Source organism: Orbaceae bacterium lpD02 (genome assembly GCA_036251875.1).
GTDB classification, from domain to species: Bacteria; Pseudomonadota; Gammaproteobacteria; order Enterobacterales; family Orbaceae; genus Orbus; species Orbus sturtevantii.
The window spans coordinates 346,028-461,370 of the sequence record CP133960.1; the positions used below are offsets into that span (position 1 = coordinate 346,028).

At 37.7% G+C, this 115,343-nt stretch carries 98 protein-coding genes and 2 tRNA genes (2 of these 100 running past the window's edge); 79 read left to right on the top strand and 21 right to left on the bottom strand.

The window, feature by feature from the left end; all coding sequences use genetic code 11:
• Positions 1–781: the 3' portion of an AI-2E family transporter gene (locus RHO12_01540; GenBank protein WVD66465.1), read on the top strand. Its footprint begins 278 nt before the window's first position; 781 of the gene's 1,059 nt are visible here — the last part of the coding sequence; the start codon falls outside the window, past its left edge; the stop codon is at positions 779–781.
• A 253-nt stretch (positions 782–1,034) separates the two neighbouring features.
• Positions 1,035–5,510, top strand: a complete 4,476-nt coding sequence (locus RHO12_01545; GenBank protein WVD66466.1) for an Ig-like domain-containing protein — start codon at positions 1,035–1,037, stop codon at positions 5,508–5,510.
• 186 nt (positions 5,511–5,696) lie between these two features.
• Here RHO12_01545 and bcp read toward each other — a convergent pair whose 3' ends face one another.
• On the bottom strand, positions 5,697–6,170 hold the full coding sequence (gene bcp / locus RHO12_01550) for a thioredoxin-dependent thiol peroxidase (GenBank protein ID WVD66467.1): 474 nt from the start codon (positions 6,168–6,170) through the stop codon (positions 5,697–5,699).
• Between the two features lie 29 nt (positions 6,171–6,199).
• Positions 6,200–7,483, bottom strand: a complete 1,284-nt coding sequence (gene hemL, locus RHO12_01555) for a glutamate-1-semialdehyde 2,1-aminomutase (protein ID WVD66468.1) — start codon at positions 7,481–7,483, stop codon at positions 6,200–6,202.
• Between the two features lie 209 nt (positions 7,484–7,692).
• Between hemL and erpA the strand changes: the two genes are divergently transcribed.
• On the top strand, positions 7,693–8,031 hold the full coding sequence (erpA, locus tag RHO12_01560) for an iron-sulfur cluster insertion protein ErpA (protein WVD66469.1): 339 nt from the start codon (positions 7,693–7,695) through the stop codon (positions 8,029–8,031).
• A gap of 37 nt (positions 8,032–8,068) precedes the next feature.
• Here erpA and RHO12_01565 read toward each other — a convergent pair whose 3' ends face one another.
• Positions 8,069–8,584 (bottom strand): N-acetyltransferase family protein, encoded by a 516-nt coding sequence (locus RHO12_01565; GenBank protein WVD66470.1) that lies wholly within the window; start codon positions 8,582–8,584, stop codon positions 8,069–8,071.
• A 188-nt stretch (positions 8,585–8,772) separates the two neighbouring features.
• Here RHO12_01565 and RHO12_01570 point away from each other — a divergent pair, with 188 nt between their 5' ends.
• Positions 8,773–9,033 (top strand): DUF1289 domain-containing protein, encoded by a 261-nt coding sequence (locus RHO12_01570; GenBank protein ID WVD66471.1) that lies wholly within the window; start codon positions 8,773–8,775, stop codon positions 9,031–9,033.
• A 30-nt stretch (positions 9,034–9,063) separates the two neighbouring features.
• Here the strand turns inward: RHO12_01570 and RHO12_01575 are convergent, their stop codons facing one another.
• Positions 9,064–9,396, bottom strand: coding sequence for a zinc ribbon domain-containing protein YjdM (locus RHO12_01575; GenBank protein ID WVD66472.1), 333 nt, complete (start codon positions 9,394–9,396; stop codon positions 9,064–9,066).
• 148 nt (positions 9,397–9,544) lie between these two features.
• Here RHO12_01575 and RHO12_01580 point away from each other — a divergent pair, with 148 nt between their 5' ends.
• The gene (locus RHO12_01580) at positions 9,545–9,784 is read left to right on the top strand and encodes a zinc ribbon domain-containing protein (protein WVD66473.1); all 240 of its coding nucleotides are present in this window, start codon (positions 9,545–9,547) and stop codon (positions 9,782–9,784) included.
• 39 nt (positions 9,785–9,823) lie between these two features.
• Here RHO12_01580 and RHO12_01585 read toward each other — a convergent pair whose 3' ends face one another.
• Complete coding sequence (locus RHO12_01585) at positions 9,824–10,705, bottom strand: DMT family transporter (protein WVD66474.1); 882 nt, start codon at positions 10,703–10,705, stop codon at positions 9,824–9,826.
• 580 nt (positions 10,706–11,285) lie between these two features.
• On the opposite strand from RHO12_01585, the gene RHO12_01590 reads away from it, so the two are divergent.
• Positions 11,286–11,702, top strand: coding sequence for a hypothetical protein (locus tag RHO12_01590; protein ID WVD66475.1), 417 nt, complete (start codon positions 11,286–11,288; stop codon positions 11,700–11,702).
• A 348-nt stretch (positions 11,703–12,050) separates the two neighbouring features.
• On the opposite strand, the gene RHO12_01595 is transcribed toward RHO12_01590, so the two are convergent.
• The 5 genes from RHO12_01595 to srmB form a co-directional block, all read right to left on the bottom strand.
• Positions 12,051–12,127: transfer RNA gene (locus tag RHO12_01595), tRNA-Val, on the bottom strand.
• A gap of 145 nt (positions 12,128–12,272) precedes the next feature.
• Positions 12,273–13,667 carry an MATE family efflux transporter gene (locus tag RHO12_01600; protein WVD66476.1) on the bottom strand — a complete coding sequence of 465 codons (1,395 nt, stop codon included), beginning with the start codon at positions 13,665–13,667 and terminating at the stop codon, positions 12,273–12,275.
• A 5-nt stretch (positions 13,668–13,672) separates the two neighbouring features.
• On the bottom strand, positions 13,673–14,995 hold the full coding sequence (gene rimO, locus RHO12_01605; GenBank protein WVD66477.1) for a 30S ribosomal protein S12 methylthiotransferase RimO: 1,323 nt from the start codon (positions 14,993–14,995) through the stop codon (positions 13,673–13,675).
• 270 nt (positions 14,996–15,265) lie between these two features.
• Positions 15,266–15,868: a peroxiredoxin C gene (locus tag RHO12_01610; GenBank protein WVD66478.1), complete on the bottom strand. Its 603-nt coding sequence runs from the start codon at positions 15,866–15,868 to the stop codon at positions 15,266–15,268.
• 159 nt (positions 15,869–16,027) lie between these two features.
• The gene (srmB, locus tag RHO12_01615; GenBank protein WVD66479.1) at positions 16,028–17,332 is read right to left on the bottom strand and encodes an ATP-dependent RNA helicase SrmB; all 1,305 of its coding nucleotides are present in this window, start codon (positions 17,330–17,332) and stop codon (positions 16,028–16,030) included.
• Positions 17,333–17,612: 280 nt separating this feature from the next.
• On the opposite strand from srmB, the gene RHO12_01620 reads away from it, so the two are divergent.
• Complete coding sequence (locus tag RHO12_01620) at positions 17,613–21,887, top strand: acyl-CoA dehydratase activase-related protein (protein WVD66480.1); 4,275 nt, start codon at positions 17,613–17,615, stop codon at positions 21,885–21,887.
• A 56-nt stretch (positions 21,888–21,943) separates the two neighbouring features.
• On the opposite strand, the gene RHO12_01625 is transcribed toward RHO12_01620, so the two are convergent.
• Complete coding sequence (locus RHO12_01625) at positions 21,944–22,618, bottom strand: OmpW family outer membrane protein (GenBank protein WVD66481.1); 675 nt, start codon at positions 22,616–22,618, stop codon at positions 21,944–21,946.
• 263 nt (positions 22,619–22,881) lie between these two features.
• On the opposite strand from RHO12_01625, the gene RHO12_01630 reads away from it, so the two are divergent.
• Together RHO12_01630 and RHO12_01635 are read left to right on the top strand one after the other, a co-directional pair.
• A complete protein-coding gene (locus RHO12_01630; protein ID WVD66482.1) occupies positions 22,882–23,022 on the top strand; it encodes an entericidin A/B family lipoprotein in 141 nt (46 codons plus the stop codon).
• A gap of 431 nt (positions 23,023–23,453) precedes the next feature.
• Positions 23,454–23,849, top strand: coding sequence for a hypothetical protein (locus RHO12_01635; protein WVD66483.1), 396 nt, complete (start codon positions 23,454–23,456; stop codon positions 23,847–23,849).
• A 377-nt stretch (positions 23,850–24,226) separates the two neighbouring features.
• Here RHO12_01635 and RHO12_01640 read toward each other — a convergent pair whose 3' ends face one another.
• The gene (locus RHO12_01640; protein WVD66484.1) at positions 24,227–24,418 is read right to left on the bottom strand and encodes a Flp family type IVb pilin; all 192 of its coding nucleotides are present in this window, start codon (positions 24,416–24,418) and stop codon (positions 24,227–24,229) included.
• 682 nt (positions 24,419–25,100) lie between these two features.
• Here RHO12_01640 and RHO12_01645 point away from each other — a divergent pair.
• The 14 genes from RHO12_01645 (at position 25,101) to RHO12_01710 (ending at position 37,450) form a co-directional block, all read left to right on the top strand.
• Positions 25,101–25,436 (top strand): SMR family transporter, encoded by a 336-nt coding sequence (locus RHO12_01645; protein WVD66485.1) that lies wholly within the window; start codon positions 25,101–25,103, stop codon positions 25,434–25,436.
• A 102-nt stretch (positions 25,437–25,538) separates the two neighbouring features.
• A complete protein-coding gene (locus RHO12_01650; GenBank protein WVD66486.1) occupies positions 25,539–25,853 on the top strand; it encodes a hypothetical protein in 315 nt (104 codons plus the stop codon).
• A 349-nt stretch (positions 25,854–26,202) separates the two neighbouring features.
• Positions 26,203–26,586 (top strand): hypothetical protein, encoded by a 384-nt coding sequence (locus RHO12_01655; protein WVD66487.1) that lies wholly within the window; start codon positions 26,203–26,205, stop codon positions 26,584–26,586.
• A 247-nt stretch (positions 26,587–26,833) separates the two neighbouring features.
• Complete coding sequence (locus tag RHO12_01660; protein ID WVD66488.1) at positions 26,834–27,523, top strand: hypothetical protein; 690 nt, start codon at positions 26,834–26,836, stop codon at positions 27,521–27,523.
• 664 nt (positions 27,524–28,187) lie between these two features.
• On the top strand, positions 28,188–29,081 hold the full coding sequence (locus tag RHO12_01665; protein WVD66489.1) for a ParA family protein: 894 nt from the start codon (positions 28,188–28,190) through the stop codon (positions 29,079–29,081).
• A gap of 38 nt (positions 29,082–29,119) precedes the next feature.
• Complete coding sequence (locus RHO12_01670) at positions 29,120–30,463, top strand: replicative DNA helicase (GenBank protein ID WVD66490.1); 1,344 nt, start codon at positions 29,120–29,122, stop codon at positions 30,461–30,463.
• Position 30,464: 1 nt separating this feature from the next.
• Complete coding sequence (locus RHO12_01675; GenBank protein ID WVD66491.1) at positions 30,465–32,177, top strand: hypothetical protein; 1,713 nt, start codon at positions 30,465–30,467, stop codon at positions 32,175–32,177.
• A 16-nt stretch (positions 32,178–32,193) separates the two neighbouring features.
• Entirely contained in the window at positions 32,194–32,790 is a 597-nt protein-coding gene (locus tag RHO12_01680; GenBank protein ID WVD66492.1) for an STY4526/YPO1902 family pathogenicity island replication protein, read from the top strand.
• Between the two features lie 20 nt (positions 32,791–32,810).
• The gene (locus RHO12_01685) at positions 32,811–34,025 is read left to right on the top strand and encodes an STY4528 family pathogenicity island replication protein (GenBank protein ID WVD66493.1); all 1,215 of its coding nucleotides are present in this window, start codon (positions 32,811–32,813) and stop codon (positions 34,023–34,025) included.
• A 449-nt stretch (positions 34,026–34,474) separates the two neighbouring features.
• A complete protein-coding gene (locus tag RHO12_01690) occupies positions 34,475–35,164 on the top strand; it encodes a TIGR03761 family integrating conjugative element protein (GenBank protein ID WVD66494.1) in 690 nt (229 codons plus the stop codon).
• Complete coding sequence (locus tag RHO12_01695; protein ID WVD66495.1) at positions 35,161–35,679, top strand: DUF3158 family protein; 519 nt, start codon at positions 35,161–35,163, stop codon at positions 35,677–35,679. Before RHO12_01690 ends, RHO12_01695 begins: the two co-directional genes overlap by 4 nt.
• A 236-nt stretch (positions 35,680–35,915) precedes the next feature.
• Positions 35,916–36,146, top strand: coding sequence for a hypothetical protein (locus RHO12_01700; GenBank protein ID WVD66496.1), 231 nt, complete (start codon positions 35,916–35,918; stop codon positions 36,144–36,146).
• A gap of 60 nt (positions 36,147–36,206) precedes the next feature.
• Entirely contained in the window at positions 36,207–36,737 is a 531-nt protein-coding gene (locus RHO12_01705; GenBank protein WVD66497.1) for a single-stranded DNA-binding protein, read from the top strand.
• A 191-nt stretch (positions 36,738–36,928) separates the two neighbouring features.
• A complete protein-coding gene (locus RHO12_01710) occupies positions 36,929–37,450 on the top strand; it encodes a hypothetical protein (GenBank protein ID WVD66498.1) in 522 nt (173 codons plus the stop codon).
• Here the strand turns inward: RHO12_01710 and RHO12_01715 are convergent, their stop codons facing one another.
• A complete protein-coding gene (locus RHO12_01715; GenBank protein ID WVD66499.1) occupies positions 37,451–37,693 on the bottom strand; it encodes a hypothetical protein in 243 nt (80 codons plus the stop codon). It lies immediately after the preceding gene.
• Positions 37,694–37,919: 226 nt separating this feature from the next.
• Between RHO12_01715 and RHO12_01720 the strand changes: the two genes are divergently transcribed.
• The 23 genes from RHO12_01720 (at position 37,920) to RHO12_01830 (ending at position 59,930) form a co-directional block, all read left to right on the top strand.
• A complete protein-coding gene (locus tag RHO12_01720) occupies positions 37,920–39,926 on the top strand; it encodes a DNA topoisomerase III (protein ID WVD66500.1) in 2,007 nt (668 codons plus the stop codon).
• 807 nt (positions 39,927–40,733) lie between these two features.
• Positions 40,734–41,384, top strand: coding sequence for a hypothetical protein (locus tag RHO12_01725; protein ID WVD66501.1), 651 nt, complete (start codon positions 40,734–40,736; stop codon positions 41,382–41,384).
• Positions 41,377–42,171 (top strand): hypothetical protein, encoded by a 795-nt coding sequence (locus tag RHO12_01730; GenBank protein WVD66502.1) that lies wholly within the window; start codon positions 41,377–41,379, stop codon positions 42,169–42,171. The genes RHO12_01725 and RHO12_01730 overlap by 8 nt, the downstream gene beginning before the upstream one ends.
• A gap of 28 nt (positions 42,172–42,199) precedes the next feature.
• Positions 42,200–43,021: a TIGR03759 family integrating conjugative element protein gene (locus RHO12_01735; protein ID WVD66503.1), complete on the top strand. Its 822-nt coding sequence runs from the start codon at positions 42,200–42,202 to the stop codon at positions 43,019–43,021.
• Positions 43,018–43,548, top strand: coding sequence for an integrating conjugative element protein (locus tag RHO12_01740; protein ID WVD66504.1), 531 nt, complete (start codon positions 43,018–43,020; stop codon positions 43,546–43,548). The genes RHO12_01735 and RHO12_01740 overlap by 4 nt, the downstream gene beginning before the upstream one ends.
• A 2-nt stretch (positions 43,549–43,550) precedes the next feature.
• Positions 43,551–45,779, top strand: coding sequence for a type IV conjugative transfer system coupling protein TraD (traD, locus tag RHO12_01745; protein WVD66505.1), 2,229 nt, complete (start codon positions 43,551–43,553; stop codon positions 45,777–45,779).
• Positions 45,769–46,479, top strand: coding sequence for a TIGR03747 family integrating conjugative element membrane protein (locus RHO12_01750; GenBank protein ID WVD66506.1), 711 nt, complete (start codon positions 45,769–45,771; stop codon positions 46,477–46,479). Before traD ends, RHO12_01750 begins: the two co-directional genes overlap by 11 nt.
• A 29-nt stretch (positions 46,480–46,508) precedes the next feature.
• Positions 46,509–47,084, top strand: a complete 576-nt coding sequence (locus RHO12_01755; protein ID WVD66507.1) for a hypothetical protein — start codon at positions 46,509–46,511, stop codon at positions 47,082–47,084.
• Positions 47,085–47,267: 183 nt separating this feature from the next.
• A complete protein-coding gene (locus tag RHO12_01760; protein WVD66508.1) occupies positions 47,268–47,594 on the top strand; it encodes an RAQPRD family integrative conjugative element protein in 327 nt (108 codons plus the stop codon).
• Positions 47,587–47,829 (top strand): hypothetical protein, encoded by a 243-nt coding sequence (locus RHO12_01765; protein WVD66509.1) that lies wholly within the window; start codon positions 47,587–47,589, stop codon positions 47,827–47,829. Before RHO12_01760 ends, RHO12_01765 begins: the two co-directional genes overlap by 8 nt.
• Positions 47,830–47,856: 27 nt before the next feature.
• Complete coding sequence (locus tag RHO12_01770; GenBank protein WVD66510.1) at positions 47,857–48,225, top strand: TIGR03745 family integrating conjugative element membrane protein; 369 nt, start codon at positions 47,857–47,859, stop codon at positions 48,223–48,225.
• A 14-nt stretch (positions 48,226–48,239) separates the two neighbouring features.
• A complete protein-coding gene (locus RHO12_01775; protein ID WVD66511.1) occupies positions 48,240–48,620 on the top strand; it encodes a TIGR03750 family conjugal transfer protein in 381 nt (126 codons plus the stop codon).
• Positions 48,617–49,288 carry a TIGR03746 family integrating conjugative element protein gene (locus RHO12_01780; protein WVD66512.1) on the top strand — a complete coding sequence of 224 codons (672 nt, stop codon included), beginning with the start codon at positions 48,617–48,619 and terminating at the stop codon, positions 49,286–49,288. The genes RHO12_01775 and RHO12_01780 overlap by 4 nt, the downstream gene beginning before the upstream one ends.
• Positions 49,281–50,171, top strand: a complete 891-nt coding sequence (locus tag RHO12_01785; GenBank protein ID WVD66513.1) for a TIGR03749 family integrating conjugative element protein — start codon at positions 49,281–49,283, stop codon at positions 50,169–50,171. Before RHO12_01780 ends, RHO12_01785 begins: the two co-directional genes overlap by 8 nt.
• Positions 50,158–51,639 (top strand): TIGR03752 family integrating conjugative element protein, encoded by a 1,482-nt coding sequence (locus tag RHO12_01790; protein WVD66514.1) that lies wholly within the window; start codon positions 50,158–50,160, stop codon positions 51,637–51,639. The genes RHO12_01785 and RHO12_01790 overlap by 14 nt, the downstream gene beginning before the upstream one ends.
• Positions 51,639–52,049: a TIGR03751 family conjugal transfer lipoprotein gene (locus RHO12_01795; protein WVD66515.1), complete on the top strand. Its 411-nt coding sequence runs from the start codon at positions 51,639–51,641 to the stop codon at positions 52,047–52,049. Before RHO12_01790 ends, RHO12_01795 begins: the two co-directional genes overlap by 1 nt.
• On the top strand, positions 52,049–54,838 hold the full coding sequence (locus RHO12_01800) for a conjugative transfer ATPase (GenBank protein ID WVD66516.1): 2,790 nt from the start codon (positions 52,049–52,051) through the stop codon (positions 54,836–54,838). The genes RHO12_01795 and RHO12_01800 overlap by 1 nt, the downstream gene beginning before the upstream one ends.
• Before the next feature lie 11 nt (positions 54,839–54,849).
• Complete coding sequence (locus RHO12_01805; GenBank protein WVD66517.1) at positions 54,850–55,227, top strand: hypothetical protein; 378 nt, start codon at positions 54,850–54,852, stop codon at positions 55,225–55,227.
• Positions 55,224–55,649, top strand: coding sequence for a TIGR03757 family integrating conjugative element protein (locus RHO12_01810; protein WVD66518.1), 426 nt, complete (start codon positions 55,224–55,226; stop codon positions 55,647–55,649). Before RHO12_01805 ends, RHO12_01810 begins: the two co-directional genes overlap by 4 nt.
• Positions 55,636–56,586 carry a TIGR03756 family integrating conjugative element protein gene (locus RHO12_01815; GenBank protein ID WVD66519.1) on the top strand — a complete coding sequence of 317 codons (951 nt, stop codon included), beginning with the start codon at positions 55,636–55,638 and terminating at the stop codon, positions 56,584–56,586. The genes RHO12_01810 and RHO12_01815 overlap by 14 nt, the downstream gene beginning before the upstream one ends.
• Before the next feature lie 26 nt (positions 56,587–56,612).
• Positions 56,613–57,938 carry an integrating conjugative element protein gene (locus RHO12_01820; protein WVD66520.1) on the top strand — a complete coding sequence of 442 codons (1,326 nt, stop codon included), beginning with the start codon at positions 56,613–56,615 and terminating at the stop codon, positions 57,936–57,938.
• Positions 57,939–57,949: 11 nt separating this feature from the next.
• Positions 57,950–58,294 (top strand): hypothetical protein, encoded by a 345-nt coding sequence (locus tag RHO12_01825; protein ID WVD66521.1) that lies wholly within the window; start codon positions 57,950–57,952, stop codon positions 58,292–58,294.
• 4 nt (positions 58,295–58,298) lie between these two features.
• The gene (locus RHO12_01830) at positions 58,299–59,930 is read left to right on the top strand and encodes a conjugal transfer protein TraG N-terminal domain-containing protein (GenBank protein WVD66522.1); all 1,632 of its coding nucleotides are present in this window, start codon (positions 58,299–58,301) and stop codon (positions 59,928–59,930) included.
• 27 nt (positions 59,931–59,957) lie between these two features.
• Here the strand turns inward: RHO12_01830 and RHO12_01835 are convergent, their stop codons facing one another.
• Positions 59,958–60,236, bottom strand: a complete 279-nt coding sequence (locus RHO12_01835; GenBank protein WVD66523.1) for a hypothetical protein — start codon at positions 60,234–60,236, stop codon at positions 59,958–59,960.
• 338 nt (positions 60,237–60,574) lie between these two features.
• Between RHO12_01835 and RHO12_01840 the strand changes: the two genes are divergently transcribed.
• From RHO12_01840 to RHO12_01865, 6 genes are all read left to right on the top strand, one after another.
• Positions 60,575–62,254: a PcfJ domain-containing protein gene (locus tag RHO12_01840; GenBank protein WVD66524.1), complete on the top strand. Its 1,680-nt coding sequence runs from the start codon at positions 60,575–60,577 to the stop codon at positions 62,252–62,254.
• A gap of 184 nt (positions 62,255–62,438) precedes the next feature.
• A complete protein-coding gene (locus RHO12_01845) occupies positions 62,439–62,909 on the top strand; it encodes an SAM-dependent methyltransferase (protein ID WVD66525.1) in 471 nt (156 codons plus the stop codon).
• 176 nt (positions 62,910–63,085) lie between these two features.
• Positions 63,086–65,479: a type VI secretion system tip protein VgrG gene (gene vgrG, locus RHO12_01850; protein ID WVD66526.1), complete on the top strand. Its 2,394-nt coding sequence runs from the start codon at positions 63,086–63,088 to the stop codon at positions 65,477–65,479.
• 19 nt (positions 65,480–65,498) lie between these two features.
• On the top strand, positions 65,499–68,894 hold the full coding sequence (locus RHO12_01855; protein WVD66527.1) for a hypothetical protein: 3,396 nt from the start codon (positions 65,499–65,501) through the stop codon (positions 68,892–68,894).
• Entirely contained in the window at positions 68,891–69,859 is a 969-nt protein-coding gene (locus RHO12_01860) for a tetratricopeptide repeat protein (GenBank protein ID WVD66528.1), read from the top strand. Before RHO12_01855 ends, RHO12_01860 begins: the two co-directional genes overlap by 4 nt.
• 243 nt (positions 69,860–70,102) lie before the next feature.
• Positions 70,103–71,254 (top strand): hypothetical protein, encoded by a 1,152-nt coding sequence (locus RHO12_01865; GenBank protein WVD66529.1) that lies wholly within the window; start codon positions 70,103–70,105, stop codon positions 71,252–71,254.
• 35 nt (positions 71,255–71,289) lie between these two features.
• On the opposite strand, the gene RHO12_01870 is transcribed toward RHO12_01865, so the two are convergent.
• A complete protein-coding gene (locus RHO12_01870) occupies positions 71,290–72,600 on the bottom strand; it encodes a tetratricopeptide repeat protein (protein WVD66530.1) in 1,311 nt (436 codons plus the stop codon).
• Positions 72,601–72,901: 301 nt separating this feature from the next.
• Here RHO12_01870 and umuD point away from each other — a divergent pair, with 301 nt between their 5' ends.
• The 9 genes from umuD (at position 72,902) to RHO12_01915 (ending at position 85,818) form a co-directional block, all read left to right on the top strand.
• Positions 72,902–73,303, top strand: a complete 402-nt coding sequence (umuD, locus tag RHO12_01875) for a translesion error-prone DNA polymerase V autoproteolytic subunit (protein WVD66531.1) — start codon at positions 72,902–72,904, stop codon at positions 73,301–73,303.
• 1 nt (position 73,304) lies between these two features.
• Positions 73,305–74,573 (top strand): translesion error-prone DNA polymerase V subunit UmuC, encoded by a 1,269-nt coding sequence (gene umuC, locus RHO12_01880; GenBank protein WVD66532.1) that lies wholly within the window; start codon positions 73,305–73,307, stop codon positions 74,571–74,573.
• Between the two features lie 126 nt (positions 74,574–74,699).
• On the top strand, positions 74,700–75,092 hold the full coding sequence (locus tag RHO12_01885) for a hypothetical protein (protein ID WVD66533.1): 393 nt from the start codon (positions 74,700–74,702) through the stop codon (positions 75,090–75,092).
• A 58-nt stretch (positions 75,093–75,150) separates the two neighbouring features.
• Positions 75,151–76,131 (top strand): SMEK domain-containing protein, encoded by a 981-nt coding sequence (locus RHO12_01890; GenBank protein ID WVD66534.1) that lies wholly within the window; start codon positions 75,151–75,153, stop codon positions 76,129–76,131.
• A complete protein-coding gene (locus tag RHO12_01895; protein WVD66535.1) occupies positions 76,115–76,342 on the top strand; it encodes a hypothetical protein in 228 nt (75 codons plus the stop codon). Before RHO12_01890 ends, RHO12_01895 begins: the two co-directional genes overlap by 17 nt.
• A complete protein-coding gene (locus RHO12_01900) occupies positions 76,333–78,084 on the top strand; it encodes a DUF2326 domain-containing protein (protein ID WVD66536.1) in 1,752 nt (583 codons plus the stop codon). Before RHO12_01895 ends, RHO12_01900 begins: the two co-directional genes overlap by 10 nt.
• Positions 78,085–78,650: 566 nt before the next feature.
• Positions 78,651–81,044: a type VI secretion system tip protein VgrG gene (gene vgrG, locus RHO12_01905; protein ID WVD66537.1), complete on the top strand. Its 2,394-nt coding sequence runs from the start codon at positions 78,651–78,653 to the stop codon at positions 81,042–81,044.
• An 18-nt stretch (positions 81,045–81,062) separates the two neighbouring features.
• Positions 81,063–82,031 carry a DUF4123 domain-containing protein gene (locus RHO12_01910; protein ID WVD66538.1) on the top strand — a complete coding sequence of 323 codons (969 nt, stop codon included), beginning with the start codon at positions 81,063–81,065 and terminating at the stop codon, positions 82,029–82,031.
• The gene (locus RHO12_01915; GenBank protein ID WVD66539.1) at positions 82,024–85,818 is read left to right on the top strand and encodes a T6SS effector BTH_I2691 family protein; all 3,795 of its coding nucleotides are present in this window, start codon (positions 82,024–82,026) and stop codon (positions 85,816–85,818) included. Before RHO12_01910 ends, RHO12_01915 begins: the two co-directional genes overlap by 8 nt.
• A 42-nt stretch (positions 85,819–85,860) precedes the next feature.
• Here RHO12_01915 and RHO12_01920 read toward each other — a convergent pair whose 3' ends face one another.
• From RHO12_01920 to RHO12_01930, 3 genes are all read right to left on the bottom strand, one after another.
• Positions 85,861–87,171: a tetratricopeptide repeat protein gene (locus RHO12_01920; protein WVD66540.1), complete on the bottom strand. Its 1,311-nt coding sequence runs from the start codon at positions 87,169–87,171 to the stop codon at positions 85,861–85,863.
• 148 nt (positions 87,172–87,319) lie between these two features.
• On the bottom strand, positions 87,320–88,168 hold the full coding sequence (locus RHO12_01925; protein WVD67414.1) for an IS3 family transposase: 849 nt from the start codon (positions 88,166–88,168) through the stop codon (positions 87,320–87,322).
• Positions 88,156–88,455 (bottom strand): transposase, encoded by a 300-nt coding sequence (locus RHO12_01930; protein ID WVD66541.1) that lies wholly within the window; start codon positions 88,453–88,455, stop codon positions 88,156–88,158. Before RHO12_01930 ends, RHO12_01925 begins: the two co-directional genes overlap by 13 nt.
• Positions 88,456–88,530: 75 nt before the next feature.
• On the opposite strand from RHO12_01930, the gene RHO12_01935 reads away from it, so the two are divergent.
• Positions 88,531–89,817 (top strand): hypothetical protein, encoded by a 1,287-nt coding sequence (locus RHO12_01935; GenBank protein WVD66542.1) that lies wholly within the window; start codon positions 88,531–88,533, stop codon positions 89,815–89,817.
• Between the two features lie 34 nt (positions 89,818–89,851).
• Here the strand turns inward: RHO12_01935 and RHO12_01940 are convergent, their stop codons facing one another.
• Both RHO12_01940 and RHO12_01945 read right to left on the bottom strand, forming a co-directional pair.
• Positions 89,852–91,162 (bottom strand): tetratricopeptide repeat protein, encoded by a 1,311-nt coding sequence (locus tag RHO12_01940; GenBank protein ID WVD66543.1) that lies wholly within the window; start codon positions 91,160–91,162, stop codon positions 89,852–89,854.
• Positions 91,163–91,360: 198 nt separating this feature from the next.
• Positions 91,361–91,828 carry a hypothetical protein gene (locus RHO12_01945; protein ID WVD66544.1) on the bottom strand — a complete coding sequence of 156 codons (468 nt, stop codon included), beginning with the start codon at positions 91,826–91,828 and terminating at the stop codon, positions 91,361–91,363.
• A 613-nt stretch (positions 91,829–92,441) separates the two neighbouring features.
• On the opposite strand from RHO12_01945, the gene RHO12_01950 reads away from it, so the two are divergent.
• The 12 genes from RHO12_01950 (at position 92,442) to RHO12_02005 (ending at position 105,479) form a co-directional block, all read left to right on the top strand.
• Positions 92,442–92,903, top strand: coding sequence for an STY4534 family ICE replication protein (locus RHO12_01950; protein ID WVD66545.1), 462 nt, complete (start codon positions 92,442–92,444; stop codon positions 92,901–92,903).
• Positions 92,904–93,036: 133 nt separating this feature from the next.
• A complete protein-coding gene (locus tag RHO12_01955; GenBank protein ID WVD66546.1) occupies positions 93,037–93,171 on the top strand; it encodes a hypothetical protein in 135 nt (44 codons plus the stop codon).
• Between the two features lie 86 nt (positions 93,172–93,257).
• The gene (locus RHO12_01960) at positions 93,258–93,656 is read left to right on the top strand and encodes a hypothetical protein (protein ID WVD66547.1); all 399 of its coding nucleotides are present in this window, start codon (positions 93,258–93,260) and stop codon (positions 93,654–93,656) included.
• 68 nt (positions 93,657–93,724) lie between these two features.
• Positions 93,725–94,381 (top strand): DUF3275 family protein, encoded by a 657-nt coding sequence (locus RHO12_01965; GenBank protein WVD66548.1) that lies wholly within the window; start codon positions 93,725–93,727, stop codon positions 94,379–94,381.
• A 92-nt stretch (positions 94,382–94,473) separates the two neighbouring features.
• Positions 94,474–95,073, top strand: a complete 600-nt coding sequence (locus RHO12_01970; protein WVD66549.1) for a hypothetical protein — start codon at positions 94,474–94,476, stop codon at positions 95,071–95,073.
• A gap of 47 nt (positions 95,074–95,120) precedes the next feature.
• The gene (locus tag RHO12_01975; GenBank protein WVD66550.1) at positions 95,121–96,614 is read left to right on the top strand and encodes a DUF6094 domain-containing protein; all 1,494 of its coding nucleotides are present in this window, start codon (positions 95,121–95,123) and stop codon (positions 96,612–96,614) included.
• Positions 96,615–96,714: 100 nt separating this feature from the next.
• Complete coding sequence (locus tag RHO12_01980; GenBank protein WVD66551.1) at positions 96,715–99,021, top strand: DEAD/DEAH box helicase; 2,307 nt, start codon at positions 96,715–96,717, stop codon at positions 99,019–99,021.
• Between the two features lie 112 nt (positions 99,022–99,133).
• The gene (locus RHO12_01985) at positions 99,134–99,670 is read left to right on the top strand and encodes a DNA cytosine methyltransferase (protein ID WVD66552.1); all 537 of its coding nucleotides are present in this window, start codon (positions 99,134–99,136) and stop codon (positions 99,668–99,670) included.
• 433 nt (positions 99,671–100,103) lie between these two features.
• Positions 100,104–100,979: a phosphoadenosine phosphosulfate reductase family protein gene (locus tag RHO12_01990; protein ID WVD66553.1), complete on the top strand. Its 876-nt coding sequence runs from the start codon at positions 100,104–100,106 to the stop codon at positions 100,977–100,979.
• Entirely contained in the window at positions 100,976–102,298 is a 1,323-nt protein-coding gene (dcm, locus tag RHO12_01995; GenBank protein WVD66554.1) for a DNA (cytosine-5-)-methyltransferase, read from the top strand. The genes RHO12_01990 and dcm overlap by 4 nt, the downstream gene beginning before the upstream one ends.
• Positions 102,299–102,607: 309 nt before the next feature.
• Positions 102,608–104,518: a MobH family relaxase gene (gene mobH, locus RHO12_02000; protein ID WVD66555.1), complete on the top strand. Its 1,911-nt coding sequence runs from the start codon at positions 102,608–102,610 to the stop codon at positions 104,516–104,518.
• A 253-nt stretch (positions 104,519–104,771) separates the two neighbouring features.
• Positions 104,772–105,479, top strand: coding sequence for a site-specific integrase (locus tag RHO12_02005; GenBank protein WVD66556.1), 708 nt, complete (start codon positions 104,772–104,774; stop codon positions 105,477–105,479).
• A gap of 578 nt (positions 105,480–106,057) precedes the next feature.
• On the opposite strand, the gene RHO12_02010 is transcribed toward RHO12_02005, so the two are convergent.
• A tRNA-Lys gene (locus tag RHO12_02010) sits at positions 106,058–106,133 on the bottom strand.
• Between the two features lie 318 nt (positions 106,134–106,451).
• On the opposite strand from RHO12_02010, the gene RHO12_02015 reads away from it, so the two are divergent.
• The 5 genes from RHO12_02015 to RHO12_02035 all read left to right on the top strand — a co-directional run.
• Positions 106,452–106,661, top strand: coding sequence for a cold shock domain-containing protein (locus RHO12_02015; protein WVD66557.1), 210 nt, complete (start codon positions 106,452–106,454; stop codon positions 106,659–106,661).
• An 86-nt stretch (positions 106,662–106,747) separates the two neighbouring features.
• Positions 106,748–107,254, top strand: coding sequence for a helix-turn-helix domain-containing protein (locus tag RHO12_02020; GenBank protein ID WVD66558.1), 507 nt, complete (start codon positions 106,748–106,750; stop codon positions 107,252–107,254).
• Positions 107,152–108,096 (top strand): IS3 family transposase, encoded by a 945-nt coding sequence (locus RHO12_02025; protein ID WVD67415.1) that lies wholly within the window; start codon positions 107,152–107,154, stop codon positions 108,094–108,096. The genes RHO12_02020 and RHO12_02025 overlap by 103 nt, the downstream gene beginning before the upstream one ends.
• A 312-nt stretch (positions 108,097–108,408) precedes the next feature.
• A complete protein-coding gene (glpG, locus tag RHO12_02030; GenBank protein ID WVD66559.1) occupies positions 108,409–109,245 on the top strand; it encodes a rhomboid family intramembrane serine protease GlpG in 837 nt (278 codons plus the stop codon).
• A gap of 578 nt (positions 109,246–109,823) precedes the next feature.
• Positions 109,824–115,343, top strand: partial view of an amino acid adenylation domain-containing protein gene (locus tag RHO12_02035; GenBank protein ID WVD66560.1) — the 5' end (the start) only. The gene runs 12,498 nt beyond the window's last position; the window shows 5,520 of its 18,018 coding nt (coding positions 1–5,520); the start codon lies at positions 109,824–109,826; its stop codon lies beyond the right edge, outside the window.

Here is a 115,343-nt window from a genome sequence, read left to right on the forward strand (position 1 = left end):
GCAACAAAGTATTAGTTTAGTCCGTAACATTCCAGCCATGTTGACCTTTTTAAATCAACTTTTAACCACATTACCCGAAAAATTTCCTGAACTAATCGATGTAGGATTATTTGACTCTCTGATCCAAAGTATTAAAGATAAAGTCGTTCAAACAGGGAATTCATTACTGCAGTTTTCAATTGTGTCGATATTTAGCTTAGTTTCAGTTATTGTTAATGCCGTATTGGTCCCAATTATGATGTTTTTTTTATTAAAAGATAAAGAAAAAATTTGGGATTATTGTTCTGAGATTTTACCTAAAAATAGGGTGGTTCTGGATAAAGTTGCGAGTGAAATGGATAAGCAAATTGGTAATTATATTGTAGGTAGCGTGCTGCATATAATGATTTTGTTCATTTTTATGTATATTCCATTTTGGTTTTTAGGGTTAGATTATGCTCTATTATTAGCCTTTATCGTCGGCGTGTCGGTGATCATTCCCTATATTGGTATTATTATTTCAACAATTCCGGTAATTTTAGTCGGGTTATTTCAATGGGGATTAAATACTGAATTTGCGATCCTTATTGCTGCTTATGTTATTGTACAGATGCTTGATGGCAATGTAACAGTGCCACTATTATATTCTGAAAAACTTAATCTTCATCCTATTGTGATTATTATTGCCGTACTCATTTTTGGCGGATTATGGGGATTTTGGGGCATATTTTTTGCGATCCCGCTTGCGACTTTGGTTAAAGCAATTATTCATGCTTGGCCTAAAAATCAACAACAAAATTGAGTTGTTAATAACAATTAATCCTTAACTTTCTTCCTAATACCTGCATAAGTTAGCCTTTGGCATATGACTATTAGTCTAAAACATTGGCTAGTACAGGCTCATTCTATTTTTATAAATAAAAATTAATACTAAAACCATAAATATATGGTTTTTCTATTTTTTTACGCATTTAAAAATAATTAAGTATTGAGTTCTATATTTTTATTTACTATATTGAGTGATTTGATATTTTAGTAACGGTAAAAGTATAAAAATGCGAGTTATAATCAAGATTGTATTAGCCATACAAATCCTATTTCCCTTATTTGTTAGTGCGAGCTCTGTCTCGTCTGCCATCGAGTTGGATGCAGAGGCAACGAAAAATCATGCCGCACTTTCAAAGGTTAAAAGTCGTTTACCCGAATTAGCGAGCGGGTCAAAATTTGATAGCCATTTTTCAAGTGAAGAACAGTTTGCCTCCGCTCTATCGCAAACCGGTCAGATTATGTCGGGTGATAATCGGCATGATACCGCTAAGAATTGGCTAGAAAATTCAGCGTATAGCTATTTAAGCGGTCAAATGCAAAACTGGCTTAATCAATATGGTAATAGTCGTATTCAAATTGATAATACGGCCTTTAGCGCCGAACTGTTATTGCCATTATTCGAAAATAGCCGTCATTTAATTTTTTCCCAATCTCGACTCAGTCGAGAGGATGAAAATAGAAAAACGCTAAACGTTGGATTAGGCTATCGGCACTTTGCTGATGAGTGGATGTGGGGATTCAATAGTTTTTATGACCGAGATTTAAATAATAATAATGCGCGATGGGGAGCGGGTTTAGAGCTTGGCGCTAATTATGTCAAACTTGCAACCAATGGTTATTTTCGTTTAACGGATTGGCGTCAATCAAAATTAGCTAACTTTGCCAGCTATAATGAAAGGCCAGCCAATGGGTTTGATATAAGGGCGGAAGGGTTTTTACCTATTTACCCTAATATCGGCGCCAATTTACAATATGAAAAATATTTTGGTGAAAATATTAACCTTAAGAGGTCAAACTCACTAAGTAACCTAAAAGATGATCCAGAAGCTTACCGTGTTGGTTTATCGTATACGCCGGTGCCTTTAGTATCATTTAAGCTAAACCAAACGATGGGCGACGTTAATGAAACAATCGGCGCCTTTGAATTAAATTACCGCTTAGGTGTGCCGTTAAATCTGCAACTCGATAGTCAATTTGTCGCAGAAATGAGGACACTCAAAGGTTCGCGTTATAATTTCGTCGATAGAAATAATGCCATTGTAATGCAATACCAAAAGCAAGCCTTATTAAGACTTTCGTTACCAAAAGCGTTAGTCATGCGGGCGAATGAGCCGGCACACTTGCAGCCAACAATCAGCAAAAATGAGTATCAAGTCGATCATATTGAGTGGTCAGCCTCATCACTAACCGCGAAGGGCGGGACATTAGTATCGACTAGCTCTTCTCCTTATTTGGCCACAATTACGATGCCGTTTTATGATGCAACCGACTCGTTGGATAGCAATCGTTATGAAGTTACGGCGGTAGCGGTGGATATCAAGGGTAATCGCTCAAATATGGCTACCACCCATATTACGGTCACCCCCGCGGCGGGTAATGAAACGATTGCCAGTATCGATATTTCACCAAGCTCTGATATTGTTGCTGATGGTGAAACAGCTGGGATAGTGACCTTACAGGTAAAAGATACCTCGAGTGGGCAGGCATTAGCGGATGTTGCGGTTGATTTTAGCTTAGAGAGTTACGATGGTAAAAAAGTCAGTGGCGTTAAACTTGATGGCAAGGACGAGGCAACCTTAACACGAATAACCGACAGCAAAGGGTATATCTCTTTTCCTATTACCAGTATTAAAGCGGGCAATTACCGATTAAATAGCTCAATTGATGGACGAGAACCGACTAGCAGTGATATTTCATTTATCGCCGATAGTCGTTATGCACAAATCAGTGAAAATAATATCACAATCCTTGGCGATAGTACCATTGCTAACGGAGTGGAGACCTACCGCCTAAAAATCAGAGTCACCGATGCGAATGATAATGGTATCGCAGATCAACTTGTTGATATCACGGCGGACAATGACGCTGTGGTTGGGGCAGTTGAGCCGACAGATCCTAATGGTGAAGTGATTATCACAATCAGTAGCACCAAGCCCGGCTCGAGTAATGTTACGGCAGCAATTGGTGAGTTTAAACAGGTTTTTGCGGTTGACTTTACGATCAACCGTGTTCCAGCGCAGATTGCCGATGGTGCGATTAGCGTAGAAACTAATCATGCGGTTGCAGATGGAGTAAACACAAATAAAGTCAAAGTCAAGGTCACCGATACTGAGGGCAATGGCTTAGCCGGTAGAGTAATAAGCTTAACGGCTGATAATAGTGCGGTGGTAGGTACCATCAGCCCAACCGATGTTAATGGTGAAGTGGTTGTGACACTAAGCAGTATTAAGTCTGGCTCAAGTAATATTAAGGCGAGAATAGATGACTCTACACAAGCGTTCACAGTTGATTTTATTGCCGATAGCAGTACCGCGCACTTTGATGACGAGTCATTATCTTACGATTGGGATCTTATTGACAGTAATAAAATTCCGATAATAGCAAAAGTGGTTGATGCTAATGATAACCCAGTTGGTGGTGCTGCAGTTAATGTAACTGCTAATAATGGCGCAGTAGTTGATTATTCAGGTTTTACTGATGAAACGGGTGAAATAAACATACTCGTAACCACTGCTCTAGTTGGTGATACGCATGTTACTTTATCAGTAGGTAAATCAAAAAAGACTCTACTACTTCCAGTGTTTGAGACAGAATATGTTTCTGATATCAGAGCTCGTGGACTTAGCGTGCTAACAAATGGAGCCTTTGCTGATGGGATAAGTACTAACAGTGTTAAAGTAAAAGTGACCGATTTTTGGAATGATGCTATGGAGGGCGTTAAGATTGGTTTAACTGCTGATAATGGTACGATTGTGGGACCTATTAATCCAACCGATTCAAACGGTGAGGTTATTGTTACGTTAACTAACATGACAGCGGGTAAAAGTACTATTACGGCTACATTCAACAATTATGAGTCTACAATAAGAGATTATCATATTGATGTTAATTTCATTGAGCCTGACACGGGTATTAAAATTGATAGCAACAATTTTACAATAATAAACAATAATGCGCCCGCTGACGGTGCAAAGACAAATAGTGTTAAAGCGAAAGTAACTGATAAAGACGGTAATCCATTAGCGGGTAAATTCGTTTATTTTGTTGCTAGTAATAGCGCTACAATGGATAACGTTCAGTTAACTGATGTAAATGGCGAGGTGATCGCAACTTTAACCAGCACAACCCCTGGTGAAAGTGTTATTACTGCTATAGTTGGTTCATCTAAACAAATTACAACAGTCAATTTTACTGAAGACCTTGTTACTACTAATATTGGTTATCTTTCTATGGACTCATTCTCCTATGATCTCAGTAATGATGTAGATGTAGATACACACTATGCAACCATTAAGGTACTTGATAAGGATAAGAATCCCTTAGAGGGTATTTTAGTTAAATTAACAGCTGATGCTGATGTTGTTATTGGTACTGTTAATCCAACTGACGATAAGGGTGAGACGGCTGTTGTTTTAAGCAGTTCAAATAGTGGGTTTAAAAATGTTACAGCAAGTATAGGTAAGTTTAAAAGTAGCCACAACACTTGGTTTAATGGAGGTAGCACTACAGCACAAATCGCTAGTGTTGAGGTTGAAACAAATAATGCATCTGCAGATGGCATCGATTCTAATAAAGTTAGAGTTAAAGTAGTTAATTTAAAGGGACAACCACTAAACTATAAAACCATTAACATAACTGCCGATAACGGTACTGTTGTAAGTGCTATTGCACCAACTAATAGTAAAGGTTATACCGAGGTGAAATTAACAAATACAACGATGACAAACTCTACGATTAAAGCATCTATCACAAGCAAAGAGGGTAAAACAACCAGTAAAAAAGCTACAGTAGCTTTTAGTGCCGATAGCAAGGGGGCTCAAATTGATAGCGGAAACTTTACCGTTGTCAATAATGGAGCAGTTGCAGATGGTATAAGTACCAATAAAGTTAAAGTTAAAGTGACGGATGCTAAAGGTAATCCATTAGCTAATCAAAAAGTTCATTTCTTCGGTGCAGCTAAAGCTAGTATAGATTTAACGGATAAAAATGGTGAAGTGATCGTAGCATTAACAAGTACTACTGCAGGCAGCATAGAGGTTACGGCAAGTATTGGTGAGTCAGAACAAAAGATAGTAGTCAATTTTATTGCAGATATTAATAAAATAGTAAAAAAATCATTTATTTTTGTGCTAAAAGATGGCGCTTTGGCTGATGGTATCAGTGCTAATCAAGTTCTGATTGCATTAATGGATAATTACGATAATCCAATAATTGGTGAAAGAGTTAACTTTAGCGCAGAGGATGTAACCTTTGGCGAAATAGGGTTAACCGACGAATATGGTCAAGTAGTTGTTAATTTGACTAGTAAAAAGTCAGGTTATATCCCAGTGACTGCAACTTATGGTCAATTTAAAGAAACCTATACTATGTATTTTAGCCCATACAATGAATCTGATAAAATTGAAGATGAGGCAACTAATATGGCATTTAACGATGTGGCAATTGACGACAATAATGATGAGGCTAAATTTGCCTCTCTTTAAAGGCATTAGATTATTGAACTCTGTTTTAATAAGTATTTTAGTGTAATGAAGAATTGTGATTAGCTAAGAATGCTCTATTTATAGCTAAAAGTGGTTCAACGTGCAGAAAAAGTGGGGTAAAACAGCTTTATATTACTAGATTTAACTCTAATTAAAGCCCTGATATACAGGGCTTTTGTCTCTATTTTATGGATGATCTTTTAAGTAGTTCAATACAACTTCATGATGATTACTGGTTTTGAAATCATCAAATACATGTTCAATTTTTCCGCTTTTACCAATTAGAAAACTAATACGATGAATGCCATCATAGGTTTTCCCCATAAACTCTTTTTCTCCCCATATACCAAATTTCTGTGCAACCTCATGATTTTCATCAGACAGAAGAGGGAAGTTAAGTAATTCTTTTTCGGTAAAACGAGATAATTTTTCTGTTTTGTCGGTACTGATACCAATAATTGCAACATTATATTTGTTGAAATTATCTACGTTATCGCGCAAGTTACATGCTTGTACCGTACAGCCTGGTGTCATCGCTTTAGGATAAAAGTAGAGTAAAACACGTTGGTCTTTAAAATCCGTCAAGCTAACTTCTTCACCGTCTTGATCTGGCAGTGTGAATTGTGGAGCTTTTTCGCCTACTTTAAGTGGGGTAATCATATAAATTATCACCTATTATAATTATTGAGCTATTTGATTGTCTTAAAAAAACGGTTTGCAGCATCGATGGTGTGATTAATCTCCCGATCGCCATGCGCAAGTGACATAAATCCGGCTTCAAAAGCAGATGGTGCAAAGTAGATGCCTTCAGTCAGCATATGATGATAGAATTTATTGAATAATTCAATATCACTTTGCATTACATTCGCATAACTGCTGACTTCTTCTACAGTAGTAAAAAATAGACCAAACATTGCACCAACATGATTAACAATTAATGGTACATTATTTTGTTTGGCAACATATAAAAGTCCATCAGCAAGCTGGCTCGTTAAGTCGTCTAATTGCTGATAAATGCCAACGTCATTTAATAAGTTCAATGCTGTATAACCTGCAGTCATTGCAATAGGATTACCAGACAGCGTTCCCGCTTGGTAAATAGGTCCAATGGGTGCCAGTTGCTGCATAATGTCTGCCCGACCACCAAATGCACCTACGGGCATTCCACCACCAATAATTTTACCTAAGCAGGTTAAATCCGGTGTAATATCGTAATATTCTTGGGCGCCACCTAGCGCGACACGAAATCCGGTCATAACTTCATCAATAATAAGCAGGGCACCATGTTGATCGCATAGTTGTCGTAGACCTTGTAAAAATTCGATTTTTGCAGGAACACAGTTCATATTGCCGGCCACCGGTTCAACAATAATTGCGGCAATTTGCTCAGGATATTGTTCGAAGCTTTTCTTTACCGATTCAAGATTATTGTAATCACATACAACAGTATGCTTAACAAAATCGGCAGGTACACCAGGTGAGGTAGGGTTACCAAAAGTCAATGCTCCAGATCCTGCTTTTACTAATAAGTAATCCGCGTGACCATGATAACAGCCTTCAAATTTAATAATTTTATCACGGCCAGTAAATCCTCTCGCGAGACGAATAGCGCTCATAGTGGCTTCAGTGCCGGAGTTTACCATCCGAACCATTTCAATTGATGGCATGATACTGGTGACTAAATCAGCTAACTTTATTTCAATTTCGGTCGGTGCACCATAGCTAAGGCCTTTATGTACTGCATCACAAACCGCACTGGCAATTGCTGGGTGATTATGGCCTAAAATCATCGGTCCCCATGAACCGACATAATCAATATAGGCTTTACTATCGACATCATAAATATAAGCGCCATTGGCTTTTTCAATAAATAAAGGGGTTCCTCCAACGCTATTAAATGCCCTTACTGGCGAATTTACCCCGCCAGGCATCACTTGACTTGCTTGTTCATAAAGGGATTGTGATTTATTCATTGTCGATTTGGTTCTCATTGCCTAATTAGATTGTGTATTTATTCATAAAATGAATGAAAATTCAAGCACCCAAATAATCAATTTTACTAATTTGTTTTATTTGTAATTTAATATTTAGTCCTTATATTAATTGTAATATAATAGATGATTATTAATCATTCCTTGGATTGCTCACTTAGTGCCATGCAAGGGAGAGTAGGAGAAAAGCAGTGATTGATACATTACCATTAATATTTACGGATGCCGCAGCAAATAAAGTTAAATCATTAGTTGAAGAAGAAGAAAACCCCAATTTAAGATTGCGTGTCTATATTACTGGCGGAGGATGCAGCGGTTTTCAGTATGGTTTTACGTTTGATGAGAAAATGAATGAGGATGATCTGACCATCGAAAAAAATGGCGTTGCTTTAGTCGTTGATCCGATGAGTTTGCAATATCTTGTCGGCGGTACAATTGATTATGTTGAGGGATTGCAAGGTTCACGTTTTGTGGTCGACAACCCAAATGCAACAACAACATGTGGTTGTGGCTCATCATTTAGTGTTTAACCGTTCTATCTCCTGCAAATTTTGTAGGAGAACAATTCTAATGCACAATTTGTTTTCCTAATATGATTAAATCACGCTTTATGCCATCAAGTTCCGCTATATTAAATAGATGCCCCCATTTACGGTAACCCAACTTTTCAAATAGTGCTAAGCTAGGGGAATTATGGGCAAAAATATACCCCAGTATCGTGTCTATCTTATGTTGCTGTGCAAATTGTTCGATTGCGATTACGGCATGCTGACCTATTTTTTTGCCGCGAAAAGCCTCATCAATATATAAGCTTATTTCAACTGTTTTGGCATAAGCGGGTCTGCCATAAAAGGTAGATAAACTTACCCAGCCGCAAGGCTGATTTTTATAGTTAATTAACCACAATGGCCTAGTTTCGACATTATGGGCATTAAACCACTCAATTCGATTGTCAACTGTTACTGGTGAAGTATCAGCTGTTACCATTCTACTTGCAATGGTTTGGTTATAAATTTCAACAATAAAAGATAAATCAGTTAGTTTAGCATTGGTAAATGTTATTTCATCGGCGATATTGTTCATATTTAATGATCTAGGTTAATAAGTTATATTTGCTATTATGCAATTAATACTGGCGGCTGTGAATAGTTCGAACTCATGATGGTAGCAAAATATAAAGGAAAGTTTTTTTGACTAAAAAAACATCAAAAAAATAATTCATTTGTGTATAATACATACTATTACTTAATGTTAATTGTTGTTAAACGATCATGTCACAGCAAATAGAAATTTTTACTATCCCAAGCCCCTGCAAAAGAGTTTGTGAAACGGATAAACAAGGTTATTGCTTAACCTGTTTTCGTTCCCGAGACGAGCGGTTTAGTTGGTTGGAATTGTCTGATGAGCAGAAGCAAGATATATTAAGGCTTTGTCGGCAAAGGGCGTTAAGGAAAAAATATTTTCTTTATCAACAGCAGCAACAAAATTTATTGCAACAATCCCAAAGCAGTGAGCAATTAGATCTGCTTTAATGCCGATTAAATCAGCATTAAATAGTAAATTTATGCTTTCTTTACGAAGCAGGCTTTAAGCATTATTTTCATCCCATCCACTTTACAGTCTATTTCGTGATCGCCTTCAACGAGACGGATACTTTTAGCCTTAGCGCCTTTCTTTAATACAGTAGATGATCCTTTCAATTTTAAATCTTTAATTAATATAATATCATCACCGTCAGCTAACAGATTACCGTTGCTATCTTTGACTTGTAATCCACTCTCTGTTGAAGTCGTTTGTTCATCCCATTCATGAGCGCACTCAGGGCAAATATATAAACTGCCATCCTGATAAGTATGTTCTGATTGGCAAATAGGGCAATTAGGGATTGAATTCATATGTTAAAATTTCCTTGATTATCATAATTAGCAGACTATAGCAAAAAATAGCGATTAAGTCATGTAAACACCCCCTAAAGAGTGTATTGAAAAATATTTTGGCTAGGAGTAGGATTTATCAATTCGATCACTTTATTCTGGAATAAGCATGAAAAGTTGTATTGCTTGCGGCATGCCGATGACCCAAATTGCAGATTATCCATTATATGATATATCTAAAAACTATTGTAAATACTGTGCTCATGCTGATGGTTCAATGAAAAATTTTGAGGAAAAATTGGACTGTCTTACCAAACATTATATAAATTTTCATAAAATGGATCATATTATTGCTAAACAAACAGCATATGTTGTTTTGAAAAAATTACCAGCTTGGAAACGAAAATAATCGTATCCTTGTATATAAAATATTCCCTAATAGATATTATTATTTTTTTGAGCAGAGAAAGATGCCTAAAATAATCAAAGTAGCGCTGATAAGATGAAAAAGATGTATTTGAGTATTTAAAAAAACAATACTAAAAATTCCACCAGATAAAGGAATTAAATGGGTATATACCTCACCGCGCGTCGCTCCAATTTGTGCAATCCCCCGGTTCCAAAAAAGATAAGCTAACCAAGAAGGGAAAATGACTAAATAAAGCAGACCTATAATAAAATCAAGCTGAGTATAGGCGCTAAAGCTTGTTATTGGGAAAAACATAAAATAGACAAGAGCAATAGGCAATAATATAAGGGTTCCTAATAAAGAGCTTATTGTTACAAACACATTATGTGGGATTGATTTATCTTTTTTTCTTAAAAAAGAACAATAAAAGGCCCAGCTAATTGCTGATCCCATTGCCCATAAATCACCTTTATTAAGATTTTTTAGTGCATCAAAATTAGATAAGTCACCTTTAAAGATAAGATAGAGCACGCCAAGAGAGCTTAATAGTACGCCTATAATATTATTTTTTGAAATTTGGTCATTAAATACTAATTTGTTAATCAACAATACCATAGCTGGCGTTGCTGACATATAAATTGCAGCATTAAGTGACGTAGTGTATTGCAGTCCGATATAGAGCGTTAGCGGAAACAGTACCTGACCAAATACGGCTAAAAATAGTGTCATTTTAATGGATTGCTTAATTTTACTATAATTGGCTATTACCTGTCGGTGATATAGTGTACAAAGCAATAAGGCCGTTATAGCCCAACGACCTTCTGATAAAACCATCGGATCACTATTAACAACTAATAAGTGACCCACAACGTAGTTTCCTCCCCAAAAACAAGCAGCTAAAGCAAGTAAAATATACGGCATATCGCTTCCTTTTATTTTTAGAATTATTGCAGTATTTGGCTACCATAGATAAAGAATGATCTATTGCATTACATCTTGCAAGCAAATAATATTTTATAAAAATATTATTTGCCATATCTAAACCAAAGTCGGTTATAGTTTTTCATCACAATACAAACGCTAAGCGTTTTTTCAGGAAAGTAGAATATCACTAATTAATTTTGCATGGTGGAGTGTGAAAAGGTTAATTTTAATCATTTACTTATTTGGTTTAGTTGAATGCAGTGAAAAATATCACAAATCATGAGCAATACTTAATTGGAAAATGGGATCGTAGCGATACTTACTTTTTTTTATAAGAAGAATTTTAGGCGAAAAGCTAATAAATGATATTTATGATTTCAATGGAAATTATGAAGACTTTTTAAACGACAAATATAATGAATGCACGTATAACTTAAATCTTATTAAAAAAATTCTATAGAATCATTAAATCTTATTCTAAATCCTCCTGGTAAAGTTTTTTTATTAACATAAGACAAGCTTCAATCTTTATGCGAAAGCGGTATAATACTGCTACTTTAATTTATGAGGTAGCAAAGTGAAAAAGTTATTCTTAATTAGTTTTATAACTACTATTTTGATTGGGTGTGGCGGAAAAAACAATAAAATCACAGAAGAATATTTGGTTGGTAATTGGGATTGTAACTACACTTTTTTTGTTTATGATAATAATTCTAAAGGATATAAAGAAGAAAACAAAGAGAGTTTTTCTTCAGGGCTTGAAAAAATAGATGGAAAACTTTTCTCTGAGGGTAAGCAGGTTCCGTTTGAAAAAGCTTTCACTACATGGAAATCTTCAACTAAAATATCTGGTTATGATGTAACTAATGATGTAGTCGCTACAAAAAATAGTGATAACGAATTTCTCATAACAATTAAATCAGATGCGTATAATAATTCTAATGGAGAAAAAACCTTAAGAAAATCTGAAATGCTATGCACTAGGATAAAATAAACACAGCCTATTTAAACAAGCCCTCTTATGAGGGTTTTTTATTATCTAAAATTAGAAATTTTATGAACAATTATCCTTTATCTATAAGAACGGTATGACTGTCTGGATATAGTCGAAGTCAATCCGCTGGATTTTTGACTACCAAAGTAAGCGAGGGAGTGTTATATAAAAATTGCAAAGTATCAGGCAACGACTGTGTCAGCTTCTTTTTAGTTGGTAAATGATAAAACGATGATATTCCATAGTCGGTTTCGGAATAAAATCAAAATGAGTAGTGAATTTTACCCCAAGATAAAAAATAAATTAAATAAAAAACATTGCAAACTATTGGAGAGTAAGGATTTGAAATGGTACGCCCGAGTGGACTCGAACCACCGACCCCCACCATGTCAAGGTGATGCTCTAACCAACTGAGCTACGGGCGTATAAGACAGGGAGAATATTAACGTTGTTCATCAGTTCTGGCAAGTAAAAAAATTAAAATTAGCTTGTTTTTTGTACTGTTAAGTGGTTTTTGCTTGCAAAACAAACAAATCACGCTATTTATAATTTAATTGAGCGATTATGTTGCTAGCGAGATGCGCGTGCGAGTATTTGCTCAATAGGTTGTTTTTGAATATAAATCATACGTGCGATCAATAAAATCGCTGCAAATGATAACCCTACAATAATGCCGACCCAAAAGCCAGCTACTCCCATCGGTCGACTCGTTATTAACGTGGTAAACGATAGTATATAACCGAGTGGTAAACCTATTATCCAGTATGAAATCAACGTAATATAAAGAATACTTTTGGTGTCTTTGTAGCCTCGAAGCACATTGCTTGCAGTAACTTGCAAGTAATCAGATAATTGATAGATCGCTAATAAAATAATTAATTGCATGCATAAAATTGTGATCGCACTATCAGACGTAAACCAAGCGATCAGCATCGATTTAAATAGTATTAGTATGACAGCAACAGTTAGGGCACTCATTAACGCGATAGTCAAACTAATTTTAGCTGTCTGCTTAGCTAATATAGGCTGTTTATTACCTAACAGATAACCGACACGAATACTGGTTGCAACGCCTAATGAAAGTGGAATTGCAAATGTCATGCTACTAATTGTAAAGATTATTTGATGGGCAGATACCGCATCTTTACCCAGAGGAGCAATCATCAAGGCGATAATAGCAAATAAGCTAACCTCAAAAAAATAGGCTAGTGCGAGCGGTATTCCAAGCACCATGATCCGCTTAATGATGCTTCGATTAAATAGGTGAATAAAGGGTGTTTTTTTTATATCTTGCTGGCTACCTGCAAATAATGTAAAACACTTTATTAACGCGAACATAAGCCAAAAAATAATTGCGGCAGTGATCCCGCAGCCAACACCACCAAACTCAGGTAAGCCAAACTTACCATAAATAAGAATATAGTTAATGGGAATATTGGCAACCAGAGCAATAAACATAATAAACATGGCTGGCTTTGTATTTGAAAGTCCTTCACATTGAAAACGATAGACTAAATAAAATAAAAAACCAGGTACTCCCCACATAATTGAACGTAAAAAGTGAACAGCTACATAGATCATCTCAGGATCGATTGGGTTATCAATGCTATTACGTAGGGCAATTAGTTTGTCTGAATTATACAGAAAGGCCATCATCAAAATGGATAAAATAGTCGCAATAATTAAACCTTGTCGAGTATGATCGGCAATTTGTTCTCGTTTCGCCGCGCCATTGAGGTTTGATATAATTGGTGTAAGAACCGAGAGCAGACCTTGTCCAAATAAAATAGTGGGTAGCCATATTGATGCGCCAATTGCAACGCCAGATAGCGCGGTAGCACTATAATGACCGGCCATGATAGTATCAACAAAAGTGATCCCCGTTTGTGCCAGCTGCGCCACAATAACGGGAATCGCTAATTTAATAATGATATTGACTTCTTTACGGTAGGAGGGCTTTATCATATCGTTTATTTAACTACAGCGCCCCAAAGGTCATATTCGTCTGAATGTGAAATCTTAACATTAACGATATCGCCAGCCGTCACTGAAAATTCTTCGTTTAAATATACGACACCATCAATTTCGGGAGCATCAGCCATGCTACGACCAATCGCGCCTTCCTCGTCAACTTCATCAATCAAGATTGGTAACGTTTTACCTATTTTATTGGCTAGCTTTTCTGTTGAGATTGCTTGCTGTAATTGCATAAACTGATGGTAGCGTTCCTGTTTTACGTCCTCAGGAATTTGATCGGCTAAACTATTAGCCGCCGCCCCGTCAATGGCACTGTAGGTAAAGCAGCCAACGCGATCGAGTTTTGCTTGATCTAGAAAGTTTAAAAGTAAATCAAAATCGCGCTCGGTTTCACCCGGATAGCCAACAATAAACGTTGAACGCAGTGTAATATCAGGGCAGATATCGCGCCATTTATGAATACGTTCAAGGGTTCGCTCAATTGAACCCGGGCGTTTCATTGATTTTAAAATCGCCGGACTTGCATGCTGTAATGGTACATCAAGATAAGGTAATATTTTGCCATCCGCCATTAATGGAATTAAATCATCGACGTGAGGGTAAGGATAAACATAGTGCAATCTAACCCATATACCTAATGATGATAGCTGCTCACTAAGCGTTTGAATATCACTTTTAACTGGCATACCATTCCAAAAACCAGTACGATTTTTAACATCAACACCATAAGCGGAGGTATCTTGGGCGATAACCAATAGCTCTTTAACTCCGCTGTCGGCCAATCTTTTTGCTTCATCGAGTACATTACCGATCGGTCGACTAACCATATCACCTCGTAATGATGGAATAATACAAAACGTACAACGATGGTTACAGCCTTCGGAAATTTTTAAATAGGCGTAATGTTTTGGTGTTAATTTGACGCCTTGAGATGGCACTAAACTAGTATAAGGATTATAGGTTGGTTTTGGTGCATATTTGTTTACGTGATTTAACACGGCCTCATAGCTATGAGGACCTGAAATTTCAAGTACTTTAGGATGTATTTTTCGAATCTGATCTTCTTTGGCACCAAGGCAACCGGTAACGATAACTTTACCATTTTCATGCAGTGCTTCACCAATAGCCTCCAGCGATTCTTGTACCGCGCTATCAATAAAGCCACACGTATTAACAATAACAAGATCGGCATTATCATAGCTAGGTACAACTTGATAACCTTGGGTTCTGAGTTCAGTGAGTATTCTTTCTGAATCAACTAAGTTTTTTGGGCAGCCAAGACTGACAAAGCCAATAGTAGGAGAAATATTAATCATAATTAAATTATATTGTAAAAGATTAAGTTGTTAAAAATCAACTGATTATAGATATGCTTATTGCTGTGTATTCTAGCATAGAAAAAGTAAGTTCACTAATCATTTTCTGTTGTATTTTGATTAATGGTTCTATTTAACATTGCTTTGAAAAATGTGAATGGTAGACATTATATTTTGAGGGTGATGATAAACCGTTATAACAAAATAATAATGGACATTAATAATAAAAAAAAACCGGGACATAATCCCGGTTTGCGATTAACCACTATATTATAGTTCGTTAGCGTGTTGTTTTAAAAAGCTTGCTACGCCATCAGGGCTATCTTTCATGCCTGCTTTACCTTTTGTCCATTGTGCAGGGCAAACTTCACCGTGTTCTTCATGGAATTGGAAAGCATCAACAATACGTAAGATTTCATCGATATTACGGCCAATCGGTAAATCATTTATCGTTTCGTGACGCACAATACCTGACTTATCAATAAAGAATGATGCACGTAAAGCAACACCAGCATCAGGATGTTCTATACCATAAGCTTGCATAATACAATGTTTAACATCGGCAACAATCGGGTATTTTACTTCGCCAATTCCGCCTTTATCTTGTGATGTATTACGCCATGCATTATGTACGAATTCTGAGTCCATCGATACACCAATCACTTCAACACCACGTTTTTTAAATTCATCTAAACGGTGATCGAACGCAATAATTTCAGATGGGCAAACAAACGTAAAATCCATTGGCCAAAAGAACACAACAGCATATTTGCCTTTAGTAAAACTTGAAAAATTAAAATCATTTACAATTTCACCATTACCTAATACTGCAGATGAAGTAAAGTCAGGTGCTTTGCGAGTAACTAATACCATGGTATGTCTCCTTAACTATTTTATATTATTCTGTAGGATGTTGTTATACATCATTATTAACAATATCTAACTGATAGAACTGAAAGATGACGATTATTATAACGTTCAAATTAAATTATCAAACATGTTAAAAACAATTGTTTTTATAAGTTTTAACTATTAAGTTTTGCTTATTGATAATTTTTTCTTAGGTTTGCCAATGTTTTTAGTATCGCGTTCTCGCACTTTTTTCTTTTTAGTATCTTGATTTTTTTCATTTTTCTTTGTTTTGGCTTTTTCTGATAGTTTTTTCTTTTTACTTATTGCTGGCGCTTTTGTTTGTGGCCTTAATTCATGGACGATGCGCAGCTTTAACGGCTCTTGAATGTAGCGTTCAATTTTTTTCAGTAAATCATAGTCATGCGCTTCTACTAAAGAGATAGCTGTACCTTTTTTACCCGCTCTCGCCGTTCTCCCTATGCGGTGCAGATAGACGTCAGCTGTTTTGGGCATATCAAAATTAAATACATGACTAATGTCGTCAAAATCGAGTCCTCTCGAGGCAACGTCAGTTGCAACCAAAATATTGACGGTGTTGTTTGCCATTCTTTTGATTGCTTCATTACGCTTAGCTTGAACCATCTCTCCTTCTAAATAACAAGTGCGGATTTTAGCATTATTTAGCCACGTTACTAGTTCATGGACGCGCTCTCGTTTACGAACAAAAATAACACTTTTTGTCACTTCATCTTGCCGCAATAAGTTAATTAATAATGCTGTTTTATGTTCAACATTATCGGCTCGATAATAAAATTGTAATATTTTTTTACGTTCTTTACGTGACGGGTCTGCTTTTATTTCAACGGGCTCTTGTAAAATCCTCTGCGCAAAGTCATACACGCCATTACCTTCAAGTGTGGCAGAGAACAGCAGGGTTTGTGTGCGCCAGCGTGTTTCAGCTGAAATCGTTTCAACATCTTGGGCAAATCCCATATCAAGCATACGATCAGCTTCGTCAAGAATTAGCATTTCTACGGCTCGGCAGTCAAAATTTTCTTCTTTGATATACTGAAGTAGACGACCCGTTGTTGCAATTACAATGTCTTGGTTTTTACTAAAAACTTCAGCATGATTCATATAAGCAACACCGCCCGTAATGGTTGCAGTGCTTAGTGCTGTGAATTGAGTTAACCATTTAGTTTGCTCAGCAACTTGCATTGCCAGCTCTCTCGTGGGGGTCAAAATTAAAATGCGTGGCGGCCCAGGTTTATGACGGGGAAAATCAAGTAAATGTTGCACCGCCGGAATTAAATAAGCTAAAGTTTTTCCAGTTCCTGTTGGGGCTGACCCTAAAATATCACGATTATCAAGTGCATAAGGAATTGTTTGCGATTGAATCGTTGTTGGTACAGTGATGTTTTGTAAGCTAAGTGCTTTTAAAATTAGCTCGTTTAAGTCAAAAGATGAAAAATCATCGGTAGTCATGGTCAGTTCACAATTATAAGCAAAGTATTAGTGTAACATATTTGTGATATTTGTATGAGAGTAATTAATCTGCGCAAGATTCTAGGCAGCATTAAATTTGACTTAATATAAAGTCAGTATCATTCAAAATTTATTGTTCATAATCAATAAATAATAGCTATAATAGTTTGCATTTCGTCATTTTAATAAACGCCTGATGGTGAAATAACATATCAGTAAAGCATAAATTAGCTATTTTAATTTTTTGAAAACTATAAATTTTGTAAAGTGAGTTTGTTTTATGTCAAAAAAATTTAGACTAGGGCTTGATGTTGGTTCTACAACTGCAAAATGCGTTGTGTTAGATGAGCAAGATAATTTTATCTATACTAACTATGTGCGTCATAATACTTATATTGTACCTACTGTTATTCAATTGCTTAATGAAATAAAGCAACGAGTAGGGGATGAGGCTTTACTTTCCATAAAGGTCACTGGCTCTGCAGGAATGGGAATAGCTGAAAAAGCCGATATCGCTTTTATTCAAGAGGTTATTGCGGCATCGGAAGTGGTACAGCAAAAGTACCCAGATGTTAGAACATTAATCGATATTGGCGGTGAAGATAGTAAAATGATCTTTTTTTTTCCTGATAGAGCGCCAGATATCCGCATGAATGGGAGCTGTGCAGGGGGAACTGGTGCATTTATCGACCAGATGGCGAGTTTACTCAATGTACCCGTGCAAGAGTTTGAACAGCTCGCTAAACATCATGATCATGTTTTTCCTATCGCCTCCCGCTGTGGCGTGTTTGCTAAAACAGATGTGCAAAATCTTATTAGTCGCAATGTTTCAAAAGAGAATATAGCCTATTCTGTACTCCATGCGGTATGTATTCAATTAGTAAATACCTTAGCTCGTGGCTATGATATTATTCCCAAAGTGATGCTAATTGGTGGCCCATTTTCATTTATTCCCACGCTAAACAAAGCGATACTTGCAACGTTAAATTTAACGGAACAACAAAGCGTTAAAACTGAATTCCCTACATTATTATCTGCTTGGGGAGCGGCTATTCATTTAGTTGAACGAAGTGAAATTTTGATTAATGATTTTATTACAAGACTTAATCAGTCGCTTAAAATAAAAAATAGTGAGTCATTTAGGTTAACGCCATTATTTGGTCATTCATTAAGTTTTGATAAGTGGCAACAAAATCGCCGTTATATTCAGATCCCTCGGACTGATTTAAAACAGTATCAAAAACATAATGCTTATCTCGGTATTGATAGCGGTTCAACCACCACCAAAATTACATTAATCGGTGAGGATGATGAGCTATTATTCACTTATTATGCCCCCAATAATGGGCACTCAATTGCCGCCCTTATTAAAGGGCTGAATATCTTAAAGGATGAAATTACAAGTAGCGGTAAGGCTATTAACATAATCCGAACGGGTGTAACGGGGTATGGTGAAGAGTTATTAAAAGCGGCATTTTCAATTGATGATGGATTAGTAGAAACAATGGCACATTTTGCAGCAGCCAAGCATATCGAACCGAATGTTTCGTTCATTATGGATATTGGCGGGCAAGATATGAAAGCGATTTTTGTTGCAAATGGGATCGTCAATCATATTGAGCTTAATGAAGCGTGTTCATCTGGATGTGGTTCATTTATTGAAACATTTGCTAAATCACTTAACTCAAATACCGTTGATTTTGCTAATGCTGCATGCCAATCAAATAGCCCTTGTGATCTGGGCACTCGCTGTACTGTTTTTATGAATTCAAAAGTTAAACAAGCGCTTAGAGAGAATGCTTCAATAGGCGATATCTCTGCTGGTCTCGCTTTTTCGGTAATTAAAAATGCGATCCATAAAGTTTTAAAACTACATGATATGAGTAAACTAGGTGAGCACATCGTTGTACAAGGTGGGACATTTAAAAACCCAGCGGTCTTTAGGGCACTGGAGCAACTGACTGGTGTAGAAATATCTAGTTCTAATATTCCAGAACTGATGGGGGCATACGGTAGTGCGCTGGTTGCTAAAAATAATTATTTAAAAGAACGAAAACCATCCCAATTTATTGGGCTTGAGCACCTAGATAAAGCAACGGAGAATCGTGCTAAAGAGTCCCGTTGCAAAGGTTGTGAAAATCACTGCGATATCATGATTTATCGTTTTGCCAATGGCAATCGATATTATTCAGGGAATAAGTGTGAACAACTTTTAAGTAACAATCCCCTTAAAGATAATAATTCATTTAACATGTTTGACTATAAAAATAAATTATTATTTGAGCGAGCGAATCATCATCTTAATGATTCAAGCCTTCATATCGGCATTCCGCGAGTACTAGGGCTTTACGAGAATTTCCCGTTTTGGCACACATTGCTGACCGAATGTAACATTAATGTTACGCTTTCGCCTTTTTCTGACATGAAAATTTACGAAAAAGGCACCGGTACGGTTATGTCAGACAGTATCTGTTTTCCAGCAAAACTAGTTCATGGTCATATTATTGAGTTAGCTGAAAAGAGCGTCGATCGCATTTTTATGCCAATGGTAGTATTGGAGTCTAGCGAATTTAATAATGCTGTAAATAATTATAATTGCCCCATTGTGAGTAGCTACTGCGAAGTAATCAATAGTGCCATTAACCCCGTATCAAAATATGGTATACCCTTTGATTATCCTGTAATAAATTTTACAGATCTTAAATTACTTAAAAAAGGGTGTTTTGTTTATCTACAATCATTAGGTATCACTAAGTCGTTATTTGAAAAAGCATTTGCCAAAGCAATTAATGAGCAAGCGAGCTATAAGCAAGCTCTTTATCAAAAAGCCATTCAAGTGATAAATAATTCAAAAGAATCAGGTCGCGATGTATTTATTTTAGCGGGTAGGCCTTATCATTCAGATAGTTTGATTAACCACAAAACACCCGAAATACTTAATGCCTTAGGGTGTGACGTTGTCACTGAGGATTCTGTGCTGGGAGCCGTCAATGCCTTATCTCCTGACCTGCAAATTTGTGCTCAATGGAGTTACCCTAATCGATTGTATGCCGCTGCCGCTTTCGTCGCTAGCCAGCCAAAAAATGTTCAATTCGTTCAACTTAATTCTTTCGGTTGTGGCCCTGATGCTGTGGTAACGGATGAATGTAAATCAATTTTAGAAGCCGCTGGTAAGACGAGTACCATTATTCGCGTTGATGAAATTTCTGCAACAGGTTCGGTTCGGTTACGATTGCGCTCTATCGTTGAATCTATTCGCATGAATAATAAACAGCCTTTAATTAAAAGAGAACGTAAAACTACCGCGGTATTTAGCTTAGAGGATAAACAACGCCGAACAATACTTGCTCCTTTTATTTCTGAGTTTTATTCTCCAGTTTTATCGCCAATTTTTGCGTTATCGGGTTATAAACTTGAAACTTTACCTAAACCCGACAAAAGTTCTGTTGAATGGGGATTAAAATATTGTAATAACGAAATTTGTTATCCTGCAACAATTATTGTTGGCGATATTATTAAAGCACTCTATTCAGGTAAATATCAACGCGATAGGGTTGCGATTGGTATAACGCAAACGGGTGGTCAATGCCGAGCAAGTAGTTATCTTTCATTAATAAAAAAAGCCATGATTAGTAACGGTTTTGACGATATTCCTATTGTCTCTTTAAGCAATGGTAATATGGATGAGAATAAACAACCTGGGTTTAAGCTTAATTGGCTAAAATCTCTGCCTCCGACATTTTTTGCTATGCTATTTGCTGATTCATTGGCCAAAATGTACTATGCTATCGCGCCGCGAGAAGTTGTAAAAGGTCAGGCAGCACAATTGCGCGATCAATATATAACTTCCTTAAAACGCATCGTTGAGTTAAGACTCGGTAAAAACGCTATATTTAACTTATTAAATGAGGCTGTTGATAGTTTTAATCAGGTTATTACCATTGATAAAGTGTGTCCACAAATTGGTATTGTTGGTGAGATCTATGTTAAATACAACAGTTTTGCAAACCAGCATAGTGTCGATTGGCTGGTCGAACAAGGGATTGAGCCAGTTATTCCATCTATGATGGAGTTTTTCTCACAGTGCTTTGTTAATTACGATAGCAATGTTGATAATTATTTAATACAAAAAAATTTCCTTTCTTATCTCGTATTCTTTTTTGAAAGAATTGCGCAAAAGTATATTAATAGAACCAATAAAATAATGCGCCAGTTTAATTATTACCAGCCTTTTCATGATATTCGTGATATGGCTGAAAAAGCAAAGAAGATTTTAAACTTGAGTAATCAATTTGGTGAGGGGTGGTTAATTCCCGCTGGAATTATGACATTTGCAGAGCAGGGTATTAATGATGTCATTAGCCTGCAACCGTTTGGGTGTATAGCTAATCATGTGGTCTCAAAAGGAGTTGAGAAACGAATGCGCGATATTCATCCTCAGTTAAATTTATTATATTTGGATTTTGACGATGGTGCAGGAGAGGTTAATGTGTTAAATCGTTTGCACTTTATTGTCAGCTCGTTGAAATACAAAAAATTAGAGCGAATTGTCTAACCAGCTTATTCTCCTGACTTAAAAATAGCGCCTTAATAAGTCAGGAGAATATTAATTTAAAATCGATAACCTAAGCTAACCATTACAACCCATGGGTCGAGTTTATATTTTGCGGTAATTTTATCATTGCCTAGGTAAGTGGTCGCATCAGTTTTTATGTCGATATAACGCGCTTGAGCATTGACTAGCCACTTATCAGTAATCGAGTAATCCATACCAACCTGAGCAGCCCATCCCCATGATGAATCAAGATCAAGTCCACGATTGAAGCCATTGTTCTTTGCTTCACCACTAAGTTTTTCATCAAAGAAAAATGTATAATTGACGCCAGCACCGACATAAGGTTGTACTTTGTAATTTGAATCAAGCGGATACCAGACCAAGCTTAGTGTTGGTGGTAAATGTTTGATTTTTCCTAGACTGGTGCCTGATAAGCTCGTTGCGTTGCCGCCGCCTAATGTAATTTTATGGCTAAACGGCGTTGCAGCAAGTAATTCTACACCTAAATTATCTGTTACCATGTATTGGAAGTTTAACCCCAACTGCGTATCGTTATCTGCTTTAGCTTTTAGATCTGTTTTAGCACCATTGAGTTTTACTGAATCACTATCATGTTTAGGATGTACATATATTGCGCCACCTCTAACTATAATATCATCGGCCTTGTGAGCATAGCTTGCCGTACTTACTAAACCTAATGCTATTGCCACTAATGTTAATTTTAATCTCATATTTAATCCTTAGTAATTTTAATGATATAAAACCCTTGTTTCTGTAATGATATTATAATCGTATGATTTGTATAATTTTGTCAAAGGGAAATTGATATTTTTGGGATATTGCTCAAAAATTAAAAATAATTAAGCTAACTCATGTGTGGCATCGTGATAGAGTATGACAAACTAATGGTAAACGTTATTTTAATTAAATAGTATTGTAATTCAACAATTTATTTGCAATTATATGGTTACTCTCACAATTAAGGAATTGAGCTATGCAAAAAATTATTTTAGTTTTTATTATGTCTTTAGTCTTTTTATCTGGTTGTAATACGGTATCTGGAGCAGGGGAAGATATTCAAGCTAGTGGTAAAGCGATAACCACCGCGGCAGATGATGTTAAAAGTAAGTTATAATTTGACCCGTAAAATTATCATGTACCTTGAGTGTATCATAGTCTATTTTTAAATAGCCAACTCTTTGGCTTTACTTGTGCTGGCAGCTTTTAATACTCTTTTATTTATTGCTGTGTCAAGAAAGCCATTTTCCACCCATCTATTCTAAATTATCACTTTCGCCCGACTGGTTTTTTAATGCCTACCCACAGAATTGAATAAATTTGTTAAGAATTTGTTTTATATTCAATAAGCTCAAATAGAGCTGCTGAGCTTTTTTCTCATTTTTATTTTAATTTATTGATTTATATCAATAATATTTAATATAAATAATCTTGATTATGTATGTTATGATTGACAAAATAGTATTTTATATGTATATTTATACAGTATTAAGTGGCCACTTAATTTACACATATAATCCAATAAATATAATAAAAAGGAATAAAAATATGAAACAAACTTCAACTTCTGGGACTTTAAAAGTAGGTAAAATAGCACATCAAGGTTATGGATATAGTAGTTGGAATTGGGATAGCCCAAATAATGGCAAGAATAGTTCTTTTTCTTCTAATTTAGAGACATTAGAAGCATTAGGGGTGTGGGCGGGTTCTCTTGTATTAAGATTTTCTGGTCTTGATGATTTACCACTGTATCCTGATTTTTGTAAGTTATATATTGATGACGAGCTAATTTATGTAGGGAAAAAAGGCTATACTGCAGGCGGTGGATTTTTTGAATACAGTGCATATCCATCAGCGAGCTCATATGACCTAACTGAGTTTTTTTCCGAATCAAAAATTGGAACTTCTTATAATATTCACCTAGAGTTTTTTGATGCTTTATAAAATTATAGCTTTTTAAACCTCCACTTAATTTTACTAATTACGGCGGCAAGTACAGGATATGTAATAAAAGGAACTGATCAATTCGCTAGTACGCCGCCATTTTTCAACTCGCGGCTTCCAATATGAAAATTTTCATTATGGGTATATCGCCTGTCGCTCATTTTTTGGGAACTATATGTACTTTTTAACTCTGATAACTATTACTCAGAGACCACATCATAAATAAAGACAGACAGTATGGCTTTGGGATTATAGGAAATAGATGTGTATTTATAAAACTAAAAACCCACTTGGTGGGGTTTAGTAAATTAATATCAAGGACCGCTTTAAAAAGAAATACTCGATAACAGTTAGTATTAATTAAATAGTGTTTTTTACTAATTAATAAGATTAACTAATTGAGTTGATAGCGTGTTAAATATATTGGTTAACATCTCTGACTCAGGTCCTGGTTCACCGAAAACAAATGTGACGACAACAGTAACACCAACTGCAACAATGGCATATTCAATAGCAGTAACACCCGCTTCATTTCTTACAAATTTATTGGTGAAATTATTTAATTTCATTTTTACTCCCTTCAACAATAAGATTGATTAATTTTTTTTACTGAACATAGTGATTCCAATCATTAGAACGGAATTGATGTTATATATAAAAATATATTATTTCAATTAGTTAAAAGCTAGTAATAATCTATCATTGGAGATTAATTTTCATGTATATAGATTATCTGTAATAAAGAGAGTTGTGGTTGAATTTTTTTAATTAATAAATTCAGATGGTTATATTTTTTATATGCAATAAGTTACTACTTCCACTTTGCAATAAGACTTATTTATAAAATGGCTTTATATAAAAAATTAAAGATTGATATCGTAAATAATTTGATTTTAATCAAAATATCGCGGTGTTTATTCTACATGCAGAAATTGAACTCAATCTATACCTACCTTTTGACAAATCTGTAGATTTTTATAGTAGCATATTGTTTTTTTAATTTTGAACAAGAAAGTCAACTGTAAAAATAATAATTCAATATCTTCATCAAGTCTGACCTGCGTCGAGCTTTTTTGCTAGTTAAAAATGCAAACTAACAAACCATATACCAACGAAATATTAAGTTTTTCACCTTTAAAATTAGTTTTATTACAACGAAAAATAACGTTTTTCAATGTATTTATTTTTTAATATTTTGATATTATTTGATTATTCCGCTAAAATAAAATCCTTTGATGAAAGGAGAGTTATATGAAATGGCTTTTCTTGATTTTTGCAATTATTGGTGAAATCATTGGTACAACCGCCCTAAAAAGTACTGATGGTTTTACTAAGATATATCCAAGTATTTTATCAATCGTGGGATATATTGCTGCATTTTACTTTTTATCTTTAACTTTAACTTTAAAGTATTTACCAGTGGGCATAGCTTACGCTTTTTGGTCTGCGATAGGCATTGTTTTGGTTGCGATTATTAGTTATTTTTTGTATGGGCAAAAGTTAGATATGCCAGCGATAATTGGGATGATATTCATTATCATTGGTGTTGTTATTATGAATATTTTTTCTAACTCAATTAGCCATTAATTTTCAAAATCCATTTAAATTAGCCTGGCCAAGTGTTAGGCTTTTTTATTGCCTGCGATTTTGTTAAAATTACATAAATAATAATAACAAAAGAACGATTATATGTTTGATGAAATAGAAAATTTTTTTCACGATTTAGTTTTAACCATTTGGCATTTTTTCTATAAAGTTATAAGTTGGCCTTATCCCAATATTCGGGGGCGTTATCTTACTTCTGGTGAAGGTAATTCAGTTGGGTTTTATCTGCTCGCCTTATTTGGTTTTTTTTCATATTATTTTCTATCAGTTTTATTTAAAAAAAAGGAAGATAGGAAAGAAGCCATTTCTAAAATAATAAATGATTCTGACTTTAAACGCTTGATTTTAATTTTAGCACTGATACTTATATTTCTTTGGGTGGAGAGAGACAAATACTAAATAGTGATGAGCTAAAAATTCTGTAAAAACTAAAATAAAGCAATACCAATGCCTCAATTAAGAGGTTTTTTTATATCCAAAATTTGAGTAAGTCGATCACATTAACCAAACCTGTATATAGATAATACATTTCGGCTTAATCAATCTAGATGTATCTCTTTGGTTAACTCTCTGTTTTCTTGTTTTATTTTTATTTATTGATTTATATCAATTTACTTGAAATGCAAATAACCTATACAGTGTATATTTTGATTGACAAAATAGTAAATATGCTGTATATATATACAGCATTAAGCGGCCACTTAATTCACAAGTATAATCCAATAAATATAATAAAAGGAATCAAAATATGAAACAAACTTCAGCTTCAGGCACTTTAAAAGTAGGTAAAATTGCAGCTAATGGTTATGGCTATAGTATTTCGAATTGGAATAGCCCAAACAATGGTAGAGATAGCTCTTTTTCCTCTAACTTAGAAGCATTAGGATTGTGGGGGAGTACTCTTGTATTAAGATTATCTGGTCTTAATGATTTGTCATTGTACCCTAATTTTTGTAAGTTATACGTTAATGATGAGTTAGTTTTTATAGGGAAAAAGGGTTACAACGCAGGTGAGTTTTTTGCATACAATGCATACCCATCAGAAAACTCATATGACATAAAAGAAATTTTTTCAGAATCAAAAATTGGTATTTCTTATAATGTTCAAATAGATTTTTTTGATACTTTATAAAATTGTAACTTTTTAAACCCTCACTCCGTTTTATCAATTACGGCGGCAACACTAGACACACAAAATAAAGCTATTGAGCTAACAGCTAGTACGCCGCCACTATTCAATTCACAGCTTCCAATAGTAGCAACCATGAAGACTTTCATTATGGGTAGATATTCATCGCCTGTCTCTTATTTTTGGGGAGCAATATGTACTTTATTTGGAGCATTTAGCTTAAATGAGATAGCCGTAATCATTGGTGGGTATGTCTGAGTCATTCGGAAGTTTAGTTTATGATTCTATCGAATTAGGGGGTATTACCAGTTCACCTGTATTCAAATTATGGCGCTATGGACGTCAAGATTTAGTAAGAGCCTACAAACAAATGGGTAATTGGGTTCTTAGAGCTGAAATTCTAAGCGATATTGATTCCTTATACTCCATAGCACAAGATGCCGAAAATATATTTTTGCATGATAAAGAAAGAAACGAATCAAGCCTTATTATACCTATGTCATATAGCACAGAGAATATTGGCGAGATAGTCGAAAAATGTGAATTAGTAATAGTAATGAAATTTGACGATGAAACACCGCCTAGTTATTATCGCTGTACTCGGCCTAATGGTGAAACATATGAATTATCTCTAAAACAAAGGTTAATATGCATGTTGGATATTTTAGTTTATTCTACTTATTATATTATTACGATAGTTACTCTTTGGATGTGTTACTATTTTCGGAGCTTCAACTCTGTTGATTACAAGTATAATAGGTCATTACGTTTAAAACGACGATTAACTTTAATTTTCGCCTATTTAATTGGAGGAATTCAGGCTCATATTTGCTCTAGTAGAAAAATCATATTTTATAATATAGATAATGATTTTATTTTGGCTTCTGCTATTTTTTTCTCGTTGTTTATATTTTTGCATTGGGCTGGATTGAGGCAATAAAGCTCCAATCGAACAATAGATAACAACTTTTTTTTACAATTTCTTATATTATCCTATTAGGGCGATTGGAAATTCCAAAACAAACACATAAAAAGAAAAAAAAGTTTAAATAGTGTTTTATTTTATAATGAAAGGGCTTGAGAAAGCCTTTTTTGTTTTTGAAGGGCATGATATTTTACAGAAATTATTCAACCGCCATTTTATCGCCACTGGTTAATGTTTATTCAATATGGAGAGTTTGATTTTAAAAGCAATTTATTGATTTATAACGTTTTAAATGGTGGGTTGTGGGGGGATCGAACCCACGACCAATTGATTAAGAGTCAACTGCTCTTCACTTTAGTTAATTAAGCTAGTTACTATTTTATTTTAATCATTAACTTTTTACATTCGATTTTATACAATTAACATTTTCCTTTCAACTTAATACAATTAACATTTTCCTTTCAACTTAATACAATTAACATCTTCCTTTCAACTTAATACAATTAACATCTTCCTTTCAACTTAATACAATTAACATCTTCCTTTCAACTTAATACAATTAACATCTTCCTTTCAACTTAATACAATTAACATCTTCCTTTCAACTTAATACAATTAACTTTCCGCAATTAGCTTTAAATTGAAGCCTTTAAATAATATTTTATTAAGGGTTAATACAATGGCTAAAAAAGCGAAAGTTATCACCATCGCCGATACCAAAGGCGGATCAACCAAGTCTACCACAGCAGTTAATGTCGCTGCCTTCACCGCATCATCTGGATTAAAAACCTTATTACTCGATTTTGATTTAGAGCAGCCAACAGCGTGTTCCTATTTTCCATTGCTAAATGAAGCGCCTTTTGGTGTGTATGAGTTTCTCATTACGCACGAAACCGATCTTAATAATCTTATATCGACTACTACAACACCTAATTTAGATGTTATGTCATCAAATAGTGTTAGGCAAGAAATAGTATCTCATTTAAATGCTTCCGCTGACGGCATTATTCGGCTTAAATCATGTCTAAATCTCGTTGCTTACGAGTACGATGTCATTGTAATTGATACTGTCGGCACGGTTGATAAAACCGTTAATATGGCCGTTCTGGCCGCAGATGTTGTTCTTTCTCCACTTGAAGCATCAATGCCAGGTGTCCGGGAATACCTGAGAGGGACAATCTCCAACCTATTTAGAAGCCTTATCCCCTTTACTGAGTATGGGATTGCATTACCGCCTGTTTATACCTTTTTTAATAAAGTAGAAGAAAATAATGATTGTAAACGGATCAAAGCACTCTTTAATCAACAAGTGGCAGGGCTAACATCACTGCCTTTTAGTATTACGATTTTAGACAAAGACATTAAAAAACAAAATAGTTATAAAGTGGCTGCGTCGTTAGGCATACCCGCGTTTAAAAGCTATGCAGAGAATGATAAAAGTATCATTCATCCCTACAAAATAACAAAACAACAAGCACAAACCATTAAAGAAGATATTTATTATTTGTGCATGACGGTGCTACCTGAATTTCAAACGCAGTTTGATAGGTTCATGTTAAGCGATGCTGTTTAATTTATGCCAGCATTATTTGTTATTTTTAGGGAGGGAGCATGGCGAACTTATTTTATAGTATTGAAGTTGAGCAATCGGTACTAGGATCACTATTAATTAATAATGATCAGATTGACAATGCAGCCGATTTGGCAATTGATGATTTTCAAAAGCCTCAACACAAGATTATTTTTAATGCAATTAAATTATTAATCGATCAAGGCAAAAGTGCCGATATTGTCACTGTGTCAGAATCACTCACAGATGTACAATTAACACAGTGCGGTGGGCTTGCTTATATTGCTGAGCTAAGTAAAAACACCCCCAGCACACTTAATTTTAAGCATTATTTTTCAATTTTACGTAATTATACTAAAGCCCGTAAATTGCAAACAATCATGAGTAAGTTTAATGATGATATGACTAAAACGGTTTTTACCGATTCACAGAGCTGCAATGAACTCATTGCCAACATCGAATCTGAACTCTTTAAACTTGGAAATACCTATCAGCAAAAAAATACGTTATCTGTAACCCAACTACTCGATAATGTGATGGAATTTTTGGAAAGTGAAAATTCACCCTTTATTTCGACGGGCTTCACTGATTTAGATCGTAAAATAGGGGGCCTTGAGCCGAAAGAAATTACGCTCGTTGGGGCTCGTCCTTCGATGGGTAAGACAGCCTGGCTAATTTCACTTATTTGCTATTATATAATCCGTGCAAGCAGTCATCCTGACGAACCCATAGCGCCGATAGTTATCTTTAGTTTGGAAATGGACGCTCAGTCTCTTATGATGCGCATTATTTCTATTCTCTCAGGCGTGCCATTTATTGATATAAAAAATAAACATCTCGATGACAGTGATTACGGCAAACTATCGAGCGCAATAGCACTCTTATTAAAATTCAAAACGTCGCTCATTATCGATGACGAAGCGCATTTAACCCCGTCAATACTAAGACGTAAATTGCAACGTTATATCCGTTTGCACGGGCACCCTCAGTTTGTCGGCATTGATTATGTGCAGCTTATGTCATTAGGCGCTAAGCAAATTGAAAATAGAGCGGTAGAGGTCAGTACCATTAGCCGTGAACTTAAAATTCAATGTAAAGATTTTTCTATTCCGTTAGTTCTTCTCGCTCAACTCAATCGATCTGTTGAAAACAGGCCTGATAAACGGCCGTTAATGTCAGATTTAAAAGAGTCAGGTGCACTTGAGCAAGATGCCACAAGCGTTATTTTACTTTATCGAGATGAAGTTTATAACGAACACACTGAATTTAAAGGGATGGGCGAATTTATCATTGCTAAAGCCCGTAATGCATCCGTCGGCAGTGTCAAAGTACAATTTAATGGACCGTGTATGCACTATCGTAATTTAGCGAAAGGAGAGAACTAATATGACTAATATAGCGAAAAAATCATCTACCGACATACTTAATGAGCGTATAAGTGCCGGTTTTCCTGGTGGCGTCGATAGAGCTACGCAAAAAATAGACATGAATGAAATGCCAATGAAAGTGACTATCGACCAGCTTAGTCCAAGTGAAGTCTTGCCACGTTTTAAACGCAATGCACTCTATGACGATATAAAGTCATCTATTCGTGAAAAAGGGCTTGACCAGCCGCCGGTTATTACAAAAATGCCAGGTAAAGACGGATATGTGATTTCCGATGGGGGAAATACAAGACTACAAATCTTAAAAGAGTTATATGAAGAAACCGGTGAGAAACGATTTTATACCATTAATTGTTTATTCAGACCGTGGAAAGGTGAGATTAAATCGATTATTGGGCACTTAACCGAAAATGGACTACGTGATGATTTTACCTTTATTGAAAAAGCTGTAGGGGTATCTAAAAGTAAAGCCTTATATGAGCGTGAACTAGGCAAGAGTTTATCGTCAAGGGAGCTCAGTGACCGCTTTAAAAAAGACGGGTACCCTATTTCTTTTCAGTTAATATCTAAAATGCTTAATACCATGGAGTACCTCTATCCGTATATTCCCGAGATTTTAAAACAAGGATTAAGTCGGAATCAAATAGAAAAAATTTTGACACTCAGGGCTGTGTGTGAAGATTTATATCAACGAAGTGGTAAATTTATTGATGATACCGCTTTTGTTGAAGGCTTTAATTTGGTGTTAAGTGGTTTTGATTTAGAGCCTGAACTTTTTAATTATGACCATCTTCAAGATGAGATGTTTGGCTATTTTGCTCGAGCGCTGAACATTAAATACAATGTATTTGAATTTCAACTGCAAGAGAAAAATCACAACGGTAAGCCGTTACCGCCAATTGATGTGAGGCAGCCCGTGCCGGTACCCACTCACATTGCAACGCCACAGGGCAGTTCAACTGAGGTTAAGTCTAGTCATGCTGCTCAGCCCCCAAGCGACAAAAGTGAAACGGTTAAGCCGTCAATAACTGAACCAACGACAAATAATCTGTTGTCACAGGTATCACGTCCTCATAACGGAAGTGATGAACCCAGCATGAGCTCTTTCGCATCACCGGCTTTAAATTCAGGTAGCGAGGAGGGTAATGATGCGACTGAATTACCGTACACACTTGCCGCTAATGGTGACATCATTGCCAAAGCTGGTGCTGATATTCAGGAGGTGGTTAAATCCTACGCTGCAAATACTGATTTTAGCAAAATGTTCCCAAAAGATTTTAGCATAACCGTCAATCTGAATACCTTTGGCGGCAGTGAAAAAATGCCAATTTTAGACATTTGGAAACTGACCGAAAATATGACCACGCATGAATATATTTTTAGCGATATTGCTGGGCATGTGCTTGATATATTAAGGGAACTGCGCATCGATGCACAAGCTATGGCTCCTTTCTCTATTGATAGACCTAACCGAATCACGGTAATGGGATTTAATCCGCTTACTGATGAAGAGGAGCAAGATAGTAAAAAGCAAACAGCACATCAAATATTAGTTTCATTATTAACCGACAAAAATGATAACAAACCCATTCATTTAAACTATTTAATTACAGAGTTTAATGATTTTATCGTGATTAAATTCTTACGAATTATCCGCTTAAAGCGGGTTTATGACACACTTTTAGGACAATTTTTATCAAAGAACAATAATTAAATTATAGGTGAACGAGATGAAAATCAAAGAAAGTAATTTAAATTTATCGATTTTGCATATGGTTCAAAACAACATTACTCAAGGCAAAATCCAATCTCTCATTGATATGGGGTTTACGCTGGCGCAATTACAGCGAATGAAAGATTTGAGCTATAACCAAATCGTGCATATTGCCAGTTCTCAAGTGTTAATAATCGATGTGAATATTAATCACCAAATGTTTGATGTTGTTTTAAATCGAGCACAAGAGCATGAAGCTCGTTCACTTGTCATTGATAAGGCTATTTCACTGGGGGCGTCAATTGAGGTGTTAAATCACTATTTTGGTTTATCGACAACGGACATTAGTTCTTCTCGAAAATTAAAAGACTTGTCAATTTCTAAAGGGAGACTCCGTAAGCCGAGTGAGCAAGAGAAGCTTATTATTTGGGAAAAATGGGTATTACAAAAGAAAGATAATCCGCATATTGAGCAGTCAGATGATGAACATCGTTTACACGCTTATATGGATATCACTCAACATGTATCGATGCTCAGTGATGAAACAGAGCCTCTAACGTTAACCTCAGTAATTAATGAGCTTGAACCATTAATTAGTAATAAAAATCAGTAATTAATAGGTGAATTAACACGATGTTAACAGGTAAACATACTCATCAGCTCGACGTACTCAGTCAGGCGCTCATTAGACAAAAACAAACCAGTTCATCACCGGATGAACCGATGGCTGTTTTATTCATGGGGCAGCAGTATGATTCGTTTCCTCGGGATTTATTGCTTGATAATACTATTACCTCAGTTGATAAATATGCCTGGCAACGACTCTATATTGAGCTGCAACAAAACCGTAATTATTTTCCAACGTATGATAATCTGCAAAAGTTGTGGGGGAACCTAGGTGGTTTATTGTCCCGTAAAACGGTCCGAGAGATTTTATCAAGGCTCGTATTATCGGGTTGGTTATCGTTTAAAGTTATCCGAGGCGACAATGGGCAAGTTGCCGGCAACGTGTATATGCTTCATAACACTCAGTTATCGCTCATTGAAATCATCACACAAAATGATGAAAGCGTGAATCACATATTAACCTCATTAATGAGTAAAAAAGACATATCACAATCCCTTGCTATCTTGACGTATAACCAGGTTAAAACCTATCTAAGCACGAGAGAGCAATCTGATAATCTTTTCTTACAAATGAATGAAGGTAAAAAAGAGATAGTGATTACACATAATATCGATGAGATAGCCCCTTCGTTACTTGTTCATTTAGAAAATACACTGAGTTCCAAAAATAAACTCAGTAAAAATAGACTGAGTTCCAAAAAGGAACTGAGTAAAAAAACACTGAGTTCCAATTTGGAACTGGGTGAAAATGCACTGAGTTCCAAAAAGGAACTGCCTATAAAATCAAGCGTTTATGAGGCCTCTAGTAGTACTAGTAGTAGTATATATAGTAGTACTACTACTGAAATGACGAGTAAAGACACACTCCTCGTTATCCCTACTAACTTGAAAGCCCGTTTATCAGAGAAAGGGTTACGTGATATTACAAACGTGATTTGCAAAACAGAAATTAACCTAGCGCTGGTCAATAAAATATTGCAGTCAATCTCAAAGACTGATATCGCTCAAATTAAAAACATGACGGCTTACCTGGTTACGAATATTCAAAAAGCAGCCAGGGGTGAATACAACCTTATTTCGAATGATAGCCCAGTAAACAACAGTTTACCAAGTAGCCATTATGAGCAAACTATCACGGTTAAACAAGTGGTTAGCAAGGAGCGTTTGAATGAATTATTTAATCCACTTAAATCAATGATAGGCAATGAGGTTAAAAAATAGGCACTGTAAACAGTGTTTACAGCGGTTAAAAAATGAACAGTGGCACCACTGGCGCCAAAGGTTAAAAAATGAACACTGTCACCCCGGGTGACAAAGGTTAAAAAATGAACACTGTCACCCCGGGTGACAAAGGTTAAAAAATGAACACTGTCACCCCGGGTGACAAAGGTTAAAAAATGAACAGTGGCACCCCGGGTGACAAAGGTTAAAAAATGAACACTGTCACCCCGGGTGACAAAGGTTAAAAAATGAACACTGTCACCCCGGGTGACAAAGGTTAAAAAATGAACAGTGGCACCCCGGGTGACAAAGGTTAAAAAATGAACACTGTCACCCCGGGTGACAAAGGTTAAAAAATGAACACTGTCACCCCGGGTGACAAAGGTTAAAAAATGAACACTGTCACCCCGGGTGACAAAGGTTAAAAATAACAAAAGGGGACTTTAGCTATGGAACAAAATGAGAATAACCAAGTTGGGGCGTTAAGAAGTGATATTAGGATCGAACTACATACTATTCCTGCTATCCAGATTTGGCAGGGTCGAAAGAAAACAGAGGATAAATATCAAATTCAAAGTATGACAAAAGCAATTACGCATCTGCGAGTAATTGAAATAGCAACACGATTGGATGATCCGTATGCTGATTTAATCCTGACTGAGTTTTATCAGCAAATTGATAAAATAAAAAAATCATTAGATATCGAAAGTCGAAGTATTGATGAAGTACTTAAATCAGTACCAACAGGGTTTAAAGCGGGTGATGCAATATCCATCAAACCCGTTGATTTAAACCTGTTTATCAATGTGCCAAGTGGGTATCAATTGGTTTTCTTATTGTGTCAGTTTGATTTGTTTGTTCGAAAAGTGCAATTAGCTAAGCATATCTCATTAATCACAGGAAATGATGCATCAGATAGGCAACATCTGATTGCTCATGCACTCCGGTCATTAATCACCTACACGACAAAATACAAACATTTAGGGGTGACACGACAAGATTTTATTGAAAATACACCAATGGCTGCAAAGGCAATTGAACAATTAGGTCCTATACCTGACTCAATACTGAGTGCAGATAAATTGCGAGACAGAGCACCGGTAACGAATAATAACGCACATGTGGGAGCGCCTGAATGAGTCAAATTTATGAAGAGGATTATGCCGACACATTGTCTCCCACTGATTACCAGTTTGCAAAACAACACCTAACCCTAAAAGGCCTTTTAAAGCCTTTTAAAGGTAAGGGGGAATATGAAACACTTTTGCAAGAAATTGAGTTTGATATTTCAAGGTTAGAGTTAATCTCGCAGCGATTGATTAATGACACCAAAAACAAATTACCCATTAAATATTTACCGTTCTATTTGAAAAAAAGACGTTTAAAGAATGGCTCGGTTTATTTGAGTTGGAAATATCTGAAAACAGAAATTAACAATGGGAAAACGAAACGGATCGAGACTGAGGGGAAACAACTTATTTTTGATGCGTTTACACACAGTAACTTGAGTGATGCAGATAAACAATTTATTCGAGAACTTGAAATTGACCGATTAACTTTAAATTTTCAAATGCGTGTTGCTATCCGAACGAGGTATTTAATTACTGAATTGTTACCTAAATTTGATGAGCTTGATACAGGATATAAACGTTGAAATTTTACATTTGATTTAAAACCTGTGGTGAAATAATTATGTATAAAAAAAATTCAGAATCATTTTATGTGAGACATGTTTGGCTATTCTGGGAATCAATTATTATTGGGTTTTTAGCATTGGGGATTAGATTGTTTGAGCGCTATTTTCCAGACGACTTTTAAGTTTGAATTATAGATATATTATTTTTTGATAAGAGAAGTGAATACGACATTAATGCAACGAGGAGGATTTAGATGGAAAGAGCAATTAAAAAGTTACGAAGACGAGTCCGAAGACGATGGTATTTACGTTTTAACAGTTTTAACAAACAATTAGCTAAGCAAATAGCAAGGTGGCAGTGTTACCCGTGTACAGAGCAATTAATCTCTATTTTTCAGTTAAAAAATATTGAATCAATAAATTCGGTGACCATCGATGACATTGATGATGTTATTGATGAAGAAATTAGCTGCTGGAGCACATGAGTTAAAATAATTTGTTCATGAAAATAGTAACCAATAAAAAAATAAACAATAGGAGTTAAAATGGCAAATCGAGGCATAAATAAGGTGATTTTGGTGGGTAATTTGGGGCAAGACCCAGATATTCGTTATCTACCTAATGGCGGGGCGGTTGCGAATATCAGTATCGCAACGTCTGAATCTTGGAAAGATAAGCAAACAGGTGAGCAAAAAGATAAAACAGAATGGCATCGTGTGGTGATATTCGGTAAACTTGCAGAAATTGCGGGTGAATATCTTAAAAAAGGCGCCCAAATTTACATTGAGGGACAGCTCCAAACCCGTAAGTGGCAAGATCAGTCTGGTCAAGACCGTTACACAACGGAAATCGTTGTTACGGCTAATGGCGCAATGCAAATGCTAGGGGGACGGCCGACATCAGAGGGAAGTGAAAATCAATCATGGGGAAAAAGTGCTAATAATCATTCATCAGCGCCCAATACGAATAGCCAAACACCCCCTCCAGTAAACGAACCGCCGATGGATTTTGATGATGATATTCCCTTTGGCGACTTGGGTTTGCAATATCCAAATCACGCAATACACGCTATTTGAGAATGCATAAGGTGAAAAAATATTGAGAGAATAGGGTTTCATATACGATAGCAGTTAGGCATGGTTTGTCTGTACTAAAATCGTATATGAATTTATTAAACAATTATAATTTGCATGGTTTAGATTACGAAAATAAGGTATTTTAAGCGCTAGGATTAAAATTAAATGATAACATTAATAAGGAACTACTCATGAAAAAATTAATCGTTTCTCTTGCTACTATTGCACTTTTATCAGGATGTTCACAAACTCAAATGAGTGAGTTTACCGATTCAATTAGTAGTACATTAGGCAGTTTGGTTAGTGTTGATACGGGTAATGGTTCAAACCAAAGTTCAAGTTCGAGTAGTAGTGAAAAATTACCTGAAATAAGAGGGGAGTTTTCATTAACCGTCCCGCAAGATGTTGATACTGTATTTGCTGCTATGATAACAGAATTCGAATTTCCGTCACCAGAGTATATAAAACAAAAAAATAGTGCTGATGATGAAATCATTATGTCTGATGCCTACTATCATTATGAACGAAATCCAAGTGCTTATTATTACTTAGGGTATGGTTATCTTAGTCATAAAAGTGCAAATCTTGCACTTAAAATGAAATTAGTTAAATCAGGTAAAGGCACTAAGATTACCGGCAATTATATTTATTTTGCACAGTCAACGACCATAAAAAATGAGATTATTGCTCGAATCAAAAAAGCACTCAACTAATTAGGTTTGTGAAATAAGCACCTCAATGCGTTTTATGATTTTTTCCCTCGTGCTTACCTGGAATTCGGTAAGCATTTTTTTTAATGAAAGCGCTTGAGTGGCTAATATGATAGCCATAGGGACGTCATCAAGCTTTTCGTACCTTGCATACGTTTTTCGGGTAACGCCGAGCTGCTCTGAGGCAATTTCTTGGCACCACCCACATCCCCGTCGCCAAAGTTTTAATTCATATCCTGTCATCATGGTTCCTTATTGTTAATTTTGTAGTTTAAAATGCGTAAATTCTACCCATTATTATCGTGAAAATGCGTATCTATTGAGTATTGGACTGTGCAATTAAATTCGATACATTAAGATAGGTTTGTTGCTAGGTTAGGGCCTTTGAGGTTTGTTATTGTAACTCGCATGTTTAATTAAATAGAGTGTTAATAGAGTGTTATGCGAATTCAAATTCAAACGATAAGGAGTAATGATAGTGCGACTATTTATCTGTGAAAAACCTAGCCAAGCCGTTAACTTAAATGCCATTATCGGTACAACCCTGCGTAAAGAGGGGTTTAATCAAAGTAGCGATAGTAAAATTGCGATTACGTGGTGTGTGGGACATCTACTTGAACAAGCGTCGCCAGAAGAATATGGTGAACAGTATAAATCGTGGAATGTGAATCTTTTACCCATTATTCCAACGTCTTGGAAGATGGTTGTTAAAAAAGAGACGTCAAAGCAATTTACTGTAATTAAGGGGCTGGTTAAAAAAGCCAGTGAAATTGTGATTGCAACTGACATTGATAGAGAAGGGGAAACTATTGCCTGGGAACTCCTTAAACTATTTGGTTGGCAGGGTAAAACTTCTCGACTGTGGTCCTCGTCTAATAATGATGATGCCCTGCGTAAAGCGGTGAGCCAAATTCAAGATGCCAGTAAAACTTATCCGATGTACCTTGCTGGACTTGGTCGCTCGCAGGCCGATTGGTTAGTTGGCATGAATTTAACCCGGCTTTATACCACGCTTGCAAAACAAAACGGCTTTATGGGTAAAGTTCTCTCAGTTGGCCGAGTACAAACGCCAACACTAAATTTAATCGTTAACCGAGATAGAGAAATTAAAAACTTCATTCCTAAGCCATTTTGGACAATTGGGCTCACTTTATCAAAAGAAAACACGATGCAGCCGTTTATGGCCAATTGGCAACCAAATGAACACTTATGTGATGAAGAGGGGCGCTGCGTTAATGAACAGGCTGCAAGGCAAGCGTTAGTGCAGATGAAAAACGCCGGGCACGCAAGCATTGTCTCAGTTGAAACAAAAAGAGCAAAATCACACCAACCCCTCTGCTTATCGCTAAGTGAACTGCAAACCCAGTGTAGCAGACTGTATGGTATGGAATTACAACACACGCTTGATGTTGCACAAGCCCTTTATGAAAAGCACAAGGTGACAACCTACCCACGAACAGATTGCGGGTATTTACAAACGGCAATGATAAGTGAAATACCGCAGATTTTAGCCGCCATTAAGGAGGCTGACCCAGCCATTATTGACACCGTTAATGGGATTGATGCAACCCTTCGCTCCCGAGTCTGGAATGATGAAAAAATCACTGCCCATCATGGGATTGTTCCAACCACCCAAAAATTTAATATCAATTCACTAAGTAGTATAGAGCGTCAGGTGTATGAGCTAATTAGGCGCTACTACTTGGCGCAGTTCTTACCCGTCAATGAAGTTAACAAGACGGTGGTTGAATTTGAGTGCGCCGGTGAAACGCTAATAAGTCGTGGCCAGCAGCTGGTTGTGCTTGGTTGGAAAAAATTATTTACTAAAATGGGCTCAGAAAGTGAATTGGAAGGCGAGCTTGACACAAATCAATCACTCCCAGCTCTATCACAAGGTGAAAAATGTCCAATCGTTAAAGGTGATATTATAGCAAAGCAAACCAGTGCGCCAAAACCTTATACTGACGATACCCTTCTTAATGCCATGATTAATATTAACCGCTTTGTCGACGACCCTAAGTTAAAAAAATTACTGAAAGAAAATGCCGGGCTAGGTACAGAGGCAACCCGTGCATCAATGATTAAAACCTTGGAACAGCGGGGTTACATTGAGCGTCAGAAAAAAGCCATTATGTCAACCGCAGTGGGTCAGAGCTTAATCGATGCGCTTCCCGATATTGTTAAAAACCCGGGTATGACCGCACTATGGGAACAAGCGCTAAAAGATATTGAACTAGGCCAGCAAACACTTGAAAGCTTTATGACGAGGCAAGGTCAGTTTATTAAAATCGTGGTTGAGAATACGAGCCAACAAAAGATACACATAGCGCAAGTTGAGGGATTAAAAACGTGCCCTGAATGTGGTAAGCCGATGGTGAAACGCAAAAATGATTATGGTTCATTTTGGGGCTGCTCAGCCTACCCAAATTGTAAACACATGATTAACATCAAGCGAAAAAAACAAAGTAACAAAAAATAGTGTAACGTAAGAATTGAGATGGTGTGAGCGCATTACGGCAAAGTGACGTAGGTTGATAAGTTAGGCAGAATATGCCACAATAAAACCTTACTCCGGTGTTTGTTGATTTTGCGGTCATAAAATCACACAACTCGCTAAGATTAATTTTCATTAACCCGGATTAATCGAGGCACAAAAAGTCCATGACAGCTATCATGGCTGCTTGTAGCAACTCTCTGTAAGTTACAACTGTGCAACTCTAGTGGGATAGCGTATGCATATGAGGGTCGATGTAATTAACCTTTTTCAAAGTAAATTGAATTTTTGCACCACGAGGAACAAGGTAGTGCTTGTTCCTTCCTATTTCTTAAATGAATAGGGTAAATACAAGTACTGTTGTTATAGTCATAAGTAGCTGTATTTACCTTGTTTGTTTAAATCACCTCACCAATGACTGAATGGTATTCAAAATCAGTAGCCCTTAGTGCGTTAACGCGTGCCTAGGCACATTTATCAATGAGGTAAATGATGTTTTAACGGTTCAACTCAGCTAACGTAATAGCGAACCGAAGTGAGTGAGATATTGCATAATATGACTTTGAGGGGATAGCGTGCAGTGTTGATACGATCTATTGAGTGATATCCAAGCCTAATTTTAATTATTATTCGACTTCGCCGGCTTGCCCATTTTGTAAATGGGCTAGTACGAGAAAAACCACGCTCTTTTGAACGTGGTTTTTTTACAATTTTACATATTGATTTGTTTATTTACGGTATACGTTTTCGTTGGCATTTTACTCTCTACTTTATTCTTTTAAGGGAAATGCAATGAAAATTAGATTAATCGTCTTGTTGCCTCTATTTATGTTATCAGCGTGTAGCAATAAACCCGTTCCTCGTTCGTTAGACCAACCCAAGGAACCACAAAAATATTTGCAGGCTGAGCCTAAAAACACACAAACAATACAAACCGACCGCTATACGTTAGTTGAACTTGAGCAGCCACTACAAAACACTGTATTAGACCAAATAATTGATACCTCTATCCCAAAAGGACTCTCTCTTTCAGTTAAAGATGGGATGAATTATGCGTTAAATCAATCGGGATTTATCTTGTGTCAAAATACTCAAGTTAATGTACTGTATAGCAAAAATCTCCCCAAAATCCATTATAAACTTGGTCCCGTTAAATTAAGTGATGCATTGCAAATTATGGCAGGTCCGGCGTGGCAATTAACGGTCGATGAAGTTGAGCGTGAAGTATGCTTTGAATTAAATAGTGGCTATCAAATAAAAATTAAACCCAGTACTGTAACGCCAGTACCAGTACCAACCGAGCAAGTTCAAATTCAACCGCAAATAGACATCGAAATTGAATCTTATCCGGTGCCTCCAAAAGAAATCAAATCCCCCTTATTGAGCACAAAAAAATTAGTTGAGTCTAAGTTTATAAAAAATGAAGGGAAACATCATGAGTAACCTTAATACTAATCAGTCGAATAAGACGGCTAAAAGCATCATCGCTCTTTGTTTCGTCGCCATATTGTTGTTTCTGTTATCACTGGCTTCACTCATTGTATCGCTCGCTAATCGCAATCAGATTAGTAATAATCATCACATTGCCGCCAGTAACTTTACGGAACTTGAAACTAAACTTAATGCGTATTACACCATGATGGATACCATCACGGCACTCGAGCAACGCATGAATCAAATCGAACTCGAGCAAAAGAAAATCATGGTGGATTATGATAACCTAAATACTCGCACAGCACGTCATGAGCAAGATATTGGCTTATTACAAACCATCGTTAATGACAAAAATTTAGATAGTCGACTCGATAATATTGAAGTGAATGTGAAAAATACCGAAGTCGATATTGATTCGATTAAAACGGTTCAACGCGCACAGCAACTTTCGTTAGATGATATTATCGGCGCCTTTACTGAATTTAAGTCTCAGATTATTCAAAAAATCAGTTCGATGCTGTCACATCAAAACACTAAAACAGTCTATTCATCTGCTTCAGCTGCAAAAAAAAATATCAGTAAGGTGACTAATTTCCCCTATCTACTATCAAGTATTGAGTACCGCTCAGGCGAAAAATGGGCAGTGTTGTCACCTAAAAATAACGCATCTTTGTCTGAACTCAAATTTTTAAATGTGGGCAGTCTCGTCGATAACTGGCGGGTTTTAAACATCGAGAATCAATCGGTGAAATTAATCAACGGGCAGCAAATTTATACACTGACTATCGAACAATAATAACAACTTATTAGCGAGAGGTAATACTATGCCGTTAAAAAAACTAAGAATGTTCCCCCTTTTCTTGTTAATTACATCATTTCATCAAACTGCTTTAGCTGGAGCAATACCAGGTCCTTCTATCATTAATCCTTGGGAAACATCGATTGAATCAGCTACGAAGAGTAAGAGCACGACCATAGGGCATCAACACGATGAGCAAATTGATATTAAAACCCAGCAAGAGGCAATAATTAAAGAAAAAGCCAGTTTTTGGGGGCTAACCGTTCAAGAGTGGCTTAAGTTTGAAGCTATCAATGAAAAGGGCGGGCGAGGGTATTGGTCCCCAAATCTCGACCCACTCACAACGCTTGGCGTAGAAGCGCAGACGCAAGAAGAGCGAGAGCGCTACGCGATGTTGCTTGCTAAAAAAGAGTTTGAGCGCACGACCAAAGAGCTGGAGTTTCAACGTGTCTATGACACGATGTTTAAACGCCTTTACCCCGATGTGTTGCCCGTCGAGCTGGATGATAACCCTAATTTTGTTGCGCCGTTAAATCGTGAGGGGCAGCGCATGGTGCTATTTGTTGATATTAATGACAGTGTCAGAGGGGCGAACTTATTACAAAAAGCCTTAAAAACGGGTAAGGAAATGGACGTTTATTTACTCGGCACGAATGATGATGATTCGTTAATTCAGCAGTGGGCTGAGATCCATACGGTCCCTGTCGAACGCGTGCAAGACGGAAATATTACCCTTAATCATGATAGTGGCCAATGGATGCAAATTGGTAAAGGTGTTTCCCCAATATTACTACAGGAACAAAAAAGCGGTAAATGGCGACAAATCGAATTGGGGGACTCACAATGACATTACCTCATAAAAAATACGTTGCCTTATGGGCTCTTTCCCTCTGTATTGTAACACTTAATTCTGCTAATGCTGAGTTAACGGTGATAAGTGATTACGGTGGACGTTCAATGGACGCTTTTTATGATGTGTTAGATCCCCAAGATGAGGTAGGCAAAGCACAACAAAAAAGCCTTGCTCCTGAAAAAATAAAAATTGATGAGGGACTTTATTTGCCGGTGCACAGTGAACGTCTTAACCCCGCTCGTTTTAACGCTTATGAGATTGATTACCCTACGTTACAGCCGTTTATCATCATTGGCTATGATGATCTGTCAATCGAGTGGTTAAACGCTCGACATGATGATTTGGTAACCATCGACGGATTGGTTGGCGTCGTGGTTAATATCGATGATACGGATGAGCTTAATACCTTAAAAGCATTAACTGATATTCCTTTGTATGCGGTCAAGGGGGATGAACTTGCCGAGAAGTTTGACATTACCCATTACCCGGCGCTTATCACTCATCGAGCGGTGGAGCAATAACTATGAGCAATGAACATGGCATTGAAGCGATATTTCGGCCTGCATCTGAAATGTATAGTGCCGTCACTGCGGTTGTCTGTGGCATAATTTGCCTTGTTGCGCCGTGGGCGGTTGCGCTTGCGCCTTCGGTAAGTATCGGCGTTGCTGCGGTGTTTTTTGCTTTTGGTCTATACCGAGGGCGGCAAGGGCTGTTAATCATCCGCTATAAACGGAATATTAAACGTTTGCCTTATTATTCCCTCAGTAGCGCCCAAATTCCAACAAGTCATCGTTATTTATTCCTAGGTAAAGGGTTTAAATGGGAGCAGCGTCACTTGCAACGACTTATTTTGTGTCGCAGGGAAGAGTATAAACGCTTTGTTGAGCCGTCATGGTTTTATAAAGCAGCAAGGTACTTTGAAAAAAAATATGAAAAAAATATTATCGCAAGGTTAACTCGATCAAATAGTTGGTTTAACCCGGTAAAGCCGTTACCGCCGGTTGGGGGAAATCCCTTTTTGCACGGCGTTGAAATCAACGAAACGGATATTATGATGCCGATCATGGAACGGGTCGGGCATACGTTAGTGCTCGGCACCACGCGCGTTGGGAAAACTCGATTACTTGAAGTGCTCGTCACGCAAGATATTGCCAGAGGTGATCCGGTTATTGTTTTTGATCCTAAAGGGGATGCGGATTTACTCAAACGGATGTACGCAGAAGCAAGACGTAATGGACGTGAGAATGAGTTTTATGTTTTTCATTTAGGCTATCCTGAAATATCAGCTCGCTATAATGCGATTGGTCGTTTTAGTCGCATTACCGAAGTGGCTCAGCGTATTTCCTCTCAACTTGCCGGTGAAGGGAATAGTGCAGCGTTTAAAGAGTTTGCTTGGCGGTTTGTGAATATTGTCACGAAAGCGTTAATTGAACTGGGCCGTCTCCCCGATTTTGTCCAAATTAGCCGCTATACCAATAATATGGATAGCCTATTTTTGGAATATGCACAGCACTACTTTGATAAACACGATCCTAAAGTTTGGGTCACTATCAGTGAAATGGCCAGCAATGTGAATGATAAAAATCTCTCTTTTGCCATGAAAGGGCGAGATAAAAAAGTGGTTGCGCTCTATGAGTACGTCACCGCTAATAAAATTCGAGACGATGTGCTTGAGGGATTACGTTCAGCCATTCAGTACGATAAGACCTATTTTGATAAAATCGTTGCCTCTTTAATGCCCTTTTTAGAGAAACTGACTACCGGTAAAACGGCAAAATTACTCGCACCAAACTATCATGATCTGAATGATGACCGCCCGATTTTTGATTGGAGCCAAGTTATTCGTAAAAAAGGGATTGTCTATGTTGGACTTGATGCCCTTTCCGATTCTGTTGTGAGTGCAGCTGTCGGAAACTCGATGTTAGCCGATTTAGTTTCAATCTCAGGCTATATCTATAAACATGGTGTGTTTGATGGGTTACCTGGTGAAAACATCGATAAAGTGAATATCTGTCTCCATGCTGATGAGGTGAATGAAATTATGGGTGATGAATTTATTCCATTAGTCAATAAAGCGGGAGGTTCAGGGATTCAAGTGACCGCCTATACCCAAACGATATCGGATATTGAAGTTAAAGTAGGCAGCACAGCAAAAGCCGGACAAGTACAAGGTAACTTTAATAATATAATCATGATGCGAGTGCGTGAAACCAAAACCGCCGAGCTTATTACAACGCAGCTGCCAAAAGTCGATATTTACAAAAATACCGTTGTCTCAGGAGCCAGTGATACCCCTAGTCCTGATGTAAAAACCGATTTCACATCATCAACACAAGATAGAATCAGCACCGAATCGATGCCGTTACTTGAACCTTCTGAACTAATACAACTCCCTAAAGGGCAAGCCTTTGTGTTAATGGAAGGTGGTGTGTTATATAAAGTGCGTATGCCACTGCCCTCAAGTGATGACGATGATCTGATCCCTGAGACGATCCAAACATTGGCCGATGAGATGAGAAAAACCTATGCCACGGGAGAGAACTGGTGGGTAGGTGCCGAAATGGGGTGGACTGAACCCGACATGAACCAGGATGAAAGTATCGCTTTACATTTGGATCCCTCCACTGAGTCAGCTCAGCATGATGGCACTGACCTGCTTGCCGATGACTTGACGATAAGCGAAGATGAACGTGCCTTTATAGCGGGTAGGAAGGTGAACGATAACGAGAGTGAAATTAATCATGGCAAATGAAAAAACACAAGAATCAAAGGCAACACAAACAAAGTCAAAAACGGGCGTTAGCGGTTTGATTGGTACCTTGCTTGCGACGCTCTTTTTTTCGTTATTAATGAGCATCATCATTGAGTGTGTGGGGATCACCTTTTTTTGGCCAGAGGAAGGGGATAAGCACAGTGAAATGATGCTTGATACCGAGTTTGGTTATTTGTCACATGATTTTGTCGAGAGTTTTATTCTTTCTGACCCGGTTAGGTACACGGAGAGGTTGGTCAAAGATACCTACGAACTGCTCGCAATTAAAACGGGTTTAATTGATATGATTAATGGGCCAGTAAGTGATAAAAATAGTTCTTTTGCTCAGCTGGTTAGTTCATTTGGTGTCTATATTAAGGCTGTGATTAATATCATTTTAGTATTTTTGGTGAGACTCACTATTTTGGTGTTATCAACGCCGATATTTTTATTAGCTGCCATGGTTGGTGCGGTTGATGGGCTCGTTAGGCGTGATATCCGCCGATTTGGTGCAGGGCGAGAGTCAAGTTTTCTCTATTATCATGCCAAAGCATGGATTAAGCCACTACTTATTATTGCCTGGTTAATTTATTTGTCTGTTCCGTTTTCTATCCACCCTAATCTTGTTTTTATTCCAATGGCGGTGTTATTTGGCATGAGTCTAAGCATTACCTTTGGGTCATTTAAAAAATACATTTAATTTTGAGTTAATAAATAGGAATTTAAGTTATGACAAACAAACATCAGCCTAATGCGTTATCGAAAACTATTTTGACATTACTTGTAGAGCAATTTGATCGTGTTGTTTATGTGTTAGAAAACGATATAGGTATTAAATTGAGTGACACGTTAGCCATTGATATGTTAAAGAATTATGTAGCCGAACAGGGGTATTTATACCGCTTTTCCTCATTGCATAATATTCCTTGGATGTTTGCTTATTTTTCGAATTCACAAACATTAAGGGGGCGTATTATTTTTAAAAATGAGGCGTTAAAAACGGCACTATTAACGCTTACACCTTTCACATTTGCTAGTAAGAACGCAGACCAAGTGGTTAATGAAACGGGAAAATTTGCAAATTTAACCTTTTATTTCACGCGGCATAAAGTGAAAAAAGAAGACGAATCATATACTGAAAGTCTGGATTTTGTTGTTGCCTATGAGGGTAATGATATTTATACCCAAGAAATTGTATTTGATGTGCACTTTTTTAATCATTTAATCAACACAAAGGGTAATGATGATAAAAGGAAACGTAACTTGATTGAGCTTGCCTATAATACCTGTTGCGAATTGCTTTAAAATTTTCGTCAATTGCTATCAATTTAAAGGGTAGCAATTGATCCACATCAGTTACCCATATCAATAACCAATCTCCCTTTACCGCTCTCGAAATAAATTGTCAAAACCAAAACTGATTTGTTTGCTGATTTTTAATTTTTAATCAATATAGTAGTAATCCAGTACAAAACTGGAGATATCATTATGCGAATAAGTCTATCTAAACGAGTGCTTTGTATACTTACTTTATTGTTGCTTGGTACGAACATCGTTCAGGCAACGGAAAAGGAAGAGCTAGCATTAATCACCAAACAACTCACCCAAGTCAAAGAGTCTTTACTACGAAGTGAAATTGTCTCAGGCACCGAGCAAGCGCAGCGCTATCACTTTAATTATCAAGCAGCACAAAGTGATATTAATCAGATCATTCTGGGAATAGAAAATTACCTCTCTCCCAGTCGTATGCAGCCGCGTTCACTAAATTTTCCGGTCATAACCGGTGAATACCAAGACGAGTCGGCGCATGACTGATATTACGCAAAAAACCCAAGACGCGTTCCTAGCGGGGAGCAACATCACGATGGACGATTCATTTAATTTCTTTGCAGCAGTGTGCATGGCCGGCGTTATTTTAATGTTGGCTTACATCATACTGTGTATTTTAAAAGGGGTAGATGATGAGAGCGTAAAAATGGGGGATGCACCAGGCATCATTATTCGTGGGATTTTGATAGTTTTAATACTGAGTAGTTTTTTTTATTTTTAATCATTCGTTTTTTTAGGAGAAAAAGTCATGTTTAAAGTAGTAAAAAAATTAAGTTATATCAAATCGGCGGTAAACAGTCTATTACTGTCTCTTCTATTTTTAGGGACAAATGCAGTAGCCAAAATACCGGAAATTCAAGATCCGAAACAGGGTAAGCAAGCAGGATTTTTCGATAATATGCAAGCTTTTTTGTACGATGGGGTCGTTTTGGGCGGAATCATTATTGTCTCCGTTATCTTTATTTTAACCATTAAAAATGCAATATCTGAATACAACAAAATTGGAGATGAGAGAGGAACATGGACGAAATTGGCCATAATCATTGTGGTCGGTGTAACTCTTATTGTTGCCAGTATTTGGCTTGTATCAATGGCAGCTGAAACCTTAAAACTTTAGATTGGGTTTAATCAATGAGCAAGATGAGTGATAACACTATTGATATGTTACCCGACCGGCTAAATCGTATTCCTGTTGTTTATAAGGGAATGAATTTTAATGAGTTACTTATGATGGCAGGTGTCGGGTGCATTATTGGGCTTGTTGTCGGGCTCATCTTATTTATGTTATTTGGCAAATGGATCTTAATTGTATCAGCCATTATTTTTATGCCATTACCGACGTTATATATTGGTGGGAAACGAGTGGCTAGCCTTAAGCGGGGTAAGCCTGAAACATGGTTTGCAAGGTATGTAGGCTTATTTTGGGCTAAAAATGGGCTTAATGGTGACCGGCTTCTCTTTAATGACGAGCCATTTATTGTGAGACGAAAACGAAAAGGTAAACGTAAATGAGTAAATATCTACACGCTTTAACCGGGAGAGATAAACATATTAGCTCACTGCGGTTTGTGATTGTTGTGTTACTTATCATTATTTTAGCGATGGCTTGGGGGTGGAAGTCTGCACCGAAAGACTTAACCATTCATATTCCTCCTGATACACGTACCGGAAGCACACGCCTTTGGTCTGATATTGACCCAAGCAATATCTATGCATTTGCATTTTATATTTTTCAGCAACTGAGTACCTGGCCAAATAACGGTGAAGTTGATTATAAGCGTAATATTAATCGGTTAACGCCCTATTTGACGCCACAATGTAAAACGCTATTACTCCATGAGTATGAGGAGCGCCGGGCAGGTGGCGAACTGCGTGATAGGGTCAGGTCAATTGCCGAGATAGATGGGCGCGGTATTAATTCCGAGGTTAAAAACTATCAAACGGGCGAATTTGAACCAAGGGTGAAAATACTATCGGATAAAGCTTGGGTTGCGACCTATGATTTTTTTGTTGACGAGTATTACAAGGGTGAAGCCGTAAAACGAACCATGGCTCGTTTCCCGCTCAGTGTGGTGAAAAGTGATACCGACCCAGAAACGAACCTTTGGGGATTAAAACTCAATTGTTATGCCAGTCAACCGCTTAAATTAACCGCAACCACAGGAGCCAATCATGAATAAATTAATAATGAAACTCGTGGCGTGGGGAGGCGGGTTTGTGCTCATTACTCTTTCATTAAATCTTAGCGCAGTAGAATTGGTTAATTGGGATAAGACGCCGATTAAAATAAGTCTTCATCAAGGTGATGAACGCATGGTGATGTTAGACAAAAATATATCGGTTGGATTACCTTCATCACTGCAAGATAAACTCAGAGTACAAAGCCTAGGTGGGGTACTTTATTTAAAAAGCAGCAGCCCGTTTACTGAGACGCGGCTGTTGCTTAAAGACGTGGAAACCGGTGAAATCATCTTGTTAGATTTGACCGGTGAGAAACCATCAAAGAAAAAACTGGAAACCATTAAAATTGTCACTGATGCGAGCAGTCAAAGCACGGACAGTGACGTTAAGGGGGAAATTGAGGGGCAAACGCCGTCAGCGGTTAATGTGCAAACACTGCCCATTCCAGTATTACTTACGCGTTACGCTGCACAAAGTTATTATGCCCCGCTACGCGCGGTTGAAAAAGTCCCCGGGATCAAGCAAATTTCCTTATCGTTACCGCAAACGTTAACCCGGCTTTTGCCTCGCCTACCGGTGACCGTATCCCCCCTGTCTATTTGGCGCTTAAACGGGTATGAGGTGGTGGCAATTAAGCTGGTTAACCAAAGTGATAACTTACTCAATCTTGATGCCCGGTTACTGCAAGGCAATTTTTATTCCGCGACCTTTCAGCATAATACGTTGGGCCCTAATGGGCAACCAACCGATACCACCATGCTCTATATTGTAACAAATGGTAAAGCCCTTAATGCTTTTATTCCTGAGCCAGTTTTGGTGTTAGATGGGAAAGCAGATGAATCCCTTAAAAAGGGACAGGGAGATGCTCATGGCCAAAATTAAAGGCAATAAATTATTACCCATTATCGTCATTGGTATTATTGTCCTTGGGGCAATTATTGTGCTCATTGCCAATAAAGGCGAGAAAAACGCTTCAACAGCAACGCAAGTTGTCAGTCCTTATGAAAAAGAGGAGGTGATTGAAGTTGCCGATTTGAGTAAAGATGAGTTATCCGTTTTGGGCGTGACCGGTGATACTGAAAAAGATACCGTGCAAACCTTAATTACCTTAGTTAAGGCGATTAAGAAAGAGCAGGCTGACACCCAAGAGGAGCTAAAAAAATTAAAAGCGGATAATGCAAGGTTAAATAGAGAGGGCGGGCAATATTATAAACTTACCCCGCCAAATACCAATGCCAATCGGGCCGTGAATAATGAACCGTCAGTCGTTGAAAAACAAATCAATGTGATCTCTGACAAGCTGAATCAATTAACCGCTAAGCTACCGACATTACCCGCCTCAAACAATGAGTATACCACGCACTCATCGAATATACCCATCGGTAAGGGGCAGGGCGCTGCGAGCAAAAGCGGTCAAATGCAGCAACATTCAGGTCAGGTAAATGATGACGATATTGTTTGGGTTTCCCCGTCGGACCAAATGGTAGTTGATAAAAAAGTCACCCATGCAGCGTATCAATTTCCAACGAGCTTTAATGGTATCGATCCAATTCGTTCCAAGCTAAAAGACCATAAAGAGGCGATTAACCAGCCTCTTGATGATAAAACCAGTCGATTGAGTGAGCCGGTTTACACGGTTCCTGTTAATTCAACCCTAATGGGCTCCGTCTCGATGACAGCCTTACTCGGGCGAATTCCTATCGACGGCGTGGTGTCCGACCCTTATCCGTTTAAAGCAGTGATTGGTCGAGAGAATTTAATTGCCAATGGTATTGAGTTACCCCACGTTGAAGGTGCCATCGTTTCTGGCACGGCAACAGGTGATTACGTTTTATCGTGCGTCAGAGGCAGCGTGAAATCAATCACCTTTGTGTTTGATGATGGGCGAATACTCACCATTCCTGAGTCCAAAAATAATACGAGCAGTAGTGGGAATAACAGCGAGATTGGCTGGTTATCCGATGAGTACGGTATTCCGTGTATTTCGGGGGAAATTAAATCCAATGCTGCGCAGTATTTAGCGTCGGTAATTGGCCTTGGCACCGCAGCGGCGGCTGCCGATGCGATGGCACAGCAAAATACGACGGTCGTGACGGATGGCGGTAACGTGACGAATGCGGTAACAGGGAATAACAGTCAGTATGTATTAGGCAAAGGACTGAGTGGCGGTATAAACCAAACTATTGACTGGTTTAATAAACGCTACGGGCAAACGTTTGATGCGGTTTATGTACCGCCAGGACAAGACATTGCCATTCACATTACTAAAGAGCTCGATATCGATTATTTATATAACGGCAGACTTGTTGATTACGACGTAAATACAAAAAAATTAGGGGGGCTAGATTAATGAACATACCATCTAAGTGTGTGGCAATACTGATTATCTCAATTAGTGTTTTATTAACAGGATGCTCAACCTCTAAAGAAGCGATGTTTCCTCATGGTGACGAGACGATGAATACGATTTACCATCAAAAAACAGGCGGAGGCACAAGTCAATTATTTGATAATCGTTATGAACTGAGGCGTGGCGTTGATGATGTGACCTATAGCCAGTCGGTAATGAACCATACTCGTAGTGCAAAAGTTGAAATTAACACCTTATTTCAGCGTCTCCCTAATCCGGATTTGGTGATGTATATCTATCCCCATTTAACCGGCGATGGAAAATTACCTGTGCCGGGTTACTCAACTGTGTTTTCGTTTTATGGTGAGGTGCGCTATGCCATGCCCGGTGAAAGTGGGGAGGGACAGTAATGGGCTTTTTTAGTAAGAAATGTCAGGTTGAGGCGCAGCATAAGAGTGCCGCTGATACGACAAAGCGGCCTAAACGACATGGAAATTTAACGACCCGTGATAAAAGCCAGCTTCTTTATACCAAAAATGGCCAAAAATCGATTATCGATTATTTACCCTGGCTTGAATTCGACGATGAGCATCAATCGATTTTACTCGAAGATGGCAGGTCGGTCGGTGCCGTGTTCGAAATCATTCCTTATGGCACCGAAGCAAAACCGCTGTCAACACTTCAAGGGATGAGTGACATCGTAACGAATAGTATTGAAAATTCGTTTGACGAGCGAGATAAAAACCCCTGGGTCACCCAATATTTTTGTCAAGATGAGGATAACTTAGATGATTATATTTCAGCGTTAAGACAGTATCCAAAGCCAAACGCCAAAGGAACGGTATTCACGGAAAAATGGCTAAACATTATGGAGAACCATCTTAATGGGATCACCAAAAATGAGGGACTTTTTTTTGACCATACCGTGACTAAAACGCCATGGCGGGGACAGATCCGTCGAACCCGCATGGTGATATATCGGTATGTCGATGCGAAAGAAAATATGACTGATTTAACGCCACAAGAGCAGCTCGATAATGTCTGTAATAGTGCGATATTAGCGTTAAAAGGTGCCGGCATTGCAATTCGGCGTTTAGATTGTACTGACGTCACACGCTGGCTAGCACCGATATTTAATCCTCAGCCCATGATGGGAAAGGGGGCCTTGATGAAGCAGCTTATCGAAGCGCAAAATGAAGTAGTTCCTCTACCGGTTATTCATGATTTTACCGAAAATCTATTTTATTCTGAGCCAGAAACCAAAGCCGGGTATTGGCATTTTGACACTCTGCCTCACGCGGTCGTCATGGTTGATAGACTGAAAAGCCTACCCGAAATTGGCCATTTAACCGGTGAAACCCAAAAAACGAATGGCATTAATGCGCTGTTTGATTTACTGCCTGAGTCAACCATGATGAGTCTGACGATTGTCACCTATCCACAGGACAAACTTGAAGAGCATATTAATCATATCAGAAAAAAAGCCATCGGTGAGAATGCAGAGTCGCAAGCGGTAAAAGAGAACTGTGACGATGCGATGAGCTACATTGCGCAGCGCAATAAAATGTATCAAAGCAGCATTGCCTTTTATATACGAGACCAAAGTATAAAAGGGTTAAAGCAAAAAATACAAAGCCTTAATGCCCAATTAAATAATCACGGGATGATCACGGTCACTGAAAACAACGAAATAGCACCTTTATCCTCTTTCCTACGTTGGCTACCCATGAATTACAATCCAAGCCTTGATCCAAAGCGGCTCTATACCAAATTCAACTGGTGCAAGCATCTTGCTAATTTATTACCTGTATTTGGGCGAAGTAGCGGAACAGGAAACCCCGGGATCACGTTTTTTAATCGAGGGGGAGGGCCTCTCAGTTATGATCCGATGGTGGATAAAGCTCAAAATGGTCACAAGCTTATTTTAGGCCCAACGGGTGCGGGTAAATCGGCCACGCTGAATGTGGAGATTGCGCAGCTCGTGGCGATGTATCGTCCTCGCACGCTGATCGTTGAAACCGGTAATTCGTTTGGTCTTCTGGTCGATTATATGGAAGACCATGACGTTAGTGTTCACCGAGTCAGTTTAAAACCAGGTAGTGGCGTAGTACTTAACCCGCTTGCCGATTCGCATCTTATTTTAGCTATCAAAGATTTAAACACGCAGCTTGATGAACGTAGTTTAAGTGATGATATTGTGTCACAAACACTAAATGATAGTGAGGATGAACAAGAGGGCGATGCGCAGCGTGATGTCCTGGGTGAAATGGAGATATCCATTCGCCTGATGATAACAGGGGGAGAAGAAAAAGAAGATGAATTACTGCGCCGGGCGGATAGAGCCATGATCCGCCAAGCGATTGTGATAGCGGCAAAGGTCGCCTACAAAGAAGAGCGGCAAGCGATTGCCGGCGATGTACAAGATGCCCTGTTTGACATAAGTAAAGATCTCACCTTACCTGAAGCCCGCCGGGCGAAAGCGTATGAGATGGCCGAAGCGCTTAGTATGTTTACCCAGGGCTTTGAGGGGGAGATTTTTAATCAACAAGGCACGCCATGGCCCGATGTTGATGTTATTCACGTTGACTTAGCGACGTTTGCAAGAGAGGGATATGAAGCGCAATTATCCATTGCGTATATTTCACTCATTAATCACATCAATAATATGGGAGAAAAATATCAACACCAATCCAGAGCAATTGTGAACGTGACGGATGAATCTCATATTATTACCGTTAAGCCGTTAACCGCCGCTTACCTAACGAAAGCGTCTAAAATGTGGCGTAAGCTTGGGGTATGGCTTTGGCTTGCTACGCAAAACATGGAGGATTTCCCTGATGCAGCCGCAAAATTATTGTCGATGATTGAATGGTGGGAAATGCTGGTGACTGACGCCTCAGAAGCGGAGAAGATCCGTCGTTTTAAAGCCTTAACCGATGAACAAATTACGATGATAACCTCAGCTTGTAAGGCGAGTCAGCAGTATACAGAAGGTGTCGTTTTATCGAAAAATGTTGAAGCACTCTTCCGCGTTGTGCCACCTAGTCTCTTTTTAGCGTTAGGTATGACGGAGAAGGATGAAAAAGCGGACAGGATGGCACTTATGAAAGCATTTGGGATTAGTGAGCTTAATGCTGCGCTAAAAGTCGCTGAAAAACTGGATAAAGCACGTGGTCTAACCGCTACGGTCTATTGTTAAGGAGCAAAAAAATGGCGTCAACTTACCTGTTTTTATTTGATACCAATCCGCTTGGTAATGCCAAAATTAATCCTGCTTATGTGGATAGCATTAATCAATTTTATCAGGTTTTAGCAAAAAAACTGGGAATAATAACAAGAAAACAGTGCCGATTGTACCGAATCCCCACGCATGAACAGGCGCACCTTCCTTACCAGCAATACGCACTCATTGCTTTAAGTGGTGAACAATCAGACTGTTTAATTGAAATCGTGTGTAATGACACTGTTAATACCGTGATATGGCCTAAAGAGAGCGAAATCGTGCTCGGTAAACGATTAACGATTGAGGTTGCCGATTGGATTGATGCTTACTTACTCATTACTGATTTAATGAAGGAAGACAGATGAAAAATAGTGCATTAGGGCTAGTGGTTTTACTCTTATGTAATCACTGTATTGGGGCAGAAATAAAGGGTGTTTCTGTCTTTGTGACGCATGAGCAGGGGCAGCGCGTTACGGGCTGCAATGATTACTGTCATCTCTATGAGCTCGATAAGGCAGATAATTTGCTCCAGTCCTATTTTGGTGAGTTACCCAGCAATGAGGAGGAAGCTTACCTGATGACCATGGAGAAAATCAATTCACCCGATTGGAAGCAGTTAGAGTACGAGGTGATTGAGGCACAGAAAACGGTCATCAAAGCCTTTGAGCTGGGTGTCAAAAAATACCCGGCGATTGTCATTAATGATACCTTCGTCAGTTATGGCTCGCTTGATGTGGCAGGTATTATGGCTGAGTTTTTAAGGAGAGAGGCAAATGATGAGAATTAAGTCGTTAAAATTAACGCTCCTTGGCATGAGCCTTTTGATGGCACTCCCTAGCCTTGCAACAAGCATTAATACGTTACAAATTGTGCAATCGGCCCTGTCTCCCAGCTGCACGGATTATCGCATTGTGGGGACCTGTTTTTGGCTGAAATGTGGCTGGGGAGGGTGCAAGGTCAGAACGTCAGTCAAAGTAAGGCATTATATTCCCGATGTTGTGATGTCAGTTTACGCTCAGCCATTTCAAAACCCGTGGACAGAAGCAAACCTTATCACGTCTTTATCGAGTGTTATAACGGGCTCTGCGGTGCAAGGCGGGAGTGATACTAATGGCCGGCAAGCCAATAACCGGACGAAAATACGCTTTAAAGATGTGCAAGCAATTGGCCATCCAGGGGGGGCGGTGTTTTCCGAGATGTTATCGGGTATGGGCTATTACTGTCGTAATGGGGTAATGCCGATGGTGCCTTATTTTGTCAGTGAACTGGATTTTATTGCCTGGCGCATGGCGTTAGTTGAGCCTTTTTACCCCGAGTCACTGGTCCCTGGATTAAGAGAAATCGGCAGCCAGCTTAGTGCCAATATGTGGGGGAATATTTACCCAAGAACCGGCGCGGTCACACAAAACGACGATTTTAAAGCGGGGGCGGTAGCGGTGCAGCGGGGGGCAGATGTGCTCACTAATACAAGTACACTCCATGTCGTAAAAAACTACACGAAGTCAAAAAGTAAAGGCTTTTGGCCACCCGAGCCCGTTAGAGAAAATACCCATAACCATAAATGGCAGAAACTGGCCCCAACTATGAGTCTGTCTTGTGGCATATTTCCGAATTTAAACGATACCCCTAGTCTTGATGGTGGGTATGTCTATGCCTTGTGGCGACCTTATACCTGTTGTAAAAAGCGCGGTCAAACATTTTTGTACAGCATTGATATTCAATAAAATCAACCTTGAAAAGGACTAATATTATGACTTATAAAACATCACTCTTACATTTTAGTTCAGCGCTATTGTTGATGCTGAGCACCTCAAGTTATGCATCAAATTATTTAACAGGCGGTGTATCAGATGCACTGTATTACAAAATTGGCGGTGGGTCAGTCATTGGACCGAATTATGCGTTAAGTAGACCTAACGCAATGGGCCTTGGCATTAAGTGGAATGCCAATTTAATGTGTGGCAACTTCGATATCAAATCAACGGTGGCCAATCAACTTAATGGGGTGACTGATGGCTTTAATAATATGATGGGCGAGGTGGTGACGAATGCGCAAGGCGCGGTTGCCAGCCTTCCCGCGCTGATTATTCAGCGTGCCAATCCTCAGCTTTATGACCTGCTCACCAATGGGGTGTTGCAAGGGAAACTTGATTACTCTGACATTAAAATGAGTTGTAAACAAATGGCCAATAAAATGGCCGATTACGCTGATAGCGCGGGGTTTACCCAAGCGGCAAAAGTAGAAAACTTCACTAATTTATTAAGCAATAAAGTCGATGCAGTTCGCATCGATAAGTTGCTTGAAGAAGAAGGGGGCGATAACGGTTCAACGTGGCTCGGGGGCAGTAAAAAAGGGGGGATAGGTCAAGAGCCTATCAAAATTACCAGTGATGTGGCTTTAGCCGGCTATAACACCTTAATTAATCGCAACGTAACCGATACGTCATCAGTTACGAGTCATCAAAGTAAAGGCGGAATTTATCAGACCTGGCAAGCCCCAAGTGATGCGCAAGCGTGGATCATCGACGTGATTGGCGAGCGTGAAATGGTTGTGTCCGACGGTGCAAGTGGTAATAATAGCGGTAAAGCCGGACGAGGCTTAAACCCGATAACTCAAGACTATTACGAATCAAACTATGAGAAACTGGTTGATTTAATTAATGACACCACCGAGATTAATGACAGCTCGCTTACCTCACTTAATAAAGGCCCTTTAAATGTGACTAGGGGCGTGATTGAAACACTGCGAGAAGACAGTGAGCGCGGGGTGCTGGCCAACCGTTTGGCCAGTGAGATGGCGCTAGCGCAAGCGATTGATGAGGCGTTAATGGCAAGGCGAGTGTTACTTGCCGGTCGTAAGGAGCCTAATATTGCAAAAAGTCAGCAAGCACAAGCTAAAATTTTGGCGCAAATTGCGGAGCTGGATATGGAAATTAACCAGGTAAAACTTGAGTATGATATGCGTAAATCGATTTCAGGTAATACCTTATCTGTGATCCATGAGCGCAAATTGGCGCGTGAGCAAGGGGTTATTGTACCGACATCAAATAACAATGATTTAGACGCAAATAAATAAGGGCCACTATTATGAATACCAATATTATTAACAATAAGGTTAAGCGTAACAAATGGGCCGGACGACTCAAAGTGATGATTGGAACTCTAATCATAGTCGCCATTCTCTTCTTTTTAATCAGCATTTTTTCAACACAGGAGCGTGTCTATTCGCTCAATGCGTTCCTATCCAGTGCTTACTGGTATTTTCTGTTATTTAGATTGGTTATTTATGGCGGGATGATTGGCATGTGCGTAAAGATGAAACGCAAAATCAAACCGACACCGTATTACCGCTCATTTATTAAAGTCTGTGCAATGTGCTTGGCATTTGTATTTTTCAATGAAGTCATGCTTTATATCAAATTAATGGGGTAATATGATGGCTGCAATGAGTTTTTTTGATTATGTGACATTGAGTTTGGGGTGGCTTATTAATAATGGGATTTGGAACATTATTGCAACGTCGGGGATTTTTATTCTCCCATTTGTTTTTAAGCTTGTGGCAATTTTAATTAAGGTGAGGGAGAAGGGTGCATTTGAAGGGAACCATGCGCCGATGATTGTAAGCCGGTTAGAAGATTATATCTATATTAGTATGGTGGTCATTTTCTTTGCATGCTATCCCTCTATCATACTCGATGTCCGCGTGCTGCACTATGAACAAGGGGCGTATTCATCAAGGGTTGATGAAGGGAAGATTGTCGCTCAAAGTACGAGTTGTTCGTATGCTGAAGTCTCACCTTCCAATTCAAAACTGCAACAGGCGCATGTGATGATAGGCGGACAAGATGTGTATGTGCCACTTTGGTGGTACTTTGTTCATGCCATATCGTCAGGATTAACGCAAGCTGCGGTAACGGCGTTACCGTGCAATACCGATTTACGGGAGGTCCAATCGACCATTGCTAACTTAGCGGTGACAGACCCCATTTTGATTACGGAAGCCAATCAGTTCTACACGTCCTGTTTTAACCCATCGGTGAATAAGCTCAGAGCAAATGCCACTGCCATACCGGAAACGATGCTCGATGACGTGACGTGGCCAGGTTCAAATTATTTTCTGACAACACGTGGCTATTATGATACCTTCCGGGCACAAGTGCCGCAAAAAGATTGGCCATACGATAGTCAGCGTGATGTTGGACTCTCACCAGGTGAATATTATACTGGTTATCCGTCGTGCAAATCATGGTGGAATGATGAAGACGTGGGGCTTAAAGCGAAGTTAATTGCAAATATTGAGACGCAAATTAGGCGAGAGGAAAACGAAAAATCACGGACGGGTAATGCCAATCCGAATATTAACAAATTTTCGTTTTGGGAGCACTTAGCGACCAGTAAACGTGAGCGTAATGAAATTGTGCTGCGTTCGGTATTAACGCCTCGAAAAATGCTCGGCAGTGCGAATTATATGTATCTTGATTATGAAAACAAAGATGCAGGTATGTCACAAAAAGTGGGCAGCACGATTGCGTCAACGGGGGCCTTTTTTAAGTCAATGAGTACCTTTGTTGAAATGGATGCGGTCAGGCAAGCGGCGCCGATGATTCAATCAGTGCTACTAATGAGTGTGATTATTCTGCTGCCGATTGTTATCACGCTGGGGGGATTTGAACCGAAAGTGGTGGTGACCTTAACCTTTGTGATATTTGCTATCATCTTTTTGACCTTTGTGTGGGAGCTGGCCCGATTTTTAGATTCAAGGTTAATTGAAATTTTGTATGAAAATAATGTGGTTGGGTTTTTAAATTGGAAATTCTCGACGGGTAACAAGTCGCTGATTGATATTGTGACCTCAATTGTGTTTATTGGATTTCCGATTCTTTTACTAAGTGCCTTATCATGGTCAGGGTATAAAATTGGCTCGGGTATTAGCAATATGTTAAATGATGCTTCAATCAAAATGCAGGAAGCTGGTGCTGACGGTTATGAAAGGGCTGCGGCAACAGGAAAAGCCGCAGTGAGAACTACAGTAAAAGGTGCAAACAAAGTATTAACTAAAAAGAAATAATAATAAAAAGCTGATAATATAATCGTGTCAGCTTTTTTTTTCTCTCACAATTTTATAGTATCCCGTCCCATCAAATTTGTTTTCGCTTTCCGTTTTCATTGGATTAAGTGATACGTACTTACTTTTTACTCTGTTGTTAGAACCTGTTTCACACAAAGCGGCAACAATATTCAAAGCAACAACTAACAGCATCCCCATTATTTTAAATAAAACTGCAAGGGCTTTTAATAAAAATTCAAAGCCATCACTATTAAACAGCATTTTAGGTTTTGCGTCAGCCGGTAAAGGTGTATTTTCATGTTTCATAATGGCAGCCTCATAGTCTTGTTTGCAATTATACATAATACCATGTATTCACAAGAGTTTCCATTTATTTGTTTGCTAATTAAGCATCACGCCAAGTCGTTATGGTAACGGTGTAAGTCTGGTTAATCCCTATTGTTATCCACATATTTTGTGGATAATTTTGATAAAAAACACCAATTAATTGAGCAAAGCAATGATTAAAAAATTTATCTATGAAGGATTTCGTATATGCGAAAGTGGGGTAATTTTTTTGCTTAAATGAATACTGATTTGATTATCGATTATTTCTTTGTGTTTTCATAGTATTTGGTTTATTTCCCACTCCATGAGCGAAGACGATGAAGAATATAAATCAACGATATATTACATATGATAAACCGGTTGTACGTGAAAAATATCGATTTGGTAGTAAACGGGTTGAAAATTTTTATGATGATTGTATGAAAGTCATTAATGAAATCGATGTTGGGTATTTTTACCGTGTAACCGTTAAACGCCATGTCACCGAAATAATAATATGCAATATGTTTAAACTGAAAGTGAGTGGCTCAGAACTGAGTTATTATAAGTACCGTATTCACGCTAAACGTTGGCAGAATTTGAAAAATAGCAAAGGTAGAAATAACGATTTTGTTATCAAGCATTTGTCCCTTATTGAGGCAACCTCAACGTTATACAAACGATTTTTGACTGATGCAATTCTTGAGATAATGTATCACAAGAAAAATGAGTTTATCTTTGAAAATGAAGATACCCAGCTAGGTTTTGAAGCAATTAAAAGGATTATCCTGGCTAAATTATTAAAGAAAGCGGCCAAGCATAATGCGCCTTTATTGGGTAGGTCATTTATGCGGATGCTGTGGGATAGCATTATTAATAAAGAGGTTTACTCGTACTCTGTTCGCATTTACTTAAAACCACCGACATTGGCACAGTATTTTAATATTGCTAAGATGGATATTGACTCACTGCGCCGGATTGGTAAAGAAAATCCGAATCTGTTCCCCGTTTTAGCTTCACTTAAACCTGATGATATTAAACAGGTTGATTTATTTTCTAAAAAGCGTTGGGTTGCTTCAAGTTCTGCCCACGACGATTCGATTTGCTTACCGCTCTATTTTTCATGTAAATCAACCTGGAATTTTTTTAAGCAAATGAAAAGCCGATTCATCAAAGATTATCTGCACAATGTGCGACAGGCTAATGATGCGGAGTATAGTTTATGTGTGATTGAGTCATTAATGGTTATTCCCCATATTAAAAGACAACGTGTCTACATTATCAATTTTCTACAAAGTTTCTTGTTTAGGTATGAAACAAATGGTTATGAACCGATGCGGGGGCGTGGGCATACCAATAAATTTTTTCAAATCACAGCCAATCAGCGTACGGTTTTAGTCAATCTATTAATGGAGCAACTCTTATTAATTCGTAGCCAGCTTTCCCTCCCTATTTTTAAAAAGGATTTTATTAAATTTAATGGCAGAGACGTCGTGCTGTTTATCGACAAATTTAAGGATATTCTTGATTTTTTAATTCATAACCCGGATGTTTATTTAAGAAAAAATAAAACGTTTAACAGCTTGCTTGCGGACACAAGGCAATGGGAGCAGGTCGTTGCTATGAATAAAAGCAAAAAATTAGCTAAAATTACCTGGCACAAATCTATCCCAGATACCATTATAGAGGGTTTGCATGTAAAAGAGTTAAATACTGGCCAGGATGTCTATATTGAAGGCATTCAAATGCACCACTGCATACAGACTTACATCAAGCATGCTAAGCACAATACCTATAAAATATTTTCGATTAGTAGTGTTGATGCATCAGAAAGCAAAGGTGAGAGGGCGACATTGGGTGCTGCATTCAATCGCCGGGATAAACGTTGGAAGCTGGAGCAAGTCCGTGGTGTGTGTAATGAGGAAGTTTCAGAGCAGATTTTGCATGTCAGCAATGAAATTGTCTCAATGCTCAATAAAACGGCTCAAAAAGCGTTAAATGGCGCAAAACAAGGGTAATTCGGGTTAATGGTAATTGCATCAAGGGGAAGGGGTTTTAAGGGTAATTTGTTAATGGTAAGGGGCCATAATGGGAATGGCCCTATCCAAAAAAGGCTACAAGCAAAACCGCCAAAAACCTAAAAGGCTTTTGAGGGACGTAAATTGAATAGAAAATGTTTCAAAGATATTGAGGAGTTTAATTATGAGAATGAAAACAGCGCTTGATGTCTGCTGTGGCTCTAGAATGTTCTACTTTGATAAACAAGACAAACGAACGTTGTTTTGTGACAATAGAAATGAAAACCATATTTTATGCGATGGAAGAGCTTTAAATATTCATCCTGATGCACAAGTCGATTTTACCCGTTTACCTTTTTTAGATGAAACATTTTATCAAGTCTCTTTCGATCCACCGCACCTGGTTAAAGTGGGTAAAAATAGCTGGCTAGCAAAAAAATACGGATGTTTACATAGTGAAACTTGGCAAGAGGATTTGCGAAAAGCGTTTAGTGAATGCTTCCGAGTGCTAAAGAATAACGGAATATTAATATTCAAATGGAATGAGACTGACATACCGGTCAAAGAGGTGTTAGCACTAACAGAGTATAAACCGTGGATAGGCCATATTAGTGGTAAGCGTTCAAATACACATTGGATTAGTTTTATTAAGTGAGGTAAAAAAAACTACGGTCTAAAACTCCATAAAGGGTTTGCTACAAACTATATTAGTCTTGTATTACAAAAAGAGATTGTTTTCTTACCTTGTCTTTTAATATAAAAACACATAAAATGCAGTAATAATGGAATAAAGCAATAATAAAAACAGAATAATATAAAAGGAGTTACCCCATGCCTAGCGGTCTTGATACTGCATTAGATTCACTCACTAACGCACTTAGCACCCAGCAACATAACCGGTACTCACTGACGCTGTTAGGCTTATCATCCGCGCTCTCGGTCTTATCGGTACACGGTAATGAAGCACTTAACCAACTATGGCGTTACGAGATTATCGTCACTAGCCTTGACCCGCATATCACTATTGATAGTGTACTTAACCAGCCCGCCCAGTTTAGCTTCTTAGCCCCCAACTTGCTAACGCAGGTCACCCACATTAGCTCACTTGATAAACCGGCAATGCCGCGCACCTTATATGGGGTGGTGACTGAGTTTGCTCAGCTATCGGTCAATAAAGATGAGGCGCATTATCGGCTGGTACTGCAGCCACGACTGGCGCTATTTGCTAATGACCACTATAGCGCCATTTACCAAAACCAAAGTGTGGTCAGCGTGGTGGAAGAGGTGCTGCGCCGCCATGGTTTTACTGGCGTCGATTACCGCTTAGAGTTAAAAGACAGCTACCCAGCCCGGGAGTTTATCAGCCAATGGCAAGAGAGCGACCTGGCGTTTATACAGCGTTTACTGGCCGATGTCGGTATTTGGTTACGCTTTGAAAGCCATAGCGAACATAACTGTGATGTATTGGTATTAAGTGATTACGAACAGGGTTTTGACAACGTTGGCAGTCTGACTTACACGCAACCGAGTGGCATGGCGGATAAGGCGTGCGATAGTGCGTGGGACTTACAGTTTGCCAGCAAAAGCGTAGCGCGTCAGGTGATTGTCCATGATGACAACTACCGCGAGGCACAAACCGATAGATACTCATTAGTGAACAGCCAACCAAAACTTACCACCACCGCCGGCACCGATTACCGCTATGGTGAGCACTTTAAACGTAAAGGTGATGACAACATTATTGAGAGTGGCAATTGGTATGCCAAAATCCGCCATCAGCAGCAGATTAGTGAACAGATTATTATTCACGGTAATGCCAATGACTACCACTTAGCCCCAGGGCAACGCCTCATCATTAGCGGCAGCCCAATCAACGGCATCAGTGAAGGGATAGTGATTTTATCGACCGAGTGCTATGGTGACCGCAGCGAGGCGTATCACGTCAAGTTTACCGCTATGCCGTATAACGTATTAAAGCCGTATCGTCCAGCACCGTTACCATGGCCGCAGGTGACCGGCACACTGCCAGCGCGGGTGACCAGTCCTGACAATGACACTTATGGTTATATTGACACCATGGGGCGTTACCGGGTTAAATTTGATTTTGACTTAAAAACCTGGCGCAGTGGTGAAGAGAGCTTATGGGTTAGGCTAGCAAAACCCTATGCCGGTGACAGCTATGGTTTCCACTTCCCCTTAATCGATGGCACCGAGGTGGCTATCGCCTTTACCGATAGTAACCCAGATAGACCGTATATCGCCCATGCCATGCATGACAGCACACATCCTGACCCTGTCACGACTATCAATAAACACCGCAATGTGCTGCGAACGCCAGCCAACAACAAACTGCGTATGGATGATAAACGCGGGCAAGAGCATATTAAACTGGCGACTGAGTACGGCAAAAGCCAGCTTAACCTCGGTCACTTAGTTAACCAAAACAAAGAACAACGCGGCGCCGGTTTCGAGCTACGCACCGACGAATGGGGCGCCATTAGCGCGAACAAAGGTTTATATCTAAGCGCGCAAAGCGAGCCAAAAGCCCAAGGTCAGCAGCTCGATATGCAAGGCGCGATTGCCCAGCTGGAAAACGCCTTATCGATTGCTAAAGCGCTACAACATGCTGCGAGCAGCGCGCAGGCGCACCCCGCTGATATCGACAGTCAACAGCAGCTACAAACCGCACTCAACCAACTCACCGACGCCGGCATGATTGCCTATGCACCGGCCGGCATGGCGTTAACCAGTGATGAAAATATCCAGCTCTCCAGTGGCAACAGCATCAGCTTAACCAGTGAACAGCAGACCGACATTAGCGCGCTAAACAATATCACCTTAGCCTCATCTGAGGCGGTCGGCGTTTTCGCCCATAAGGCTGGCATCAAGCTACTGGCTAACCAAGGTCAAGTCGAACTGCAAGCCCAAAACGACGCGATGGCTATCGCCGCTAAGCAAGATATTAAAATTGATAGTGTTGAGAGCAAAGTGGACTTTTCAGCGGCTAAAGATATCACCCTGATATGTGGTGGTTCATTTGTTAAAATTAGCGCTGCTGGCATTGAACTGGGCTCCTCCAGCAATGTAAGCGTCAAAGCGGCGGCACTGCAAAAAATGGGGCCAGCAACACAAAGTAGTTCAGCGGCAATGAATATCGATAATAAGGAACAGGATATACTATTACAAAAGCTAGTTTCGTTTGACGCAATTAACTTTACGGTATAGTGACCAAGGACGAGTTACCATGACAATAAAAAAAGTTACCCATTTTATCTTCCCCGTTGGTGATAAAACATTGAGCCAAGATGCCTACTATCGGGCTCTGTCCGAGGCGAAAAATGGTTTTTATCCGTTTAGCGAAAATGGCTTATGGCATGGTGGCATTCATATTGATGATGGCGTGTTTAAAAACGTCAGTCGTAATGACAATATGCTTCGCTGTATGGCACAGGGTGAAGTAATTGCCTATCGGGTCAACTCGGTTTACCCAAAAGTAATCTATGAAGACACGCTGCCCCCTACGTCACCATTAGTGAATGGTCGAGAACGCGTGGCCTATTTTTCAACCGGTTTTACCTTAGTCCGTCACTATTTTGCTATGCCCAAGGTGGCAGGTGAAACAGATCCCCCGCCAGGCATAACGCTTTATAGTTTATATATGCATCAACTCGATTGGTATGGTTATCAAGAGTTAGCCAAAGAAGCGTCCTTAGCGCAGCCGCAGTACTGGCACTTAATATCAGGGCGCGTGAGCAGTCACTGCAAAGACCCAATCAGAGGTACCATTGTCCGTCATAATGGCGCCAAAACCCCTGGCGTCGCCTTATTGCTTAAAGGTAGCAAAATCAAGCTTGGCGATCAAATTAATAAGAGCGGATGGTATAAATTAGAATCGATTATTGAAGGTGGCTTAGTAAACAGCAATGGAACGTTTTACGCAGACTTGGTGTCAATAACCGGATATGTGTTCGGTAAAGAGATTGGCACCATTGAGTCCGATCCCACAACCCATAAAAACACGGTTTATACGGTAAATAAAGACAATAACGATAAAATTGGTTCACCGGAGGTTAGCGTAGCGGGGATTACGGTATACGCCAATAAAGAGGGTAAGGATGTTTTAGCCTACTTGCCCAAAGAGACACGGTTTGAGTTTGATGGACAAGAAGATGGCTATGCAAAAATCAAAAAAATTCAAACCAATTATATCCCTACAAGCTTAAAAGTTGAAGGTGGTACAACGACTGATTCGCCGCACCACGGTTGGGTAAAGGTCGCGAACTTAACTGAACTGGGCTATAAACCTAAAGCGCTTGATAAGGTGGTGGTACTCGATAGTCCGATGGCGATTAGTGCCGGTGACTTTATCGGCTATTTAGGACACAATGTGAGTAGTAATGGTCAGTTTTCACAAGCTAAAAGGCAAGTTTTAGCCACTGAAAAACGCCCTTCTAATCACAAACTCACCTTACAAGGGCACGTGGAATTATTTACCTGTGATGATTTACCGGCGTTTATCACTAAAACCCGTCTACTTGCCGATAAGTTACCAGAGAGCGAAAAAAACCTTATCTTAGTTGAAGAAGGGGCGCAGCTTATTAGTGAAAGCCCGAGTGATGGCGAAATATTAACCGGTCGGTACATTAGCCTTATTGGCTCACCGCATGAGAGTTGCTATATACAGGCGCATGTTTATTATGTGCTTAATATCAATCGCCAGCACTGTCATGCTGAGCAAGTCATTGATACCCATACCTTACCTGATGGCGCATGGGATAGTCTTGCTGACCCTCAGCCAACCACCTACCGCTTAACTGCGGCAGATAAAGCCCAACTGGTTACCTACTATCAATTTCAATATCCAGAGTTAACGGTCGCTAATATTCCTGATACGGCGCTGCTTATTGGTTATGCGCCGTCATTTGCTGACTCAAGCCTGAGCACCTTATCAGCCAGTAACACGCACCATGGCGTGCGTGATGAGGTGCAGCTGCGCTTTAGCTTAGTGGGCGGTGACAGCGCTTATTGGGTTAACGCATGTGATGTTATGCATCTACAGGGTGGCGAAGGTCAGTTAAATCAGTCTATCAGCTATTGGAAAACCTTTCCTTTAACCTTAACAAACTTGCCCGCGGCAGATAACACCAACACCGTTTATTACCCGCGCACGCTGCCGCTTGCCTCACTTAAGAGTGATAACCATATCGCTATCGATAAGGAGGCTAATCACTGGGCCTATATTACCGCCGGTAATCAACTCGGCAGCCCGATTAGGGGATGGGTGAATATTAGCAAAGGCGCTACTGATTATCGCCAGCCGCATATTAAACGGGTCAGCCCATGGGCATGGACAGGATATTCAACCATCAAAGAGACCGCCAATGTGGCTAACTTTGTTGAAAAGCTACAGACTAATCGTAAGATGACGTTAGATTTAAATGATTACACCGATACCATGTCGGCAATGCACCATATTTTAACTAAGACGCCCCTTAGCAAGGCGCTGCCTTACGTTTTACCGCCCTTCACCCATAAACAGCTACAAATGGGATTACAAACACCGTGGACGGCAGAGCTTATCGGCCGCTTAGCGATAAATTATGAAAGTGAATGGTATAGCGATGAAAGCTTAAGCAAATGGAATGAGATTGATGAGCTTTATCAAAAACAGACCGAGCAAAAACGCCAAGCGATTATTGACGAGTTAACTAAAGCCAATATAACTGCTCCAGCGTTACGTCAACATGCGTGTAGGATACTCGATAAAAACGCGGCATACCGAATAAATGAATGGCAGTTAGAAAAGCAACACCGCATTAAACCGTCGCTATGGTGGGATGAAGTGGCTAAGGCGCAGGCAGCGCAGAGTACAACAGATACCGCAACAACTGACCAACCTGTCTTATCCAACTTAGCTGCAGACGGTAAAGCGTGGTATTTGCATCCGGTGGGGATGACGGAGTTTGTTGTTGGCGACTTATTGATAACAATGGAAATGTTAAAACTACTCTGCCCAAACACAAATATTTCAGATGAATTCTTATTTTTAATTAATCAATACGCGCAAGATTTTGAAATCAATACTAACTTGAGAATTGCGCATTTCCTTAGCCAAATATCACATGAAAGTTTTGAACTCAAAAAAACAAAAGAAACTCTTCACTATTCTAAAAAACGATTTTTAGAATTATATAAAAATACAAAAACACCAAATGGGGTTGATTTTGACGACGAAAAAACCTATCGCCATTTGATTCAAAATGATAATGCCTTTGCAAATTGGCGCTACGGATATAGAAATAAACAGGGTATTTTAGTTAATCATCGAGGTAGGGGGTATATACATATAACATGGAAAGCAAATTATCAAAGTTATACTAAATATTACCAAAATAAACATAAAGATATAACAATAGATTTTGTAGAGACACCTGAACTATTAGAAGAAATACCTTATTCATTAGAGTCATCCTTTTTTTATTGGAGTCATGCTAATATTAATTCTCTAGCAGATAAAGGGGCGGATAAGAGTAACATTATTAATGTAAGTAAAAAAGTTAATGGCGGATTAAATGGAATTGATGACCGCATGAAAAGATTTAAACTTATTTTCAACTTTTTGGTAGGTAAAAATATATGAGAAATGTAATCCTTGTATTTATTTTATTATTTTGCCAATTTATTAATGCAAATGAATGTCAATATTTTCAAGATAAAAAAGAGATAAAATTTCAAACGACAGATGAATTTGGTTGTATTTATGAAGACCGAGAGCTTCACTCTTTTGATGCTCATAAAATCTCATTGATTTTCCAATTGATTAATGAGGGTAAAGAGATATTACAATTAAAAATTAAAGATCAAGATAATAATGATAAGTATAATATATTCGATATTTTCTTGTACTCTGCGCCAGAAGTAGACAAAATTCGAGACGCCATATTTCTTGAGAAGAAAAATATCTTATTCCTATTGCATGGTTATACTGCAACAGTAATTAATGAATTCGATGAAACAGAAGTCGATGCAGCTTTTTATGATATATCAATATATAAAATTTATAATAATACTCCAATCAAAATTTCATCAGATGCAACAGCAATAGATTTTAGTGGTATTGATGGTTTTTACAATGGAAAGTATCAACGCTATCCATATAAAAAACATGAAATTTTATTAGAAAAAATCAATACGGTTAATTTTAATGATGAATATATTATTAAGTCGATAGAAAACTTATTAAAACAGGATCACACAGATGAGGAATCTAATATTATTGGTCATCTGTGGAGCATCGAAACGATAGATAGTATCATTTCTGATATTCCAATTACTCAAAATAATGTAGAAAGTTATAATAATATTGCATATTATTTTGAGAAAATGGAGTTATACGATGAATCTATCTTTATTTTAGATAAAATAGTCTCTTTATATCCAAATAGAACTGTTTCTTATATAAATTTGGGTGATACTTATTGGAAACTAGGTAAAAAAGATGAAGCTTTAAAAGCTTATCAAAAATATATTGATTTTATGACTAAAAATGGAAAAAAGAATAGAATACCAGCAAGAATAATCGAGCATATGACACAGGCAAATTGAAATAGAAGCAACGCAATTAAATTATCAACAGTCTTTATTATGACTTCATAAAGCATGTCAAAATGACATTACCGATGAATACAAGTTATATGCTGAGATAATAAAAAAATGTAAATATGACTGATTAATGTATTGATAGTAATAGCCTAAATAGTAGAATAATTAATGAGCTTAAATGTCAATCAGATTCTATCTAATTCCTAATACTTATAACTAAATAGTAAGGGAGCCATAATTGCCGAAGTGGCCTCACTGGCTATTTCAGGTGTAGTATGGAAAACTGGGCTGGTTTATGCCCATTTAAAATACCAACTGATGGAAGCGTGGATCACCTTTAAAAGCGCTGCTGCACCAGGGGTTAATGTGGGCGGGGGATTTAAGTTACTGTCAAGCGCCTACCCAGCGCAGGCAAAACACTTAATTAAAGAGCTGCGGGAGAGTTTAAATACCGCAATTAAACAGTTAGATGGACGGTTTGTCGATAACTTAGTCGATATTGACCAGTTTTTTAAGAAAACGTTAAATCTTTCATTTAACGTCTTTTCTGAGTCAACTACTGCTAAAATTACGCGTAACCAGCTGCATTTACGGAGTGCGCGTTTGGCATTTTTGGTTGGCGCTTTTGAGGTGTATAACTGGCACTATATTATGGCTAAGAAGCCATCACTGTTTGCCAGTGATAGCGATATTGCGATGGAACAGCTGATTGCCAGCAGTTCACTGGTTGCAACCACATCCGATTTTGTGGCATATTCTATTCGCGCCGTTCGAGGTAAAACCACCACCTCGTTTGCCTATGCTAAAGTGTCGTTTGGGGTGTTCAGTGGCTTAATTGGCTTTTTTTCCGGTATCAAGATGGCGGGCGGCACCATTGACCATTTTAAACGCGGCAACTATGTGGCGGGCACCTTTGGCTTGTTATCCTCGACTGCCTATTTAACCTCCGGGGGATTAAATATTATGTTAGGTTTAAGCTACCGCTATGAATGGGTAGTGACCTTTTTTGAAAAAAGAGCACAAAATTATATAGTAAGCCGAGGGGTGCAAAAAGCATTTAATCTATTTGCATTAAGGGTGGTGTTATTTCGCTTTGCCGGTATTGTTGGTATTACTGCCTTAGTGATTGAATTACTGTATGACTATTTTGCTGATAATGAGATTCAAGTGTGGTTAAGTTATTCTGCTCTAGGTATTTATAAACAAGAGCAAAAATTTACAACTAGCTTTAGTCAGGCGCAAGCCTTTGAGGCAATTGAGATGTTAAAAGCGGTTATAGAAGAAAAAACCAACATTAACCTCTCCGAGCTTGAGAAACAGGCAATCGAAAAACTTCAACAAGATCATGAAACCATTTTACTACAGACCGAAAACGAAGCCTTAAAATGGGTGCAATAGTTTTAAACAGTAACGGGCTTAATGCCCGTTGCTAGTTACTTATCATCGTTATCGGTTTGATTGTCATCATAGCCTGGCCACACATTACTGTGGTTAAGTTCGCCCATTTTAATGGCGTATTTACGCCATAGCTGAGCGCGTGGCATATCCTGCTCTTCAGCTTTATAGTAGTAACTTAACGACGTCATTGTCTTATAATAACCTTGTATTGCTTCCTTGATAAAATGACGTTCTTTAAATAATGAGTTTTCACCGATCGACTCGCCAAGTACAAGTGCTTTCGTTGGTCTTACCGAGACATATATTCCAGTAATACCGTATGCATGTTCAAAGTCTAACTGGTACACACATTTTAAGTATTTTAGCCGTTCATGAATATAATCTTCATCACTGGAGTCTTTGTAGTCAAACTGTTTACGGAAAACAGAATCTTTATAAGGGAGTGATGTTTTGAGTGAATAGCGAATGGACATCTTGAGGTTAATCATATGCCATAGATTATCATCAGGCAGTAGTCTATAGGCTTGCTCAAGGGCGCTAAAGGCTTTGGGGATATCCTCTTTGGTGCCAAGGCCCTGCATATACATAAATGCCAGCGATTTTAGTGCCGGTGGGCAATCTTGTTTGGCCGCCTGTTGATAGAGTTTAAATGCCCGCTTTTCATCTTTATCGACCACAATGCCCATTAAATAAAAATAGGCCAGGTTAGTTTGGGCAAGGGCATTACCTTGCGCCGCGGCTTTTTTGTACCACTCAAACGCCTTATGCAGGTCAGGCTCAACCCCTTGACCATATTCACTAATCGGATAAATCGCACGCGGATAAGTGACGACAGGTAACTGAAAGTCATACGGAGCAAATTTTGCTTCAATATAAGGTAGCTCAGGGTCAATGTTTTTGCCGTTTTCATCAAAGGTATACAGCCGTGGCGCTTCACCGCCCGAGCCATTTTCATAAATATAACCAATGCTATTTTGCGCATCGCTATTGCCTTGGGCGGCGGCTTTTTCAAACCAGCTTAAGGCAACCGGGAAGTTATTAAATTCATCACGGTAGATGGCACCTAAGTTATATTGCGCTTTAGCCAGCCCTTGGTTAGCGGCTTTTTCAAATAAGATACGGGCTTTAGTGTGGTAGCCTTTATGGATAAGCGCATCTTGGTAATAAATTTCACCCAAGGTATTTTGTGCATTTGCATCGCCGCTATCGGCGAGCGTATTGCAGTCAGCGATATTTTGTTGGTTATTTAGCAGAGTACAGCGTAGTTTGGCATCCACACTACAGGTGGACATGATGAGTAGGGTGAGCAGGGTAAACAGCGGGAATAATTGAGTTTGTTTTAGCATTATATTGTTTTCACTTTACTACTATAATTTTAAAGCGCTAGTCTAGCATAAAATGAACTGTTAATATAATGGCAATGTATCAATGGTAAAGGTTTTAAGAGGAATTTTTACAAGCTGGAGCCATAACAGAAATGGGCCTATTCTAAAACCGCTATATGCTGACACTCAAAGCCACTTTTGTGGGTAAAGGCGTCAACTTAGATGAGAGTTTAACTTATTAAATTTTATGAAAAAAATATTAAATGAGTAAAATTTTTGATATACTGTGATTGTATACAGTGTTATTGCAAGTGTTATTAATATGTCTAGTAAAAATAAACAATGTTTTGTTCCCTTTTTTTTAGAGTCAATTTCAGCAGGTTTTCCAAGTCCTGCACAAGATTTTATTGAAAAACGGATTGACCTTAATGAGCTTTTAATCAAGCACCCGTCCGCAACCTATTTGCTTCGTGCTTCAGGAGATTCTATGATTGAGGGGCAAATTAGTTCGGGTGATATCTTAGTTGTTGATTCAGCGAAAACACCGGTCCACGGTGATATTGTTATTGCCTCACTATCGGGCGAATTTACAGTTAAAAAACTTCAACTTGGTGAGAGCGTTGCATTGTTACCGATGAATCCAAATTATGAGCCAATAATCATAAAAGATGAAAGCCAATTAGAAATCTTTGGTGTGGTGACATTTGTTATTCACGAGACGTAATATGTTTGCTCATGTTGATGTTAATTCATTTTATGCCAACTGCGAGAAAGTGTTTCGACCGGAGCTTAAAGCGAGTCCCGTTATTGTTTTAAGTAACAATGATGGTTGTGTAATTGCTAGGTCTTGTGAAGCCAAAGCGCTTGGTATTAAAATGGGACAGCCCTATTTTAAGTTATCTGGATCCTATCTAAAACACTATAATATTCAGGTTTTTAGCTCGAATTACGCCTTGTATGGTGATTTATCTCAAAGAGTGATGGATACGATTGAAAGTATTGTACCAGATATCGAAATTTACAGTATTGACGAAGCATTTTGTGATATTGCGTCATTTAATCAAATCATGTCATTTGAGGCGTTGGGGCAAAAGATAAGAAATGAAGTTAAACAATGTACCCACTTAACCGTAGGTGTAGGTATTGGCCAAACAAAAACGCTTGCAAAACTTGCCAATTATGCTGCCAAAAAGTGGCCTAAAACCGGTGGTGTCGTTGATTTGTCAAATAGGGAACGGCAGATTAAACTCATGGCAATCACGCCTATTGAAGAGGTATGGGGGATTGGTAGGGCGATAAGTCAGCAGTTAAAAGAGCGTAATATTAACACTGCGTTAGATTTAGCAAACTGGTCACCTATTGAGGCAAAGCAGCAATTTAGTGTGGTACTCGAGCGAACCGTTCGAGAGTTAAACGGTGAATCATGCCTGGAACTCGAGAGTATTTCTGAGCCAAGGCAGCAAATTGTCTGCTCTCGTTCATTTGGGGTTAAAGTGACTGAGTTAGAAACCCTGTCTCAAGCCATAAGTAATTATACGGCACGAGCAGCGGAAAAACTTCGGGAAGATAAACAGTATTGCAAGCACATTACCGTGTTTATTAAAACCAGTCCTTTTACACCAAACCAGGTTTATTACAGTCATTCATCTTCTGAAAAAATAAGCGCAACGTCAGACACCAGAAAACTTTTATCTGTCGCCAACCGATTACTTAAACGAATATGGATTGATGGAAAAGATTATCAAAAAGCGGGGGTGATTTTAAATGACTTTTGTCAGGTTGAAACAGACCAATATGATTTATTTTCTGATCCAACTTCCCTGGTCCGAAATGAAAAGCTTTTGAACACCATCGATAGAATTAATAAAACAAGTTCAACCAAACTGTTCTTTGCCTCACAAGGCATTAAAGGGCAATGGCAAATGAAACAGGCATTTTTATCACCGGCCTACACAACACGTTTTAAGGATATCCCGATTGCTAAACTTATTTAATTAGATAAGTTGAATTATCGAATTAATAACGTTTAACTTCAATTAAATAATAATTGTTTTTTTTTTATACTTCTGTATCATTATATTAATACTTAGTATTAGTTTGTATTAGGAAAATAATACGTTATGAATTTGAAATATTCTAATGAAGAAATTAGTTTCATGGTTGATAACGCTCTAGCAATGAAAAAACTTTCAATAAGAGAGTGTGTGCGTCGATTTAATGAAAAACACGCTCAAGACATTATCAATAACACCATAGAACCATTAAATAAAGATTTTCTTCAGCGATTGAGACGTAACAAGTTTGAAGTTGTGTCAAAAAGAGTAAGGGATATTTGTCTCTTTCTTGAAATAGACCTTGGCACTCGCCAGTCAATTAAATTACGCTCTTCATTAACAGACCAATTTATGAAATTTGAACAAATGCTTATGGTTCATCCCGAACTTGAAGAGAAAATCACTCGTTTATTAACCAATGTGACTGATGTGTTTTATGTAGGATCTCAACGTGACTGAATTTTCATATTCTTGAAACTTATATTAGAGTATATTTTTATAATAAAGGTTAAATCTTATGATAAGAAAAGATGATTTTGATATAATCAAGTGTAAACTAGAGTTCTTAGCCTATCAAATAGAAATAAGTGGTAGATTGAATTTATTAGAGTTGAATAACCATGCTGAAGATTTTTTTGCCGAACTGATGAATTTGATATTTGATTGGAAGCTAGGAAATGTTAACAAAAATGCTAGTAATGTACGTGGTATTGATTTAGTTGATACTGAACGGCAGATTATTATGCAAGTATCAAGTCAATCTGAATCAACAAAAATTCAACGTTCGCTAGATAAAATTGATATAGAAAAATATTGCAGTTATAACTTCAAATTCTTATGTATATCTAAAAATGCCTCTTCATTAAAAAGAAATAGTTATAAAATCCCAGATACTATTTGCTTTGTACCTCAAGATGATATTTATGATATTCCTACTTTGCTTATGTTAATTAAGAGGCTAAAAAGTAACTCAATAGCGAAAATTAAAGATTTTATTGTCAAAGAGCTTAACGACAGAAACACTTTGTCTTTCCCCAAAATGCAAAGTTGTTTGGCTGATATTGTTAATTTATTGGCGCTAGAGCCTTTACAAGAAAATGAATCTTTTCAACCCAAAAATACTTATAAAATAGATCATAAAATTGAATTCAATAAATTAAGTACAGTTAGAGATTATATTCTTGATAATGCAATTTACAGTGATTATTTAGATGATTTATATAGTGAATATGATAAAGAAGGATGTAATCGTAAGTTGGCTATCTTCAACAAACTCAAATCAATTTACACCCAACTTTTTGTAGATTATGAGGACAACAATGCACTATTTTTTGCTGTTCAAGAAAAAGTAAAAGGGATAGTTGTTGCAAGTTGTGATAACTTTGCTTATGAAGACGAAATTTTAGATTTAAGTGTAACAATTATTGTTGTGGATGCTTTTATTCGTTGTAAAATATTCAGAGAACCATTTGGAGAATTCTATGCTTTTACCGAATGATACTCATCCAGAAGAAACTGTTTATTTTAATGCTATATTTGTTATTCGAGTATTAAATGAATCAGGTGAGCAGCATGTAATGGAAGTTTATTCTCAAACAAAAAAAATTAGGAATATGTCTGTTTCAATGTTTTCACTTTGTTTGGATTGGCTATATTTGTTGAATTTTCTTTATATTGATAGCGAAGGATGGGTAAAGAGATGTTCTTAAAATCACTACAAATAGCCAATAAAGATAAAATTATCCGCGACATTACTTTTCATGCTGGTTTGAATCTGATTGTAGATGAAACTATAAAATTAACTAATGATGAAAGTGGTAATAATGTCGGAAAAACAACAGTTCTTAGCCTGATCGATTTTTGCTTGGACGGTAAATCAAAATATGTATACTCTGATGCTGAAAATGATAAAAAAATTAATGAAATAGTTAGAACATTCTTAATGGATAATGAAATTATTATAACTCTAGTTTTAACAAGAAATATTAGTGATCCACATTCATCAACTATCAAAATTGAAAGAAATTTTCTAGTGAGAAAAAAGAAAATTCAAACAATTAACTCAAAACAATTAACGGATGAAGAATTTAGTAAAACTCTTTCTGATTTAATTTTTCCTGGAGTATATGGTAACTATCCTACGTTTAAACAGCTAATTGCGCATAACATCCGTTATCGTGATTTGCGTTTGAATAACACATTGAAAATTTTAGATCGCTATACTAAAGACGAGGAATATGAAGCTTTATATCTATATATGTTGGGATGTGGAAGATATGATAGTAGCAAAAAAAACGAGTTACTAGCTAAAATTAACATAGAAAACAACTTCAGAAAACGACTGGAACGCGAAAGCCCACGCCAAGTTTCCGAAATCTCGTTAACTTATGTTATTGAAGAAATTAATGAATTGAATAAGAAAAAAGAGTCATTTAATATCAATCCTGATTTTCAAAATGATTTAGATGAATTAGATAGAGTTAAACAAACAATAAATATAATTAGTGGAAAAAACTCTAAATTAAAGTTAAGAAGAACTATTATTATAGAAGCTCAAAATTCTTTGCTTAATAAGCATTCTAACATTGACGTCGGGCAACTTCGTCATTTTTATTCTCAAGTTGAGCAACAGTTAGACAAAGTAAATAAAACGTTTGAAGAGTTACTCCAATTCCATAATGCAATGCTAAAAGAAAAGTCAAAATTTGTAGGAGAAGCTTTACCTCAATTAAATGAAGAAATAAATTCCAATGAAGAAAACCTTAATCAGTTATTAAATCAAGAGAATTTGCTAACAACAAAAATAACAAAAACCCCTGCATTTGCTAGCTTAGAAATAATTATTGAACAACTAAACTTAGCTTATGAAAAAAAAGCGAAATTAGAAGAAAAAATTTCACAAATTAAGATAGTTGAAGATACAATTGAGTCATTAACAAAAAGTCTAGAAAATATAGACATGGGTATTTTTTCAGAGACATTCAAAACCCATCTAGATGAGCAACTTAAAAAATTTAATCACTACTTTTCAGATATTTCTTATCAAATGTACAAAGAGAAATTTGGCTTAACAACAAAAATAAAAGAAAAGGATGGTAAAAAAGTATATGAATTCTACGAATTTAATGCTTCTAATTTTAGCTCAGGTAAAAAACAAGGTGAAATAACCTGTTTTGACATAGCTTATACCCTATTTGCAGACCAAGAAAAAATACCTTGTTTACATTTTCTATTAACAGATAAGAAAGAGCTAATGCATGATAATCAATTGACAAAAATAGCTAATATAGTCAATCAGAATAACATTCAGTTTATTACTTCTATTCTTAAAGATAAACTGCCTGCTGATTTAAATGATGATAACTATATTATTTTGAGCCTATCGGAAAATAATAAGCTTTTTAGAATTGAAAATTATGATAATTTACCTTATCAGTTTGCTACTGAATAATCATTTTTAAGATTAATATATTATTTTATTTGTATTTGTACCGACTTAATCTAACACAACGCTTGCAAAAGCGAGAGTTACCCGTTTACCTTTTTTAGATGAAACATTTTATCAAGTCTCTTTCGATCCACCGCACCTGGTTAAAGTGGGTAAAAATAGCTGGCTAGCAAAAAAATACGGATGTTTACATAGTGAAACTTGGCAAGAGGATTTGCGAAAAGCGCTTAGTGAATGCTTCAGAGTGCTAAAGAATAACGGAATATTAATATTCAAATGGAATGAGACTGACATACCGGTCAAAGAGGTGTTAGCACTAACAGAGTATTAACCGTGGATAGGCCATATTAGTGGTAAGCGTTCAAATACACATTGGATTAGTTTTATTAAGTGAGGTAAAAAAACTACGGTCTAAAACTCCATAAAGGGTTTGCTACAAACTATATTAGTCTTGTATTACAAAAAGAGATTGTTTTCTTACCTTGTCTTTTAATATAAAAACACATAAAATGCAGTAATAATGGAATAAAGCAATAATAAAAACAGAATAATATAAAAGGAGTTACGCCATGCCTAGCGGTCTTGATACTGCATTAGATTCACTCACTAACGCACTTAGCACCCAGCAACATAACCGGTACTCACTGACGCTTTCAGGGTTATCATCCGCGCTCTCTGTTTTATCGGTTCAAGGTAATGAAGCACTCAACCAACCATGGCGTTACGAGATTATTGTCACGAGCCTTGACCCGCATATCACTATTGATAGTGTACTTAACCAGCCAGCCCAGTTTAGCTTCTTAGCCCCCAACTTGCTAACGCAGGTCACCCACATTAGCTCACTTGATAAACCGGCAATGCCGCGCACCTTATATGGGGTGGTGACTGAGTTTGCTCAGCTATCAGTCAATAAAGACGAGGCGCATTATCGGCTGGTACTGCAGCCACGACTGGCGCTATTTGCGAATGACCATTATAGCGCCATTTACCAAAACCAAAGTGTGGTTAGCGTGGTGGAGGAGGTACTGCGTCGTCATGGTTTTACCGGCGTCGATTACCGCTTAGCGCTAAAAGACAGCTACCCAGCCCGGGAGTTTATCACGCAGTGGCAAGAGAGCGACCTCGCTTTTATACAGCGTTTACTGGCCGATGTGGGTATTTGGTTACGCTTTGAAAGTCACGCCGAACATAACTGCGATGTATTGGTATTAAGTGATTACGAACAGGGTTTTGAGGACGTCGGCAGTCTTGGTTACACGTTACCGAGTGGCATGGCGGATAAGGCGCGTGATAGCGTGTGGGATTTACAGTTTCAAAGTCACAGCGTAGCGCGTCAGGTGATTGTCCACGATGACAACTACCGCGAGGCACAAACCGATAGATACTCATTAGTTAACAGCCAACCAAAACTAACCACCACCACCGGCACTGATTACCGTTATGGTGAGCACTTTAAACGTAAAGGTGATGACAACATTATTGAGAGTGGCAATTGGTATGCCAAAATCCGCCATCAGCAGCAGATTAGTGAACAGATTATTATTCACGGTAATGCCAATGACTACCACTTAGCCCCAGGGCAACGCCTCATCATTAGCGGCAGCCCAATCAACGGCATCAGTGAAGGGATAGTGATTTTATCAACCGAGTGCTATGGTGACCGCAGCGAGGCGTATCACGTTAAGTTTACTGCAATCCCGTATAACGTATTAAAGCCGTATCGCCCGGCACCGTTACCGTGGCCGCAAGTGACCGGCACGCTACCAGCGCGGGTAACTAGTCCGGATAATGACACTTATGGTTATATTGACACCATGGGACGCTACCGGGTTAAATTTGATTTTGACTTAAAAACTTGGCGCAGCGGTGAAGAAAGCTTATGGGTTAGGCTGGCAAAACCGTATGCCGGCGACCGCTATGGTTTTCACTTCCCCTTAATCGATGGTACCGAGGTGGCGATTGCCTTTACCGATAGTAACCCAGATAGACCGTATATCGCCCATGCCATGCATGACAGCACACATCCTGACCCTGTCACGACTATCAATAAACACCGCAATGTGCTGCGAACGCCAGCCAACAACAAACTGCGCATGGATGATAAACGCGGGCAAGAGCATATTAAACTGGCGACTGAGTACGGCAAAAGCCAGCTCAACCTCGGTCACTTAGTTAACCAAAACAGAGAGCAACGCGGCGCCGGCTTTGAGCTACGCACCGACGAATGGGGCGCCATTAGCGCGAACAAAGGTTTATACCTAACCGCACAAAGCGAGCCACAAGCCCAAGGTCAGCAGCTTGATATGCAAGGCGCGATTGCCCAGCTGGAAAACGCCTTATCGATTGCCAAAGCACTGCAACAGGCCGCCAGCAGCGCGCAGGCGCACCCCGCTGATATCGATAGTCAACAGCAGCTACAAAGCGCACTCAACCAGTTAACCGAAGCGGGCATGATTGCTTACGCACCAGCCGGTATTGCTTTAACCAGTGATGAAAATATCCAGCTCTCCAGTGGTAACAGCATCAGCTTAACCAGTGAGCAGCAAACTGATATTAGCGCGCTAAACAATATCACCTTAGCCTCATCTGAGGCGGTCGGCGTTTTCGCCCATAAAGCGGGCATGAAGTTATTGGCTAACCAAGGCCAAGTCGAGCTACAGGCCCAAAACGACGCCATGGCTATCGCCGCTAAACAGGATATTAAAATTGATAGTGTCGAGGGCAAAGTGACTATCTCGGCACTTGATGGCCTTAATTTGCTCGCTGGCGGTTCGTATATTACCATCAATGGTAAGGGTATCGAACTCGGCTCATCGGCTAACGTCACCATTAAAGCGGCAGCGCTGCAAAAAATGGGGCCAGCTAATCAGGATCGCTCGATTAATTTAGCGGATAACGTTAACTGCCAGCAAACAGCCCATGATCAGGCGCAAAATCAGCACGCACTACTTGAATTAGATTAATAAGGACAACGACCAACCATGTTACGTGCTAACCAGCCTAAAATTGAAGTGGCCGCACTCTCAGCTGCTGCTAAAAATATTACTGAGCAGCTAAAAGAGCAGTCGATTCATTATCAGCAGCGCTGCTTAATCTTGCTTGATCCCTTTTTAACACCGCTTAACGATCCCATCATCGATTATTGCGCAGGGCGAAGGCAACTTTATCCTGTGCCGATTATGCATCCGTCTATTCAAGCAAATAAACGGCCCTTACTGCTTGAGCTTGATTTAACCAATCTATTTGAGCAGCAGGTATTAAGCTACACCGTCGATAAAGCGCTGAGTCAGTTATCCGCCGAATATTTATCATATGGTGGTGGCCAGCAATATTGCGCCTGGCTATTTACCCAGTCACCGGCTCTTCAGGTTGCACGTGATTTAGCTAATTTATGCATACAAAAGCGGCAACGAAAGACGTTTTTCTTGCGCTTTTATGATCCCGCTATCTTTGCCCAGTTAATGAGTGTGTTGGAGCCTCATCAGCAGACAAAATTAGTGGGGCAAATTAGCCATTGGGGGCGATTAAATTATACCGGCGAGCTTGTTATGCATTCCACAGATCAGCCGCTAAAACCGGTATTATCGGGTCAATTAGGACTTTTTGATGAACAGCTAGACCAGTTATATTGTATTGGGATTAATAATCAAATCATTCAAACACAGCGCATTATGCAGCCAACAATGCCAATTGATCCGATTGGCTCTTTAAAACACATCACCCCCTGCGTCATGCGTATGTTAGCAAAATCTATTAAAGATGATCCCTTATTGGTTAAATGGGCAACTTTAGCCATAAAGTTTGGTGCAGACTTTGATTTAGAGCCATTAATACAAAATAAAATACAACACTTAACCAAAAGCCAGCAATACGATGCCATTTGCAATGAATTAAACGCATTAAGTCATGATGATTGGCAAGTTCGACAACAAGGAATTCGGGATGAATGATAAAAATAACTCAGTAACATGCGGTTGCCATAAAGAAGGCCTAGCGATTTTTCCAACAAGGTATACTGTGGTTCCTCGTTATATCAATAAAACCAAACCTTTATGGGCGAATTTAGCTGGTGTAACGGATGTGCCATTAAATGATGATTATCAATACCATATTCGGCGAGTTAGAGCTGGATTTATTTATATCTACTTGAACTCAGCGACTAACGGAAATGAGCCAGAAAATAGTAACGCCTCATTGAGTGAAGCCGCCCAGATGGTGCTAGAAAATGAACATTGGCTAGTTTATAGCATTGATGAACAGGGGCGGTTTGTTCGGCAAACTAAAATTCAATTAGTTCAACCGGTAGATAAAAATGATGATGCATTTAAATGCCCAAATTTACAAAAAAATTCATCATTAAACGACTTTATTACAATCCCTAATCCTGAGCGCTATAGTAAAGTTTATATTGCCTATAGTGAATTCCCTTGGACGGTTGAGGCGATGCAAGAATATCGCAAGACGCCGTTACCAAGAATGCAAGAAGTCGATATTAAGACCTGGCAAGCTCAGCAGCAACACGTGAGCGCCACCGCAGCAACCGAGCAGACCTTAGGGCACATTCTCGATTTTGATTTTGATTTTATTTTTAATAAACAGCTCACTTATAATCAAGAAGACGGATTGCAGTTTGATTACGAGTCAAAACATAACGGCCCTAGCACACCTATTTTCGATTCAAACCATCGTATTTTTGCAAAAGAAACCTATAAAACTACTCAGCTTACTCGCGTTGGTGTGACGGTTGATAAAAAAACGCGCTCAGCAGAGTATGAATTTAATAAACACAATTTAAAACTCAATTCGACTAGCCAACCATGGTGCTCGTTTGAATTTGGCAATATAGTTGTAAAGCAAGGAATAGATACCAAACCGATATTTCAAGATATAGCGAATCGCCATCTTCATAGCTTATATAAAAATATGCAAAAATATGGCGGTGAGCACAGTTCACCGATGATTTTAGCGCTAGAGGATGCATTAGGGGTCGCGGAAGACTTAAATGGCTATTATAACGATACCTATGGGCACGTTATACAGTTTCAGCATGAAGCGAAAATGGAGTGTGATGTCCAACAGTACTTAGCTAAAATTCGCGCTTTTTTTGAAGCTAAAGTTGCTAAAGACGATTTTGATATTGCGCCCTACAAAGATGATTTATATGGTGCGGTCGGTCAACATTCCACATTGGATGAGGTTGATTACAAGACTAAAATTCTTGAATCGTTGATGAAGAAAAAAGACCCGACCTATTTTAATGAACTTGAAAAATATAGAAATGCGCCTGAGCTAGCGAGCGTGTTTGCGATGGATATTGAGCAGCGTGCAAAAAACTTAGGAATTAATACCACTGATCTTAATTATACGCCGCCGATAAAGCGAGAGTTTCATCAGCTGATTAAAGCGTATATTTTACTGGTAAAGGATCACTTTTATGGTAAACCGTCAGGGGTAAAATACTACACGCGTTTTATGAACTATTTACGGTATAAAGACGATAACGAAAATGTTGCGAAGGTTAGGCTGTATACGACAGGGCCTGAGCTTGAGTATTACCCAAATACGATTTATGAAAAATTTATTAAATACGCCTCTTTCGAGCAAGATGCCAGCACTGCGGAAATAAAAGAGGCGGCACTGACATTGCATCAACTTTATCAAAAACTCGTCCGCGAATATGAGGCGAAGGCCAAGGAGTATAAACAAGAATTTGACCAACGAGTTGACAGTGAATTAGACCAATACACCTCTCGCCTCGATTCGGCCAATTTTGACCGTATTGTTAAGGAGCTCGATGAGCAGGTAAATACCCTTGCTAATGCGCGGGCTAAACAGCTTACGGCATGGCTTGAAAACAGTCATTACCTGCATGTTATTAATGACCTCTCTTATGAGCAAAAAACCGAAATTAAGAGTAATCATGAGTTATGGCTAAAATATAAAGAGAAGATCGAGCAGGAGCTGCAAGCAGCATTAGAAAAAGATGAAATAGATCCTAATGAAGTGGAGCAATTAACAAAAATTAATCTTAATGGCTTCTATTTTACCTCGGTATTGGCGCGCGCGTTGCGCGGATTAGACGCCAGCGAAGAGGGGCGAGCGTTTACTCAAAAACTTTACGACTTAGAGCAGTTGGCCGATATTGATGTGGAGTCAAGAGTCCATATTAAAACTAAATTTTGGGCGTTAGGGCTCAGAGCATTACTATTTGATGTCTTCAATGGCTGTGTAATATTAAAGCAAATCTGGGAGCAAGTGATTAATGGCAAGGCGGTAAAATATATTGCACAAGATTTAAATGCGGTAAAGATAGACGGTTTAAACCTTTATACTACCTTTGTACGGACGGCAACATTACAGCTAGAGTATATTAAGGAGCTGCAGCACTTACAAAAAATAGAAGGTTTACATACCCTCGCGTTAGATACCACCTTTGGCCAAAAAAGGGTGATAATTAAATGGTTATCAAATTATCACACCCTAGATACTTTCCCAGCCGTAACCCTTAAAATTTATGATAATTTGATAGCCAAGTGTACTCCTATTATGGACGGACTATATAGTAAGGGAGCCATAATTGCCGAAGTGGCCTCACTGGCTATTTCTGGTGTAGTATGGAAAACTGGTGTGGTTTACGCCCATTTAAAATACCAATTGATGGAAGCGTGGATCACCTTTAAAAGCGCTGCTGCACCGGGGGTAAATATTGGCGGAGGATTTAAGTTACTGTCGAGCGCCTACCCGGCGCAGGCGAAACACTTAATTAAACAGCTGCGCGAGAGTTTAAATACCGCAATTAAGCAGTTAGATGGACGGTTTGTCGATAACTTGGTCGATATTGACCAGTTTTTTAAGAAGACGTTAAATCTTTCATTTAACGTCTTCTCTGAGGCAACTACCGCAAAAATTACGCGTAACCAGCTGCATTTACGTAGTGCGCGTTTAGCATTTTTGGTTGGCGCTTTTGAGGTATATAACTGGCACTATATTATGGATAAAAAGCTATCACTGTTTGCTAGTGATAGCGATATTGCGATGGAACAGCTGATTGCCAGCAGTTCACTGGTGGCGACTACATCCGATTTTGTGGCGTACTCAATTCGCGCCGTTCGTGGTAAAACCACCACCTCGTTTGCCTATGCTAAAGTGTCATTTGGGGTGTTCAGTGGCTTAATTGGCTTTTTTTCCGGTATCAAGATGGCGGGTGGCACCATTGACCATTTTAAACGCGGCAACTATGTGGCGGGCACCTTTGGCTTGTTATCCTCGACTGCCTATTTAACCTCCGGGGGATTAAATATTATGTTAGGTTTAAGCTACCGCTATGAATGGGTAGTGACCTTTTTTGAAAAAAGAGCACAAAATTATATTGTAAGCCGAGGGGTGCAAAAAGCATTTAATCTATTTGCATTAAGAGTCGTATTATTTCGCTTTGCCGGCATTGTTGGTATTACCGCCTTAGTGATTGAATTATTGTATGACTATTTTGCTGATAATGAGATTCAAGTGTGGTTAAGTTATTCTGCTTTAGGGATTTATAAGCAAGAGCAGAAATTTACAACCAGTTTTAGTCAGGCGCAAGCCTTTGAGGCAATTGAGATGTTAAAAGCGGTTATAGAAGAAAAAACCAACATTAACCTCTCAGAGCTTGAGAAACAGGCAATCGAAAAACTTCAGCAAGACCATGAAACCATTTTACTACAGGCCGAAAACGAAGCCTTAAAATGGGTGCAATAGTTTTAAACAGTAACGGGCTTAATGCCCGTTACTCGTTACTCGTTACTTATCATCGTTATCGGTTTGATTGTCGTCATAGCCCGGCCATACATTACTGTGGTTAAGTTCGCCCATTTTAATGGCGTATTTACGCCATAGCTGAGCGCGTGGCATATCCTGCTCTTCAGCTTTATAGTAGTAACTTAACGATGTCATTGTCTCATAATAGCCTTGGATGGCTTGTTTTATTAAATAACGCTCTTTAAATAATGAGTTTTCGCCCATCGATTCCCCTAGCACAATCGATTGTGTCGGCCTTGGCCATGCATATATTGAACCAATATCATATGCATGTTTAAAGTCCAATTGGTAGAGCTTTTTAAAATAATTTAGCCGTTCATGAGTATAATCTTCATCACTGGAGTCTTTATAGTCAAACTGTTTACGGAAAACAGAACTATTATGAGGGAGTGATGTTTTGAGTGAATGGCGAATGGACATCTTGAGGTTAATCATATGCCATAGATTATTATCAGGCAGAAGTCTATAGGCTTGCTCAAGGGCGCTAAAGGCTTTGGGGATATCTTCTTTGGTGCCAAGGCCCTGCATATACATAAATGCCAGCGATTTTAGTGCCGGTGGGCAATCTTGTTTGGCCGCCTGTTGATAGAGTTTAAATGCCTGCTTTTCATCTTTATCGACCACAATGCCCATTAAATAAAAATAGGCTAGGTTAGTTTGGGCAAGGGCATTACCTTGTGCCGCGGCTTTTTGGTACCACTCAAACGCCTTAGGTAGGTCAGGCTCAACCCCTTGACCATATTCACTAATCGGATAAACTGCGCGCGGATAAGCCTCGGTCGGCAATCGAAATTCATATGGCGCAAATTTCGCTTCAATATAAGGCAGCTCTGGGTCTATATTTTTGCCATTATCATCAAAGGTGTATAGCCGTGGCGCTTCGCCGCCCGAGCCATTTTCGTAAATATAACCAATACTATTTTGAGCATCGCTATTGCCTTGGGCGGCGGCTTTTTCAAACCAGCTTAAGGCAACCGGGAAGTTATTAAATTCATCACGGTAGATGGCACCTAAGTTATATTGCGCTTTAGCCAGCCCTTGGTTAGCGGCTTTTTCAAATAAAATACGGGCTTTAGTGTGGTAGCCTTTATGGATAAGCGCATCTTGGTAATAAATTTCACCCAGGGTATTTTGTGCATTAGCATCACCGCTATCAGCAAGCGTATTGCAGTCAGCGATATTTTGTTGGTTATTTAGCAGAGTACAGCGTAGTTTGGCATCCACACTACAGGTGGATATGATGAGTAGGGTGAGTAGGGTAAACAGCGGGAATAATTGTGTTTGTTTTAGCATTATATTGTTTTCACTTTACTACTATAATTTTAAAGCGCTAGTCTAGCATAAAATGAACCGTTAATATAATGGCAATGTATTAATGGTAAAGGTTTTAGGGGTAATTTTTATTAGATAGGGCCATAATAGCTGGAATGGCAACATATTTTCATACAATAAAATTAAGGGGTACTTGTTTTTTAAATTCAACGGGAGACATATAGCCTAACGAAGAATGTAATCGTTTATGATTGTACCAATAAGCGTATGCAGTGAAGGCTTGTTGCAACTCTGTTGTGGTTATGAATGTTTCTCCTTTTACAAATTCCGTTTTAATCGTTTTAAATGTGGCTTCCGCAACTGCATTATCATAAGGACAACCTTTCTTACTTAATGAACGTGTAATATTAAATGCCTTAAAGCAATTATCCAATAACTGATTATCAAATTCATTACCACGGTCAGAGTGAAACATGTTGAGTGTAGATAGTGGTTGTTTAACTTGACTCAGCGCCGACATAACTAACTCCGCTGTTTTATGCTTACCAACACGATAACCGACAATCTGTCTATCGGATAAACTCACTAAAACACATAAATAATTCCAATGTCGATTTACTTGAATATACGTTAAATCAGCCACAATGACCTGCTGCTTATCGCCTACGTCAAATTGTCGTTGTAGGTGATTGGTTATCGTTTTTTCATTTACCTCGGCTTGATGAACTTTATAACGTTTAATCGTATATTTCGATACAAGTAATAACGATTTCATTACCCGAGCAACATAACGACGGGAAACCCTAATACCATCTTTTTGCAAAGCTAAGCGAATTCGCCTTGTACCATACGATTGATAACTACGTTTAAATATCGTCAGAATTGTATCCGCGTAACGTGCTACCGACTTGTGTTTATTTTCTTTACACTGATAATAGGCGTAATGCCTTGATACCCCTAAATATTGACACAGCTTCGTTATACTATAACGATGCAGGTTTGCTTTTAGGATATCGATTTTCGTCCCATTATCAGTGCTGCTTGCTTTAGGATATCATTCTCCATACGAAGCTGATTGAGCTCTTTGCGTAAAGCAATTAATTCTTGTTCTTCCGGACTGCGATTATCTTTTGTTTTGAATGAACCGGTGTGAGTTGCTTGGGCAATCCAACGATCTAGTGCTGATGGAGTTAAATCATATTCCGCTATTAGCTCACTACGCGACTTGCCATATTGATAGAGATTAACCATTTGCTGTTTAAAATCATCATTAAATGTTCGTCTTTGTCGTTTAACTTGAATCATATCAGTTTCCTTTTTAAGTTGTGATAAGTTTACCTTACCCCCTAAAAAAGTTGTATGATTTAGTGTAGCCTATCCATGATTAAATGGTTCTCAAATTATCACACCCTTGATACTTTCCCAGCCGTAATCCTTAAAATTTATGATAATTTAATAGCAAAGTGTACTCCTACTAAAGACGGATTATATAGTATGGGGGCCATGATCGCTGAAGTGGCCTCACTGGCTATCTCTGGCGTGGTATGGCAAACTGGGGTGTTTTACGCCCATTTGAAATACCAATTGATGAAAGCGTGGGTCACCTTTAAAAGCGGTACTGCACCAGGGGTAAATATTGGCGGGGGATTTAAGTTACTGTCGAGCGCCTACCCGGCGCAGGCGAAACACTTAATTAAACAGCTGCGCGAGAGTTTAAATACCGCAATTAAACAGTTAGATGGACGGTTTGTCGATAACTTGGTCGATATTGACCAGTTTTTTAAGAAAACCCTCAATCTTTCATTTAACGTGTTCTCTGAGGCAACTACTGCCAAAATTACGCGTAACCAGCTGCATTTACGGAGTGCGCGTTTGGCATTTTTGGTTGGCGCTTTTGAGGTGTATAACTGGCACTATATTATGGCTAAGAAGCCATCACTGTTTGCCAGTGATAGCGATATTGCGATGGAACAGCTGATTGCCACCAGTTCACTGGTTGCAACCACATCCGATTTTGTGGCGTACTCAATTCGGGCCGTTCGTGGTAAAACCACCACCTCGTTTGCCTATGCTAAAGTGTCGTTTGGGGTGTTCAGTGGCTTAATTGGCTTTTTTTCCGGTATCAAGATGGCGGGTGGCACCATTGACCATTTTAAACGCGGCAACTATGTGGCGGGTACCTTTGGCTTGTTATCCTCGACTGCCTATTTAACCTCCGGCGGATTAAATATTATGTTAGGTTTAAGCTACCGTTATGAATGGGTAGTGACGTTTTTTGAAAAAAGAGCGCAAAATTATATAGTAAGCCAAGGGGTGCAAAAAGCATTTAATCTATTTGCATTAAGGGTGGTGTTATTTCGCTTTGCCGGTATTCTTGGTATTACTGCCTTAGTGATTGAATTACTGTATGACTATTTTGCTGATAATGAGATTCAAGTATGGTTAAGTTATTCTGCTTTAGGTATTTATAAGCAAGAGCAAAAATTCACAACCAGTTTTAGCCAGGCGCAAGCCTTTGAGGAAATTGAGATGTTAAAAGCGGTTATAGAAGAAAAAACCAACATTAACCTCTCCGAGCTTGAGAAACAGGCGATCGAAAAACTTCAACAAGATCATGAAACTATTTTACTACAGGCCGAAAACGAAGCCTTAAAATGGCTGCTGTAGTTTTAACAGTAACGGGCTTAATGCCCGTTACTACTTACTTATCATCGTTATCGGTTTGATTGTCGTCATAGCCCGGCCATACATTACTGTGGTTAAGTTCGCCCATTTTGATGGCGTATTTACGCCATAGCTGGGCGCGTGGCATATCCTGCTCTTCAGCTTTATAGTAGTAACTTAACGACGTCATTGTCTCATAATAGCCTTGGATGGCTTGTTTTATTAAATAGCGCTCTTTAAATAGTGAGTTTTCACCGATAGACTCGCCAAGTACAAGTGCTTTCGTAGCTCTTACCGAGACAAATATCCCTCCAATACCGTTTGCATGTTTAAAGTCTAACTGGTACACACATTTTAAGTATTTTAGCCGTTCATGAATATAGTCTTCATCACTGGAGTCTTTATAGTCAAACGGTTTACGGAAAACAGAACTATTATGAGGGAGTGATGTTTTGAGTGAATGGCGAATGGACATCTTGAGGTTAATCATATGCCATAGATTATCATCAGGTAGGAGTCTATAGGCTTGCTCAAGGGCACTAAAGGCTTTGGGGATATCTTCTTTGGTGCCAAGGCCTTGCATATACATAAATGCCAGCGATTTTAGCGCCGGTGGGCAATCTTGTTTGGCCGCCTGTTGATAGAGTTTAAATGCCTGCTTTTCATCTTTATCGACCACAATGCCCATTAAATAAAAATAGGCGAGGTTAGTTTGGGCAAGGGCATTACCTTGCGCCGCGGCTTTTTGGTACCACTCAAACGCCTTAGGTAGGTCAGGCTCAACCCCTTGGCCATATTCACTAATCGGATAAATAGCACGCGGATAAGTGACGACAGGTAACTGAAAGTCATACGGGGCAAATTTCGCTTCAATATAAGGTAGCTCAGGATCTATATTTTTGCCATTATCATCAAAGGTGTATAGCCGTGGCGCTTCGCCGCCCGAGCCATTTTCGTAAATATAACCAATACTATTTTGCGCATCGCTATTGCCTTGGGCGGCGGCTTTTTCAAACCAGCTTAAGGCAACCGGGAAGTTATTAAATTCATCACGGTAGATGGCACCTAAGTTATATTGCGCTTTAGCCAGCCCTTGGTTAGCGGCTTTTTCAAATAAGATACGGGCTTTAGTGTGATAGCCTTTATGGATAAGCGCATCTTGGTAATAAATTTCACCCAGGGTATTTTGTGCATTAGCATCGCCACTATCTGCGAGCGTATTGCAGTCAGCGATATTTTGTTGGTTATTTAGCAGAGTACAGCGTAGTTTGGCATCAACACTACAGTTGGAGATGATGAGCAGGGTCAGTAGGGTAAACAGCGAGAATAATTGTGTTTGTTTTAGCATTATATTGTTTTCACTTTACTACTATAATTTTAAAGCGCTAGTCTAGCATAAAATGAACCGTTAATATAATGGCAATGTATTAATGGTAAAGGTTTTAGGGGTAATTTTTATTAGATAGGGCCATAATAGCAATGGTCCTATCCTAAAAAGGCTCTAGTCTAAAAATAGCTAATTGTCTCGAGTTGAATACTTAACGTTTTATTCGTTTATATATTCAAAAGATAAAGGGTCTTTAATTAAAAAACAAATTTCTCCAATAGAAACCTTTAAATCTTTATCATCATTTCTTATTTTTGCCTTAATTTTCTTTGTTTTATTAAAATCTCCAAACCAAGGCATACCTTCATACCATGTGAATCTTATTACACCTGATGCTGATTTGTTTGATGCGTGACTCACCTTGTATCGAGCTTCTTCATCATTATTCAATAATTTTACTTGCCATGTTCGTTTATCTTCCGAAAATAGTACGTCAACACGGTCACCTATATTAATTCTCGATTGATTCATACTTTTTTCATCAAGCCTTATCGTTATAATCCTTGATGGAACATTACGGTTGTGGTAATAAACAAGGGTTGTTGTAATGCCATTAAAAGCAGTGGCTTTCCCTCCTCTTTTACCTGATTTATTCTTGGCTATCATACTTGCAGAAATGAATTTCATTTTTTTTAAACATGTTAATATATTTAAATTTTATTAAAGAATGAAAGAATAGAAAAATAAATTAAAATTAATTTTAAATTAATTTATAATTTTTGTGTTATAAGTTGAAAGTTTAATGAGTTTGGTTTCTAATTCTTCTTTATTTGATAAATAACGCAAAAAGCTTTTGAGGGAAAAGGCATTTTAGCAACTAAACATGATTGTTTTGCAATCACCGCAAATCAGATTAGAATTAGGCTTTACCCAAGCATTTAACCCACAAATACAATACTAGTTATCTAAAGCGTTTAATCATAAGGGTTTATTTTAGGTCTATTCAATTAGACCTTGTAACAAAAAATAAGATTGATATAATAGATATGGTTCCGTTACTTTTTGTAACAAACAGCCTGAGACAATGGTTATTAAGTCTCACACGTAGCCGGTAACCTGGTACGTGCCTTGTTTAAGGTGACCATATCCTTTAGCTAACAAACTCAGTGCATTCGCAAGTTGGCCATCAATATGATGTTGAGTTCCAATTAACTTATCTTATTACACACCCATAGGGGAATTTTAACCCTACTGGGCTTAAAGATTCTCCTTTTTTTATTACTTAATTTTGGAGAATACTATGACTAATTTAACTAATACTTCGACAACTAAACAATTTTTTGATTTGCATATTAAAGGTATTGGGTACGTAAATCGAATTCGTGAAGTTACAGTCAAAAAAGGTCAACCTTATTTATCTTGTACTATTGCTGCGCTGCGTGGGAATAGTGAAGATGTGGAATACACCTATTTTGAATGTAATGTAACAGGTGAAAAAGCAAAAGATTTGATGGAAAGATGTATTGAGGCATCAGATTTAAAGAAAAAGATCCTAATCAGTTTTTGTTTAGGTGATTTGTACTCAGAAACGTTCACCTACAGCAAAGGTGCTAAACAAGGTCAAACGGGCGTTAGTTTAAAAGCGCGTTTGCTTAAAGTTACCAGCATTAAAATCGATGGGGAGCTTAAATATTCTGATAAAGAGCAATCATCAGAAAATCAAGTTGAGTCACCATCTAATGATGAACAGGGCGCTGCTTAGCTATGTGCGCTTAATAAGATAACCCACCTAGCTAGATTTGGGTTATCTTTTTTCTCACTTTTCGACCCATAGGGGAATTAGTCCCTATGTGGATAATTCTCCTTTTTAATTACTTAATTTTTGGAGAATGACCATGTTTTACAATTATATTTTTTCCTCACAACACTATTTTGCAGCATTAGTTGATGGTGTTGCGATTATTCCCGAAGATATTTTAAATTCATTAAGCGCTATTATTCATGAACATATACACTCGTTACCAGTGTAATCATTTCAATTTCTAAATCTGCCGTGAGGAGGTTTTCACTCCTCACGAGTGATGATCTCCTTTTATTATTTTTTTGAGAGGTCATTATGAATATGAAATGGAATATAACGGGGTGTCATACTAAATCTGAACTAATACAAGCGTTAATCATGCATGTAGATCGTGGCGAATATTACGAGCAAAAAACGCATTTATATCATGTTTGTGAACCAAATGAACAAGGTATAACAGTATTATGGTCTGTGATGGAGTTCAATGTAACAAAAGACTATAAAAATTTGCTTAAAATGGGGCGTTATCTCTACATTAAATGTTACACCATTAAAAACGAAGAGGGGCAATGGTATTATTCTCACTGTAGTGAATATTCATGTCCTATTTATCTTACTTGCCCGCTTGAATTTCTTGAACTGGCTCATTTTGAACAGCTTACGGAATGGCGACTAAAAGTGCGGTTATATCATCGCACTCATTCACAAGTTTAATTTATTCATACACAAAAGCCAGTTAATTTTATCTTTACTGGCTTTATTTTAAAAAGGGGAAAATGTTTATGATTTCACTACCCGGTACACTTATTATTACGCAAATAAATGGTAAATATGGTGCTTTTAATAAAGCAAAATTAACAACTAGTATTGGATCATTCACCATTAAAGATAAACGCATTGAGCAGTATGAAGAAGGGAAATATGAAGGGACATTTGTCATTGTCGAGATAAAACCCTATTCGTACATGTATCAAAATCGTGCCAGCTTTGAAATTTTAGCACGTCTTAATGAGATGGAGCTTAATGGCAATGCCTTATTGACGGATGAAGATATATCGTTAACTACCCTGTCAGAACATGACCCGGCAAGCGACGAACAAAGATCTTTTGATCACAATAATTGTCATGCCAAAAAAGACACGGTTATTAATGAAAGCGATGCAGATGATATACCATCTTCACCTGTTAACACACAAGGAACAGTCAATGCGGTTAGTTCAAGTGCAATTGATGTTAGTGATGAAGAATTGTTTGGCGTACTGTGGCCTTTAGGTGACGAAGTTAGACTCGATTCAACCGAAGACCGTTTAAAACTAAGAAATCAAACAGCACGACTTAAATCGCTCAATTATCAGTTTGATTACAAAACTCAAATATGGACTAAGACATTACGCTCTACTTTGCACAATACTAAAACGACGTTACCGGCTCAGTTTTAACGTCAGATTTTAGTACCTCACTCGCCAGGAGAAATTCAACGCCTTGCGAGTTGAATTTCTCTTTAGTTATTCACAAATTTAGGGAAATTCATATGAATGACATTTCAACATTTACCTTAAAAGATATTCCGGATTTACTGTGTGATAGCTATATTGTTGACTCCAATGATAACCTTGTTTTTTTATCAGTATGGGGGAGAGATACCGCTATGCAAGAACTCTTGGCAAAACTGACTATTGGCAGTAGCAGTAACGTGGGATTAACGGATATTCGATTAGTTAATCGTCTCAATCTACTTTTTCACGCAAAGCTGACTAACGATAGCGAATATAACAAGAAAACACAAAAATTTTATCACTCACAATTTGGCACACTCAATCATGCCTGGATTTTTGATAAACGCATCAAACAGCCTTGCCGTGAGAATCAAAGTGCGATGTTAATGTTTGAAGAAAATACCTCACCTGACATGAATAATATGAGTATTTTCCAAACCATTAAACAGTTAACCTCAATCCCTTTACTTGACCACTGGCAAACGTCGGTAATTGAAATTGCAAAAGACAATGACATGATTAAAGCCAATTTGGTGTTAGGTCGTCCAATACAGTCATTTACGATTAACCTTAATGAAAACATTATGGTCGATAAGGTGAGTGAGCTAATTCAAAACAAAACATTAACACTATAGTTAAACATGATTATTTCATTAATTCATTTCACGTTAAAGAGGTGCTTATGGCATTTATTTCTCCGCGCATAGCGCACAACTTAGCTAAAAATGGCTATTATCCAACCGATGATAAAACCATTAAAGGGCTTATTGATTGTTTTAAACGAGACGACAAACCAATAAGGGTTCTTGACCCTTGTGTCGGTGATGGAAGCGCAGCGAGTTTTTTTGCGTATTCTATCAGTATGGAAGCGATACTTTTCGGTGTTGAATTTAACGAAGAGCGAGCTAAAATTGCGAAAAACCGTTGTGACAAGGTCTTACGCAGTGATTTATTTGATACTGTTATTACGCCTCAATCCTTTGGTTTATTATTTTTAAATCCCCCTTACGGGGATCTCACCAGAGAAAATACGGGGGCGATTGTTAACTATCAAAAGGATCACAAACGATTAGAGAAAATTTTCTATCGATTCACCATCCCTTTATTGCAATATGATGGCGTACTAGTGCTGATCATACCGTTTACTCAGCTAGATGACATGCTATCTAATTGGATCACAAATCAGTTTACCGATATTAACGTGTTTACTGCGTGTGATAAGCAATTTAAACAAATCATTATTATAGGTAAAAAAGTCAGGCAAGCCGACATCGTTCTTGAGCAGAAAAATGAAGTGAAATCATTATTTAAATCAATTTACGAAGGTCAGTTTGTCCCGCAAGACATTGATACCTGTGATCCTGACTTATATCGGGTCCCTGAACCTAAAGATCCTGAGATTAAAGCGTTTTACAAACTGTCATTTACACAAGACGAGTTTGAAGAGGGCTTAAATCAATTTCAAGGTTTGTGGGCTGATCGTAATGCGTTTAGCCAAAGTATGAGTAAAACAAAGCGTCAACCGTTACGTCAAATGTCAGATTGGCATTTATCACTTGCACTCGCTGCCGGTGAAATATCGGGTGTTGTGACATCTCAAACGGGTAAAACGTATGTGATCAAAGGGGATACTTATAAAACTCAGACTAAAAAAACGGAAATTAAATGCGATGATGATGATAACGTGGAAACCATTACGACGTTAACCGATAAGTTTATACCGTCAATCAAAGCATGGGATTTCACGCCTTATTCAGATTCTTTTGGTTCATTATTGGTGATCTCAAGCCAGACGAATAAACCTAATAATGAAGATGATGATGAGCTTGAATCTATTTCGACCTTAGTTGAGAAAAAGACTGAACGTCACATTGATGCTCAAGTTATGGTTGGACGCACAGTTTGTACAAAAAAAATCAAGGCATTATGCGACCAAGATTTTAATGTTGCGCTTGCTATATCAGCGTCTTTTGCCCGTTATGAAAAGGGGGATTGGGGTGAGATGGAGGCAAGTGATAAACGATTAAATGATAGGGCTGTTAAACAAGGGCAAAAAGGCGATCGTCTTTTTGCAAGTTATCACATTAACGACGACATTAAACTGTGGATTATTACAGAGTGGCAGGGTGATGCTCAAGGTTTTATAACAACTTTTATGTTACCTGAGGAATATTAAACGAGTTTGTAATTAATTTTAAATAGATTAACCCATAAGGGAGGCAACCCCTTATAGGCTTGTTTCCCTTTTTTATTTTAGCAATTAAGAGGATTAAAAAATGAAACAAGCGATACTAAAGACACAAACAATTGATTTAGGCGACTTTATTAGTGAGTTTAAGGGATCATTATTAGCGAGTTTGAATAGGTCAAATCCCTCCATTTACAACGAGGATAACGCATCAGGAAAACGGCAGGAAATTATGGATTCATTGATAAGAAAACCTTTTACCGCACAAGCACATGTTGTCCAGGCAATCACCACGTTATTGCTCGATAAAGATGAGCCGGCTGGCATTATTAATGCGGAAATGGGGACAGGTAAGACAATGATGGCAATTGCTGCTGCGTATGTGCTATTTAATGAAGCTAACTATCGTCGACATTTAATTATTTCTCCGCCCCATTTAGTGTATAAATGGCGTCGGGAGATTTTACAAACAGTGCCAGGTGCCAAAGTATGGGTCCTTAATGGCGCCGACACCTTAATGAAGCTGCTGATGCTTCGTGATACGTTTAAAACTGGTGACTCATTTGATGGACCCGAATTTTTCATCCTTGGTCGTGTCAGGATGAGAATGGGATATCACTGGCGTAATGCGTTTGTGCTTAAAAAGTTGTATCAAAAGCACAATGCGCATAACGACAAAGGTGAGGTAATAACTCGCTATACTACCATCCATGCGGTCAGTTGTTCGGATTGCTTTCACGTTTATCGTGATGATAATGGTGAACCGTATTCGATTGAACGCTTCAACGTAATGGAAAAACGGATCAAGTGCCCTAAGTGCGCTAATCCTTTATGGACATTGATGAGACCAACGCGTACAACGAATTCAACATTTCGTGACCGGGTGAAAAAATCAATGTGCCAAATTCCTACTATTGGTCCAGTAAAATCGGAATCATTACTGTCAACATTTGGCGATGACTTTATTTCTAATATGTTATCTGATAATGCATCTGATTTTGTTAACTTAATGGATCCGTCCGGCGACTTTATTTTTACAGATAAACAAGCAAGGCGTATGGAGCGAGCGCTGGCTAATTTAGAGTTTGGGTTTGGCGAGGGTACATATCAAGCAACGGAATTTATCAAACGATACTTACCGAAAGGATTCTTTGATATGTTAATCGTTGATGAGAGTCATGAGTACAAAAATCAGGGCTCTGCGCAAGGTCAGGCCATGGGGGTTCTCGCAAGCCAAGTAAAAAAAGTATTATTATTAACCGGAACGCTCATGGGAGGGTATGCGGATGATTTGTTTGTTTTACTTTTCAGGGCGTTAACCTCAAAAATGATTGAAGACGGGTACACGGTTAATAACCGTGGTTCACTTGGTTCAGCGTCTATGAAATTCATGGAGGATCATGGTATTTTAAAAGAGGTTTTTACCGAGCGTAATGGTATGAGTCATAAGACAGCAAAAGGTAACCAAATTACTCGGCGTACACAAAAAGCACCAGGCTTTGGACCGAAAGGGATATTGCGTTATGTGCTTCCGTTTACGGTTTTTTTGAAACTCAAAGATATTGGTGACAATGTGTTGCCCATGTACAAGGAAGAGTACATGGAAGTAGCGATGACTGAGCATCAACGTAGTGAGTATGATCGTTTGTCATCCAAACTATCGACTGAATTAAAGTCGGCACTTAGAAAACGTGATACGACGCTTATGGGGGTGGTATTAAATGTACTATTAGCTTGGCCTGATTGCTGTGCCAGAGATGAAGAGGTTAGGCATCCAAGAACGAAAGATAGCATTATTTTTGTTCCAGCGGTGTTTGATAATATGCCAGATCCTCTTGGTAATATTGACTGTTCACCTAAAGAAGAGCGATTAGTTGAGCTCTGCCTTGCAGAGAAAGCTAACGGTCGTAAAACTCTCGTGTATACAACGTACACGGGTACACGTGATTTAACGCCACGGTTACGTCTCATTTTGGCTAAGGCGGGCTTAAAAGTTACTGTACTTAAATCAAGTGAACCACCTGAAAAACGTGAGGATTGGATTTTAGATAAAGTCGATCGGGGCTATGATGTTGTTTTAACGAATCCAGAGCTAGTTAAAACAGGTCTTGATTTACTCGATTTTCCAACGATTGTTTTTTTGCAAACGGGGTTTAATGTGTATACGTTACAACAAGCAGCTAAACGTTCTTTTCGGATTGGCCAAAAAAATGAGGTGAAAGTCATTTATTTGGGTTACGAAAACTCTGCACAAACCCGCTGTTTGTCATTAATGGCAAAAAAAATAGCGGTTTCACAAAGCACATCGGGTGATATGCCTGATTCAGGATTAGATATTTTAAATTCTGATGGTGATTCAATTGAAATTGAGCTGGCCAAGCAATTGATAGCTTAATGATAAAAAAGCGGCTAGTGAAGCGATCCCCAATAGTTGGACAACCAATTACTGGGGGTCTTTTTATCGATAAAATAGATACCATGAATGTAAATGACTCTACTTATAATTTTTGCACCAGAAATACACCTTTTCAAATTCATTTATATATAAAAGTCTAACAGTAAAGGAAGCCTTAAACGGATTAGGCGCACCTATTCCACTAAATGAAAGTCCTTTATATGGAGGTCCGAGGAATTTAAATTGGCATGTAACACGAAATCTTTCAAGTATTAATGTTGAAAGACTAAAATATGTTAAGCCGGGTGGCCCAAGATATGATATTCCAGAGCATTTACGACCAAAATGTCATCAAGGGAAAAACGTTGGTATTGGAAATGTATATGGACGGATGCGGTGGGATGCACCTTCTCCTACAATTACCGGAGGATGTACAGTATTAAGCAAAGGCCGTTTTGGGCATCCAACAGAATTAAGGACTATTTCAGTTAGAGAAGCTGCCAGGCTTCAAACATTTCCTGACACGTTTGAGTTTGCAACTGAGTTTGTTGATCATGCCTGTAAAATAATCGGTAATGCGCTTCCCTGTGAATTTGCTCGAATAATGAGTGCTGCATGTTATGAAAAACTGTCTCAAATTAAATCTTAACCTCCTGCAAAGGGGGTGATTCTAGCCAAACATTGTGCCAGCAGTTATTACCATTTTTAATCATAAATCATAGCCTATACTGGGCAGATATGATAACCAGTACAGGACTATTTTTTTGAGGCAGGATATCTTTCTGCTGTAACAAAAAACACTAGTTGAGTGTTCGGAATTACTTTAGCTCAATAGTTTAATTTCATCGATAACCTCCCTTGTAATAGATCAATAATACTCGCCCCCATAATTTTTTATAAAAATAAATTTGAAAGTTTGAATATTGATTTAATCGTTAATTAATTTCCAATTATTAACAATAATACTTTTTTAAAATTAAAAAGGTAGGTAACAAACAACGTTATTCCATCAGCTAATAAAAAATAAAACCATGTGAAATTAGTTTATAGATGTTGATGAATATAATAATTGGAGAAACTATATGATTAATGTCGTCAGTTTTAGCGGTGGACGGTCATCCGCTTTTTTAGTCCATGAAGTAAAACGAATTACTGCGAGTCTTAACGTTCCAGAGAAAGTCGAGTACATATTTATGGACACAGGGGCGGAACACCCGAAAACATATGAATTTATTAAGAATGTAGTCAATTATTTTAATATCAATTTAACTTGTTTGCGTGTAGTTGTTAATCCGGAACTCGGACAAGCTAATTCATACAGAGAGATATCACTAGATGAATTAAAGCAGGATTTACAACCCTTTCGTGATATTTGCCACAAGTACGGATTACCGTACCCAAACGGCGCTTTTTGCACTCGAACCATGAAATATGAGCCATTCACTCGATATTGTAACGATAAATATGGAAAAGGTAATTATCAAACTCGGCTCGGAATCCGAGCAGATGAACCAAAGCGATTAAAGCCGCTAAGTGGTTATAAATATTTAGCGGATATTAGCGATTTTGATAAGCAAGATATTATTAACTGGTGGAAACAACAACCGTTTGATTTGGAGATACCAGAACATCTCGGCAACTGTGTTTTCTGCATTAAAAAAGGAATTAATAAAATTGCTTTGGCTACTCGTGATGAGCCAGAAATGGCTATTGATTTTGTGGAGTTAATCAATGACCCGAAAAATAGAGTTGTAGAACGCAGGCAGCAAGAAAATAAAATCATGTATCGAGGCAATAATTCACTAGTAAGTATCATGTATATGTATCAAAACCATTCAAGAGAAGAAATTGCTGTGACCATTCGGGGTAATAAAGCATTCGATTCCGGCTCGTGTTCGGAATCATGCGAGATATTTTCATGCCAGTTGGATAATATTTATCGAGGAAATTTGAAATGAATGTATTAAGTTTGTTTGATGGTATAAGTTGCGGTCGAGTTGCGCTTGAGCGCATAAATATAAAAGTTAACAAGTATTATGCTTCTGAGATAGATAAATACGCCATTCAAATTAGTCAAAATAATTATCCCAACATTATACGTCTTGGTGATATTAATAATTGGGAGAGTTGGGGTATTGATTGGGCTAGTATTGATTTAATTCTGGCCGGTTCGCCTTGTCAGGGTTTTTCGTTTGCAGGTAAGCAACTCGCTTTTAATGATAAGCGTTCCGCTTTATTTTTTCGATTTGCTGAAATATTAGCGCACGTTAAATCATTAAATCCGTACCTTAAATTTTTGCTTGAAAATGTGCGTATGAAAAAGGAGTTCGAAAAAATAATCACCTCTGTTGTCGGTGTCGAACCTATAATGATTAATAGCGCTTTGGTTTCAGCTCAAAACAGAAAACGTCTCTATTGGTGTAATTGGGATGTAGCACAGCCAAAAGATAAAGGGATTTTATTAAAAGACATTATTCACGAAACTATTAATATTATGGTTTGTGAGAAACTACCTAAATTTAACTGTAATCCAAGTGGCAAGGGGATAAATGGAAACGTGACACCCGTAACAATTAATAAAAACCCAACACTCACAACAAATAAAGGTGAAGGCGCTAAAATAGCTGTGCCATTTACTATGGTTTTTGGAATAAGGCAAATACCGCGAGAAAAATACAAAGGATGTATTAAGTGCGATAAAAGTGCAACATTACCAAGTCATTCATTGGTACATAATAATCATGTTATATTTGCCGTTGATAGGAAAAAATCTAATTGTATTACTGCAAATTATAGTAATAAAAATGATCGGGACTATTTCTTTAAAAGCCAAGGTCAACTCGTGTTTTGTATCAAGCCATTCATTATTCCTTTTGATAAAACGTTACAGATTTTTGATAAAAAAGGAGTCAGTAAAAAAATTGGATTTTTTAGGAAAGATTCTCAATCAAACCGTGTTTACTCAATACATGATAAAGCCGTTACTTTATGTGGTGAGGCTGGTGGTGGCGCTGCAAAAATGGGGCAATATCTCTTTGGCTATATTATGTCAGATAAGTCGCAAAAGCGCCCAAAATTTTTCACAATAACAGCTCAAGATAAGTATGGGGTGTTGATTGATGGCTATATTCGCAAATTAACACCAGTTGAATGTGAAAGACTTCAAACACTACCTGATAATTATACTCAAGGCGTAAGTAACACTCAGCGGTATAAATGCTTGGGGAATGGTTGGACAGTAGATGTCATCGCTCATACACTATCAAGCTTGGAATAACCGTTTATGATGGCCAACCTGAGAAATCAGTGAGTTTGTCGGCTAAAGGTATGATCACCTTAAACAAGGTACATTCGATTTTATTCGTAATGTGTGAGAATTTGAGATCATATTCTCATTTTTTCGTGTTTTACTGCGTAAAGGTTATCTAAACTATGTTATAGTGATTTTTCCTGACATATTGTTCAACATTAATATTACAAAAATAAAACTATTTTTTTGTTTTTATCAATATTGATTTGTTTATAGCATAACACGTTGACACTATTTATAGTCACTAAATTATTAACATGAAAAAGTATCGTGAATATGTTTCCAACAATAACAAAATTATTTAGAGGAATAAGTGGTGCTGAGAATGCTGATACATTCACCCAACCGCATAAAGAGATTGCATCTAATGGTTGGCATATTCCCTATAATGCAAAGCAGCTACTCAATACACCAAAACGTCAAAAGCTACTCTCATTGATTTGGCAACGTGTATCAATGGATAAAACTCGCTTTGATAATTTATACCTACAAGCTATAAACAACTATGTAGAAATCGTTCAGTTATTACCCGCCTCTGAATCGCATCATCATTCCTATTTAGGGGGGATGATAGATCATGGTCTTGAAGTGATCAATTATGCACTAAAATTACGACAATCTTACTTGCTGCCTATTGGCGGTGATCCAGAAGATATTCCACGTCAAACCGAGGCATGGAGTGCCGCAGTTATGTATGGTGCATTGCTCCATGATATCGGTAAGGTTGTAGTTGATATCAGTGTGGAAATGGATAATGGACAAATATGGACGCCCTGGACGTATTGTATAAACTTACCATACCGATTTATCTATTATCAAAAAAGAGATTATTCACTTCACCAAAGTGCAGCTGCATTAATGGTCATGCGCATTGTTCCCGAGGAAGGGATGACTTGGTTATCACAATTTCCAGATCTTTTCCCTCTGTTTTTAAATCTTAGTTCGGGCCATTTAGAAAAAGCCGGTGTACTCGCTGAGATCATACAAAAAGCCGATATGTCATCGGTTTCAAATAATTTAGGAGGAGACCCAACCAAAGCCTTAGTTAAACCTATTCAATCCCTAATGAGTAAGATGATCACCTCAATTCGCTATCTTGTGAGCTCTGAGCTTAGTATCAACGGTCAGCATGGTTCAGATGGCTGGTTTGATGGAACAGATATTTGGCTGGTGAGTAAAACCTTTACCGATAAAATGAAAGCGAATTTACTTCAAAATGGCATTACCGACGCCCCAACGGATAATGCAAAAATATTTAATATTTTAAAAGAGCATGGCATAGCGTTAGCGAATAGTGAAAATAAAACAGTGTGGGCGTGTAGAGTCGAATCAGACACTGGATTGATTGCAGAGAAATTAACGCTCATTCGTATACCAGCAAATGTTGCTTACAGTAATATAACTCATGCACCAGAACCCTTTAAGGGCACTGTTACACCATTATTAGCGATAGTGAATGATAATCCTACTGACACGGCTCAACCTAAATCTGATTTATTACCTCTAAATCACAGTCAAAACGAAGAGCCAGCACCGCAATCAATACAAAATAGTCAACTTAACCCTATTAGTTCTGAGGCAGATAATAAAACGCATGATTTAAATGATGCAGTATTAGGTCTATTTAATACTGAAATAGCCGAAACGACACATCACGTTACACCATTAGACAGAGAGGAGGGGAAAAAGATAACACCACAGAGTACAGCTAATATTGACGTCCATGAAAACGAAGAAATAGCAATACAACATCAACAATCAGAAATCTCTGATGAAATTTACAATCACCCATTTTTTAAGTGGGTTCGTAGTCAAATTATAGCAAAAAAACTGACAGTCAATACTCAAACGGCGTGTATTCACACCGTTGAGAATAAACTTTTTATAGTTACCCCAAAATTATTCCAAAAATACAGTCTTCATATCAATGGCAATGACGACTATGACAACTGGCGAAAAGTACAACTTGAATTTCAATCGTTTAAAATTCACCTAAAATTTAGCGAAGAAAATTTCAATATTTGGAAATGTTTAATTTCTGGAAAACGAAAAAAGAACGTCATCATTAAAGGTTACTTGATTGAAGAGAAACGTTTATTTTCTATTGATACAAATTTACCCAACAATCCCCATCTTACATTAATTCATGATATTGATACTTATAAAAACAATAAGGACAAAATATGAACATTCAATTAGTTGAAGACATCACATGGACACATATTGCAAATAACTATACTACTTTTAAATTATTAAGGCCTGAGAGTATACGAAATTATACTCGTTTCATTGCGTTATTTAGCCGTATGTTTGGTGAGGAATTTACCCATGTTAATGCATTAACAGCCAAAAAAGTCGCCAGGTTTCGATCTTTTTTTTAACTGAAAGAGACTGCAAAAAAACAAGTTGGAACTGCTATTGTCGGCACCTTAAAGCCTTAATGGCCTTTGCCATTAAACACAATATGGTTGAGCACAAAGTCAATCCCTTTAATCAAATGTTAATCAAACCGGGTAAGAAAGATAAAAAAACAATGACCCAATCCAGTATTGATATCTGTATCAATTTTTTAAAAGATAAACAACATGATGAATTTATCAATGATTTCTATTATCCGTGCCATTTTTGGTTAACGTTAATCAACGTGCTGCAATATACTGGCATTAGACGTAATCAGTTATTACACATCCGAATAGGGGATGTATTGGAAGAGAGCAAAACTCTTTTTCTCCGGGAGGAAGGCTCTAAAAATTTCTATGAAAGGGAAGTGCCTTTACTTGATGATGTGTTTGATGAGCTTGTTAGGTTAAAGCAGGCACTGTTGAGGCTAAACCGAAAACCTGACATGCAACTCTTTAATATCTACCATTTTAAGAATAATAAAAGCAAGAAATATAAAGAGATGAATTTTAATCGAATCGATTCATTTTTCCAGCGGCTCTCGGTATCGTGTGGTGTCAGAATCACACCGCATCGATTTAGGCATACGTTAGCCACGAATCTAATGAAAAGTCCCGATAGGAATATTACCCTCGTGAAAGAATTGTTAGGGCATTCATCGATTACGACCACGTTAGAATACATCGTGACAGATCAGGACCAGTTAAGAGCGTGTTTAACTCAACATTTTAGTCATCATGATGGGTAGAAAGAGAAAATAAATTAAAAGGGATGTTATCTCCACTTATTATAAAATATGAGACACGATGTTAATGTTAGCCTGGGTTAAGTGGTGGTATATCGTTTTAATGCTGTAAATTATTGATACTGGACAAACACGATTTACAGCATTAAATTGCGGCTCTGTCAAATTATAATAAAAAATTGTCAATGAAACGTTGACACTCTCTTTAAATGGTTTAATATAAAAATAGGTAAGCAATAGCTATCCCATTATTTCTAAACTAGTTAATCACGAAGGTTTCTATTTAATCGTAGTAGATAGTTAAGAGTAAATTGTTGAAGTTTGATAGTTATGAGTATGTAGTTGAAGTTTGGTAGTTATGAGTACGTAGTTGAAGTTTGATAGTTATGAGTACGTAGTTGAAGTTTGATAGTTATGAGTACGTAGTTGAAGTTTGATAGTTATGAGTACGTAGTTGAAGTTTGATAGTTATGAGTACGTAGTTGAAGTTTGATAGTTATGAGTACGTAGTTGAAGTTTAATAGTTATAAATTAATCCCAAATAGTTACAAGCAAATCAAGAAAATTCAATTAATTAAAGATGGTGGGCTGTCGGGGGCTCGAACCCCGGACCAATTGATTAAGAGTCAACTGCTCTACCGACTGAGCTAACAACCCATTATTTAAAAACAGGCTTATGTTACCTAAATGTTCGTTCAAAATCAAATATAAAAAATAGTCTCCTTAATTGTGGTTATATTAACCATTTGAAAAATAAAATAATAATTAATATTTTTCGCTATTTTATCTAGCCATGTCCATACCATTTCTTTACAGAAAATTTAAAATAAACTTGCTATATATACGCGAATATGCGTTAATGTTGTGGGCATAATAACGGTTAATATTTTATGTTTTTTGAAAATATTATATGACTTTATGCTAGCGAGCATACGTGATGATATGCAGTAATTATTATTTAGGAAAATTTTTGAAATGACAAAGAAAACTGGCCAAGTAAAATGGTTTAACGAAAATAAAGGTTTTGGATTTATCACTCCTGCTGATGGAAGCAAAGATGTATTTGTGCACTTTTCAGCTATTATGAATGAAGGATTTAAAACATTAGCAGAAGGGCAAAACGTAGAATTCGTTATCCAAGATAGCGCTCGTGGTCCAGCAGCAGCAGATGTTAAAGTAATCTAATAACTTTATTGTTATTTATTGATAGGAACCCGTCTAGTTTGAAGTGACCCCCAATAGTTGGACAACCAATTACTGGGGGTCTTTTTATGTCAAAATACAGTCGAAATTTAAAAATTAGCATTGCTAATGAATTCTTATCAGGAGTATCATCGGAAATACTTTCGAAAAAATATTCTATATGTTCTAGCCAAATAAGGTATTGGGGGCAAGTGGTCGCGATTCATAGTAATGACTCTTTTCAACCAACATCGCATTTACGTGATGCGCAAGCAAGATTACAAGCGCTGGAGTTAATGTGGGCAAATGACTGGTCTCTCAGGTACACGAGTGCCATGCTTAATTTAGTCTCGCCAGGGATTTTGTCAGCTTGGCTTAATAGATACCGTGAAAAAGGATTCGTCGAGCTTGCACATCAATCTAGAGGAAGACTATCCATGAAGCCATCACGTATTGCATCGACTCATTGTAATGATGAAAAAACAGTTGAAGAATTAAAAGAAGAGATAACTTATTTACAAGCGGAAAACGCTGTTCTAAAAAAGTTGGAGGAGCTAAGACAAACAAAACGTCAACAAACAAAGAAAAAACGTTAGTTGTTTTAGCACTTAAATCTCAACATCCTTTAAAGTATTTGCTGTCAGTAACACAGCTGGCAAAAAGTGTATTTTATTATCATGTTAACAGGTTGAAAGAGCCATCTCCTTATGAGAAGGAATTAAAGCGTATTGAAGCGATTTACCATGAACATAAAGGACGTTATGGTTATCGCCGTGTTCATTTAGCTTTAATGAATGAAGGGAGTCAGCTCAATCATAAAACAGTACAGCGATTAATGGGAGAGCTTAATCTTAAATCGACAGTAAGGGTCAAAAAGTATCGCTCTTATCGTGGTGAGATAGGTAAAGCAGCCCCCAATCATCTTAAAAGAAAATTTAACGTTTCAAAACCGAATAAAAAATGGGTAACCGATGTCACAGAATTTAAAGTAAGTGAACAGAAAATTTATCTATCGCCCATTATTGATTTATACAACCAAGAAGTGATTGCTTATAGTATAGCTAAAAATGCACGGTTGACTTTAGTCACCGATATGCTTAAAAAAGGACTGTCACGATTAAAAAACAAACAAAGGCTCTTACTACATAGTGACCAAGGCTGGCAATATAGAAATCCCATTTATCAGAAGCAACTCGCTGATAATGGTATAAAGCAAAGTATGTCGAGAAAAGGAAATTGCTTAGATAATGCTGTTGCTGAAAACTTTTTTGGACTATTAAAATCAGAAATGTATCATGGGCAACATTTTAAAGATGCCGATGAATTGATTGAAAAAATAGAAGAATATATAGAATACTACAACACGAAACGGATTAAAGTTAAATTAAACGGCCTGACTCCGGTAGAATACCGAAACCAGGCCTTACGAGCTACTTAACCAAAGTGTCCAACTATTGGGGGTCACTTCAAGTTAGCGGGTTTTTTATGCGGTTTTTTTGTCAAAAAACTAGATAAAATATCGCATCATCTTCCATAAATTATATCGATTTTTTAAAAATACATTTCCTATGCTTGATTATAAATATTAGGTTTTTACTTGTAATAAAATCTACTTTAATTTATAAGCACTCTTTTTGTGATCAATATCAACTAAACAAATATGGTTTTTTCATAAATTCTTATATTTTTATTGCTTTTAAACTCGTGGCGTTTAACATTCAATTATCGTTATTAAAGGATCATTTATTTTATGTATCTTATTTCATTTAAAAATGCTCAATTTGCTTATACGTTTATTGATTATATGGCGAGTCAAAATATTATTTTAAGAGCAGAATTAGATCAAGAAGGGCATTGTCAGCTGTTCTTTGATGATAGTAGCGATGAAAAACTATCGATAGTGAAACGGGAGTTAGAACAATATATTAAAAATCCATACGATAAACGTTATCTCGATGCAATATGGCAACAAACTAATACGCATTTGCATCAATCATCTACCAAAGGATCCCATGGCACCCTCTTTAATATTTCCCCAGTAGGTAGCATTACACTCATTATTACGATAATTTGTATTGTTTTATATCTTTTACTATCAATTTTTGGTGCAACTCAAATATTAACGTATTTAGGTTACCCTATATCAGGGCAGTATGCTCAGTTGTGGCGCTATATTACGCCAGCTATTATCCATTTTTCATTATTACATATTACTTTTAATTTGATGTGGTGGTGGTATTTAGGGGGAATGATTGAAAGACAAAGAGGGCGGTTTAAGCTCATTGAAGTTTTTGTGATTTCAGGGCTTTTATCTAACTATGCTCAGGCGAGTATTTCTGGCCCTGATTTTGGAGGTTTATCTGGTATTGTTTATGCTTTAATGGGATATGTATGGCTATATGGTGAGGTAAGTCCATCTTCTGGCTTAAGATTTGAGCGTACAATGATTTTTATCGCTGTAATTTGGTTATTGGCCGGTTACACTGGAATTTTAGGACCAATAGCCAATACTGCTCACTTAGTTGGATTGATAGTTGGCTTGCTGTTAGCCGCTAAAGATATTTGGTTGATTAAAAAAAATGAATAATCTTTTAATTTCATCTCTTAAAATATCTGAATTTACTATTAAATGTTAAAGCTGCCTTTTTTAAAAGTAAGTCTACTTTTATTACATCTATCTGTTTATTATTAATTAATAATTAACCCCTTAAAATTCATTAATAAACTATTGAAAATTCATGTAAATTTTTGTACCTTAATAAGGTAATCGATATCGGTTACTCGTTTAGGTGTAATTAAAGTTCTTTATTCTAAAAAAAATAATAAGAGATTTGTATGGTTTTGCTTTGTAATAACCTTGAAAGTAAGTTTAACTTTAATTGTACTAATAGTGCTTTCAATTTGTATGAGATATTTTCTCTATTAATTGTCTTATTTCTGCAGCATTTGGCAATTATAGACTTCTCATATTTAAATACTATAAAACCTACTCGTTATTCCCCTAAAACTACTCTCTTAAACGTTCTGTATATAAGTAAAATAATGCTGAGTTCTACGCTGTTTACTCTTTTTTTTAAACTATATAAAGCCATGCTTTTCAGTGTGATTCATTAGTTTCGAATTATATTTATTAAATTTTCTATAATTAATATGGATATAAATACTATGCAACAAACTAAACTTACCCCTTATCAATCAATTTTTTATTACGAGTGGCTGAATAATCCTAGCCGTAGCGACTACAATATTGTTATCGATAATACCTTAACGGGTAAACTAGATAAGCATAAATATAATAATAGTTTTGAGAGGTTGCTGAATGAACATTTTATTACTCGGCATGTAATCACTGATACCGAAGAGGGATTATGCTGGCAGCGTATTGATTCCGCTATTAATATCACATCTTTTCATGAAAATCCGTTAAGTGATGAGCAAATTTATTTATTAGTTACGCAACCTTTTGATTTACATCATGGGCCATTAGTTAGAATTCACTTGATAAAGCTCGCTGATGAATGTCATAGAATGATTCTTATTTTTCATCATATTGTCGTTGATGGTATTAGCACCGCTGAAATTTGGGATAAATGGCGTAAGTTATATAATGGGATTGATTACCTTGTTCCGTCTTTATCGCAACAAACTATTATGCATCAAAACCTTTATCAATATTTTGAAAACTTATTAACGAATAATAAAACACAAATATATGACTTTTGGCGAACACATTTACATAATTTATCTGGTATTGATCTTAAATTTTTGCAATCTTATCAGGCTAACTTAAATCCGAAAGCATTTTCATCTTTGACTGAACATTCATTTAGCTATGATGAAAAAATAACTAAACAGGTTAGTTCGTTACGTAGAAAATATAAAATCACACCTTATCTGTTTGGGCAGCTAGTAATGGCTATTATGCTCAATAAAATGTCTGGGCTGGATAATATCGGGCTAGCTTATCCTATCGCTATTTTGGAAGGTAAAGCGCTATTATATGGCTCGCATATCAATACGATGATTATTGATTATCGATTTGACAAGCAAACAACGCTTGATTCACTTATTAATCAAACATTAATTTTTTATAAACAATTAAAGGCTTCTAATGCCAAATACTTGCCTATCAATGAGATTATTACCTGTGGAGGTGATTCATCACTTTTGAATATTGCTTTTGTACAAACTTTTTATCGCGATCATGAAACAGGATTAATTGATATCAAAAATGAATCAATCAATCATAATTTTCAAGTGGATTTAGCAAGTAAATTACTTTTTGAACAACAAGAGCATAACAATCAAATCAATTATCGGGTACGCTTTGACAGCGATCTTCTTGATGACACTTTAGTTAAAAATTTCATTCAATTTTATCAAAAATTATTTATTGATATTTTAGCGATCTTAACTGCACAACAAGGCTATACTTTTATTAAAGATATTAACCTTATTGATCCTAATTGCTATTTTCCCATCTCTGCGAATAATCATACTGACTTGGTATTTGAGTCTAATATTATTAAACAATTTGAGTGTATGGTAAGTCAATTCCCTGATCGTAAGGCGATTATATATAAAGACCAACACTTGACCTATCAACAGCTTAATCAAAAATCCAATCAGTTAGCTCGTTATTTAGTTGCTAATTTTAATCTTCAAGCTGATGATTTAATTGCTTTGTGCATCGAAAAGTCAGCGTTAATGCCGATTTGTATTTTAGCAATATTAAAAGCGGGCGGAGCATATGTTCCTATTGATCCTAAAGCACCCAAGCAAAGAGTTAGTTATATATTGCAAGATACTAAAGCCAAGGCAATATTAACTGATCATGGACTAAATAAATCTTTAGATTTAGCGATTAGCGAAACGCGTATACCGCGCATCAATATTGATAGCACTAAAATTACCGATACTTTAGCATCTTACCCAAATGGTAATCTAAATTTAATTTTGGCTCCTCATCAATTGGCTTATATTATTTATACCAGTGGGACAACCGGTGTTCCTAAAGGCGTTATGATTGAACATGGTGGGTTAATAAATTTAGCCATCGTTCAGGGGCGCGAGGTTGGCTTAGCTCCTAGTCTTAAAACGATAAAAAATAGCTTATGGTATGCAAGTTATGTTTTTGATGCGCATGTATCTGAACTCTTTATCGTTATTGCTAATGGACATATATTACATATTATCGAAGAGGATATCCGACTAGATTTCAATTTGTTAGCTAATTATATTAATGCAAATAAAATCGATATCGCAACGATTCCACCCGCATTATTAAATAAAGATCAACTATTAAAGCTAAAAACACTTATTGTAGCAGGAGAGAGTTGTAATATTGAAATAATGACACACTATCGCCAGCAAGGCACGCAGGTAATTAATGCCTACGGGCCGACAGAAAGTACTGTGTGCGCGACGTTACACCATTATCAAATAGGTGACAGTAACCTTAATATAGGCAGACCATTAAACCATATTACAGCCTATATTTTAGATGATAATTTAATCCCCGTGCCTTTAGGTGTTATTGGTAATTTGTATCTCAGTGGTATTGGGTTAGCTCGAGGCTATTTAAATGATAAAGCGCAAACAGAACAAGTATTTATTGCTAACCCATTTGTTAGCGATGACCCCAATCAAAAACGGTTATATAGAACGGGTGATCTAGCAAGACAACTGTTTGATAGTTGTATCGAATATATTGGTCGAAAAGATTTCCAAGTAAAAATTCGTGGTTTTAGAATAGAATTAGCTGAGATCGAAAACTGCCTGACTCAACTCTCACAAATTAGCCAAGCGATCGTATTACCCTATACACTGAGTTCAGGCTTAAAAACGTTGGTAGCCTATTACATTGCACAAGACATCGTTGATGATGAATTAATACTAAAGCATCTAACAGATTATTTACCTGAATATATGCTACCAAATATCTTTATTCATCTTAATAAACTACCTTTAACGGTTAATGGCAAGCTTGACCGCTTAGCGCTACCAGAGCCGAACTTTAATAAGCAAAATAACTATATTGCACCCACTAATCAAACCGAAGCAATATTATGTGACATTTATGCGGAAGTATTAAATGTTGGTAAAAACAAAGTGGGCATTGATGACGATTTCTTCAAACTTGGAGGGGACAGTATTAGTGCTATTTTGCTGGTGAGTAAAATACGCCATAAATTAGCGGCCATACTTGCTATTAAAGATATTTTTACTACCAAGACGGTTCGCTTATTAGCTAAAAATATTAATATCGAAAAAATTGAAAAAGACGTCAAAATTATCAGTGAACAAGGTCAGCTATCAGGCTCGTTTAAGCTACTGCCGATTCAACAATGGTTTTTTGAGCGAGTAGAGCAAGGCAAATTTTGTAATCCTCATCATTGGAATCAATCATTTATTTTAGATGTTCCATTATTAAATGTAGATTTATTGCAGCAAAGTTTAACGTTATTAGTTAGCTATCATGATGCACTACGGCTAACATTTACTCGTGATAATGATGGATCTTATCATCAACACTATGCTAAAAACGTTGGTGAAATTCCATTTAATTATATCACTTTAACTACAAGTAAATACACGCAAGAGCAGTTATTTAACCAATGGCAACATGGTTTTGATATTTATCATGCGCCGCTTAGTCATATTGGCTATGTTGAATCTAAAAACTGCAACAGGGCTCAATTACACTTTGCATTTCACCATCTTATTATTGATGCAGTCAGTTGGCACATTATTAAACAAGATCTGCAAAAAATTTACCAAACTTTACATACTCATCCACAAAAAAAACATTGTGTTGTCGATATTTTAGGCGAAAAATCATCTAGTTACCGGCAATGGGTGGCTCAAATTCAAGATTACCGTAATGATAATCAAATAGAAAAAGAGCAAACCTATTGGTTAGATGTGACGAAAGGGATTACCGCTTATCGCCAGCAAATCACGCCATTGTTTAACAATAAGCAATTAAACTGTTGTAAATTAAGCCTTGACAAAGATTATACCGCCAATTTGCAAAGTAAAATCCATCAAGTTTTATCGACCCAAATTAATGATATTTTATTAGCTAGTTTTATTGGTGTACTAAAACAATTTACCAGCATCGATCAACACTATATTACTTTAGAAGGTCATGGGCGAGAATTATTATCACCTCACCTTGATATTAACCGAACCGTCGGCTGGTTTACTAATATGTATCCCGTCACCCTATCTACAGATGATAATATTTTAAGCCATATAGCGAATATCAAAGATAGCTTAGCGAGTATGCCTCGTCGCGGAATAGGTTTTGCAGCATTATTTGGTTACCAAGATGATATGTTATCACCAATTAGCTTCAACTATTTAGGCCAATTTGATGGCGTATCTCAAGATGATTGGCAATTTAGTTTTATTAATCCAGGTACAACAATATCAGACCAAAATAGGCCAACACATGACTTAAGTATCGATTGTGGTATTGTTGAAGGCGAACTAAAAATAACCTTAATGGGGCACTTAGACCAGATAATCATAGAGCAGTTGGCAACAAGCTATCAAGCAGTATTGAGATCGACCATTGATCAGCTTTTAGCGATTAAAAGACATTATTTAACCGTAACAGATATTCACCATACCATCTCGGCTCATTTACTCGGGCAATTACAACAACACACAGAAATCGAACATATTTGTTTAGCAAATAGTTTACAAGAAGGGTTTATTTATCATGCTATTAATCAAGGCAAGGTTGATGATGCTTACCGTACTCAGATGTTTTGGGACTATCAAGCCCCAATTGATACTTCGTTACTAAAACAAGCCTGGCAATTGGTGCAAGCTAATTATGCCAGTTTACGCCTGCGTTTTAATTGGCATGAGGAGCTTATTCAAATCATAAATAAAAGCGCAAAATTAAATTGGTCTTATTTCGATATATCAAACCAATTACCCGAGCAGCAACAGCTTTTTGTTGCTGAGCTATGCCATAATGATCGTAATCAGCCTTATGATTTAACGCTAGCAGGGCTATTTCGTATTTATTTAATTAAATATAATCAGCAACATTACCACTGTATCTTTAGTAGCCATCATGCGATTTTGGATGGTTGGAGCAATCCAATATTGATAAAGGCGGTACATGATACTTATCTTAAGTTAGTAAATCATGTGCAGATCAATCTACCTATAGACTATTCTTACCAAAACATCCAAGATTACCTGCAAAAACATCGTACTGAACATTTGCAGTATTGGCTGCAATATCTAAGCAAACAGCAAACAAAGGATGATTTAAGCCTACTGCTTACAGATAGTAAAAGAGCCATTCATTTAAACGACTATAAGCATATCACCTTACCCATGAAAAAAAGCTTGATTATAGATGGCGAGCTATACTCAGATCTTAAGGCGATCACCAGACAATATGGCATAACTGCGAATGCCATATTGCAATATTGTTGGCATAAGGTGCTTAATGTATACACGGGTAACAATGATACGATCGTCGGCGTAGTGGTTGCTGGCCGAAACTTACCTGTTGAAGGTATTGAACAAACAGTTGGTTTATTAATTAATACGTTACCATTAATTGTCGATCATCAAACATCTGATTCATTATTAGCTGTAATACAAATACTACAGCAGGATATTAATGAAGCAAATAGCCGTAGCAACGTAAATCTC

What these genes read in the sequence shown, in the direction of transcription:
- RHO12_01545 (WVD66466.1), top strand. Translation starts at nt 1,035, where the DNA reads ATGCGAGTTATAATCAAGATTGTATTAGCCATACAAATCCTATTTCCC.
- bcp (WVD66467.1), bottom strand. Translation starts at nt 6,170, where the DNA reads ATGATTACCCCACTTAAAGTAGGCGAAAAAGCTCCACAATTCACACTG.
- hemL (WVD66468.1), bottom strand. Translation starts at nt 7,483, where the DNA reads ATGAATAAATCACAATCCCTTTATGAACAAGCAAGTCAAGTGATGCCT.
- RHO12_01565 (WVD66470.1), bottom strand. Translation starts at nt 8,584, where the DNA reads ATGAACAATATCGCCGATGAAATAACATTTACCAATGCTAAACTAACT.
- RHO12_01570 (WVD66471.1), top strand. Translation starts at nt 8,773, where the DNA reads ATGTCACAGCAAATAGAAATTTTTACTATCCCAAGCCCCTGCAAAAGA.
- RHO12_01575 (WVD66472.1), bottom strand. Translation starts at nt 9,396, where the DNA reads ATGAATTCAATCCCTAATTGCCCTATTTGCCAATCAGAACATACTTAT.
- RHO12_01580 (WVD66473.1), top strand. Translation starts at nt 9,545, where the DNA reads ATGAAAAGTTGTATTGCTTGCGGCATGCCGATGACCCAAATTGCAGAT.
- RHO12_01585 (WVD66474.1), bottom strand. Translation starts at nt 10,705, where the DNA reads ATGCCGTATATTTTACTTGCTTTAGCTGCTTGTTTTTGGGGAGGAAAC.
- RHO12_01600 (WVD66476.1), bottom strand. Translation starts at nt 13,667, where the DNA reads ATGATAAAGCCCTCCTACCGTAAAGAAGTCAATATCATTATTAAATTA.
- rimO (WVD66477.1), bottom strand. Translation starts at nt 14,995, where the DNA reads ATGATTAATATTTCTCCTACTATTGGCTTTGTCAGTCTTGGCTGCCCA.
- RHO12_01610 (WVD66478.1), bottom strand. Translation starts at nt 15,868, where the DNA reads ATGGTATTAGTTACTCGCAAAGCACCTGACTTTACTTCATCTGCAGTA.
- srmB (WVD66479.1), bottom strand. Translation starts at nt 17,332, where the DNA reads ATGACTACCGATGATTTTTCATCTTTTGACTTAAACGAGCTAATTTTA.
- RHO12_01620 (WVD66480.1), top strand. Translation starts at nt 17,613, where the DNA reads ATGTCAAAAAAATTTAGACTAGGGCTTGATGTTGGTTCTACAACTGCA.
- RHO12_01625 (WVD66481.1), bottom strand. Translation starts at nt 22,618, where the DNA reads ATGAGATTAAAATTAACATTAGTGGCAATAGCATTAGGTTTAGTAAGT.
- RHO12_01630 (WVD66482.1), top strand. Translation starts at nt 22,882, where the DNA reads ATGCAAAAAATTATTTTAGTTTTTATTATGTCTTTAGTCTTTTTATCT.
- RHO12_01635 (WVD66483.1), top strand. Translation starts at nt 23,454, where the DNA reads ATGAAACAAACTTCAACTTCTGGGACTTTAAAAGTAGGTAAAATAGCA.
- RHO12_01640 (WVD66484.1), bottom strand. Translation starts at nt 24,418, where the DNA reads ATGAAATTAAATAATTTCACCAATAAATTTGTAAGAAATGAAGCGGGT.
- RHO12_01645 (WVD66485.1), top strand. Translation starts at nt 25,101, where the DNA reads ATGAAATGGCTTTTCTTGATTTTTGCAATTATTGGTGAAATCATTGGT.
- RHO12_01650 (WVD66486.1), top strand. Translation starts at nt 25,539, where the DNA reads ATGTTTGATGAAATAGAAAATTTTTTTCACGATTTAGTTTTAACCATT.
- RHO12_01655 (WVD66487.1), top strand. Translation starts at nt 26,203, where the DNA reads ATGAAACAAACTTCAGCTTCAGGCACTTTAAAAGTAGGTAAAATTGCA.
- RHO12_01660 (WVD66488.1), top strand. Translation starts at nt 26,834, where the DNA reads ATGTCTGAGTCATTCGGAAGTTTAGTTTATGATTCTATCGAATTAGGG.
- RHO12_01665 (WVD66489.1), top strand. Translation starts at nt 28,188, where the DNA reads ATGGCTAAAAAAGCGAAAGTTATCACCATCGCCGATACCAAAGGCGGA.
- RHO12_01670 (WVD66490.1), top strand. Translation starts at nt 29,120, where the DNA reads ATGGCGAACTTATTTTATAGTATTGAAGTTGAGCAATCGGTACTAGGA.
- RHO12_01675 (WVD66491.1), top strand. Translation starts at nt 30,465, where the DNA reads ATGACTAATATAGCGAAAAAATCATCTACCGACATACTTAATGAGCGT.
- RHO12_01680 (WVD66492.1), top strand. Translation starts at nt 32,194, where the DNA reads ATGAAAATCAAAGAAAGTAATTTAAATTTATCGATTTTGCATATGGTT.
- RHO12_01685 (WVD66493.1), top strand. Translation starts at nt 32,811, where the DNA reads ATGTTAACAGGTAAACATACTCATCAGCTCGACGTACTCAGTCAGGCG.
- RHO12_01690 (WVD66494.1), top strand. Translation starts at nt 34,475, where the DNA reads ATGGAACAAAATGAGAATAACCAAGTTGGGGCGTTAAGAAGTGATATT.
- RHO12_01695 (WVD66495.1), top strand. Translation starts at nt 35,161, where the DNA reads ATGAGTCAAATTTATGAAGAGGATTATGCCGACACATTGTCTCCCACT.
- RHO12_01700 (WVD66496.1), top strand. Translation starts at nt 35,916, where the DNA reads ATGGAAAGAGCAATTAAAAAGTTACGAAGACGAGTCCGAAGACGATGG.
- RHO12_01705 (WVD66497.1), top strand. Translation starts at nt 36,207, where the DNA reads ATGGCAAATCGAGGCATAAATAAGGTGATTTTGGTGGGTAATTTGGGG.
- RHO12_01710 (WVD66498.1), top strand. Translation starts at nt 36,929, where the DNA reads ATGAAAAAATTAATCGTTTCTCTTGCTACTATTGCACTTTTATCAGGA.
- RHO12_01715 (WVD66499.1), bottom strand. Translation starts at nt 37,693, where the DNA reads ATGATGACAGGATATGAATTAAAACTTTGGCGACGGGGATGTGGGTGG.
- RHO12_01720 (WVD66500.1), top strand. Translation starts at nt 37,920, where the DNA reads ATGATAGTGCGACTATTTATCTGTGAAAAACCTAGCCAAGCCGTTAAC.
- RHO12_01725 (WVD66501.1), top strand. Translation starts at nt 40,734, where the DNA reads ATGAAAATTAGATTAATCGTCTTGTTGCCTCTATTTATGTTATCAGCG.
- RHO12_01730 (WVD66502.1), top strand. Translation starts at nt 41,377, where the DNA reads ATGAGTAACCTTAATACTAATCAGTCGAATAAGACGGCTAAAAGCATC.
- RHO12_01735 (WVD66503.1), top strand. Translation starts at nt 42,200, where the DNA reads ATGCCGTTAAAAAAACTAAGAATGTTCCCCCTTTTCTTGTTAATTACA.
- RHO12_01740 (WVD66504.1), top strand. Translation starts at nt 43,018, where the DNA reads ATGACATTACCTCATAAAAAATACGTTGCCTTATGGGCTCTTTCCCTC.
- traD (WVD66505.1), top strand. Translation starts at nt 43,551, where the DNA reads ATGAGCAATGAACATGGCATTGAAGCGATATTTCGGCCTGCATCTGAA.
- RHO12_01750 (WVD66506.1), top strand. Translation starts at nt 45,769, where the DNA reads ATGGCAAATGAAAAAACACAAGAATCAAAGGCAACACAAACAAAGTCA.
- RHO12_01755 (WVD66507.1), top strand. Translation starts at nt 46,509, where the DNA reads ATGACAAACAAACATCAGCCTAATGCGTTATCGAAAACTATTTTGACA.
- RHO12_01760 (WVD66508.1), top strand. Translation starts at nt 47,268, where the DNA reads ATGCGAATAAGTCTATCTAAACGAGTGCTTTGTATACTTACTTTATTG.
- RHO12_01765 (WVD66509.1), top strand. Translation starts at nt 47,587, where the DNA reads ATGACTGATATTACGCAAAAAACCCAAGACGCGTTCCTAGCGGGGAGC.
- RHO12_01770 (WVD66510.1), top strand. Translation starts at nt 47,857, where the DNA reads ATGTTTAAAGTAGTAAAAAAATTAAGTTATATCAAATCGGCGGTAAAC.
- RHO12_01775 (WVD66511.1), top strand. Translation starts at nt 48,240, where the DNA reads ATGAGCAAGATGAGTGATAACACTATTGATATGTTACCCGACCGGCTA.
- RHO12_01780 (WVD66512.1), top strand. Translation starts at nt 48,617, where the DNA reads ATGAGTAAATATCTACACGCTTTAACCGGGAGAGATAAACATATTAGC.
- RHO12_01785 (WVD66513.1), top strand. Translation starts at nt 49,281, where the DNA reads ATGAATAAATTAATAATGAAACTCGTGGCGTGGGGAGGCGGGTTTGTG.
- RHO12_01790 (WVD66514.1), top strand. Translation starts at nt 50,158, where the DNA reads ATGGCCAAAATTAAAGGCAATAAATTATTACCCATTATCGTCATTGGT.
- RHO12_01795 (WVD66515.1), top strand. Translation starts at nt 51,639, where the DNA reads ATGAACATACCATCTAAGTGTGTGGCAATACTGATTATCTCAATTAGT.
- RHO12_01800 (WVD66516.1), top strand. Translation starts at nt 52,049, where the DNA reads ATGGGCTTTTTTAGTAAGAAATGTCAGGTTGAGGCGCAGCATAAGAGT.
- RHO12_01805 (WVD66517.1), top strand. Translation starts at nt 54,850, where the DNA reads ATGGCGTCAACTTACCTGTTTTTATTTGATACCAATCCGCTTGGTAAT.
- RHO12_01810 (WVD66518.1), top strand. Translation starts at nt 55,224, where the DNA reads ATGAAAAATAGTGCATTAGGGCTAGTGGTTTTACTCTTATGTAATCAC.
- RHO12_01815 (WVD66519.1), top strand. Translation starts at nt 55,636, where the DNA reads ATGATGAGAATTAAGTCGTTAAAATTAACGCTCCTTGGCATGAGCCTT.
- RHO12_01820 (WVD66520.1), top strand. Translation starts at nt 56,613, where the DNA reads ATGACTTATAAAACATCACTCTTACATTTTAGTTCAGCGCTATTGTTG.
- RHO12_01825 (WVD66521.1), top strand. Translation starts at nt 57,950, where the DNA reads ATGAATACCAATATTATTAACAATAAGGTTAAGCGTAACAAATGGGCC.
- RHO12_01830 (WVD66522.1), top strand. Translation starts at nt 58,299, where the DNA reads ATGGCTGCAATGAGTTTTTTTGATTATGTGACATTGAGTTTGGGGTGG.
- RHO12_01835 (WVD66523.1), bottom strand. Translation starts at nt 60,236, where the DNA reads ATGAAACATGAAAATACACCTTTACCGGCTGACGCAAAACCTAAAATG.
- RHO12_01840 (WVD66524.1), top strand. Translation starts at nt 60,575, where the DNA reads ATGAAGAATATAAATCAACGATATATTACATATGATAAACCGGTTGTA.
- RHO12_01845 (WVD66525.1), top strand. Translation starts at nt 62,439, where the DNA reads ATGAGAATGAAAACAGCGCTTGATGTCTGCTGTGGCTCTAGAATGTTC.
- vgrG (WVD66526.1), top strand. Translation starts at nt 63,086, where the DNA reads ATGCCTAGCGGTCTTGATACTGCATTAGATTCACTCACTAACGCACTT.
- RHO12_01855 (WVD66527.1), top strand. Translation starts at nt 65,499, where the DNA reads ATGACAATAAAAAAAGTTACCCATTTTATCTTCCCCGTTGGTGATAAA.
- RHO12_01860 (WVD66528.1), top strand. Translation starts at nt 68,891, where the DNA reads ATGAGAAATGTAATCCTTGTATTTATTTTATTATTTTGCCAATTTATT.
- RHO12_01870 (WVD66530.1), bottom strand. Translation starts at nt 72,600, where the DNA reads ATGCTAAAACAAACTCAATTATTCCCGCTGTTTACCCTGCTCACCCTA.
- umuD (WVD66531.1), top strand. Translation starts at nt 72,902, where the DNA reads ATGTCTAGTAAAAATAAACAATGTTTTGTTCCCTTTTTTTTAGAGTCA.
- umuC (WVD66532.1), top strand. Translation starts at nt 73,305, where the DNA reads ATGTTTGCTCATGTTGATGTTAATTCATTTTATGCCAACTGCGAGAAA.
- RHO12_01885 (WVD66533.1), top strand. Translation starts at nt 74,700, where the DNA reads ATGAATTTGAAATATTCTAATGAAGAAATTAGTTTCATGGTTGATAAC.
- RHO12_01890 (WVD66534.1), top strand. Translation starts at nt 75,151, where the DNA reads ATGATAAGAAAAGATGATTTTGATATAATCAAGTGTAAACTAGAGTTC.
- RHO12_01895 (WVD66535.1), top strand. Translation starts at nt 76,115, where the DNA reads ATGCTTTTACCGAATGATACTCATCCAGAAGAAACTGTTTATTTTAAT.
- RHO12_01900 (WVD66536.1), top strand. Translation starts at nt 76,333, where the DNA reads ATGTTCTTAAAATCACTACAAATAGCCAATAAAGATAAAATTATCCGC.
- vgrG (WVD66537.1), top strand. Translation starts at nt 78,651, where the DNA reads ATGCCTAGCGGTCTTGATACTGCATTAGATTCACTCACTAACGCACTT.
- RHO12_01910 (WVD66538.1), top strand. Translation starts at nt 81,063, where the DNA reads ATGTTACGTGCTAACCAGCCTAAAATTGAAGTGGCCGCACTCTCAGCT.
- RHO12_01915 (WVD66539.1), top strand. Translation starts at nt 82,024, where the DNA reads ATGAATGATAAAAATAACTCAGTAACATGCGGTTGCCATAAAGAAGGC.
- RHO12_01920 (WVD66540.1), bottom strand. Translation starts at nt 87,171, where the DNA reads ATGCTAAAACAAACACAATTATTCCCGCTGTTTACCCTACTCACCCTA.
- RHO12_01930 (WVD66541.1), bottom strand. Translation starts at nt 88,455, where the DNA reads ATGATTCAAGTTAAACGACAAAGACGAACATTTAATGATGATTTTAAA.
- RHO12_01935 (WVD66542.1), top strand. Translation starts at nt 88,531, where the DNA reads ATGATTAAATGGTTCTCAAATTATCACACCCTTGATACTTTCCCAGCC.
- RHO12_01940 (WVD66543.1), bottom strand. Translation starts at nt 91,162, where the DNA reads ATGCTAAAACAAACACAATTATTCTCGCTGTTTACCCTACTGACCCTG.
- RHO12_01945 (WVD66544.1), bottom strand. Translation starts at nt 91,828, where the DNA reads ATGAAATTCATTTCTGCAAGTATGATAGCCAAGAATAAATCAGGTAAA.
- RHO12_01950 (WVD66545.1), top strand. Translation starts at nt 92,442, where the DNA reads ATGACTAATTTAACTAATACTTCGACAACTAAACAATTTTTTGATTTG.
- RHO12_01955 (WVD66546.1), top strand. Translation starts at nt 93,037, where the DNA reads ATGTTTTACAATTATATTTTTTCCTCACAACACTATTTTGCAGCATTA.
- RHO12_01960 (WVD66547.1), top strand. Translation starts at nt 93,258, where the DNA reads ATGAATATGAAATGGAATATAACGGGGTGTCATACTAAATCTGAACTA.
- RHO12_01965 (WVD66548.1), top strand. Translation starts at nt 93,725, where the DNA reads ATGATTTCACTACCCGGTACACTTATTATTACGCAAATAAATGGTAAA.
- RHO12_01970 (WVD66549.1), top strand. Translation starts at nt 94,474, where the DNA reads ATGAATGACATTTCAACATTTACCTTAAAAGATATTCCGGATTTACTG.
- RHO12_01975 (WVD66550.1), top strand. Translation starts at nt 95,121, where the DNA reads ATGGCATTTATTTCTCCGCGCATAGCGCACAACTTAGCTAAAAATGGC.
- RHO12_01980 (WVD66551.1), top strand. Translation starts at nt 96,715, where the DNA reads ATGAAACAAGCGATACTAAAGACACAAACAATTGATTTAGGCGACTTT.
- RHO12_01990 (WVD66553.1), top strand. Translation starts at nt 100,104, where the DNA reads ATGATTAATGTCGTCAGTTTTAGCGGTGGACGGTCATCCGCTTTTTTA.
- dcm (WVD66554.1), top strand. Translation starts at nt 100,976, where the DNA reads ATGAATGTATTAAGTTTGTTTGATGGTATAAGTTGCGGTCGAGTTGCG.
- mobH (WVD66555.1), top strand. Translation starts at nt 102,608, where the DNA reads ATGTTTCCAACAATAACAAAATTATTTAGAGGAATAAGTGGTGCTGAG.
- RHO12_02005 (WVD66556.1), top strand. Translation starts at nt 104,772, where the DNA reads ATGGCCTTTGCCATTAAACACAATATGGTTGAGCACAAAGTCAATCCC.
- RHO12_02015 (WVD66557.1), top strand. Translation starts at nt 106,452, where the DNA reads ATGACAAAGAAAACTGGCCAAGTAAAATGGTTTAACGAAAATAAAGGT.
- RHO12_02020 (WVD66558.1), top strand. Translation starts at nt 106,748, where the DNA reads ATGTCAAAATACAGTCGAAATTTAAAAATTAGCATTGCTAATGAATTC.
- glpG (WVD66559.1), top strand. Translation starts at nt 108,409, where the DNA reads ATGTATCTTATTTCATTTAAAAATGCTCAATTTGCTTATACGTTTATT.